Here is a 113185-nt window from a genome sequence, read left to right as displayed (position 1 = left end):
GCTCGCGCTCGGCCTTGCTCAAGCCGTCGGAGCGTTCCATGAGGGCGTCGTGGTAGTCGAGGAAGGCGCGCAGCTCGGCGGGGCGATGGCCGAGCGCGCGGAAGATGTTCGGCGTGAACCCGGACTTCTCCGCGATCACGCCGACGCGCTCGCGAAGGTCGTCGGGCAGGTCTTCGAGTTCCGTGATCGGGAACCGGCTCACCGCGTCGCTCATGTCCTCACGCTAGCCGTGGTTGGCTGTGCACGTGACGGACTACGTCGACGGGTACTGCGAACGAGTCGGGCCCGGGCTCTGGGGTGAACCGCTCAACAGCCTCAGCAATCTCGCCTTTCTCCTCGCCGCGGTGCTGGTCTGGCGGCTGGCCGCGGGCGACCGCGTCGGACGGCTGCTCGCCGGGCTGATCGGGCTGGTTTTCGTGGCGAGCACGGCGTTCCACCTGGTCGCGACGCGCTGGGCCGCCGTCGCGGATTCGGTGAGCATCCTTGTTTTCATGCTGGTCTACGCCGTGTTGTTCGCGCGCGTCTTCTACCGCTGGCGGCTGGCCTGGCTCGCCGCGCCCGCGTTCGTCGCGCTCACCGTTGTCACCGCGTTGCTCGGCGGTGGTCTCTACCTCTCCGCGCTGATCGGGCTCGGGATCTTCGCCGCTCTGCTGGCCTTCGAGCGCGACGCGTATTGGACGCACTTCGCCGTCGCGGGTGCGGTTTTCGCGCTGTCGCTGAGCTTGCGCGCGCTCGACCGGGACGTGTGCGACTACGTCCCGGTCGGCACGCACTTCCTCTGGCACCTGCTCAACGGGCTGGTGCTCTACCTCGTCTCGCGGACGATGGTGCTCCGGCACCGTCCTTAGTGGACTTAGTGGGCACCGATGGGGCGCAGGTCCTTGTCGTTCTCGTCGGCGTGGTAGTCCTCGGCGTTGGTGTCGTCGGTGCCGTTGAAGACCTTCATCCGGCGCGCGATCACCGTGACGATCACCGCGACCAGCAGGTTGGCGATCAGGGCGACGAAGCCGACGTAGATCTGGACCTGGGAACCCGAGAACGGGTGCCAGCCGAGGATCGACAGGTTGCCCAGCGGCAGCGCGGAGCCGCCGAAGTGCTGCTTGCCGCCGGCCCCGGGAATCCCGTACAGCATGATCAGGCCCCAGCCGATGCCGACGACCCAGCCCGCGATCAGGCCCCAGCGGTGGAACCAGCGCGTGTAGAGCGAGAGCGCCACGGCCGGCAGCGTCTGCAGGATCAGCACGCCGCCGATGAGCTGCAGGTCGATGGCGTACTGCAGGTCGAGCAGGATGATCGCCGCGACCGCGCCGAGCTTCACGACCAGCGAAGCGAGCTTCGCCTGCTTCGCTTCCTGCTGTGGAGTGGCGTCCTTCCGGATGTACTCCTTGTAGATGTTGCGGGTCCACAGGTTGGCCGCGGCGATCGACATGATCGCGGCCGGCACCAGCGCGCCGATGCCGATCGCGGCGAACGCGATGCCGGCGAACCACGACGAGAATTGGGTGTCGAACAGCACCGGGACGATCGTGTTGGTGTCCGGCTTGCCGGTCGCCGCGTTCGTCAGCGGCTTGACGCCCGCCGTGATCGCCACGTACCCCAGCAGCGCCAGCAGGCCCAGCACCAGCGAGTACGCCGGCAGCGCGACCATGTTCCGCTTGATGACGCTGCGCCCGCGCGAGGCCAGCACGCTGGTCAGCGAGTGCGGGTAGAGGAACAGCGCCAGCGCCGAACCCAGCGCCAGCGTCGCGTACTGCAGCTGGTTGTTGGCCGTCAGCAGGATCGACCCGGCCGGCTTGCCGGTCGTCGGGTTCGGCGTGCCGAGCTTCGCCGCCGCCGTGTCGAAGATGTGCGACCAGCCGCCCAGCTTCGAGGGCAGGTAGACGATCGCCACGAGGATGACGATGTAGATCAGGATGTCCTTGACGAACGCGATCAGCGCGGGCGCCCGCAGGCCGGACTGGTACGTGTAGAAGGCCAGGATCACGAAGGCGATCAGCAGCGGCAGGTGCCCGACGAAGCCGGAGCCGTTGATGCCCATCGTCCGCAGCACGGCTTCGAGGCCGACGAGCTGCAGCGCGATGTACGGCATCGTCGCGACGATGCCGGTGATCGCCACCAGCAGCGCGAGGATCGGGGAGCCGAAGCGCCCGCGCACGAAGTCGGCCGGGGTCACGTAACCGCGGACCCGCGAGACCGACCACATCCGCAGCGCCGGGAGCAGCACGATCGGGTAGACGACGATCGTGTACGGCAGCGCGTACAGGCCGAGCGCGCCGGCGCTGAAGACCAGCGCGGGCACCGCGACGAACGTGTACGCCGTGTAGAGGTCGCCACCGAGCAGGAACCACGTGATCCACGAGCCGAACTTGCGGCCGCCGAGGCCCCATTCGTCCAGGTGGTCCAGCCCGCCACCGCGCTGCCAGCGCGCCGCCATGAACCCGAGCACGGTGACCAGCGCGAACAAGATCGTGAAGATGATCAGTTCGGGCCACTGCAGGTTGCTCATCGAGCGTCCCCCTCGTCCAGGTCCTCGACGCTCAGCTTGTCCGGGGCGTCACCCGTCGGCTTGTCCCGCGTCATCATGTAGACGATCCAGGTGCTGAGCACCCCGATCGCGACGAAGAGGAACTGGAACCAGTAGAAGAACGGCATCCCGAACAGCCGTGGACCGTCCATGTTGAACAGTGGCGTGACCAGGACCAGCAGCGGGACGATCAAGAGCAGGTTCCACGGGCTGAACTGGAACCCGCGCACCTTCCCGTCGTGCTTCTCAGTCGACATCGGACCTCACCTAACACTCCCGTAACCGACCGCCTGACCTTAGAACCTGGGTGACGGGACGTCACGTCTGTCCGATATCGATTTGATCGCCACGCACCGCGTTGCCGACCAACGTCGGTTGCCGCGCCCTGACCCGCCCTATATCAATAGCCGGACTCCGCACGCGAAAACCCGATAAGGGGCAACCGTATGACACGACTCCGCTACGCGGTGGTGATCCCGGCCATCGCCGGCACCCTGCTGGCCGGGTTCACGCCGGCCTTCGCAGGCCAGGAGGTCGCGGCCGCCAAGCAGCGGCTGAACTCCACGAACATCCCGGCCCAGTACGCGAACCAGAAGCTGGACTGGCACAAGTGCGCCGTCCCCGACGAGCTGCCGACGGCCCCGCCCGCGGGCGCCGAGGACATGGAGTGCGCGACCTACAAGACGCCGCGCAACTGGTACCAGGCGAACGCCCAGATCGACCTGACCATCGCGGTCAGCCGCCTGAAGGCGACCAAGGACGCGACCGCCAGCGTCGTCACCAACCCCGGCGGCCCGGGTGCGCCCGGCCGGAACTTCCCGGCCCGGCTGCGCAACCAGCCGAAGCTGCGGGAGCACCAGGAGATCATCGGGCTGGACCCGCGCGGTACCGGCAAGAGCACGAACATCACGTGCGGCGGTGCCATCGGCACCGGCTCGGACCTGGACCCGCGTGACCGCGACCGCCAGAACCTGAACCTGATCGTCCAGGCGACGAAGTACGCGGCGCTGTCCTGCCAGGCGAAGTCCGGCGAGCTGGGCCCGCTGATCAACACCGACCAGACGGTCAAGGACATCGACCTGCTGCGCGTGCTGCTCGGCCGCGACAAGATCAACTGGGTCGGCTACTCCGCGGGCACCTGGATGGGCGCGCACTACGCGCAGGCCTACCCCACCCGCACCGGCCGGTTCGTGCTCGACTCCTCGACGGAGTTCACGACGACCTGGCAGAAGTCGTTCGACTGGCAGCCGCTCGGCTTCGAGCGCCGCTGGCGGCAGGACTTCCTCCCGTGGATGGCGAAGTACGACAAGCTCTACCACTTCGGCACCACCGGCGAAGCGGCCCGCCAGACGTACGAGCAGGTCCGCTACGTCCTGACCCAGGGCGCGGTCACCCTGCCCGACGGCTCGTCCGTGTCGGCCAACGGCCTGGACGCCTTCATCGCGTCTTCGATCTATTCGAAGCGTTCCTTCCCGGGCCTGGCCGACTACCTGGTCAGCGTCCGCACGCTGACCCAGGGCACCGCGTCGGCGCAGGCCAAGACGTCGGCCGCGCAGAAGGTCAAGGCCGCCGACAAGAGCACCGACACCTCCGGCGCGCAGCCGCTGATGGTGCCGACCGACGGCGACTCCTACGACGCCAGCTTCTGGACCATCCCGTGCAACGAGGGTCCGTGGACCGGCACGACGAACAGCGCCATCAAGGACTCGCAGAAGCTGATCGACAAGCAGCAGCCGCTCCTGGGTGCCGGCTGGTTCATCCAGCCCTGCCTGTTCTGGAAGAAGACCCCGGCGCCGCTGCCCGTGCTGAACGGCAAGGGTGTCCCGCCGGTGCTGATCGTCGAGTCGGAGCACGACCCGGCGACGCCGATCGAGGGTGCGCGGCGCGCGCACAAGGCGTTCGCGAACTCGCGGATGCTGACGATCACCGGTGAGGGTGACCACGGGATCTACGCCGGCGGCAACGCGGGTGTGGACAAGGTCGTGGAGGCCTACCTGGTCGACGGCGTCGTGCCGAACGACCAGAACCTGCCCGGTGTGGCACTTCCGGTGCCTCCGGGCGCCTGACGCCACTAGGTGTTGTGGGGCCCCGTCGAGCTTCGGCTCGGCGGGGCCCCTTCCACACCTGTGCACAGAGTTGTCCACAGGCGGTGGACAACTCGGGTGGTATTAGTATTGGTCTCATGGTGCGAGTGCCGCTGACGAACGAAGAGCGCGAACGGGGCGAACGCCTCGGGCAGGCGCTGCGGGCGGCGCGGGCCGGCCGGAGCATGGTCGAGGTCGCCGGCGAGGCCGGGATCTCGGTCGAGACGCTGCGGAAGATCGAGACCGGGCGGATTCCGACGCCGGCGTTCTTCACGGTCGCGGCGATCGCGGACGCCGTCGGGCTGCCGTTGGAGGAGCTGCGGGCGGCTGTCTCGCCGGCGGGGTCGCCACCGCTCTCCCAGGCGAGCTAGATCGGGCGCAGCTGGTTCAGGATGTGCTCGCGGTCGTTGAGGAACGCGCACGCCGCGACCGGCAGGTCATAGCTGTTGAGCAGCTTCTCGAAGTCGGAGAACTCGTCCGTGGAGAACGCGAACCCGACCTTGACCGCGTGGGCCGCCAGGACGTCGGCCAGTTCCTCCCACTCGCCGGACCACAGCAGTGTCCGGTAGTGCGTGTACTCCTCCGGGGACAGCCGGTCGGCGAGGCTCGTCAGCACGCTGTCGGCGAAGAAGCTGATCCGGTTCTCCTGCAGGTCCGCGACCGTCGGGTTCGCCGGGTCGCGGGCCGCGTCGGCGTTGCGGATCACGCCGGGGCCCGCCACCGGGTACGCCGTGTGGACGTGGCCGTTCTCCTCGACCAGCACGATGAGGTGCACGGTGAACCGCTCACCCGCGCAGCGCCAGCGGCCGTTCGGCTGCCGCCACCGGGCTTCGCCCGGGTCGTTCGCGACGTCCTTGACGACCGAGATGATGTGCTCGTTGCTCCAGCCGGGCGGGAACTCGCTGGTCGCCCTCCGCCCGACGCCCGGTGCGTGTCCGCCGCCCACCGCTGCTCCCTTCGTCGGAACGAGCGTAGGTCAAACGGCCGCGGACAGCACGACGATGCCGACGACCAGCAGATCGAGACCGCGGAAGAGCTGCCGGGCGAGGTTGGCGGGCATCGGCCCGGCCGGGGTGTCCACGAAACCCGGATTCGCGTAGTCAACCCCGGTGCGCGTGACGGTCCGGATGATCGAGAGCACCGCCAGCGGCACGGCGAGCCAAGCGCCCAGGCCGAGCGACGTCCCACCCGCGAGGGTGACCACGGCGAGCACGCCTGCCCAGAGCAGGCCGGCGACGGCGAGCACCACGCCGTGCGCCAGGACCAGCTCGCGGTTCGACGACCCCAGCCAGCGGCGGCGGCCCGGGTTGCGCCACAGCTCACCGAGCCCGGCGCCGAACGGCGTCAGCGCGACGTACGCGCCGATGCCGGCCAGGACCGCGCCCGGCAGGGTCGGGAGCGCGAGGTGCGCGACGACCACCGCGAAGCAGACCAGCACCGCCGCCCCCGCGTAGCGCGACCGGCCGAGCGTGCCCGCCCAGGCCAGCCGCAGCGGCGTCGGGCGGCGCAGGGAGATCCGCCCGGTCGGCCCGGACGGCGGCAGCAGCATCATCGGGTCGAGGAAGGTGACGGCGACCGAGCGCAGCACCCGGCCGTCCCACCCGGCGAGCAGCACGGACCGGCCCGCGCGCGGCACCGGCTCGCCGCCGAACGCCAGCGGCAGCGCCGCGACCAGCACGCCCGCGGCACCGAACTCGACGGCCACCGGGCCGACGCCGAAGGAGGTGACCGCCAGCCCCAGTACCGCCAGCACCAGCGGGCCGAACGCGTCGAACCGCAGCGACGTCCGCCTCGCCGAAGCGAACGCAACCACCGCGGTCGCGGCGACGACGGCGACGCCCGCGCGCCACTGGTCGAGCCCGGCCCCGCCGACGGCGAGCATCAGCGCCGCCAGGTAGCCGGTCACCGCCACCACGCCGGTCCAGGCGCCGAGCAGCCGCAGCGTGACGACGCGACCGCGATCGACCGGCGCGAAGTCGAGCCAGGTCAGCTCCGCCGGTTCGACCCACACGAAGCCGCGGCGCAGCAGGCCGCGCCAGCCGACCGCGCAGCAGAGGATCAGCAGCCCGAGCACGGCCGGGAAGTCCACGTGGGACGAGCCGTAGACGGCCTGGCGCCAGGCGTCGACGTGGAAGAACGCGGTGAAGAGGAACCCGAAGCCGAAGAGGAAGGCGAACGAAGCCATATCGCCGCTGAAGATCCCGCCGAACCGCTTGCGGCCCGGGATCCGCATCCGGCGCGGCGCCAGGGTCACCACAGTTCGAGCACGCTGTCCGCGGCTTCGAGCAGCGGCGGGTGGTGCGTGGCCACCACGACCGCCGCGCCGGCCGCCGTCGACCGGGCGATCACCTCGACCAGCCACTCCTTGCCCGCGGTGTCGAGCGCGCGCTCCGGCTCGTCGAGCAGCAGCACCCGGTGCGGGCGAGCGGTGACGCCGAGCAGGAGCAGCCGGCGACGCTGGCCCGCGGAGAAGTGCCCGGACGTGACGCGCATGCGTTCACCGAGGCCCGCGTCGTGCAGCAGCTCCTCGTGGTCGCCGAGGTCGGCGCCGAACGAGCCGGCCAGGAGCTCGAGGTGCTGCAACGGCGTCAGCTCGGCGAAGAAGTCGGAGTCGTCGAACAGCACGGACACCTTGCGGCGGAACTCGACGTCCCGCTCGTCCGGCACCTTGCCGTCCACCAGCACGCGGCCCCGCTGCGGCTTCTGCATGCCGTAGAAGCAGCGCATCAAGGTCGACTTGCCGACGCCGTTGGGCCCGACGATGGCGGCGCACTCGCCGGGGTCGACGGAGAAGTCCAGGTCGTCGAACAGCCACAGTTCGCCGGCCCGGACGCCGATGCCCTTCGCGTCGATCATCGGAGCGCTTCGAGCACCGGGGCGAACTGCTCCATGTTCTGCTCCAGGACGGTGTAGTAGGTCAGGCCGAACCGCTCGCGGTGCGCGTGGAGCTGCTCGGCGACCTCGGCGGGCGAGCCGACCAGCGCGGTCGGCACCTCGGCGAGCTGGTCGACGCTCAGCACGCCCTTCGTCAGCTTCGCCAGCTCTTCGAGCGCTGCCGCGCGGTCGTCGGTGATGTGGACGAAGTGGCAGAGCAGGTTGAACTCGGCCTCGCGGTCACCGAGCTTCGACCGGACGAACTTGACGCGCTCCTCGATGTCCTCCGCGCTGGCCGGGACGAGAGCGCCGCCGTCCGGCGTCTTGGCTGTGCCGGTGAACCCGATGATGTCGGCGTGCTCGGCGGCCAGCGTCAGGATGCGATCGCCACGGCCACCGAGCAGCAGCGGCGGTCCTTCGGGACGCGCCGGCCCCGGCTTGTGCTCAGGGTCCGCGTACCGCCGCTTCAGTTCGAGAATCGTCCGCTCGAGGTGGTCGACGCGCTCGCGCGCGGACGGGAACGGCATCCCGGCCGCCTCGAACTCCTCCTTGACGTACCCCGCGCCGAGCCCCAGCTCCAGCCGGCCTTCGGTGAACTGGTCGGTGCCCGTGACGTCCCGGGCGAGCAGCACCGGGTTGTAGAAGGGCGCGTTGAGCACGAAGGTGTTCAGCTTGACGCGGGAAGTGACCTCGCCGGCGAGCACGAGCGCGGGGAACGGCGGGGCCATGCCGAGGTGGTCGGCCGCGGACAGCACGTCGTAGCCGAGGTCCTCGACCTTGCGGCACTTCTCGACCCACGCGGCACGGCTGTCCGGTACGACCATGTTGACGCCGAAGCGGAAATCCCCAGTCATGGCACCAAGGTACTCAACGGCCGCGGAGGCACTCGATCACCGGGGCGAGCCTGGTCAGGTCCTCTTCGATCACCGTGAAGTAGCTGACGCCGAGGGTCTCCCGCGTGCGCAGCAGCTGCTCGGCCGCCGCTTCCGCCGAACCGATGACCACCGTGGGCAGCTCGCCGAGCTCGCCGGCGCTCAGGTGCGGCACGAGCCGGTGGGCCGCGTCGAGCGCCGCCCGCCGGTCGCCGGTGATCCGGATGAAGTGGATCAGCAGGTTGAGCTCGGCGTCCCGGCCGCCGAGCGCCCGTTTCACGAAGTCGACGCGCTCGGCGAGCGCGGCGGGGCCGGCCAGGGCCAGCCGCCCCTCGGCCGCGCCGGGCGCGGTGCCGGTGAAGGCGATCGTCTCGGCGTGCTCGGCCGCGAAGGTCAGCATGCGGTCGCCGCGGCCGCCCAGCAGCAGCGGCGGCCGGGGCCGGGACTCGTACGCGCGCTCGAGTTCGGTGACCGCGCGGACGACCCGCTCGAACCGCTGCCCCGGCGTGCCCCACTCGATCCCGGCGGCCTCGAACTCCGCGCGGACGTAGCCGGCGCCGATCCCGACCTCGAGCCGGCCGCCGGTGAACTCGTCGAGCCCGGCGAGGTCGCGGGCCAGCAGCACCGGGTTGTGGAAGCTCGCGTTGAGCACGAAGGTGTTCAGCTTGACTCGCTCGGTGGCCTCGGCGGCGAGCAGCAGCGCGGGCACCGGCGCGACCCGCCCGAGGTGGTCGACCACGCCGACGACGTCGTAGCCGAGGTCCTCGGCCTGACGGCACTTCGCCACCCACTCGGCCCGTGAGCCGGGCGCCACCAGTGCCACCCCGAAGCGGAACGGTCTCATGAACCCGAAAGTACAGGCAGAAGGGGACGTCCCTCGGGACGTCCCCTTCTGCCTCACGAGGCTCAGCTCAGGCGCTGGGCCAGCGCGTCGAGCTCGTCACGCAGCGAGGTCGGGACCTCGCCGATCTTCTGGAACCACTCCTCGATCAGCGGCAGCTCTTCGCGCCACTCCTCGGGCTTGACGTCCAGGGCGGCCTGGATGTCCTCGATCGGCTCGGTGAGGCCCTCGGTGTCGAGGTCCTCGGCCCGCGGCACGAAGCCGACCGGCGTCTCGACGGCGTTGCCCTTGCCCTCGACGCGCTCGATGACCCACTTCAGGATCCGCGAGTTCTCGCCGAAGCCCGGCCACAGGAACCGGCCGTCGTCGCCGCGGCGGAACCAGTTGACGTAGAAGATCTTCGGCAGCTTGTTCGCGTCGGCGTTCTTGCCCAGGTTCAGCCAGTGCTTGAAGTAGTCACCGGCGTGGTAGCCGAGGAACGGCAGCATCGCCATCGGGTCGCGGCGAACGTTGCCCACCGCACCGGCGGCCGCGGCCGTCGTCTCCGACGACATGGTGGCGCCCATGAACACGCCGTGCTGCCAGTCGCGGGCCTCGTTCACCAGCGGCACCGTGGTCTTGCGACGGCCACCGAAGAGGATCGCCGAGATCGGCACGCCCTTCGGGTCGTCCCACTCCGGCGCGAGGATCGGGCACTGCGACATCGGCGTGCAGTAGCGCGAGTTCGGGTGCGCGGCCTTCTCGTCGGAGTCCGGCGTCCAGTCCTGGCCCTTCCACGACGTGGCGTGCTCAGGCTGGTTCTCCATGCCCTCCCACCAGATGTCGCCGTCGTCGGTCAGGGCGACGTTCGTGAAGACCGTGTTGCCCTTCTCGATCGTGCGCATCGCGTTCGGGTTGGTGTGCCAGTCGGTGCCCGGCGCGACGCCGAAGAAGCCGAACTCGGGGTTGACCGCGTACAGCCGGCCGTCCTCGCCGAAGCGCATCCACGCGATGTCGTCGCCGAGGGTCTCGGCGCGCCAGCCCGGGATGGTCGGCTGCAGCATGGCCAGGTTGGTCTTGCCGCAGGCGCTCGGGAACGCGGCCGCGACGTAGTGGACCTTGTCCTCGGGCGAGATCAGCTTGAGGATCAGCATGTGCTCGGCGAGCCAGCCCTCGTCGCGGGCCATCACCGAGGCGATGCGCAGCGAGTAGCACTTCTTGCCCAGCAGCGAGTTGCCGCCGTAGCCCGAGCCGTAGCTCCAGATCGCACGCTCTTCGGGGAAGTGCGAAATGTACTTCGTCGTGTTGCAGGGCCAGGAAGAGTCCTTCTGGCCCGGCTCGAGCGGCGCACCCACGGAGTGCAGCGCCGGCACGAATTCACGCTCGCTGCCATCCGGCGCGACGAACTTGTCGAGGGCCGCTTTGCCCGCGCGGGTCATCACGCGCATCGAAGCGACAACGTAGGCGAAATCGGTGATTTCGATACCCAGCTTGGGATTCTCGTCGGCGAGGGGACCCATGCAGAAGGGGATGACGTACATCGTGCGGCCGCGCATCGAGCCCCGGAAGAGCTCGGTCATGGTGGCCTTCATCTCGGCCGGGTCCATCCAGTTGTTGGTGGGACCGGCGTCCTCGGGACGCTCCGAACAGATGAAGGTCCGGTCTTCGACGCGGGCGACGTCGTTGGGGTCGGAAGTAGCCCAGAAGGAGTTGGGCTTCGACTTGAGCTGCACGAACGTCCCGGCCTCGACCAGCTCCTGGTTGATCCGGGCGGCTTCTTCGTCTGACCCGTCGACCCACACCACGCGGTCCGGGGTGGTCAGCTCGGCGACCTCCCGGACGAAGGACAGCACGCCAGTGTGCGTCGTCGGCGCGGTGTCCAGTCCGGGGATGGCGACTGCGGTCATCTCTACTCCTGACTTCCGACGACAAATGAGCCCGCACCGGGAACGACGCTGTTCCGGTGCGGGCTTCATTGCCTGCGGCCGAATGGCTTCGCACACCGGTTGGCGAACCGGTGTGCGGGTTTTGGGATTCTTCGAGAGTAACCGCATGACCGGCAGGTAACCGAGAGCTGACGTGTACGTTCTCTCACAGGACCGATAAGGGAATCGATTCAGAAGCCTGCTTCTTTTTGTTGAAGACATGAAGAAAGCCCGGCGCTCGCGCACCGGGCTTTCAAACTGTGACCTGGGTAACGTTTCAGTTGGGCGAGATCCACTGCCCGGTGCCGGAGTCGATGCGCGCGACGCCCTCCAGCGTCTGCGTGCCGGCCGCGCCCCACGCGGCGTCGTCGGCCGGGTCGCCGAGCTGCTGCTCGCTGCCGGAATCCAGGAGTCCACTCGAGACCTCGGTCCACTGGCCGGGCCCGCTGTGCTCGAACGTCGTGGTCGTCCCGTCCGCGTCGGTCTGCACCGCGATGTCGGCTTCGCCGTCGCCGTCCTTGTCGGTGAAGGCGATCGTGCCGCCGCTCTTCGTCTCGACGATGGCGGTGTCGTTGTGGCCGTCGTGGTCGGTGTCGATCGTCGCGGCGCCCGCGTCGACCTCGCCGTCCGGCATGTCCGCGTGGATGTGGCCGCCGGAGCTGTCGTCGTGGCCGCTGCCGGTGTCGGAGTCGTCGTGGCCGCCGCCCTCCGCCTGGATCCACTCGCCGCTGGCCTCGTCGTAGACGGCCTGCTCGACGACGTGCCCGGTGTCGTCCAGTACGGCGTACTGGTCGGCCTCACCATCGTGGTTCGTGTCGATGAAGGCCTGGGCGGTGCCGTCGTCGTGCTCGACGATCGCGGTGTCGTTGACGCCGTCCTCGTTCACGTCGTAGTTGACCTCGGCCTGGTACTCCTGGCCGTCGACGTGGACGGTCATCGCCTCGGTGCCGCTGGCATCGGTGTCGCTGCCGCCGCTCTCGTCGACCCACATGGGAACTTCCCCCTTTGAACCGGGTAACGCCGTCTCTGACCTGCTGTCGGAGGGTATGACTCACCGTAGGCCCGTTCGGTTCCGCTCCACAACCGGACGGACGCTCAGGCCGTCTTGTCCCGCAGTGCCCGGATCCGCGTCAGGAAGGCTTCGGCCCGCTCGCGGCCGTCGCTGACCTCTTTGAGCCGCTTCGACACGACGGCGATCTTCTTGGCGCGTTCCTGGGCGCCCATCTTGATCGTCTTGTCGACTTCCTTCAGCTCGGCCTCGATCGCTTCGATGCGCCGGCCGAGGGCCTCGTCCAGCGCCATGGACAGCTGCTGCTCGGCCTCGATGAGCTGCTCGGCGACGAGCTGGTCGAGCGTCGAGCGGGCGTCCGCGATGGCCTCGACCAGCCACTGCTTCATGTGCTGCTTGTCGGCCGCGTGCTTGCGCGTGCGGGCCATCCACCAGCCGGCGCCGAGGCCGATGATGATCGTCGCGGGCAGCACCACCGGGTTGAGGATCGCGACGCCGGCCAGCGGCAGCGCGGCCACCTTGCCGGCGCCGACGCCCCCCGAGATGCCCATGAAGACGAGCAGCTTGTCCTCGGCCGTCGGCGGCTTCTTGTCCGGCGGCCGCAGCACCACCGGCGGCCCGCCGGCCCGGGCGAACTGCGCGCGGATGACGTCGAGCTCTTCGGGGGAGAACAGCTCCGACAGCGAGACGTTGGTGACCTGGTTCAGCCGCTGCGAAAGCAGCATCGAGATCCGCTGCGACGTCGTCTGCAGCGCGATGTCGACCTGCTGCGGGAGCGCGGCCAGTGCGTCCCGCTTCGCGCCGTCGATCAGCTGGCGGAAGTGGGTCTGCGCGTCCCGCATCTGCCGGCTGCTCTCGTGCAGGACCTCGACGCGCGTGCGCTGCACCTCGCCGCGCAGCTTCAGCTGCCAGCCGCGGGTCGACGTCCGGCGTTCGGCCTGCAGCTGGTCACGGCGTTCGCGCAGCTGCTCGGCCTCGGCCTCGCCCGCGGACAGCGCCCGGCTCTCGCCCTGCAGCTTCGCCTTCAGCTCGCCCAGCGCGCTGGAGAGCGCGCGCAGCGTGTTCGCCTCGCCGAGCATGGCCGAGCGGCCGACGAGCAGCTCCTGCAGCGCCGTCTGCACCGCGGCGACGCCGGACTTCTCCCGTAGCATCGCGGCCATCTGCTCGTTGGGCGCCTTCGTCGCCGTCTCGAACATCCGCGCCGAGACCGGGTGGAACACCGAGTCGGCGAAGCGGGGCGCGTGGTCGCGCAGCAGCTGCCGGTCGGCCTCCATGACCTCGCGCCAGCCGCGGAACATGTCCACCTTGGTCAGGGCGAACACCACGGTCTCGACGCGCTCGCCGACGTCGCGCAGGAACTGCAGCTCGGTCGAGGTGAACGGCGCCGAGGCGTCGACGACGAACAGCAGCGCGGTCGCGCCCGCGGCGGCTTCCTTGGCGAGCTCGCCGTGCATGGAATCGAGCCCGCCGACGCCCGGGGTGTCGACCAGCGAAAGCCGCTCGAGCAGCGGCACCGGCCCGGTGACCTCGACGTACCGCGGCGGGATCTGGCCGGGCGGCAGCTCGTGCGCGGCGGAGACCCAGTTGATCAGCTGGCCGAGGTCGATGGGCACCGATGCCAGCTGGCCGGGGTAGCAGGCCTGCGCGCCCCACGCGTCGGCGTGGTCGAACACGAGGTAGGTCGCGGTGGCGACGTCGGCGTCCACAGGGGACAGTCCCGGGGTCGCGAGCAGGGCGTTGACCAGGGAGCTCTTCCCGCGGTTCGTCTCGCCGACGACCACGACGGCCGGCTTCTTCGGCCGGGCCCGCCGGACCGCGTCGACCCACTTGGCGGCGTCCGGGTCGGCGTCGCGGACGACGGTCAGCAGCTGGTCTCGCGCCGCCGCGACCTGCGTGGGCAGGCTCGGCGCGGTGGGTGCGCTCACGGGGCCTTCTTCGCGTAGACCATGACGATCGGGGCGCGCAGCAGCCGGTCGTGGTCGGCGAACCCGGTGACTTCGGTTTCGGCGACGACGCCGTCGAGCGCCGGGTCTTCGGTGGGGATCGCGCCGCCGGCCTCGTGGCGGGCCGGGTCGAACCGCTGGCCGTCGGGCCGCAGGGCCTGCACGCCGATCGCGGCGAGCCCTTCTTCGAGGCGTTCGACGACGCCGCCGCTGCGGGCGCGATCCAGCGCGTACAAGCACATCTGGATCAAGGCCTGGCGGTCGGCGAGTGCGCGCTCGAGGTCCGTCGTGACCTGCTGCTGCAAGGGGTGCACATCGGTGTCCGACGCCACGGCCGCGCCGTCGGTTCCCTTCTCCGCGTCGGCCTCTTCGACGATCTGCGCGATGCTCACCGCCGCGATCTGGCCGGTGGGCGTGTCGTCAGGATCGACGGATCCGTCCCTGCGAAACCACGCCATGAGCACCACCTCGTCCCGGTCCCGGCAGATTCCACCAGTCTGGAGCACTCAAGCGCCATCCGGGGGCGAAACGGGACGAAGGAACCGCACCAGGATCGTCCGGAGAACGGCTTGTTCCGCGGGCAGATCGAGGTCGGGGTCGAGGCTGGCCCGCGAAATCATCGCGTCGATCAGCCCCGCGACCCAGCCGGCGGCCGCGCGCGGGGCGACGCCGGGGTCGATCAGCCCGGCCGCGGCGGCTCGTTCGACCAGCACGGCCAAGCCGTCGCGGAGGGCGCCGTCGTTGCGCTGGATCAGTTCGGCGAACTCGTCGTCGCGGGCGGCCTGCGCCGCGGCCTCCAGGACCAGCCGGACGACGGCGGGGTGCGCGACCTGGCCCGCCAGCTCGGTGACGACGTCGAGCAGCGCGGCCCACGGGTCGGCCGCTTCCGCCGCGGTTTCGAGACGGGCGGCCGTCTCGACGGCGTCGTCGGTGAAGATCGCCGTGAACACCGCGCGCTTGTTGGGGAAGTAGTGGAAGAGGCTGCCGGAGCTGATGCCCGCGGCCCGGCAGATGTCCGCCGTCGTCGTCCGCTCGAAGCCCTTCCCGGCGAAGCAGCCGGCGGCGGCGTCGACGATCGAGGCGCGCTTGGCCGCGTGCTTGGCCGGGTCGACCGTCCTCATCGCTCGACCGGCGGCTCGTCGCGCCAGGGGTAGCCGTGCTCGGCGAAGGCGGGCGCCAGCTCGTGGTTGCGCAGGTCGGTCTTCTCGCGGGCGATCTCCCGGCCGTCGGTGGTGCGCAGGACGAGCTCCTTGCCGTCGAGGTAGACGGCGTCGAGGTCGGCCTCGATGCGTCGGGTCTTGTCGCCGCGGACCAGCGTGACCCGGGTCGGCGACACCGTGACGACCAGGCGTTCGACCGCCCAGACCACGGCGAACACCAGGCCGAGCACGAGCCCGCCGGCCACCGCGGCGAGCGTCGCCCACGGTTGCGGCAGCTTCGTGAGCACCTTGAACACGCCCTGGAACGGGAAGGCGTCGAGGCCGCTGACCCACGCGGCGACGGCCCAGACGCCCACGCCGAGCGCGCCGCCGGCCAGCGGGCAGCCGATCCAGGACGCGGTGCGCAGCCACGACGGCTCGTCGACGGTCGTCTCCATGCCGCCTATTATTAGACCGCGTGCTCGGTTTATGAAAGCCGGGGTCAGACCAGCTCGTCGATGACCGTGCGGAGCACGGCCTCGAGGCCGGGACCGTCCTCGGCGAGCCGGGACGAGACGAGCAGCTGGTCGTCGGCCGTGCGCAGCCAGATCGACCCGGCGACGGAGATCTCGATGACGTTCAGCCGGAACGGGTACGCGCGCCGCCCCAGCCGCACCTCGGCCTCGCGCACCAGCTGGCCGAGCCGTTCACCGGCCACGATCTGGCGCCGGTAGAAACCGGGCGCCCACGGCGTGCCGCCCGACGGCTCGCCCGCGCCGCGCAGGGCCGGCCCGCGCGCGTTGGCGAAGTGGCGGGCCGCGGCCGGGCCGAAGAAGTCGAGCGCCAGCCGCATCGCCGAACCCTGCGCGAGCGCGGGCCTGCCGTAGCGGGAGCGCGGGCTGCGCGGGTCCGGGTCCTCGCGGTTGCGGAGGAAGGCCAGGAGGTCGGTCCACCAGTCGGCCCACTGCGCCTGGACGGCCGCGCGGTCGATCTCGGGTGGGACGTGCACCGGGACCTGTGGCTCCACGGGCGGCAGCACTTGTCCTTCGGAAACGGACAGGGCCAGGGCGTCGCGGATGTACAGCGCGACGTCGATCTCGTTCTCGCTGCTCCAGCCGGCTCGCCAGGATGTCGTGTTTTCAAGGCGCACGTTCTCACAGTACGCGGGAAACCCCGACGGGCAGCCAGACTCGGCAAGCAGAAACAACCTCAGGCTTCGCGGACCTGTTGCCAGATCAAGAAGTACGCCCGGTGCACGACGTGCGCGACGCGGCTCTGCGCGGGCGTCGCGCCGAAGGACGCGAAGGACCGCCACCAGCCCGCGCGTTCGAGCGCGTGCGCGGCCAGCTCCGGCCGCGGCGCGCCGGGTTTGCCGAGCTGGGCGCCGATGTCGGCGTTGCTGCCCACCCGCAGCACCTCTTCCGAGAGGTCCTCCGGCATGTCGACCGCGCCGGACGCGACCAGCGTCAACGCTTCGAGCAGCCGCAGCTGGTGAGCTTCGGGCTTGGCGAGCAGCACCTCGATGGCGTCGTGGACGCGCTGGCGTTCGGCCGGGTCGCCCGAAGCGTGCGCGAGCGCGGTCACCGAGGCGAGAGCGGCGGCCGCCTTGATCCCGTCGGCGCGGGCGGCGAACACGATCGACAGCCGCTGCCGCACGGCTTCCAGCCCGGACGCATCCAGCAGCGAGCGCCGCAGCGAGCCCGCCGTCAGCTCCGGTTCCTTGCGGATGGCCTCGACCGCGTGCGAGATGCCGAACAGGTCGAGCTTCTCCAGCAGCCGCAGCCGGGTGCCCGACGGGACGTCGCACTCCCAGCTGGTGAAGATGTCGGCCGAGATCAGCATGGTCTGCAGGACGTCGTCGTCGAGGTCGGCGAGCTGCCGCAGCGCCTCGGCGTCGCCGGAGGTGAACCCGCCGGACTCGGCGGACTCGGCGATCAGCCCGATCACCGGGAGCACGTCGGCGACGCGCGGCTTCAACGTCGACGCCTGCTTCTCCGACAGGATCGTCGCGGCCTTCCAGACGTCGCCGTCCGCGCCTTCGACCGACTCCGGCGCGATGGTGTCGGCCTTGTTCAGCACGGCGATGGCGTTGACCGGGCCGGCCTCGCGGCTCGCGGTGGCCGCGGTGAAGGCGGCGAGGGCCTGCTGGTCGTCGGCGCGGACGCCCTGGGTGACGACGTAGAGGACGGCCTCGGCGCCGGCGACGGCGCTGCGCGAGGTGTCGTCCATCTCGTCGGAGCCTTCGTCGTCCTCTTCTTTACGGTGCTTCGCCGCGCCCAGGAGCTGCTCGGTGCGCGACACCGAAGCGGCGTCGAGCGAACCGAGGCCGGGGGTGTCGATCACCGTCATGCCCTGGAGGACGGCGTTGGTCAGGTACGCCTCGATGTGCGACACCGTGGTGATGTCGACGCCCAGCTCGGCCGGGATCATCCCGTCGGAGGCGAAGGGGAGCACCTGCTTGCGGCCGTCGGTGAAGACGATCTCGACGCGGTCGACGGTGCCGTACTGGAACCGGGTCACCAGCCGCGTGCACTCACCGATGTCGGTGGGCGCGACCCGGCGCCCGATCAGCGCGTTGACCAGCGTGGACTTGCCCGACTTGATCCGCCCGGCGACGGCGACCTGCAGGGGCGCGCCGAGCCGGCGCAGCACCTCCGCGAAGCCGGCCGCGGTCCGCGCGGAGACCTGCGACTGCAGGCGGTGACACAGGTTGGCCACCGACATCGACAGCGGACCCGCGAGCCGGCCCTGCTCCGGTGACGTCACGGCCCCCAGCCCTCCCGTCGTAGGCGACAACCCCGGTGAATCGTGCCATGCACCTCATCCCCGGGTCGCACCGAAGGTGGTACTGACGACGGACGCGCGATCCCGAGCCCGCGACCTAGGGTTGTCTGGTGCGACGGCTGAGCCTCTGGATGCGTGCCCACCCCATGGCGGGCGACACGGTGCTGGCCGTCCTGCTCGGCTTCGTCGACCTGCTGCTGCTCGTCGCCGACCAGTTCGCCGAGCTGCCGGAGCTGCCGCCCTGGTACATCGCCGTGCCGATCAACATCGCGATGGTCGCGCCGCTGGTGTTCCGGCGGCGGTCGCCGCTGTGGTCGGCCTACGTCGTGCTGGTCGTCAGCATCGTGCACGCGACGCTGATGATCGGCATCGGCAGCGCCGTCGGGCTGGCGATGAGCATCTACTCGGTCGTCGTCTACGCGGGGCGCCGGCAGGGCCTCATCTTCGTGGGCGCGGTCGTCGTCTCGTCGGCCATCCAGCTGGCGCTGGCGCCACCGGACGACGAGCTCGTCATCGCGATCCTGTTCCTCGCGTTCGGCATCGCTCTGTGCTGGACGCTCGGCGAGTTCGTCGGCGCCCGGCGCGCGTACGACGTGGAAGTGGAGGCCAGGTTGCACCTGCTCGAAACGGAACGGGACCAGGCCACCCGGATCGCGGTGGCCGAGGAGCGCGGGCGGATCGCGCGCGAGCTGCACGACGTCGTCGCGCACGCGGTGAGCGTCATGGTGGTGCAGGCCGACGGCGCGTCCTACGCGATCGAGAGCAACCCCGAGCTCGCCCAACGGGCCGTGCAAACGATTTCCGAGACCGGCCGCGGCGCGCTCGGCGAGCTGCGGCGCCTGCTCGACGTGCTCCGCAGCGACGACGCCGACGGCGAGCCCCGCGTGCCGCAGCCGGACGCGCACGCCCTCGCCGAGCTGGCCGACCGGATGCGCACCTCCGGGGTGCCGGTGGAGCTGGAGACCGACGACCTCGGCGACCTGCCCGCCGGCGTCTCGCTGGGGATCTACCGGATCGTCCAGGAGTCGCTGACCAACACGCTCAAGCACGCCGGCCGCGGCGCGACCGCGTCGGTGCGGGTGCACCGCACCGGCGACCTGGTGGAGGTTCTGGTGTCCGACGACGGCGCGGGCCGCGTCCCGCAGCTGGCCGCGACCGCCCGGGGCGAGCGCCTGCCCGGGGGCAACGGCTTGATCGGCATGCGCGAACGCGCGCACGTGTACGGCGGGACGCTGGACGTCGGCCCGGCTCCGGGCGGTGGGTGGCAGGTCCGCGCGGCGCTGCCGGTTAGGTTGGACAAGTGATCCGTGTCGTGGTCGTCGACGACCAGGAACTGATGCGCGTCGGGTTCCGGATGGTGCTGGGCGCGCAGGCCGACATCGACGTCGTCGGCGAGGCCGGCGACGGCGCGCAGGCCATCCGGTTGGCCGAGGAGCTGCGCCCCGACGTCGTGCTGATGGACGTCCGGATGCCGGTGCTCGACGGCGTCGAGGCGACCAAGCGGATCGTCGCCGACGGCACCGCGCGCGTGCTGGTGATGACGACGTTCGACCTCGACGAGTACGTCTACTCGGCGCTGCAGGGCGGGGCGAGCGGGTTCCTGCTCAAGGACACCCAGCCCGGCCACCTGGTGTCGGCGCTGCGGGCGGTCGCCTCGGGCGACGCCGTGGTCTCGCCGTCGGTGACCCGCCGGCTGCTCGACCGCTTCGTCGGCACCGGCGGCGCGCCGATGCGGGACACCGCGGAGCTGGATGTGCTCACCGACCGCGAGCGCGAGGTGCTCGTGCTGATCGCCAAGGGCATGTCGAACCTGGAGATCGCGGAGGCGCTGTTCCTCTCCGAGGCGACGGTGAAGACGCACGTCGGCCGGATCCTCTCGAAGCTGGACCTGCGGGACCGGGTGCAGGCCGTCGTGCTGGCTTACGAAACCGGTCTCGCCCGCCCCGGCTTGGCTTAGCTCAGGGTTCGAACCGCGCGAGCACCCGGCCGAGCAGGCGGGTCAGCGTCGCCCGGTCCTCGGCCGAAAGCGGCTCGAGCAGGTCGTCCTGCACCTGGTCGAGCAGGGTGTCCATCCGCCGCAGCTGCGCGGCACCGCCGGCGGTCAGCGTGACCCGATTGCGCCGGCCGTGGTCCGGGTCGGGCGTGCGGTCGACGTGACCCGCCTCGACCAGCTCGTTGACGGCCGCGACGACGTCGCTGCGGTCGACCCGGCACCGGCGGCCGAGCTCCGCCTGGCTCGCGGGCCCGAACTCGTCCAGCGCCGCCAGGATGCGGTAGTGGTACCCGCGCGCCCCGGCCGCGGTGAAGCTGTCGGCCACCAGCCGGCGGATGTGCACGGCCAGCTGGGTGATCAGCCAGCTGGGCTTCCGGGCCAGGCGGCCGGGGGGTTCGTCCATGGCGGCGACTCTAGCGGCTGGAATGTTGGCAAGCCCCACAAACGAGCGTAGTGTTGGTGTTCCCAACATTGGGGAACCCGTCAAAGGAGCCACCGTGCCCGCCACCCACACCACCGACCGGATCGAAATCGCCGACCTGTTCGCCCGCCTGGCCGCCCTGCTGGACGAGCACCGCCCCGAGGACGCCGGCACCGTCTACCTCGACGACGCCGTCGTCCGCTCGCCGCAGCGCGAGCTGCACGGCCTCGACGAGATGATCGAGCACCTGAAGCGAAGCCGGCTCGAGGACGAACACACCCAGCACCTGCACGGCGATGTCCTGGTGCAGGTGGACGGTGACCACGCGACGGCCACCGCCAACCAGCTCGTCTACGTCTACCGGACCGGGGAAGCCCCGCACCGGACCAGCGGGCTGCGCACCGCGGTGACCGCCGTGCGCGGCCCGGCCGGCTGGCGGTTCAGCTCCATGCACATCACGCCCGCCTGGACCCGCAAGGACTGAGACGTCAGCGGAAGTCGTCCGGCGGCGTCGTCGCCGGATCCTTGCCCGCGTTGCGGACCTCGGTGATCCAGCGGCCGAAGTCCGGACGGTCTCCGTCGATATCGGTGTAGCCGTACTCCTTCATCAGCGTCCACGACGCCAGCGTCTGGCCGGCGAAGCGCGCGACGTCCAGGTCCTGCGCCAGGGCCGCGACGCCGCGCGCCAGCAGGTACGGCGTCTCGGAGATCTTGAAGTCGACCGGCGCGATCTTTCCGACCGCGTCACGCCAGTTGTCCTCGGTGACCTGGAAGACGTCGAGCATCGACTCCGACCGCAGGAAGCCCGGCGTGACCGCGAGGCCCACGCAGTCGTTCTTCTTCAACTCCACGCCCAGCGCGCGGCCGAGCGCGCGGATGCCGCACTTCGCCAGGTAATAGGGGAGACCGGCGCCGACGTAGTCGTCGTTGTCGCCGTCGGTCACCTCGAGCACCAGCCCGCGCTTGGCGACCACCAGCGGCAGCAGCTTGTGCAACGCGATGAGGTGCGTGTCGAGCGCGTTGTGCGTCAGGTTCAGCGCGTCTTCCAGCGGCGTCTCCCAGAACGGCGCGTCGAAGTGGAAGAACATGTCACCGCCCCAGACGTCGTCGACCAGGATGTCGATTCCGTCCACTTCGGACTCGATGCGCGCCTTCAGGGCGTCCACATCGGACACCGACGTGAAGTCGCAGCGGACCACAACGGCCTGGCCGCCCGCCGCCTCGACCAGTTCGCCCGTCTCTTCGATCGTCTCCGGGCGCTTCAGCGGTGACGCCGATTCGCGCGTCGTGCGGCCGGTGACGTACACCGTCGCCCCCGCGCGGCCCAGCTCCACCGCGATCGCCCGCCCGCAGCCCCGGGTCGCCCCCGTGACCACCGCGACCTTTCCGTTCAAGCTCATGTTTCCTCCCGTCCCCGCCACGCGGTCAGCACCGCGTCGACGTCCTCCGCCAGCCGGTCGGCCAGCCGCCCGTGCGGCCGGATCGACCAGTCGATCGACACCCCGTTGATGACCCCGAGCACCGCACGGGCCGCCCGCGGCACGCTCGGCGCGTGCGGCAGCGAACCCGCCGCGGCCCGCACGAGCCGCCGCAGCTCTTCCTCGACCGCGGTGAAGTGCTCGCCCAGCAGCGACCGCAGCACCGGGTCGCCGATGTCCACGCCGAGCTGGCCCAGGTGGTTCGCCGCCTCTTCGGCGTCGCCCAGCACCGCGTAGACCGACACCGCCGCGGCGCGCAGGCCGACGACCGGGTCGTCCGCCCGCTCGGCGCACGCCCGCATCTGCTCGACCGCCCGCCGCGTGGCCCGTCGGCTCATCTCCTGCAGCAGGCCGCTCTTCGAACCGAACCGCTGCGCGATCGTGCCGACCGAGACATTTGCCTCCGAAGCCACCTGCGCAAGCGTGAAACCGGGGCCGCAGCGGCCGATCACGGTCTCCGCCGCACTCAGCAGCCGCTCGTCGGTGATGCTCCTCGGCCGGGCCACGGCATTATTGAACCACAGTTCATTAATGACTGCGAATCAGGGTCGGGTCAGGGTCATCACCCATCGCGCATCGGCCGAAGAGCCAGCAAGGTACTACTCAGGTAGGGGGCCCGGTTCGGTCTCCAGGGTGACGCGCGAACCGGCTCCGACCCGCGACGATGAACACGTCGTAAGCGAGGGGCGGAAGAGGAGCAGTCATGATCGAGGCAAGCGGCCTCACCAAGCGGTACGGGAAGACACTGGCGGTGAACAACCTGTCGTTCTCCGTGGCCGCGGGTCAGGTCACCGGCTTCCTCGGCCCGAACGGGGCGGGCAAGTCCACCACCATGCGCATGATCCTGGGCCTGGACAACCCCACGGACGGCCAGGTCACCATCGGGGGCAAGAAGTACCACGAGCTCAAGGAACCACTGCGCACCGTCGGCGCGCTGCTCGACGCGAAGTGGGTGCACCCCAACCGTTCGGCGCGCGCCCACCTGCAGTGGATGGCGAAGTCCAACCGCATCCCGGCGAGCCGCGTCGAGGAGGTGCTCGACACCGTCGGCCTGAACAGTGTCGCGGGCAAGCGCGCCGGCGGGTTCTCGCTCGGCATGTCGCAGCGGCTCGGCATCGCGGCCGCGTTGCTCGGTGACCCCGAGGTGCTGCTGTTCGACGAGCCGGTGAACGGCCTCGACCCCGAGGGCATCCTCTGGATCCGGAAGTTCATGCACCGGCTGGCCGAAGAAGGCCGCACCGTGTTCGTGTCGAGCCACCTGCTTTCGGAGATGGCGCTGACCGCGAGCAACCTCGTGGTGATCGGCCGCGGGCAGCTGATCTCGCAGTCCTCCACCGAGGACTTCGTCTCCCGTGCCGCGGAGAACACCGTCAAGGTCCGCTCGCCGCAGCTCGCCGAGCTGCGTGAGGTCCTGCAGCGGGCGAGCGCCGGGGTCGCCGACGAGGGGAACGCGCTCGTGGTGTCCGGGATGGACAGCGACAAGATCGGCGAGATCGCCGCGTCCAACCGGATCGTGCTGCACGAGCTGAGCCCGCAGACCGGCTCGCTCGAGCAGGCCTTCATGCAGATCACCGGCGACTCCGTCGAGTACCACACCGGTCTCGACGCCGAGGCGCAGCACGTGCTCGAGTCCGCCAAGTAACCGGGGAAACCAAGATCATGAACCTGCTCGCGGTAGAACGCATCAAGCTGTTCAGCACCCGCTCGCCATGGTGGTGCGCGCTCATCACCCTGGCCCTGACCATCGGCTTCGCCGCCATCATCGCCGGCGCGACGCCGTCCGACTCGCAGCTCACGCTGTCCGCCACCCAGTTCGGCGGCTCCCAGTTCGGCATCGCCGTCGTCATGGTGCTCGCCGCGCTCGCGGTGACCACCGAATACCGCTTCAACACCATCCGCACCACGTTCCAGGCCGTGCCGCACCGCTCGCCGGCGCTGGTCGCCAAGGCGATCGTCGTCGCGCTCGTGGCGCTGGTCATCGGCGAGATCGCCGCGTTCGGCGCACTGGGCCTCGGCATGCTCATGCGGCCGGACGACAACCTCGGCCTGCACACCGCGCAGGACTGGATGAACGTCGCGGGCCTCGGCCCGGTGTTCGCCATCAGCGCCGTGCTCGCCGTCGCGCTCGGGGTCCTGATCCGGCACAGCGCCGGAGCCATCGCACTGCTGCTCATCTACTACTTGGCCGTGGAAGAGCTCGTGCAGCTGATCCCGAAGATCGGCGCCCACATCCACGAGTGGCTGCCGTTCAACGTGGCGAACAAGTTCCTGCGCGGCTCGGCGATCGTCGACGGCCCCCCGCCGTCGGACTCGCCGCTGAGCCCGGGCTGGGCGCTGGCGTACTTCGCCGGCATCGCCATCGTGTTCCTGCTCGTCGCACTCGGGGTTGCGAAGAAGCGGGACGCCTGAGGGGGAACAAGGGGGATAAGGGGAGAGAAACGGGAATCCGGGTCGCGCTGTCGGGGGGCGACCCGGATTCCCGTTTCTCGGTAGGCTCCTCCGGACGGGACAGGGGAGCGCATGATCGAAGCGAACGCACTGACCAAGCGGTACGGCGCCACCACCGCGGTCAACGAGCTGACGTTCACCGCACGGTCGGGGCGGGTCACCGGCTTCCTCGGCCCGAACGGCGCCGGCAAGTCCACGACCATGCGGCTGGTCCTCGGGCTCGACACGCCCGACGCGGGCACGGCGCTCGTCGACGGCGTCCCCTACCGGCAGCTGCAAGATCCACTCAGGACGGTCGGCGCGATGCTGGACGCCACCTGGCGCCACCCCGGCCGCAGCGGGCGTGACCACCTCCGCTGGCTGGCCGCGACCAACGGTCTCCCCGAGAAGCGCGTCGACGAGGTGCTGGACCTGGTCGGGCTGTCGAGCGCCGCCGGGCGCCGCGCCGGGCAGTACTCGCTCGGCATGCTGCAGCGGCTCGGGATCGCCTGCACGCTGCTCGGCGACCCGCGCGTCCTGCTGTTCGACGAGCCGGTCAACGGCCTCGACCCCGAGGGCATGGCCTGGATCCGGCGGCTGCTGCACGCGCTGGCCGCGGAGGGGCGGACCGTGTTCGTCTCCAGCCACCTGCTGCCCGAGATGGCGCAGACCGCGCAGGACCTGGTCGTGATCGGCCGGGGCCGGCTGATCTACCAGGGCACGATGGACGAGTTCGTGGCGAAGACGAGCGCCCACGGCGTCCGCGTGCGCACCCCGCACGCGGACGAGCTGCGGACCGCGCTGACCGGGCAGGCGGAGTTCACCGAAGACGGCGGCGCCTTCGTGGTGTCCGGATTGGACAGTGACCGGATCGGGCAGCTCGCCTTCGACGCCGGGGCGACGCTGCACGAGCTGAGCCCGATCACCGGCTCGCTCGAGCAGGCCTACCTCGACCTCACCCGCGACGCCGTGGAGTTCGCCACGCCGGCCGCGGCTCCTTCGGAGGCCACCCGATGACCACGACCGCCAACCTGCTGCGCGCCGAGCGCATCAAGCTCTTCAGCACCCGGGCGCCGTGGTGGTGCCTGGCGCTCGCGTTCGCCGCGCCACTCGGCTTCACCGCGCTGTTCTTCGCGCTGGCCGGTCCGGAGATCCCGCCGACCGTCGGCAACACCCAGCTCGCGAGCGGCAACGGCCGGACCGTGCTGGTCGTGCTCGCGATCCTCGCGACGGCGGCGGAGTTCAACTGGGGCACGATGCGGCTGACGTTCCAGGCCGTGCCGAGCCGGGTGCCCGCGCTGCTGGCGAAGGTCGCGGTCATCGGCGCGGTCGGCGCCGGGCTCGGGCTGCTGGTCGGCTTCGGCTCGTGGGGCCTGGCGACGCTGGTGGCGCCGGACGCCGACCTCGCGCTGCACTCGGGCGCGGAGTGGCGCTCGGTGCTCGGGCAGAGCCTGGTCTTCCTGCTCTCCGCGGTGGCCGGCGTCGGCGTCGCCCTGCTGCTGCGCAGCATCGCGTTCGCCCTGACGGTGGTGCTCGTGTGGACGCAGGTGCTCGAAGGCGTCGTCGTCTTCATCCCGGGCGCCGGCAAACACATCTACCAGTGGATGCCGTTCCACGCGGCCGACCAGTTCGTCGGCGCCGGCGGGTTCGGCGGGGGCCCGCTGCAGCTGCCACCGGCCCCGCTCGGCCCGTGGGGCTACCTCGGTTACTTCGCGGCGATCTGCGTTGCCCTGTTCGTGGCCGGGGTGTGGGTCACGGCACGACGCGACGCCTGAGCGTGACCGTCGTCTCGATACCGCAAAAAACTGCGTTAAGAGAAGATGAAGAGCCTGTGGCTTCTCTCACAGCCACCGGACATAATGCTATGACCAGGCAATATTCGTAAGAGAGCGAACCGGAACCGTCTAGCTCCCCTGGAGGTGATCCTTGACGGTGGACACCGGTCAAGAATTGGGCGGCACCATTCCCCGGGCCCGCGTCGAAGACGACGCACCACGGCTCGAACCCATGTTGGACCTCGAATGGTCGCGGGCGATCGACCTTCCGCAGGGCGCCCTGTCGGCGACGACGCCGGCCGAACTCCGCCGGGCGTGGGTGCATCGCGCGCCCGAAGACAGCGTCCTGGCCCTGTTCCGCGCCTCGGCCGGGATGGCGGGCCAGATTCCCGCGCCGTGGTGGCTGCGGGCGGTGGCCGATGGCACTCTCGATTCGCGGGAACAGGGTTTCCGCGTCGAGGACCGCATCGCGCAACTGCTCGGCAGGCGGCCGGGCTGGGAATTCGTGCCGTGGGCCGCGGACGGCGAATCCGGCTACTGGGAGTTCATCCCGTCCGAACGCGGGAAATCGGGGCACGCGATTCCCACGACGGTGCTGAACACCGACCGGCACGACGGCTGGATCGACGTCCTGCCGGCCCACACCGGGGCGACGCCGGACCCGATCGCGATCGCCGGGCTGGCGGGCCTGCGGTCTCGTCTCGGGGAGCTCGAAGCCGTTCGTTAATCCATCCATGCCCCCGCCACCACCCTCAACGGAGGCGCTGCGCGCCCAGCTACATTCCATGGGTGGAAAACGAGGACCAGACCAGGCTGCGCAGCGTGGTCAGCTACGTCAACCGCGGCGGCCGGATGACCGTCGGGCAGCAACGCGCGTGGGATGAGCTGTGGCCGAAACTCGGCCGCACCGTCGGCGAGCTGCCCGAGGGGACGCTGGACTTCGCCGCGTGGTCCGGCCGCGAGGCGCCGGTGCTGGTCGAGATCGGCTCCGGCATGGGCGAAACGACGTCGCAGCTGGCCGCCGCGGCGCCGGAGCTGAACTACGTCGCGGTCGAGGTCTACGAACCCGGCCTCGGGCAGCTGATGCTGCGCGCCGAAAAGCTGGGCGTCGAGAACCTGCGGCTGCTGCACGGTGACGCCGTCGTGCTGCTGACCGAGCACGTCGAGCCGGGGACGCTGCACGGCGTCCGCTTGTTCTTCCCGGATCCGTGGCCGAAGAAGAAGCACCACAAGCGGCGGATCGTGTCGCCGTCGTTCGCCGCGCTCGTGGCGTCGCGGCTCGCGCCCGGCGGCACCTTCCACATGGCGACCGACTGGGAGAACTACGCCGAGCAGATGCTCGAGGTCTGTTCCGCGGAGCCGGCGTTGAAGAACCGGTACGACGGTTGGGCGCCCCGGCCGGAGTGGCGGCCGGTGACGAAGTTCGAGCAACGCGCGGACGTCGAAGGCCGCGTCTCGCACGACCTGATCTTCGAGAAGCGTTAGAAACGCTGAAGGGGACCCTCCCCGGATCCCCGCGGAGAAAGTCCCCTTCAGCTCACTACCCCCGGTGCTCGCCCCTCCCCCGACAGAGGGGCGAACGTCCTATTCCTCGGCCAGCGGTTCCGCCTGCACCCGCTTGAGGGCGGGTGTGCAGACCGACGCGCCGAGCAGGGCCACGCCGATCCCGAGCACCACCGGCGCCAGCAGCCACGGGCTCACCACGATCCCGCGTGGGTCGACCATGCTGTAGAGCCCAACACCGACCAGTACCCCGACGATTCCCGCGCCGATGGTGGCGACCAGCGCGGGCAGCGCGGCCTCCATCCGCAGCGCCCTCGACAGCACCCGCACCGGCGTGCCGGCGGCCATCAGCGCCCCGAAGGTGCGGCGGCGGTCCATCACCGACCCCGCGGTCGCGACCGCGGCGCTGCACCCGGCCAGGATCCCCGCCGCGACCAGCCCGATCACCGTGACGCGGCGCAGGTCGCCGAGCTCGGTCTGCTGGTTGAACAGGTACTGGTCGCGGCTGCCGATCTCCGCGCCGGCGGCCGGTCCGGCCAGCGCCGTCCGGACGATCTCGCGGTTCGCGTCGGTGGTCGGCGCGACCACGGTGACGTACTTCGCCGTGACGCCCTCGGGCACCGCGGCCGGGTCGATGATGAGCGAACTCGAGAGGTCGGCGTCCGGGAAGTGGACGGCTTCCACCCGCGTGCCCGACTTCGGGGCCATGCCCGGCGCGTCGTAGTCGCCGGTGAGCTTGTACTGCGCCAGGTCGAGCGCCGTGTCGCTGTAGATCGCCGGCCCGCCGGCGCACTTGTCCGGCGTGATCCCGAACCGCGTCAGCTGGACGGCGTCCGCGCAGCTCATCACCAGGCCCCGCTGGACCGTGCGGTTGCGGCCGTCGCCCTGGGCGAGGTAGATCTCGCCGACGGCGACCGCCTTCGCGGACTGGCCGTACTTCTGCAGCGAGGCGTTGGCCTGGTCGACGATCTTGCCCGCGTGCTGGGCGTCGGTGTCGACGTAGACCACGGAGTCCTGGAAGGAGCGGCCGCCGCCGGCCATCGACTCGAACGTCGGCAGCAGCGTCAGCGCCATCGACCCGGCGAACACCGCGAGCACGATCCCGGCGGACGCCCGGTAGGCGCTCTTCGGGTCGTCACGCAGGCGGCGCCCGGCGAGCAGCGAGGACGGCCGGCGCCAGATCCGGACGAAGGTGCCGCCCACCGCCGACGTCACCCACGGCCCGACGATCGCGGCCGAGCCGACCAGCAGGAACAGCCCCGCCATGACCATCGTGATGCCGCCGGAGTCCTTCGCCGTCGTCACGGCGACGAGGAAGAACAGCCCGGCCGCGGGCAGGGCGAGCAGCCGCCACCAGTGCAACGGCTTCTTCGTGTGGCCGCCGGTCGCGAACAGCGGGTTCTTGAGCACGCGGCGCAGGCCGAGGATGCCGGCCAGCACCACGAGCACCGGGATGGCCACGACGATGAACACCGTCAGGCCGACCGGCAGCGCGAAGTCGGACGCGAGCCAGGTACCGCCGGCCCACGGCACGAACGACGCGAGGCCGCGCAGGGCCGGGCTCAGCACCAGGCCGAGCAGGGCGCCGATGCCCGCCGACAACGTCGTCTCGGCGGCCACCATGTTCGTGACCTGGCCGGGAGTGGCGCCGGCCAGCCGGATCGCGGCGAGCCGCCGCTCACGCCGGGCCGCGGTCAGCCGCGCCGACGACGCGACCAGCACCAGGCTCGGCACCAGCAGCACGATGATCCCGACCCAGGACAGCAGCATCAACAGGCCGTCCGGGCTCGCCTTCCCGGCGGGGAAGCCGCCGATCGGGTTGGCGTTCTCGGGCATCGCGTCGGGCGTGTGCCCGACGAGCGCGACGAGCTGCTCCGGGAAGCGGAGGCCGTCCTCGCCGAGCGCGCCGACGGGCTTGCCGAACCGGTCGCCCAGCTGGTCGGCCGGGTGCCCCTGGAGCAGCCGGCCGAGTGCCGGCGAAACGACGGTCTCACCGGGCCCGGGCAGCTGCGGCACCCCCGCGGGCAGCTGGACGGACCCCGGCGTGGTGCCGCCGGTCAGCGCGACGTCGACGCGCACGATCTGCTGCCCGGCGAAGTAGTCGTTCGACGAGTTGAACAGGATCTTGGCCGGGCCGTCGGAGGTGCGGCTGTAGAAGTGTTCGCCCTGCCAGAGGGCCCGCTGCTCGCGGTGCTGCGTGGCGAACGGCAGCGTCGCCAGCAGCAGCACCAGCCCGGTCGCGACGGCCACCCCGATCGCGGTGAGGATCGCCGACGTCCGGGTCCGCCGGTCGACCTTCAGCACCCGCAGGGCGATCTGGAGCGAGTTCACGCCGCCAGCCTCGTCGCGATCAGGCCGTCGCGGATGGCGACGGTCTTCGGCATCGACTCGGCCAGCTCGCGGTCGTGGGTCACCACGAGTACCGCGGCGCCCGTCTCGTGGGCGGCGCCGAGCAGGGCGTCCATCGTGTCGCGGCCGGTGCGCGTGTCGAGCGCGCCGGTCGGCTCGTCGGCGAAGATCACCTTCGGCCGGTGGGTCAGCGCCCGCGCGATCGCGACGCGCTGGGCCTCGCCGCCCGAAAGCTCGCCGGGACGGCGGCGCTCCTTGCCGGCCAGGCCGAGGCGCGAAAGCCACTGGCGGCCGGCGTCGATGGCCTCCTTGCGGCCGAGCCCGGCCAGCAGCGAAGGCAGCGCGACGTTCTCTTCGGCCGACAGCTCGGCGACCAGCATCCCCGACTGGAAGACGAAGCCGAACTCGGTGCGGCGCAGCTCGCTGCGCTTCTTCTCGCCGAGGTCGTCGATCCGCTGCCCGGCCAGGAAGATCTGCCCCTCGTCGGCCCGGAGGATGCCGGCCAGGACGTGCAGCAGCGACGTCTTGCCGGAGCCGGACGGCCCGACGATGGCGACGGCGTCCCCCGGGTTGATGTCGATGTCGACGCCGGCCAGGGCGTACTGCGCGCCGTAGCGCTTCACCAGCCCACGGCCGGACAGCACCGGCCCATTCGTCCACTGTGGAGTGTTCGGGTCCACGAGGTTCTCCCTGTCGGTTCGGATCCTGATGCCGATGACCTTCGCGGATATCAGGGGGTGTCCACTTCGGGCAGACGGCCAGTCACGTGCCGCGGCGCATCGGCCGATCGGCCGAGGGAGTGCGGGCCACTCGGCCAAGGTGCGAACGCGGGCAGATCCTCTAACGTCACGTTGTGACCGCCGCGCCCCCGCCGAACACGCTCTACACCCGCACCGCCGCTCTGGTGCGGCGCATCGGCGTCCCCACGGCCGTCCTGTTCGCGGCCCTGCTCTTCGACGTCGTCTTCACGACGCAGGCGGCGCTCGACGACAGCGGCCCGAAGTTCGTCGACTTCGGGCTGCTCCCCGGCATGTTCGCGATGACGGGGTGCGCGGTGTGGGCCCAGAAGCGCGCGGCCGTCGCCGGCGTAGTCGGCGCGGCCGTGCTGGTGTTCTCGACCCTCTTCATCCACGCGTTCCACGTCCCGCCCTACTCCAGCGTGCTGCCGAAGGTGACCATCACCGAGGTCGTGGCCGGGGTGCTGATGGTCTACTACGTGGCCCGCCGGGCCCGGGCGGGCGTGGCGTTCTGCGTGGTCAGCGTCCTGGTCGTCGGGGGTCTCGTCGCCGTCTTCGGCCGGTACGCGAGCATCGGCGGGATCGATGGCGGCACCGGCACCCAGGCGCTGCTGGTCGGGCTCCTGCTGCTGGCCGCCGCGCTGACGCCCGCCATCGCGGCCCGGGACCGCAGCCCGCGGTCGGCCCCGAGCAAGCGCCGGCTGCGCAAGCTGAACGAGCTGGCCATGGGCCAGTGGGTGCTGATGGGCGTGCTCGCCATCGGGCTGCTCATCGAGTTCGGCTACACCTACGACAGCGGTGCCCGCGGGTTCCCGGTGCTGTTCTGCTCGGTCCTCGCCGCCGCCGTGGCGGTGCTGTCGCCGCGCCGGCCCGCGGACGCGATGCTCGCCATCGCCGGCGTCCTGCTGCTGTCCGCGATCATCACCCCGTTCCTGCACCTGCGCTACGACTACCCGATGCCGTCCGGGGTGCCGTTCGTGCAGGTCGCCGCGGGCGTGGGCGCCGTGGTGAACCTGACCAGGGCCCGTGGGCTGAGCGAGTCGTGGCCGCGGATCGGCGTGCTCTCGGCCGTCGTCGCGCTCGCGTCGATCGTCAACTCCAACCGGCGGGGCGGCCTGCAGACCGACCCGCAGGTCCTCTCCACGCTGGCGGTCCCGGCGGCGCTGCTGCTCGGCATCGCGATCGCGACCGGCCTGATGCTGCGCTCGCGGGACTCCGAACGCACCACGGTCGTCAAGTCGGCGGTCTCCGACGCGCAGACCGCCGAGCGGATGGCGCTGGCCCGCGAGCTCCACGACGTCGTTGCCCACCACGTCACCGGCATCGTCGTGCAGGCCCAGGCCGCGCGGATGATGGCCGAGAAGGACCCGCAGATCGCGGTCGAGGCGATGGGCCGGATCGAGAACGCCGGCGGCGAAGCGCTCGCGGCGATGCGCCGGCTGGTCCGCTCGATGCGCGGCGACGCGCCGGCCGGGTCGAGCGAGTTCAGCGAGCAGGCCACCACGGATCTCGGCGCCGACCTGCGGAAGCTGGTCGAGGGCGCCAACCACGGCGTGCCGACGTCGATGCACCTCGAGCTGCCGCCGGACCTGCCGCACGAGGTCGGCCGCTCGGCGCTGCGGCTGGTCCAGGAGTCGCTGACGAACGTCGGCAAGCACGCCTCCGACGCGACGGACGCGTTCGTCCTCGCCGAAGTGAACGGCGCCGAGCTCCACCTGCGGGTGACGGACAACGGGCACGAGACGACGCGACGGCCGGCCGGCGGGTCGGGCGGCTACGGTCTGGTCGGGATGCGCGAGCGCGTCGCACTGCTCAAAGGACGGCTGTCGGCCGGGCGTGGCCCGGACGGTGGCTGGCGGGTCGAAGCGTGGCTGCCGCTGGCCGCCGGGGAAGGGGACGAGTGATCCGGGTACTGATCGCCGACGACCAGGAGATGGTGCGGATGGGCTTCCGCATGATCCTGGACGCGCAGGACGACATCGAGGTCGTCGCCGACGTCGCCGACGGCGTCTCCGCGGTCTCGAAGGCCCGCGAGCTGCGCCCGGACGTCTGCCTGCTCGACATCCGCATGCCGGGCCTCGACGGGCTCGAGGTCACCCGGCAGCTGGCCGGCCCGGACGTGACCGACCCGCTGAAGGTGGTCGTGGTCACCACGTTCGACCTCGACGAGTACGTGCACACGGCGTTGCGCAACGGCGCTTCCGGCTTCCTGCTGAAGGATGCGGGCCCGGCGCTGCTGATCGAGGCGGTGCGCGCGGCCGACCGCGGCGACGCGCTGGTCTCGCCGCAGATCACCGTCCGGCTGCTCAAGCACTTCGACGGCATCGGCGTGCCGAAGTCCCAGGCCGTCCCGCCGTCCGAGCCGCTGACCGCGCGGGAAATGGACGTCGTCAAGGCGGCGGCGCGCGGGCTGACGAACACCGAGATCGGCGCGGAGCTGTTCCTGTCGCTGTCCACAGTGAAGACGCACCTGGCGTCGGTGCAGGGCAAGATCGGCGCTCGCAACCGGGTGGAAATCGCTGCCTGGGCGTGGCGGAGTCGAGTCGTTTCCTAACCCAGGGTGCGTAGTATCCAGAGATGCAACGCCGTTTCCACGCCCCTGTCGTTCTCCCCGCCGACCCGTCGTGTTCGCTCCTGCGTGACGCGGTCGTCGATGTGGACACCGATGGGCGCATTTCCTACTGCGGACCGGCGGCCACCGCCCCCGAGTCCGCCGCACCGGTCACCACCCTGACCGGCATCCTGCTCCCCGGCCTGGTCAACACGCACGCGCACAGCCCGATGACGCTGCTGCGCGGCATGGGCGGCGACCTGCCGCTGCTGCCCTGGCTCAACGAGATCATCTGGCCCGCCGAAGCGAAGCTGCGGCCCGAGGACGTCCGCACCGGCATGCTGCTCGGCTCGGTCGAGATGCTGCGCCACGGCGTCACGACCAGCGCCGAGATGTACTTCGAAGGCGAGCAGCTGGTCGACGCGGTCCTCACGACGGGCGGCCGCGTGCTGGTCGCGCCGCCGGTGATGGAGCTGCCGGGCCTCGACTGGCGCGCCCAGCTGGCCGCGATCGAACGCTGGATCGACACCGACGGCCTCCGCTTCGGCCCGGGCGACCGCGTCGAGCTGGGTTATGGCCCGCACTCGGCGTACATGCTGTCCGAGGAGGGCCTGCGCGAGACGGCCGAATCGGCGGCCGCCCGTGGTGCGCTGATTCAGATCCACGTCGCCGAGGCGGCCCTCGAAGACACGGTCGTCCGTGAGGCGCACGGTTCGGTGCCTGCTTTGCTGAAGAAGCTCGGCATGCTCGACGGCCGGGTCCTCGCCGCGCACGCGATCCACCTGTCGGACACCGACATCGCGCTGTTCGCCCAGCACGGCGTCGGCATGGCGCACTGCCCGGGCTCGAACGCGAAGCTCGCCTCGGGCATCGCGCGGATCAAGGACCTGCGCGACGCCGGGGTCGCGGTCGGTCTCGGCACCGACGGCCCGGCGTCCAACGACGACATCGATCTGTGGGAAGAGCTGCAGCTCTCGGCGATGTTCGCCCGGCTCGCCACGGGCGACTCGACGGTGCTGACCGCGGCGGACGCGTTCCTGCTGGCCACCCGCGGCGGCGCGGCGGCGTTGAGCCGCGACGACATCGGGGCGCTGGAGCCGGGCCGGTGGGCCGACCTGGTCCACATCGACCTGGACGACCCGGCCTTCGCGTGCGGCGTGGACGTGCCGGACGTGCAGCTGCTGTCCAACCTCGTGTGGGCGGCGGGATCGCGGCGGGTCCGAGACGTCTGGGTCGCCGGCGAGCAGGTCGTCGCCGACGGCGAGTCGCTGAAGGTGGACCGGGCGAAGGTCCAGGCCGGGGTGGCCGAGACCGCCGCCCGCCTGCGTTAGCTCGGCCGCAGGATCAGCTCGGTCAGGTGGGCGTCCGGGGTGGCTGACACCGCTGTCACCACCGCGGTCGCCACCGAGTCCGCCTTCAGCAGGTGCGTGGTGTCGTAGTCGCGGCCTTCGCCCTTGAAGATCTCCTGCTGCATTTCCGTGTCGGTGCGGCCGGGGTAGACCGACGTCACGCGGATCTCGGGCTCCTCCTCGCGCAGGGCGTCGGCGAAGGCGCGGACCGCGAACTTGCTCGCCGCGTACGGCGACCAGCCCGGACGCGCGGTGCGGCCGGCCCCGGAGTTGATCACGACCACGTGCCCGCGGGCCGCGCGCAACGCGGGGAGCAGCAGGCGGGTCAGCTCGACCACCGCCAGGGTGTTGACCTCGAAGTTGTCCCGCCACGCCTCGGCGGACGTGTCCTCGATGCGGCCGATGCGCGCGACGCCCGCCGAGTGGACCAGGACGTCCAGCGAGCCGATGTCCGCCACGGCCTCGGCGAGCGACGCGGGGTTGGTCAGCTCGACCGGCCACGGCTTGGCGCCCGGGAGCTCCTTCGCCAGGGCGTCCAGGGCGTTCGCGTCCCGGCCGCCGAGCAGGAGGCGGTGGGTCGGGGCGAGCTGGTGGGCCACCGCGGCACCGATCCCGCGCGAGGCACCGGTGACGAGGGCGAGAGGAAGATCCGTCATACCGCCACCGTAACTAGGCGAAGCCGGCGTCGACCGTGCGGTCGTCGCGGTTTCCGGGGCCGAGTGTCCGCGGGTCGGCGCAGCCGGTCGACGGGTCCGCGTCGGAGTCCTTCGGGTCGTCGCCGGCGTCCTTCTTCGTGGGGTGACGGTCGTCCGTGGTGAAGCAGACCTGGTAGCTGCCGTCTTCCAGGCCGGTGAAGGCGTAGGCGCCGTCCGGACCGGTCACGACGCTCGTTCCGTTGCCCAGGGTGGCCTTCACCCCGGCCAGGCCCGGCTCGCCGGCGTCCTGCACGCCGTTGCCGTCGGTGTCCGACCAGGCGAAGTCGCCGATCCGGTTCGTCGGCGGGGCCAGCCCCAGGTCCACCGTGAAGTCCTCGCGGGCCGAGCCGCCGAGGGTGCGCGGGGCGGTGCAGCCGTCCGGGTCCGCGTCGGAGTCGCGGTCGTCGGCCGCCGCGTCCTTGCGGGTCACCGTGAAGTCCGCCGGGACCGCGAAGCAGACCTGGTAAGTGCCGTCCTTCAGCTTCTCGAAGCCGTACTTGCCCTTGTCGTCGGTGGTCGCGGTGCCGACCGCGCCGCCCGCGCCGTCCTTCAACGTCACCTTGACGCCCGCGACGCCCGGCTCGTCCGGGTCCTGGATCCCGTCGCGGTTGCGGTCGTTCCACACGAAGTCGCCGACCTTCGCGATGGCGGGCGGTGGCAGGACGGTGATCGTCGCCGACGCCGTCTTGTCGCCCAGCGTGCCGCCCGGGTACTTGACGCCGGTGACCTTCGCCGTGTTGACGTGCCCGGTGTCGGCCACCGTCAGGTTCGGGTGGTCGCAGGTCAGCTGCTTGTTCGCGCCCCCGGCCAGCGTGAACGGCTCGAACTTCCCGCTGCACCACGGGTCCTGCACGGTGATCCCGGTGAGGTCCTGCGTGCCTTCGTTCGTCACGGTGACGCGGTAGTGCGCGGCCTCGCCCGCGGTGACCGTCGCGAACGGGCCCCACGCGCCGGTCGCCGGGTTCTGCACTTCCTTCTTCACCGAGTACGCCGCGAGCTGCAGGCCGACGCAGTCCCAGCGCAGCCGTTCGGCGCTCGTGGTGGCGAAGAACTTCACCGTCGCCGCCTTCGCCGGGGCGGTCGCGGCCGGGAAGTCCTGCTTCGCCAGGTGCCCGTCGCCGGCGTCGTGGTCGGCGACGAGCCTGGTCTCCTGGAGCTGGGCGCCGTTCACGTCGTAGAAGCGCAGGCCCGTCGCCGGCGCGGCGGCCGGCACGTACGAGCCGGTCGACACGCTGAGCGTGTACACGCCGCCGGGGACGAACTTCTCGGTCTCGTAGGCGGTGCTGGCCTTGCCGTCCGGGGTCTGGATCACCGCCGACCGCTGCCCGTCGACGGCGAACGCCTGCTCGGCCAGCAGCTTCGGCGCCTTCGCGGCCGGGGTGCCGGGCGGGACCGGCGCGGCCGGGGTGAAGACGTAGCCGTCCGGGGCGCCGCTGGCCGCCGCCTTCTCGACGCTGGGGTTCCCCGCGATCCCGCCACAAGCCGGCGGCGGATCCGCGGCGGCCGCGGGCGCGACCGTCCCCGAGAGCGCCACGACCGCCACTGCCACCACGCGCGCCGAACGGACCATGCCTCGACTATGGCGTGGGGCCCGGGCCCGCACCGGCCGAGAACCGTCCACTTAAGAGTGAACCTCGGCGGGCGCGGGCCGGGGCGTCAGCGTTCGCCGATGCGGCCGGGCCGCCCGAAGCGGCCCTTCTTCCACACCGAGACGAGCGACGGCCGCGGCTGCGAGGTGCCGCCGTCGGGCCAGTGCGACGCCGGGTTCGCCGAGCTCGCCGCGTTCTCGCCCGGGTGCTGCACCGCGACGAGCACCACGTGGTCGGTGATGTTCGGCCCGCACGTCTCGGCGCCGGGCGGCACCGAGAGGAACTGCTTGACGTGCCCGCGTTCCGGCCCGGTCACCGGCACCGAGAACAGGCCGTCGTTCACGCCGAGCGCGTTGCCGTCGGTGGAGATCCAGAGGTTGCCGTGCCGGTCGAAGGCGACGTTGTCCGGGCAGGAGATCGGGCTGACCTGGCTCTTGTCGAAGCCGCCGTAGTAGGTGTCGGCCGCGGCCGGGTCGCCGCAGACGAGCAGCAGCCGCCAGGAGAACCTCGTCGATGCCGCGTCACCGCGGGCTTCCTCCCACTCGAGGACCTGCCCGTTCCGGTTGGCCACGCGCGGGTTCACCTCGTCGGCGCCGGCCTTGCCCGCCGCGCCGCGGTCGCTGTTGTTGGTCAGCGCCGCGTAGACCCGGCCGGTGACCGGGTTCGGTTCGATGTCCTCCGGCCGGTCCATCTTCGTCGCCGCCACCTTGTCGGCGGCGAGCCGCGTGAAGACGTAGACCTCCTCGGCGGTGAGTCCGTCCACAAAGGACTTGTTGCCGCTCGCCAGCGGGATCCATTCGCCGGCGCCGTCGAACTCGCCGTCGGCCGGGAGCTTGCCGGTGCCGTCGATCTCACCCGGGCTGTCGCCGGTGAACCGGGCGACGTACAGCGTGCCGTCGTCGAGCAGCGCCGAGTTGTGGCGACGCGCGTGCGCGCTCCTGCCCGGCTTGTACTTGCCCTTCGAGACGAACTTGTAGATGTACTCGAAGCGTTCGTCGTCCCCGGAGTAGGCGGCGACCCGGCCGTCGGCGGTGATCTTGATGTTCGAGCCCTCGTGCTTGAACCGGCCGAGCGCGGTGTGCTTGACCGGCGTCGAATGCGGGTCGTTCGGGTCGATCTCGACGACCCAGCCGAACCGGTTCGACTCGTTCGGCTCCTGGGCGACGTCCCAGCGCTTGTCGAACCGCTCCCACTTGCGTGTGCTGGCGCCGGCGCCGATCGCGTACCGCTTGAGCCGCGCGGCCGTGACCGGGTCGGTCACCGTTTCCGAGTTGGCGAAGTACTGGTGGATGTTCTCCTCGCCGGAAAGCACGGTGCCCCACGGCGTCACGCCGCCGGAGCAGTTGTTCTGCGTGCCGTGGACCTTGCGCCCGCTCGGGTCGGCCGACGTCTTCAGGTACTTCGAGCCGGCGGCCGGGCCGCGGACCTCGAAGACCGTGTCGAGGGTGATCCGGCGGGCGAACCGGCTCGGGACGACCTCGAGGCCGCCGCGGACCGGGTCACGCCGGGCCTGCAGCACCGAGAGGCCGTGCGCCGCCCACGCGATCTTCACCTGCTCCTCGGTCGGGTTCGCCGGGTCGTACTGGTCGGCCGGGAACAGGTGCACCTCGGCCGTGTACTCGTGGTTCACGACGAGCAGGTTGGTCAGGCCCAGCGGGTCCTGCGGGATCAGGCCGACGAAGTCGTTGTTGTAGCCGAACTGCTTGGCCTGCGCGGCCGCGGTCTGCTTGGTGAAGTCGAACTTCGGCGCGCCCGGCAGCACCGGGTCGCCCCAGCGGATGACGACGTTCTGCGCGTAGCCGTCGGGGATGGTGACCGCGTCGAGCTTGTTCGGCGGGACCGGGTCGAAGTCGGTGCCGGGGGCCGGGCGCGGGTGCGGCTTCTGCGTGGGCGCGGCGGCCGCGGTCCCCGCGAGCGCCGCGAACCCGCCCGCGGCGGCGGCCAGCACGGCCCCGGCCTGGAAGGCCCGGCGGCGGGAGATGTCCTTGACGACGTCGCCGAAGTACTCATTCCCGGACTCGTTCGGCTCGGGGTGGGCACAGGCGTTGCCGCAGCGGTATTCGCAGGTGACCGGGGAGCGGCCGCCGGGGTGGACGGGGAGGAGCGGGAGCAGACGGTCGGGCACGAGGCCTCCATGGTGGGAGTTCGGGAACGAACCGACCGTAAGTCTCCCAAACCAGTCAATGCAGACATTCAGGTGAACGTCAGACGTACTGGCCTTCGTCAGAACTCTTCGCCCACGAGCGCCGCTTCCTGCGGCACGACGTGCGCGTCCGTCTTCTTCTCCCGCAGCGAGAGCAGGCCACCGGCGATCACGCACAACACGGCGGAGGCGACGAACGGCGCCTGCGGCGACCCGAACCACTCGGCCACGTGCCCGACGAGCGTCGCGGCGACGGCACCACCGAGCCAGCGGCAGAAGTTGTACCCCGCGCTGGCGACCGGGCGCGGCGCGTCGCTGATCGACATCGCGGTACCGGTGAACAGCGTGTTCAACAAGCCGGAGACCAGCCCCGAGACGATGATCCCGGCGACGAGGACCGGCTTGCTGGGCACGGCCAGCACCAGCATCAGCACGGCGTACCCGAAGACGGCGGCCGCGGCGGCGTGCCGCTCACCGAGCTTGGCGGCCAACCGCGGCGCGAGGGCCACGCCGGCGACGGCGACGCACAGGCCCCAGCCGCAGAAGATCAGGCCGACGGCGATCGCGCTCCACCCGAGCACGAACGGCGACCAGGCCAGCACCGCGAAGAACGCGGCGGTGTAGAGCGCCGACGCGACGGAGGTGCGCAGCAAGCCGGTGTGCTTCAGCGCGCGGATCGGGTCGAGCAGCTTGATCGGCTCACGCTTCTCGTGCTTGTCGCTCTTCAGGAACACCGCGCACAGCACGAGCGCGCCGGCCATCAGGACCGCGGTGCCGAGGAACGGGCCGCGCCACGAGATGCTGCCGAGCAGGGCGCCCAGCAGCGGGCCGACCGACAGGCCGACACCCAGGGCGGCTTCGTAGAGCAGGATCGCGCCGGACTGGCCACCGGTCGCGGCGCCGACGATCACCGAAAGCGCCGTCGCGATGAAGAACGCGTTGCCGAGGCCCCAGACCGCGCGCAGCCCGACGAGCTGCTCGATCGAGCCGGCGGCCGAACACAGGGCGGTGGCCGCGACGATCAGCGTCAGCCCGACGAGAACCGTGCGCTTGGGACCGAACTTGGCGCTCGCCGCGCCGGTGACCAGCATCGCGAGGACCTGGACGCCGAGGTACGACGAGAAGAGCAGGGTGACCTGGGACGGCGTCGCGTCCAGGCCTTTGGCGATGGACAGCAGGATCGGGTCGACCAGGCCGATCCCCATGAAGGCGATGACCGCGGCGAACGCGGTGATCCACACCTGCTTGGGCTGACCCTTGACGGCGTCCAGCAGGCTCGAGTGGTGTTCAGCGCTCATCGCTGATCAGTTCCTCCTTTTTGGTGTCGACGAGCAATTTGGCGAGAGCCGGGAGGGCGGCTTCGATCGCTGCGCGGTCGGCGTCGTCCATCGCGATCAGCCGCTCCCGGAGGAACTCCTCACGGGCGGCGACCATCTCGGCGTAGAAGCGACGACCCTCGTCGGTGACGTCCACGAGCACCGCGCGCCGGTCGGCGGGGTCCGGCGTGCGGGTGGCCAGGCCGAGGCGTTCGAGGCGGCTGACCACATCGGTCATCGACGGCAGCTTGACCCGCTCGAACTCCGCCAGCGCGCTCATCCGCCGCGGCCCGCCGTTGACGAGCTCGCTCAGCACCGAGCCCTGGGTGAGGGTCAGCGTCAGCTGCGGGGTCTGGCGGCGCACCTGGTGGTACAGCCGGAAGACCAGCGGCCGCAGCCGGTGGGCGAGATCGGCGATCGCGGAAGTCACTTAGCTATGCTAACAAATATTGCTAAGGGTGGCTAAGTAACTCGGCTCACAAGCTAGGCTCGGAAGCATGGACGCGGTGATCTTCGACCTCGACGGCGTACTGGTGGACTCGGAGCGGATCTGGGACGAGGTCCGGCGCGCGGTGGTCGCCGAGCACGGCGGCACCTGGCGTGAGGAGGCGACCCGCGCCCAGCAGGGGATGAGCACCCCGGAATGGGCCCGCTACCTGGTGGAGGAGCTCGGCGCACAGCTCTCACCACCGGAGATCGCGACGCTCGTGGTCAAGCGCATGGCGGCGCGTTACGCGGAGGAGCCGCCGCTGATCCCGGGCGCGGTGGAGGTGGTCCGCGCCGTGGCGAAGCGGTGGCCGGTGGCGATCGCGAGCTCGTCGCCGGTGATCCTGATCAAGGGCTTCCTGGACGTGACGGGCCTGCCGGTGGGGGCGGCGGTGTCGTCCGAGCAGGTCGGGGCGGGGAAGCCGGCGCCGGATGTGTACCTGCGGGCGGCCGAACTGCTGGGCGTGGCGCCCTCGGATTGTGCGGCCGTGGAGGACACGACGAACGGGCTGCGGTCGGCTTTGGCCGCGGGGATGGCCGTGTACGCGGTGCCGAACCCGCACTTCCCGCCGGATCCCGAGGTACTGAAGCAGGCCACGGCGGTGGTGGAGAAGATCACCGACTTGCCGGGTGCGCTCGGGCTCAGCTGACTTCGGCGCGCACGGGCGGCGAGCCGGGAACGACGTCGGCCAGGAACACCTGGTACGAGGAAGCCACCCGGTCGACCAGCTTGCCTTGGCTCAGTTCTCCCTGCGCGTTGTAGAGCCGCAGGTGCTCCATCGTCGAGGAGAGCAGGTAGACCGCCTTGCCGGGGGGCAACGGCCCGCCGGTCTCGCCGACGTATCCGGCCAGGACGGTCTTCCCGTCGTCCGGGAGGAGCGCTGCGCACTGCGGGGACTTCGTCCCGTACTGCGGAGCGTCCGCGGTGAGGTCCGCGCCCACGGGGAGGGCCGCGACACAGAACAGCTTCCGGTCGGAGGCATTCGGCTGCGCGCCGACGTAAGCCCACGCCCGCCACATGTCGGTCTGCCCCGGGAAGTCCGTGAGTATCGCCTTGTCGCCCTGGGTGAGCATGTGGTCGAACGGCTGGTGCTCCGACTTGGCGAGCTTCAGCTCCTGGCCGGGGTTGGCCGGCTGAGCGGGCGGCGAAGCGTCGTTCACCCGGGTCGCCAGCAGCACGCTGGTCAGCACCACCAGCACCGCGGCCAGCGGCGCGACCAGCACAGTCAAGCGGCGGCGGGGTGGCCGCCGCTGCCTGCGCTGCTGCTCGGCCCACGCCGCGTCCAGGTTGGGCGTGACCTTGCCCGCCTGCTCACGCAGCGTCTCGGCCAGCTTGCGTTCGAGGTCGGTCATCGCTCACCTCCCGGTTCGTCCCCCAGGTGCTTGCGCAGGTTTTCCATCGCGTGGTGGGTCGTCGCCTTGACCGTGCCCGGTGAGATACCCAGCGTGTCCGCGATACCCGCCGTGCTCAGGTCCAGCCAGTACCTCAGCACGAGAACCTCGCGTTGTCGCCGGGAAAGCTTCCCGAGCACCGCGCGCAGCTGTGCGTGCTCCCAGTTGGCCACCGCCCGGACCTCGGCCGACAGCTCGTCCGGCGGGCGGTCCTGCGGCGTGCGCCGGACGACCCGCAGGTGCCGCGTGCGCGACCGTGACATGTTCACCACGGTCGTGCGGAGGTAGCCCACCACGCGCGTGTGGTCGGACAGGGTGTCCCAGCGCTGGTGGAGCTTGACGAAGGCCTCCTGCGCGACGTTCTCCGCGTCGTCCGCGCCGAGCAGGTGCGCCAGCCGTGTCATCTGGGCGAAGTACTCCCGGAACAGGTCGTGGAACGTCGGCGCGCCCAGATCCCCCGGCGCGCTCTCGCCCACGCTCGCACTCACACCCCGCCAACGCACACCCCGCCCCACCGGTTTAGTGGAACACGCGAAGAAGGCCGCCACCAGCGGTGACGGCCTTCGACGGGGGACAGTCCTTACCGCTCGACCTCGCCGCGGATGAACTTGTCGACGGCGTCGCGCGCGGTCGAGTCGTCGTACTGCTCCGGCGGCGACTTCATGAAGTAGGAGGAGGCCGACAGGATCGGGCCGCCGATGCCGCGGTCGAGCGCGATCTTCGCGGCGCGGACGGCGTCGATGATGATGCCCGCCGAGTTCGGCGAGTCCCACACTTCGAGCTTGTACTCCAGGTTCAGCGGCACGTCGCCGAAGGCGCGGCCCTCGAGCCGGACGTAGGCCCACTTGCGGTCGTCGAGCCACTGCACGTAGTCCGACGGCCCGATGTGGACGTTGCCCTTGCCGAGGTCGCGGTCGACCTGCGAGGTGACGGACTGGGTCTTCGAGATCTTCTTCGACTCGAGCCGCTCGAGCTCCTTCATGTTCAGGAAGTCCATGTTCCCGCCCACGTTGAGCTGCATCGTCCGGTCGAGCTGGACGCCGCGGTCCTCGAACAGCTTCGCCAGGACGCGGTGCGTGATGGTCGCGCCGACCTGGGACTTGATGTCGTCGCCGACGATCGGGACGCCGGCGTCGGTGAACTTCTGCGCCCACTCCGGATCGGAGGCGATGAACACCGGCAGCGCGTTGACGAACGCCACGCCGGCGTCGATGCAGGCCTGCGCGTAGAACTTGTCGGCCACCTCGGAACCCACCGGGAGGTAGGACACGAGCACGTCGACCTCCGCCTCGCGCAGCGCGGCGACGATGTCGACCGGGGTCTCGTCGGACTCCTCGATCGTCTCGCGGTAGAAGCGGCCCAGCCCGTCGTGGGTGTGGCCGCGCTGGACGGTGACGCCGAGCGGCGGCACGTCGGCGATCTTGATGGTGTTGTTCTCGGAGGCGAAGATCGCCTCGGACAGGTCGCGGCTGACCTTCTTGGCGTCCACGTCGAACGCGGCGACGAACTCGATGTCGCGGACGTGGTAGCCGCCGAAGTCGACGTGCATCAGACCGGGGACGCGGTTGGCCGGGTCCGCGTCGCGGTAGTACTGGACACCCTGGACCAGCGACGCCGCGCAGTTGCCGACGCCCACGATGGCCACCCGAACGCGGCGGTTCTCGCCCATGGGGGTTTCTCCTTCAATCCGTGTCTGTTTCGTAGGTCTGGTGCCGCCACGCTGCGGCCCGGCCGGGCGGCTCAGGTCTCCGGACCCTGCCGTTCGGCTTGTTCGTGCGCGATCAGCTCGTTGAGCCAGCGCACCTCCCGCTCGCTGGTCTCCAGCCCCAGCCGGTGCAGCTCGCGGGTGTAGCGATCGATCTTCTCCTCGGCCCTGGCCAGGGCCGCCCGCATACCCTCGCGGCGTTCTTCGACGCGGCGGCGGCGGCCCTCGAGGATCCGCAGCCGCACGTCGGCCGGCGTTCGCGAGAAGAAGGCCAGGTGGACGCCGAATCCCTCGTCGTCCCAGGTCTGCGGCCCGGCGTCGCCGAGCAGCTCACCGAAGCGCTCCTTGCCCTCCGCGGTGAGCTTGTAGACCCGCCGCCCGCGCCGCGACCACGCCCGGTCGTCGGCCTCGTCCAGCTCTTCGACCAGGTACCCGGCCCTCAGCAGCTTCCGCAGGGTCGGGTACAGCGAGCCGTACGAGAACGTCCGGAACGTGCCGAGCGTCTCGTGCAGCCGCTTGCGCAGCACGTACCCGTGCATGGGCGCTTCGTGCAGAAGACCGAGGATCGCGAACTCCAGCACACCGCACCCCCTTCCGGGAACAAACCGAGGAGATCGGCGTTGCTCCGAACGATCGCCTCGATCCAACCTACTCAGCCACTATATCGCGCCGATACATCGAAGTGGCGAAGCTAACGAGCCCGCTCACTCTGGAGTGGGCGAAATTCACCGGAGAGTTATCGAACGTCCGGCGTGTCCCTGCCGGACGTGCCATCGGTCGCGCTAGGGGGCGTGGACGACACAGGAAGAGCCCGTACTCTGTCCTGGTGATTAACCAGCGGCAGGTCGTGGACTACGCGTTGCAGCGCCGTGCGCTGCTCGCCGAAGTCCGCTCCGGGCGCGTCGGCAGCTACGAAGCCTGCGACGCGAGCCCGTACCTGCTGCGGGCGGCGAAGTTCCACGGCCGGGCCGGTGACCAGCCCTGCCCGATCTGCCGCCAGGAACCGCTGACCCTGGTGTCCTGGGTCTACGGTGACGAACTCAAGCACGTCGCGGGCTCGGCGAGGACCCCCGAAGAGCTGGCCAGGATGGCCGGCCTGTTCGCCGAGTTCACCGTGTACGACGTCGAAGTGTGCCGCGCGTGCCACTGGAACCACCTGGTCCGGTCGTACGTCCTCGGCACGGGGGAACCGGCTGACGGTCCACGAAGGACCGCGGGCCGGTGAGCTGTATCACAACCGCTGAAGAGCGCAGAACGGCGCCGCACCGGGCGCCGGTCTGGGAGGCCCATTCGTGAACGACGACCGCAACCGCTCCTGGCCCGGCCAGGAGCCAGATGCACCTCGCCGTGCCCAGTCAGGCCCGTGGCCGGGGGACGACCCCGGACCGGCCTGGCCCGGCGAAGAAGCCCCCCGCCGGCCTCAACGGCCCACGCCACCCCGGGGCAACCCGCGCGGCGGCGGGTCGCCCGAGTGGCCGTCCGGCGACGAAGGCGGTCCCCAGTGGCCCGGCGAAGAGCCGGCGCGGCGGCCGCAGCGACCCCGCCAGCAGGGCATGCCCGCGCGGCGAGCGGTCCCGCCACCAGCGGGCCAGCGTCCGCCGCAGGGTCCGCCCCCTTCGCCGCCGGAGGGCTTCCGCCAGCCGCGCGGCGGGCGGCCGGTGCCGCCCCCGGGGCGCGAACCGGACCTGATCACCCACCACGCGCACAACGGCACCGACGACTTCGGGCGTGACCCGTACGACGACGGCTACGAAGACGCCGCGTTCAACGAGTTCGCCGACGACGTCGAGCCCCAGGACGAGCTCGACGAAAAGGGCAAGAAGGTCCTGACGCCGGCGCAGCGCAAGAAGCGCCGCTGGAAGATCATCCGGCGGGTGGCGTACGCCTGCGTCGGGCTGTTCTTCGTCGTGCCCGCGATCGCGTTCGTCATCACGTACTTCCTGGTCGACGTGCCGACGCCGGAAAGCATCAAGTCGCTGCAGAACCAGCCGGTCACCTACTACGACGCCAACAACCAGGTGCTGGGCCGGGAGCTGCCGCCGGGCGGCGACCGCCAGCTGCTCAAGCCGGGCGAGGTCCCCGACGTCGTCAAGCACGCCGTGTACTCCGCGGAGGACGCGACGTTCGAGACCAACTCGGGCTTCGACGTCACCGGCATCCTGCGCGCGGTCTGGAACCAGGTCTCCGGCGGCCAGGGCGGTGGTTCGACCATCTCCCAGCAGTACATCAAGCAGGCGACGCAGAACGACGCCCCGACGCTGACCCGCAAGTGGACCGAGCTGGCCAAGTCGTTCAAGATGAACAACCAGCAGTCCAAGGAAGAGATCATCACTTCCTACCTGAACATCGTCTACTTCGGCCGCGGGGCGAACGGCATCCAGGCCGCCGCCAAGGCGTACTTCAACAAGGACGCCAAGGACCTCAACGCGTCCGAGGCCTCGTTGCTGGCCGGCCTGATCCAGGGCCCCGGCCGCTCGGAAAACGAGGCGTACGCCCAGAAGCGCTGGGCGTACGTGATGGACCAGATGGTCGCCAACAAGTGGCTGCGCGCGGACGAGCGGGCCACGTTCCAGTACCCGACGCCGATCGCGAGGAACTCCAACAAGGAGCAGGACTCGGGGAAGATGACCTACCAGCTCCAGCAGCGGATCAAGGACGAGCTGGCGGCCAAGGGCTACGACGAGAACAAGCTGTTCTCCACCGGCGCCAAGATCTACACGACGATCGACCCGGCGGCCCAGGCCGCGGCGGAGCAGGCCACCCAAGAGGGCATGAAGGGCCAGACCGACGAGAACCTGCTGAACGCGCTCGTCGCCGTCAACCCGAAGACCGGCGGGGTGATCGCCTACTACGGCGGGCCGGAGCTGGTGAAGGACACGGCAGGCAAGGACCAGATCGGCCAGGACCGCGCCAACCAGGCGAGAAACCCGGGTTCGTCGGTGAAGGCGTTCGACCTCACGGCGTTCCTCAAGATGGGCAAGGGCCTCGGCGAGACGTTCGACGGCTCGAACAACCGGCAGCTCGGCGGCCGCACGGTCCGGAACGCCGGTGACAGCGCCAGCTGCGGCAAGGAGTGCACCGTCGCCGAGGCGATGGAGATCTCGGCGAACACCGTGTTCTACGACATGGTCCTGAACGTGACGCACCCGATCCGGGTCGCGGAAGCGGCCAAGGACGCCGGGGTCAAGGTCGACCCGGACGGCAAGAGCGTCCTCTACACCGACGACAACAACATCTCGCTCGGTGGTGGTGGCACGGCCGTGACGCCGGAGGACATGGCGGCCGCGTACGCGTCGTTCGCCAGCGGCGGCACGTACCACGAGCAGCACTTCGTCTCGAAGCTGACGAACGGCCAGGACGAGGTGGAGTTCGACGAGAACAACATCAAGTCCAACCCGGCGTTCGACGACGACGCGGCGAAGAGCCAGCAGATCGCCGGCAACGTCACCGAGGCGCTCAAGCCGGTCATCCCGCACTCGAAGCTGAGGTGCCCGGCCGGGCACGAGTGCGCCGGCAAGACCGGGACGCAGCAGTACACCCCGAAGGACGGCGACCCGAAGGCGTACAACGACCGCAACGCGCAGACCTGGATGGTGGGGTACACGCCGTCCGTGTCGGCCGCGGTCTGGGTCGGCGGCGACGGCAACAAGCCGTTGCACGACCCGAAGAACAACCCGATCTTCGGTGCGACCATCGCCGGTCCGACGTGGCAGAAGTTCATGAACCTCTACCTCAAGGGCAAACCGGCGGAGAAGTTCGACAAGGTCGCGCCGATCGGCAAGGACGTCAACGAGGTGACGCAGACCCCGACGAAGCCGCCGGACACGCCGACCACGACGACGACGCCGCCGACGACCACGCCGACCACCGAGTCCACGGACCCGGACGACACGGACACGACCACGCCGACCAAGACCCGGACCCGGCCCGGGCCGCCCATCACACCCCCCAACCCGGGTGAGGGCAACACCTTCGGTGGTGGTGGCGGAATCGCTGCGCCACCGGGCTCCGGGCCCGGCTAGCGACGTTCTCCTCCAGGGCCCTCCGCGCACGCGCGGGGGGCCCTGAACCGTTCCGGGAAGATCGTTCCGGCAACCCCGGCGCGTCACGCACGTCCCTTCCAAGAGGGGGTGGCGGCCATCGCCGCCCGCGCTGACAGTGGAGGACCGCCCGTGCCCGACGATCGATCCCGCTCCTGGCCCGGCCAGGGTCCCGATCCGCGCCGTCGCGCACCCCAGGGTCCGCACGGCCAGGGTCCGCACGGCCAGGGCCCGCGCCGGCCCGTGCCCCCGCAGCCCGGCCGCCCGCAACCCCAGCAGCCGACGCCGCGCGGCTACCGGCCCGAGCCGCCGCCGATGAGCGGCGGCCCCGAGCTGATGACGCACCACTCCTACGAAGAGCCGGGCGGCTACGACGACGACGTCCAGCCGGAGACCGACGGCAAACCGGTACTCACCCCGGAACAGCGCAAGAAGAGACGCTGGAAGATCATCCGGCGGGTCGCCTACGGCTTCGTCGGGCTGTTCATGGTGCTGCCCGCGATCGCGTTCGTCATCACGTACTTCCTGGTCGACGTGCCGTCGCCGACCGAGGTCGCGCAGAACCAGAGCCAAGCGGTGACGTACCTCTTCGCCGACGGCTCGCCGATGGGCAAGGACGTCCCGCGCGGCGGCAACCGGGTGCTGCTGACCCCGGAGCAGATCCCCGACGTCATGAAGCACGCGGCGATCGCGACCGAGGACGACTCGTTCGAGACCAACTCCGGCTTCGACGTCGGCGGCCTGCTGCGCGCGGTGTTCAACCAGGCCACCGGGGGTACCGGCGGTGGTTCGACGATTTCGCAGCAGTACATCAAGAAGGCCACCGACAACGACGCGCCCACGCTGACGCGCAAGTGGACCGAGCTGGCCAAGTCCTTCAAGATGAACCAGACGTACGAGAAGAAGGACATCATCACCGCGTACCTGAACATCATCTACTTCGGACGCGGGGCGTACGGGGTCGGCGCGGCGTCGCAGGCCTTCTTCCACAAGGAAGCGAAGGACCTGAGCTTTTCGGAAGCCGCGTTGCTGGCGGGGCTGATCCAGCAGCCGGGCCGGTCGGAGAACGACAAGGTCGCGCACGACCGCTGGAACACCGCGCTGGACCGGATGGTGAAGAACAACTACATCACCGCGGCCGACCGCCAGGCCGCCCAGTTCCCGACGCCGATCCCGCTCGAGGACAGCAAGCAGCAGGCCGGCGCGCCGCCCGCGTTCGTCGTCCAGCAGGTGAAGGACGAGCTGGCCGCGCACGACATCCCGGAAGACCGCTACTACTCCGGCGGTTTCCAGGTGCAGACGACGATCGACCCGAAGGCGCAGCAGGCAGCGGAACAGGCGGCCACCGACGCGATGAAGGGCCAGGTCGACGACCAGCTGCTCAACGCGCTCGTCGCCGTCGACCCGAAGACCGGCGGCGTGCTCGCCTACTACGGCGGCAAGCCGATCGTGCAGGTCAACGGGCAGGACCAGGCCGGGCGCGACTGGGCGGACACGCCGCAGAACCCGGGCTCGTCGATGAAGCCGTTCGACCTCACGGCGTTCCTCAAGATGGGCAAGGGCCTCGACGCGAAGTTCGACGGCTCCAACAACCGCACGTTCGACGGCCGCGTCGTGCGCAACGCCGGCCCGGGCTCCAGCTGCTCGCAGCAGTGCACCGTCGCCGAAGCGATGGAACGTTCGGCGAACACGGTGTTCTACGACATGGTCCTCAACCAGACCCACCAGGAACCGGTCAAGGACGCGGCGCGGGAAGCCGGCGTGAAGACCAAGAACGACGACGGCGGCCAGTCGATCATCTCCACCAAGGACAACAACATCTCCCTCGGCGGTGGCGAAACCCAGATCACGCCGCTGGACATGGCTTCGGCGTACGCGACGTTCGCGGCCAACGGCGAGCAGCGGGGCCGCCACTTCGTGCTGAAGGTGACGAACGGGCAGAACGAGGTCGCCTACGAAGCGCCGACGGACGCGAAGTCCGCGTTCGACAGCGACTCGGACAAGAGCCGCCAGATCGCCGGGAACGTCACCGAAGCGCTGAAGCCCGTGATCGGGTTCTCGAAGCTGAAGTGCCCGGCCGGCCACGAGTGCGCCGGCAAGACGGGAACCCAGCAGCACACGAAGGTCGCGGGCGAGCCGGCGTGGGCGGCGAACGCGAACTCGCAGACGTGGATGGTCGGCTACACGCCGTCGGTCTCGGTCGCGGCGTGGGTCGGCGGTGACGGCAACAAGCCGCTGCACGGCAAGAACAACTCGCCGATCTACGGCTCGACCATCGCCGGCCCGATGTGGCAGAAGTTCCTGTCGCTGTACCTGACCGGCAAGCCGGGCGAGAAGTTCGACAAGGTCGAGCGCATCGGCGGCGAGGTGCCGCCGCCGTCGTCCGACGTGGCCACGACGACGGACGTGACTCCGACGAACGAAAACCCCGAAGACGGCGACCAGGGCGACAACAACGTCGACGGCGACCACAACGGCGACGGGGACAACCAGTCGTCTTCGAAGGAGAGCACGCCGAAGCACACGAAGGGTTCTTCGACGCCGAAGGACACACCATCGAAGACCGACGATCCGGAGAACTAGCCGCCGGGTGAACCACGGTGGGCCGCGGTCCGTGTCCCTTCGAGAGGACTGCGTCCGCAGCCCACCGTGGAGGACGGCCCGTGAACAACGACCGCACGTCACCCGGCCGGCGGCCCGACCCACGTCGTCGTGCGCGGCGGCCGGTGCCCCGCGCCGGGCTGCTGGGCGCCGAGCCGGAGCTGATCACCCACCACGCGCACAACGGCACCGAGCCGGACGACCTGCCGACCGTGCCGATCCTGCGGCCGCGCCCCGGCCAGCCGCCACGCCGGCCGCGGCCGCTCACCGAAGGTGACCTGCGGAAACGGCGGTGGCGGCGGGTCCGGCGGATCCTCTACGTGGCCGCCGGGCTGTTCTTCGCCGTCCCCGCGGTCGCGTTCCTGGTCACCTACTTCGCCGTCGACGTCCCCTCGCCGGAGACAGTCGCGCAGGCACAGGGCCAGGCCGTGACTTACCTCTTCAGCGACGGCACCGAGATGGGCAAGGACACCCCCGCCGGCGGCAACCGGCAGATCCTGGCGGCCAACCAGATCCCGGACGTCGTCAAGAAGGCCGTGATCGCGACCGAGGACGCGTCGTTCGAGACGAACTCGGGCTTCGACATCGGCGGCATCCTGCGGGCGGGGTACAACCAGGTCACCGGCGGGTCCGGCGGCGGGTCGACGATTTCGCAGCAGTACATCAAGAACGCCTCCGGCGACGACGACCCGACCTTGACGCGCAAGTGGGTCGAGCTCGCGAAGTCGTTCAAGATGAACCAGACCTACGAGAAGGCGGACATCATCACCGCCTACCTCAACATCATCTACTTCGGCCGCGGCGCCTACGGGATCCAGGCCGCCGCGCAGGCGTACTTCGGCAAGGACGTCGGGCAGCTCGACTACTCGCAGTCCGCGCTGCTGGCCGGGCTGATCCAGCAGCCGGGCCGCTCGGAGAACACCGCAGTCGCCACGAGCCGGTGGAACACCGCGCTGGACCGCATGCTGAAGAACGGCTACCTGACGCCGGCCCAGCGCGCGGCGGCAAAGTTCCCGGCACCGATCCCGCTCCGGGAGAGCCGGGACGCGGGCGCGCTGAACCCGTTCATCAAGAACAAGGTCAAGGCCGAGCTGGCCGCGCAGGGCATTGACGAGAAGCAGTACTACTCGGGCGGGTTCCAGGTGTTCACCACCATCGACCCGGTGGCCCAGCAGTCGGCGGAGAAAGCGGTGGCCGAGGGCATGGACGGGCAGACCGACGACCGGATCCTCGACGCCCTGGTGGCGGTCGACCCGAAGTCCGGCGGCGTGCTCGCGTACTACGGCGGCGACGCGATCGTGAAGGGCCCCAACGGCGAGGACCAGGCCGGCCGCGACTGGGCCGACGAGCCGCACAACCCGGGTTCGTCGATGAAGCCGTTCGACCTGGCGGCGTTCCTGAAGCTCGGCCGGGGCCTCGACGCGCGGTTCGACGGCACCTCGCCGCGGACGTTCCCCGGCGTCGATCTGCCGATCCGCAACGCGGGCGACAGCAGCAGCTGCTCGCAGCAGTGCACGGTCGCGGAGGCGATGCAGCGGTCCACGAACACGGTGTTCTACGACATGGTCCTGAACATCACGAAGCCGTCCGGGGTGGCGGAAGCGGCGCAGGAGGCCGGGGTCCGGACGTCGGACAACGGCGGCCGCAGCAAGCTGTTCACCGGCGACAACAACATCTCCATCGGCGGCGGCGGAACCCAGGTGACGGCGGCGGACATGGCGTCGGGCTACGCGACGTTCGCGGCGGGCGGCGTCCAGCGCGAGCGGCACTTCGTGCAGAAGGTGACCAACGCGAACGGCGAAACCGCGTACGAGGCGAAGGACCGCTCAGCGGACGCGTTCGCGGACAACGACCCGCAGAAGAGCGCGCAGATCGCGGGCAACGTGACGGCCGCCTTGGCGCCGGTCATCCAGTTCTCGAAGCTGAGCTGCCCGACCGGCCACGAGTGCGCCGGCAAGACCGGCACCCAGCAGCACACCCCGCAGAACGACGAACCGGCGTCGGCGGCGAACGCGAACTCCCAGACGTGGATGGTGGGCTACACGCCCACCGTGTCCGCGGCGGTCTGGGTGGGCAGCGACGGCGACAAGGCGTTGCGCGGCCCGAACGGCGCACCGTTGTTCGGCTCGACGCTCGCGGGCCCGATCTGGGACCGGTTCATGCAGCTGTACCTGTCGGGCAAACCGGCGGAACGCTTCGACCGCGTGCCGGCGATCAGCTCCCCGCAGGACCGCGTGCAGGTCCAGGTCCAGCAGCCGCAACGACCGGACCAGCAGCAACAGCAGCAGCGCGACCCGCGCAACCAGCAGGTCCAGCCCGGCAACCGGCAGCAGCAGGACCAGCTCCGGCAGTTCCAGCAACGGCTGCAGGAGCTGCAGGACCGGCAGCGCAACCGGAACGGCAACGGCGGTCAGAACCAGAACGGCGGGGACTCCGGCCAGGCCGGGACCCCGGATCCCGATCCGGGCGGCTGATCGAGAGCTTGAAGGAGGCCGTGACGTCGGCGCTGGGGGACACCGGCGTCACGGCCGGACTGGGGGGTCAGAGCTTGATGACCGTTCCTTCCACACCCGAGCGGTGCGCGGCCTCGATCACGCGCAAGGCTTCGACCGAGGACTCGGGATCGACGGGGAAGTCGCCTTCGCCGCGCAGTGCGTCGCGCACCTGGGCGTAGAACTGCTCGTAGCGGCCGGTTTCGGTCGGCACCGTCTTGAGGTCATTGCCGACGCCGATCTTGCCGGCGTCCGACGCGGGCTCCACGCCCCAGCTGTCTTCGCCCGGGCGCAGGCCCGCCTTGATCTGGGGTTCCTGCACGTCGAGGCCGTACTTGGTGAACGTCGCCTGGTCGCCGAGCACGCGGAAGCGAGGGTTCAAGGTGCCCGCGAGCGCCGTCGCCCACAGCTGCGACCGGACGCCGTTCGCGTGCTTCAGAGCGATGAACACGTCGTCGTCGACCTGCACGCCGGCCCGGCGGCGGTCGACTTCGGCGTAGACCTGCGTGACCGGGCCGAACAGCTGCAGCGCCTGGTCGACGATGTGCGCGCCCAGGTCGTAGAGCAGGCCGCCGGCTTCGGCCGGGTCGCCGAACTCGCGCCAGTTGTCCTTCGGCTTGGGCACCCAGCGGTCGTAGCGGGACTCGAAGCGGAACACCTCGCCGAGCTTCCCGGACTCGAGGACCTTCCGGACGGTCAGGAAGTCGGAGTCGAGGCGCCGGTTCTGGAAGACCGTCAGGCCGACACCCGCCGCCTTCGCCGCGGCGACGACCTGCTCGGCTTCGAGCGCGGTCGGCGCGAACGGCTTGTCGACGACCACCGGCAGGCCGGCCTCGATCGCTCGCAGCGCGAGCGGCACGTGCGTGCGGTTGGGCGTGCTGACCACGACGAGGTCGAGGTCGCCGGCCCGCTCGAACAACGCGTCGGCGTCCGGCACGATCTCCGCGCCCGGGTGGTCGGTGCGCGCCTGGACGGCGTTGCTCGACGTCGTGATCACCGCCGGCGTCAGCCCGGGAGTCGCCGCCACCAGCGGCGCGTGGAACACGCGTCCGCCGATGCCGTAGCCCAGGATGCCCACGCGCAAGTCACTCATGCGGCCCATTAAACAACACTGTTGCGTTATTGACCAGGCGTGGGAAGATCCTGTTCATGACGGACGCCGGGAGGAACCTGCGCAACGTGCGCGAGCACAACCGCGCCCTCCTGCTCTCGCACATCCTGCGCGCCGGCGGCCTCAGCCGCGTCGAGCTCGCCGAACGCACCGGCCTCACCCAGCAGGCCGTCTCCAAGATCGTGCCCGAGCTCCTCGACGCCGGCCTGCTGGACGAGCAGCGCCTGCCTTCGGCGGGGGTCGGCAAGCCCCGCACGCAGCTGACCATCCGGCCCGGTGCCCGCCACGCCCTCGGCGCGCGCCTCGACCGCGACGAGTACCGCGTGCTGCGCACCAACCTCATCGGCGAGGTCGAGGAGACGGCCGGCGGCCCGCTCCCGGCCGGCTTCACGCCCGAACAGGCCGTGGAGGCCATCGGCGCCACCGCGCTCGAGCTCGCCGACGGCTTCGACGTGCTGGGCCTCGGGCTCGGCGCGGTCGGCCCGCTGGACCACCTCGCCGGCCTGGTCCGCGACGCGACGAACATGCCCGGCTGGCACGACGTCCCCCTGCGTGACCTGCTCGAGAAGCGCACCGGCCTGCCCGTGACGCTGGACAAGAACACCAATTCCGCCGCCTTCGCCCAGCTCTGGCCGCACGGCGAGCCGACGGCGACCGCGGTCGTGCTCGTCGGCACCGGGATCGGCGTCGGCCTGCTGATCGACGGACGGCTCTACCGCGGCCCGCGGACCAACGCGGGTGAGTTCGGGCACACCACGATCGCCTACGACGGGCCCGTCTGCGCCTGCGGGCGGCGTGGCTGCGTCGAGATCATGGCCAAGCAGGCACCCGACACACGGACCGCCGCGGGCTTCCTCGGCATCGGCCTCGCCGATCTTGTGCAGGTGCTCGACCTGGAGCGGATCGTGCTGGCCGGACGCGCCGTGCGGGACGAACCGGGCACTTACCGTGACGCCGTTTCGGAGCGGCTCGAAGAACTGCTGCCGCTGCCGCACTGGCAGCGCATCGAGGTCGTCGAGGACTCCTTCGGCGAGGAAATCGTCACGCGTGGAGCCGCCGCGGAGGTCCTGGCCTCGTACTACGCGAATCCGGCATGATCACCGCCCGCACCTCGGTGGCGGGCGATCCCCGCTAACATCCGCACTCGTGCCAGAGGAGACCACGCGCGAGCCGGACCCCGGCCCCGTGACGCTGAGCCGAGCAGACCGGGTCGTTCCCAGCTGGGACGAACCACTCGCGGCGGCGGTCACCAGACCCATCGGCGGCCCGCTCGGCGAGCACGCGGCGGTCGGCAGGCACTGGTTCTGGTCGCCCCAGCGCGTCGGCCTGCTGCTGGCCACGCTCGCGCTGATGCTCTGCTGGTTCGGCAAGGGCTCCTGCATCCAGCAGTACCAGGACTCCAGCGGCGCCACCCAGCTCGACTGGCGCGCGGGCCGCCCGTTCGTCGCGATGTGCTACTCCGACATCGTGCCGCTCTACAGCTCCGAGCGGCTCGACCGGCCGGGCACCTTCCCGTATTACACGTCGTGGAAGGAAAGCTCGCAGACCGCGGAGAACGACACCCGGTACATGGAGTACCCGGTGTTCACCGGCCTCTTCCAGTGGGCGAACGCGAAGCTCGCGGCAGGCTGGGAGAACGTCGCCGAGACCGGCTGGCTGCCCGGCGGGCTGCCGGTCGCGGTCTACTTCGACCTCACCGCGCTCTTCCTGGCGATGGCCTGGCTGGTCACCGTCTGGGCGACCGGCCGGACGATGAAACGCCGGCCGTGGGACGTGGTGCTGGTGGCGGCCTCGCCACTGGTGCTGGTGCACGCGTTCACCAACTTCGACGCGATCGCGACCGCGTTCACCGCGACCGGCCTGCTGGCCTGGGGGCGCAAGCGCCCGCTGCTCGCCGGGCTCCTGCTCGGCCTGGGCGCGACGGCCAAGCTCTACCCGCTGTTCCTGCTCGGCGTGCTGTTCGTGCTGTGTCTGCGCGCGGGGAAGCTCACGCCGTTCTGGAAGGCCGCGGCCGCCACCGTCGTGACGTGGCTGGCGGTGAACGCGCCGTTCATCCTCACCGCGACCCGCGGCTGGTGGGAGTTCTTCCGGATGAACACGCTGCGGCCGATGGACCCGGACTCGCTGTACAACGTCATCTCCTACGCCACGGGCTGGACCGGCCTCGACGGCGTGCTGCAGAAGAACCAGACGCCGGCGTACCTGAACCTCACGGTGGCCGTGCTGTTCCTGGCCTGCTGCGCGGGCATCGCCTACCTCGCCCTCGCCGCGCCGAGACGGCCGCGCGTCGGCCAGCTCGCGTTCCTCGTGGTGGCCGCGTTCCTGCTGACGAACAAGGTGTGGAGCCCGCAGTACTCGCTGTGGCTGGTGCCGCTGGCGGTGCTGGCGATCCCGCGCTGGCGGCTGCTGCTCGGCTGGATGCTGATCGACGCGCTGGTCTGGGTGCCGCGGATGTTCTACTACCTCGGCGTCGACCACAAGGGCCTGCCCGAAGGCTGGTTCCTCGGCACGGTCGTGGTCCGCGACCTCGCCGTCGCCGCGCTGTGCGTGCTGGTGGTGCGCGAGATCTACCGCCCGGGCACCGACCTGGTCCGGATCGCCGGCGACGACGACCCGGCCGGCGGCTTCCTCGACGGCGCCCGCGACGTGATCGTCCCGAACGCCGTCCGGCGCCGCCGGAAGGCCGTGGCCGCTTAACCCAGCTGTTCGCGCAGGTAGGCGATGTCGGTGGCCTGGCCGTCGGCCGGGGTCTCGACGACGACCGGCGCGCCCGCCTCGCGGGCGACGGCGACCAGCACCTCCGGGTCGATGGTGCCTTCGCCCTCGACGACGTTGGCGTGCCGGTCGCGGGTCGAGCCGAACTCGTCGCGGGAGTTGTTCAGGTGCACCAGGTCGATCCGGCCGGTGATGGCCATGACCTTCTCGACGGCGGTCGCGAGGTCCCAGCCCGCGGCGAACGCGTGGCAGGTGTCCAGGCAGAACCCGGCGCCGAACTCGCCGACCTTGTCCCACAGCCGGGCGATGACGTCGAGGTCGCGGGTGATCGCGTTCTCGCCGCCGGCGGTGTTCTCGATCAGGATCGGGACCTTGAAGCCGCCCTTTTCCTGCTCGCGCTCGAAGAGCTTGCGCCAGTTGTCGAGGCCGACCTCGACGTCGTCGGTGTCGGCGACGTGCCCGCCGTGCACGATCAGGCCCTTCGCGCCGACGGCCGCCGCACCGTCCGCGTGCTGCGTGACGTTCTTGCGGGATGGGATCCGGATCCGGTTGTTCAGCGAAGCCACGTTGATGAGGTAGGGAGAGTGGATGAACACCTCGACCGGGTCGGCCGCGATGGCCTCGCCGTGGGGGTGCGGCTTCGGGGCCTTCCAGCCCTGCGGGTCCGAGAGGAAGAACTGGACGACGTCGGCTTTGCGCTCGGCGACCGCGGTCAACGGGTCGTCGTCACGGACATGGGCGCCAATCAGCATGCCGAGCACGCTACTCCGGGTTTTCTTTTCGCCTGCGGGCCCGGTTGGTGACGCTCGTGGAGTACCGTGAGCGCGTTCCGTGATCCAGATTGGTCCGACTGCCGGAGGGGCATCGATGGGGAAGCAGTTCACCCGGATCACCACATTGGGGTTCACTCTCGCCGCTTCGGCCGCGCTGGTCGCGCCGGGCGTCGCGAGCGCGGATCCCAGCCCGACCCTCGGCGGAGACTGCTCGGCCACCCTGCAGAACGGCCAGGCCCGCGACGCGAAGACCGGCCTCGTGCTGGACGCCGGCGCCCCGCTGAACGCCCCGAACCGGCTGACCGTCGGCCTCGACTCCAGCGCGAAGAACACGAACGGCTCGGCACCGCTGCTCACGCTGCCGGTGGGGGACACGCTGCGGGCGCTCGGCGTCGGCGACGTCCCGGTGGTCGGCGACGCGGCGGCGAAGGCCGTCTGCCCGGCAGCGCAGGGCGTCGTGAACACCGTCGGCGGCGTGACGCAGGGCGTAGCCGACGAGCTGCCGCCGCTGCCACTCCCGCCGGCCCCGAACCCGCCCCAGCCGAACCCGCCCGCGCCGACACCGCCGGGGCAGACCCCGCCCGGGGACAGCACCGGCCCGGTGACCAGCGGTCCCGGCAACGCGGGCCTGCCGGGCGACGCGATTTCGGGCATCTTCACCAACTCCGCCCTGCTGCCCGGCAGCCTGATCCAGGCACCGGTGATCGCGCAGATCATCCCCGGTCAGCAGGTCCCGACGGTCGACGAGCAGAGGTCCGGTTCGGCTGAGGCGCTGCCCGGCGTCACGCCGCCGGCGAAGCTGCCGATGCTGCTCGCGGTGCTGGCGCTGGCGATCGTCGCCGCGGCCCTCGTCCGGGCCTGGATCCGCCGCAAGCCCGCCTGATCTCACCCACGGTGACACCCGCTTCCACTCGAATGCCGGACATTTCTGAGCGAGCGGGCGTCACCGTGCTGCCTTAACGTCGTTGTTCTGAGCAGAGGCGACGGACAAGGGGCGGCGAGCATGCAGGATCGGACACGGAGGGCAACGGCGGTCGGCGCGACGGCGGTCGTCCTCGCTGGTTCGGCTGTGCTCGGCATGCCCGGCACCGCTTCGGCGGGCGAGACCAAGACCGTTCCGTGCGGCAGCACCGTCACCGCGAAGCCCGGGGACCACATCCAGGGCTCGATCCTCGGCCTCCCCGCGATCGACCTCGGCATCGTCGGCCAGGCGACCACCGTGCTCACGAGCGTGGTCGGCGGCCTGCTCAACACGGTCTGCAAGGTCACGGTCACGGTGGTCAACACCGTGGTGTCGCCGATCCCGGGGATCGGTGCGCCCGCGGCGAGTGCGATCAACCAGGGCGTCGACAGCGCGAACTCGGCCGCGACCGGCGGCCTCAACACGCTCAACGGCGGCGGCAAGCAGCAGTCGCCGCAGCCCGGTACCGGCGGCAACCCGCAGCAGCCGCCGCCGAACGGCGGGACCGGGGGCGCGCCGCAGGGTGGGACCCCGGCGGGCACCACGCCGATCCCCGAGGCGAACAGCCCGCTGCTGCCCGGCTTCTCGAGCAGCCCGGTGTTCGGCGGCTTCCCGTTCACCGTCGGCACGGGTTACGCGCCGATGCGGGACTACAGCGGCATCCCGTTCGCGACGGCCGGGCTGTTCACGCCGTCGCCCGCCATCCGGTACGGCAGCCAGATCCCGGGTTACGCGCCGCAGTACGGCCTCACCGGCCCCGACCAGAACGCGGCGGCCGGCAACTCCGGCATCCAGACGGCGGGCCAGGCCGAAGCGCTACCGTCCGCATCCGACGGATTCACGGACGGGTCGAACCTGCCGCTGCTGATCGCGGTGCTGGCACTCTCCGGAGTCAGCGCGGGGCTCGTGCGGACGTGGGTACTCCGCCGGATGGCCGCTGCGAATTGACCCGACTGCCGAGTATCTTTCACGTATCTTCTTCGTTGACCCTGGTGTTCAGGACGACGACGCCTCGATAACCCCCTCGGAGGACAGTGCTCGTGCGGAAGTTTTTGACCGTGACCGCCCTTGCCGCCTTCGTCACCGGGAGCGCCTTCCTTTCCGCGGGCACAGCCTCGGCGAGCCAGCAGGTCGTGAGCACCAGCTGCACCGGCACGGTCACCGGCCAGATGGGCGACCAGATCGCGATCACCGGAGCTTCCGTGAAGACGCTGGTCACGAACGGCGCCAACAACGCCGGCACGCTGGCCGTCGGCGCCTGGGCCGGTGACTCGATCGCCGGCGTCGCCACCATCGCGGTCGGCCAGGTGCCGAACTCCGCGGGCGGCGAGGCGACCGGCGCGGCGATCGGCAAGGCAGTGCGCACCGCCTTGGCGAACTCCCACTCGCTGGGTCTCGGGTTCGACTGGAACAAGACCCTGAACAGCGTGGAGAGCACGGTCGCGAAGGGCTGCAACCTCACCCTGCTCGCCGGCAACTACGTCGCCCCGAGCGCGCCGGGTCAGCCGGGCGCCGGGGGCACCGGCACCACACCGGGCGGCACCGGCACCACTCCCGGCGGCACGTCCGGCAACCTCTCCAACCTGAACCCGGGCAACGCGGCCGGCTCCGGCACCGCGCCGATGCGCGACTACGGCGGCATCCCCACGGCGACCGCCGGCACGGCCGTCGCCCCGGGCGCGCGCTACCCGGCGAACGGCACGCTCCCCGGTGACGCCTCCGCGCCGCAGGGCGACACGGGCGCCCAGAGCGGCCAGGGCGCCGACATCCGCGACGCGGGCAACGCGCAGTCGCTGGCTTCGCCCGGCTCTTCGGACGACGTCCAGCTGCCGATGCTGCTCGCGGTGATCGTGCTCGCCGGCGTGACGGCCGGGCTCGTCCGGACCTGGGTCCTGCGCCGCGCGAGCTGACCCGGCGAGACCCCCGCTGTCCGGTCCGGTCGGACCCCCCAGGTAGCCTTACCTGGACAAACCCTCCTGTCACGGACAGTCCGTGACCGCGAGCCCATAGGAGGTGAGTGGTTGTGTCACGCCATTACGAGGTAATGGTCATCCTGGACCCCACGCTCGACGAGCGCACTGTCGCTCCGACGCTGGACACCTTCCTCAACGTCATCCGCACTTCGGGCGGAAGCGTGGAGAAGGTCGACGTCTGGGGCCGGCGCCGGCTTTCGTACGAGATCAACAAGCACGCGGAGGGCATCTACGCCCTGCTGGACCTGAACTCGTCTTCGGACGCGGTGAAGGAACTGGACCGCCAGCTTTCGCTGCAGGAGACCGTGCTCCGCACCAAGGTCATGCGTCGCGAGATCAAGCGCGCCGCAGCGCCCAAGCCCGTCGCCGCCAAGGCCTGAGCCGAAGGGTATTCCCGATGGCTGGAGACACCGTCATCACGGTGATCGGCAACCTGACGTCCGACCCGGAACTGCGTTTCACCCCGTCCGGTGCGGCGGTCGCGAACTTCACCGTCGCGTCCACGCCCCGCACGCTCGACAAGCAGTCGGGCGAGTGGAAGGACGGCGAGGCGCTGTTCCTGCGCTGCAACATCTGGCGCCAGGCGGCGGAGAACGTCGCCGAGTCCCTGACCCGCGGCGCTCGCGTCGTCGTGCAGGGCCGCCTGAAGCAGCGGTCGTTCGAGACGAAGGAAGGCGAGAAGCGGACCGTCGTCGAGCTCGAGGTCGACGAGATCGGCCCCTCGCTGCGTTACGCCACGGCCAAGGTCAACAAGGTCAGCCGCGGTGGCGGCGGCGGTGGTGACTTCGGCGGCGGCGGTGGCGGTGGAAACCGCGGCGGCGGCGGTGGCGGCGGAATGCCGGCCGACGACCCGTGGGGTTCCGCCCCGGCCGCCAGCAGCAGCGGTGGCGGCGGCGGCTTCTCCGACGAGCCTCCCTTCTGATCTCGTACACATCCACAAGAGTTGAATTCCAGGAGTAACCAGTGGCCAAGCCACCCATTCGCAAGCCCAAGAAGAAGGTCTGCGTGTTCTGCAAGGCCGAGAAAAAGGGCCGTCCGGAACTGATCGACTACAAGGACACCAACCTGCTGCGGAAGTACATCTCCGACCGCGGCAAGATCCGTGCCCGTCGCGTCACCGGCAACTGCAGCCAGCACCAGCGTGACATCGCCATCGCGGTCAAGAACTCCCGCGAGATGGCGCTGCTCCCCTACACCTCGACCGCGCGCTAAGGGAGGGCACTGACATGGCGAAGATCATCCTCACCACGGACGTGGCCAACCTGGGCGGCCCCGGCGACATCGTCGAGGTCAAGGACGGTTACGCGCGCAACTACCTGCTCCCGCGGGGCTACGCGATCGTGGCCTCCAAGGGCGCGGAGAAGAACGTGCGCACCATCCAGCGCGCGCAGGAGAGCCGTCGCATCCGCGACCTCGACCACGCCAAGGAGATCAAGGCGACGCTGGAGGGCCTCGGCGCCATCCAGCTCACCGGCAAGGCGGCCGAGGGCTCGAAGAAGCTCTTCGGTTCGATCACCGCCGGCGAGATCGTCGACGCGATCAAGGCGGCCGGTGGCCCCCTGCTCGACAAGCGCGTCATCGAGCTGCGCGACCACATCAAGACCGTGGGCAAGCACTCGGTCGGCGCCCGGCTGCACCCGGACGTGAAGGTCGACGTGCGGCTCGAGGTCAAGGCCACGCAGGCCTGATCCGGTAAGTCAGTACGTCGTCGAAGGCGGGTCGCTCCCTGGTGGGCGGCCCGCCTTCACGCGTTTCGGGGGAACCTCGGACACGCGGGCGTCGTCGTAGGACAATGGAGCGGGACGCGAAGGGAGCGCACTCGGATGGGTAACGAGGTCAACATGTCCGCGCCGTCCGGCGGTGGGGGCTTCACGTTCGACGCCGACAAGATCGACGGCGTCATCAAGAAGTGGCAGGACCTGCAGACCGACCTGCAGAACGACGCCGCCGACGCCAACCTGATGGCCGACGTCAAGGCGCCCGGCAAGGAGTTCGCGAGCGGTGACTGGGAGAAGCTCGCCAACCCGTCCGGCAAGGCGTTCCTCGAGCAGAACAAGAAGATGCAGGACTACGTGAAGAACTACATCCAGGCCCTGCTCGACGCGAAGAAGAAGATCACCGCCGCGGACGCGGACCACACCGGCGACATCGCGAAGTCGGGGACGCAGGCGTGAACCGTCGTCTGGTGCTGCCCGGGCTCGCCCTCGCCGCGCTCGCCCTCGCCGGCTGCACCTCCACCAAAGGTGGCACGGCCAACCCGGCCGCGTCCGGCACGCCGGACTCCGCGAGCAGCAGCTCGGACGGCGGGGGTGGCGACGGCGCACCCAAGGTGCCGAGCCCGCTCGACCCGGCCAAGCTGAAGTCCGACCCGTGCTCGGTCCTCTCGGCCTCGCAGCGTTCGACGCTCGGCCTCGAGGACGGCACGCCCCGCACCAGCGCGGCCGGCGCGACCTGCGCGTGGGTCTACGGCGACGACGAGACGCGCAGCAGCCGGATCGACATCGCGGCCGACCCGAACACCGACGGGCTCGCGGGGATCTACGACCTCTACGCCAAGGGCGGCAAGGACCAGTACGAGTACTGGGAGCCGGCCGACGTCTCCGGCTACCCCGCGGTGTACGCCGCGACCAAGGACTTCCGCACGCAGGGGCAGTGCAAGCTGCTGGTGGGCGTGACGGACACCCAGGCCGTCCAGGTCTTCACCCAGATCGGCAACGGGCCGGGGGCGACCCAGCCGTGCCCGTACGCGGAGAAGGCGGCCGAGGCGATGATCCAGACCTTGAAGGAGGGCTGAGATGCTGGAACTGGTGCTGCTCGGCGGGTTCGCCGCGTACAACATGGCCACCACGCACTCGGACGACCACACCTCGCAGCAGGGCGACCGCAAGATCGACTGCTACGACATCTGGCACCAGATCACCACCGGCCCCGGCACCGGCTCGATCCAGAACGGGCAGTCGGCGGCCGGCCGGCTGAAGGGCGCCTACCAGGACCGGCTCAGCACCATCGACGGCCTGGCCAAGGAGATGGACGCGGCCTGGACCGGCGGCGGCGCGGACGCGGCGCAGAACGCGGGCGCGCACCCGCTGCGGGTGTGGATGGAGGACTCGGGCACCAAGCTGACCGACTCCGACAAGTACCTCGGCGAGCAGAACAACGCGTTCACCACGGTGCACGCGCAGGTGCAGGAGGTCCCGAAGGATCCGCCGAAGAACAACCTGCTCAACGCCGTGACGCCGTGGACGACCGACACCGACCGGGCGATCCGCGACTACAACACCAGGGGCCAGGCCAACGTCGACGCCTTCAACACCTACTACAAGGCGAGCAACGACAACGGCCAGAAGATGCCGACGTACTCCGCGCTCAAGGGGCAGCAGGAGAACGTCAACGTCGACGACGGCAAGAAGAAGCCGGACGACGGCAAGGGCAACGGCGACGGCAACGGAAATGGCGACGGGAACGGCAACGGGAGCGGCACCGGCACGGGTCCCGGCGGCGTGAACATGCCGGGACCGAGCGGCGTCCCGTCCTTCGGCGGCCAGCCGAACACCCCCGGTGGCAGCTTCGACCCGTCGAAGGTCCCGGGCGGCGGCTACGACCCGTCGAAGGTGCCGAGCTTCGACCCCGGGAACGTCCCCGGCGGGAACTACGACCCGTCGAAGCTGCCGGGCGGCGGCAACTACACCCCGCCGAACTTCAACGACGGCACCAGCGCGTCGGGCTTCTCGCCGTCGGACGTGCCGGGCGTGCCGAGCTTCGGCCCGGGGAGCACGCCGAACTTCTCCGGTGGTGGCGGAGGCGGAGGCGGCGGTGGCTTCGGGCCCGGCGGCTCGGGCGGGATCGGCGACCCGACAGCGGGCTTCGGCCCGGGCGGCAGCGGCGCGGGCTTCGGCCCGGGCGGCCCGGGCGGCTCGACCGGGGCGGCCGTGCCGGGCGGCGCCGGCGGGACCGGCGCGGGACGGGGCGGCATGGGGGCCGGCGGCGGGCTGGGCGCGGGCGGCGCGGCGGCCGGCCGCGGCGGTTCCACCGGGATGGGTGGGATGGGCGGCATGGGCCACGGCGCCAAGGGCCAGGGCGGCGGCGACGAGGAACGCACCTCGAAGTACCTGCTCGGCGAGGACCCGAACGACATCTTCGGCTCCGACGAGCTGACCGCCCCGCCGGTCATCGGCGAGTAACGCACGCGAGACCGCCGGGTGCGTGCCAAGATGGGCGCGCCCGGGCTTTCGCGGGTTCACCAAGCTGATCTTCACTGGGTTCGATCTTCACTGGGGGAAAGAGCGGTGCTGGACAGGCAGGTCACCCTCACGACCGGCACCTTGATCAACCTGATCCGGCGCCGGGGCGGCGAGCCGCACACGGTGCTGTCCGACAAGCCGGCCTGGTACAGCGACGAGGCCCAGCGCGCCGAGGACGATCGGGTCAACGCCGAGCTCGCCAAGGCCGGGCTGTTCGGGCCGCGCGGCATGCACCCCGGGTTCGTCGCGACGGTCGAAGCGATCGCCCGGCCGCAGCTGGAGTACTACGGCTGGGTCGACGGCGGGTTCCAGGGCAAGCCGGTCAGCTACCGGCTGCTCGCCGGCAGCGCCGGCGGCGAGGCGTTCGTGCTGGCCAAGCACGAGGAGCTGGACGTCGTCGTGCTGGAGTCGACCCAGCCGCACGAGCTGCTCGACGGCTTCCTCGGCCAGATCCCGAAGCTGGCGCCCGGGCGCGGGACGCCGCTCGCCGTGCCGAAGAGCCAGGTCGAGGGAACCGCCCGCGGTGACGACGGCGCGTACGCGGTGCTTCGCAACGACCGTCCGGCCGAGGGCTCGCAGGAGGTCGACGAGCTCCGGCGGATCCTGGCGCTGCGCCGAATGGGGAGCGGCAGCCTCTACGTCGCGGCCCGTAGCCGCAGCGGGGCTTGGCACCGGATCGAACGCCCGGTGAACTACATCGATACCTCGGAAGGCCGATGGCTGACCGAAGAGATTCCGGGGCGTGGGGAGAACCGGATCGCCTTCACCCCGGCCGACCAGCGCGTTCTCGCCGACCGGTTACGCAGCGCACAGGGCCGGCTCACCGCGGCCTGACCGGCGGCCGTTCAGCCCACCGTGTCACGGCTCTACCCTCCGTAGTATTCATCCACAGGCCGCGCCGGCCAATGGGCTGCGGCTGGTCCACGACACGCCGAACAACGGACTTCACGCGACACGCCGGACGAGTTTTCGGGAAGTTCTCCACACCTTGTTCACAGCATCTGACCTGCGAGTTCTTTGAACCCGATCACGCTTGTCCCCAACTTGTCCACAGCTCTGGCGGCACCTGTGACTGGTTACCCCCATTCATCCACAGGTTGTCCACAGAAGGGTCCCCATCCCGAATTGCCATCCGCCTTCCGGGGGATCTAGCGTGCCCGCTCGAGCCTGTACTCACGGTGGCGTTCCGCGTGTCTAAGACAGCTGAAGGACGTTGTCGCCGATCATCGGGACGAGCCCGGAGACGGGTGGCGCGGATCGAGCCGCGTGCTTCGAGAGCGAAGATCCGGCATACTCGAACGGGTGTTCGACACAATGAGGAGGTGTCCGTCGCGGTGGCGCTGACCGACGACCGCAGTCCGATGTATGCGGAGAACGACCCGGGTCCGAGTGACCCCGGCCCCGGCGGCGGGTTCGACCGCCAGCCGCCGCAGGACATCGCGGCCGAGCAGTCCGTGCTCGGCGGCATGCTGCTGTCCAAGGACGCGGTCGCCGACGTCATCGAGGCGCTCGGCCCCGACGACTTCTACAAGCCCGCGCACCAGGCGATCTACGACTGCGTCCTCGACCTCTACGGCCGCGGCGAGCCGGCCGACCCGATCACCATCTCGGCGGAGCTCGAACGCCGGGGCGAGCTGGGCCGCGTCGGCGGCGCGCCCTACCTGCACACGCTGATCGCGACGGTGCCGACCGCGGCGAACGCGGGCTACTACGCGGAGATCGTCGCCGAGAAGGCGGTGCTGCGCCGGCTCGTCGAGGCGGGCACCCGGATCGTGCAGTACGGCTACGGCGCGGCCGCGGCCGACGGCGCGAACATCGACGAGGTCGTCGACCGCGCGCAGGCCGCGATCTACGACGTCACCGAGCGCCGGACCAGCGAGGACTACGTCGCGCTCGAAGAACTGCTGCAGCCGACGATGGACGAGATCGACGCGATCGCCTCGCGCGGCGGCCAGTCCCAGGGCATCCCGACCGGGTTCACCGACTTCGACGAGCTGACGAACGGCCTGCACCCGGGCCAGATGATCATCGTCGCCGCCCGCCCCGGTGTCGGCAAGTCGACGCTGGGCCTGGACTTCGTTCGGTCGGCCTCCATCAAGCACGGGCTGACCAGCGTCATCTTCTCGCTGGAAATGAGCCGGACCGAGATCGTCATGCGCATGCTCTCGGCCGAGGCGAAGATCCGCCTCTCCGACATGCGCGGTGGCAAGATGTCCGACGACGACTGGACGCGGCTGGCCCGCCGGATGAGCGAGGTGTCCGAGGCACCGTTGTTCGTCGACGACTCGCCGAACATGACGATGATGGAGATCCGGGCGAAGGCGCGCCGGCTCAAGCAGCGCAACGACCTGAAGCTCGTCGTCCTCGACTACCTCCAGCTGATGACGTCCGGCAAGCGCGTCGAGTCGCGGCAGCAGGAAGTCTCGGAGTTCTCGCGGCAGATGAAGCTGCTGGCCAAGGAGATCGAGGTCCCGGTGATCGCGATCAGCCAGCTGAACCGTGGTCCCGAGCAGCGGACGGACAAGCGCCCGATGCTGTCCGACCTGCGTGAGTCCGGCTCGCTGGAGCAGGACGCCGACCTCGTCATCCTGGTCAACCGCCCCGACGCCTGGGAGCGGGACGACCCGCGCGCGGGCGAGGCGGACCTGATCATCGCGAAGCACCGTGCCGGCCCGACGGCGACGATCACCGTCGCCCACCAGCTGCACTACAGCCGCTTCGTGGACCTCTCCCACGACTAACCGAGGGCGCTGTACCCGCGGACGAACGCCGTGAGGAGCCGGCCGAAGTTCGCGCGGTCGTCGTCCGGCCAGTCGGCCATGACCTCGGCGAACACCGAGCGCCGGAAGGCGTGCAGCTCGTCGAGGTGCGCCTGGCCGGCCTCGGTCGGCACGAGCACCGCACGCCGTCCGTCGCGCTGATCGGCTTCGCGGCGGAGCAGGCCCTGCTCGACAGCGCGCGCCACCAGCCGGCTCGCGCGCGGCTGGTCGACACCCATCGCCGCGCTCAAGGCCGTCACCGTGCTGGGCTCGCCGCGTTCGGTGAGCTCCTCGACGACGTCGAGCAGCTCGTGCACCGGGTCGTGCGCGCCCTGGCCGCGGGCTTTGCCGATCCGGCTCAGCGCCCGCCGTTGCTGGCTGCGGCGGATCGCGATCATCGCGCGCTCGACGTCGGCCACCGCGTCCGTCATGGTTGCCCCACTCCCCAACTACATGTAACTTTACATGTAGTTGCTCATAGACAAATCAGGAGGTCTCGTGAAACCCCTCGGCTGGTGGCTTCGCCACGTCCACGAGCTTCTCGAATCCTCCATGGCCCGAGCCCTCGACGCCGAGTCGCTGAGCCGGCGGCACTGGCAGGTACTCAACACGATGGCCCTCGGCGCCCGCACCCCGGAGGAGGTCGACTCGGCGCTGGCGCCGTTCGTCGCCGCCGAGGGGTCGATGAGCACCCAGGTGACCGAACTGCATACCCGCGGCTGGGTCACCGAAAACGGCGAACTCACCGATGCGGGCCGCGAAGCCCACGCCCGCGTCGAGAAGCGCGTGGCAGCGTTTCGCACCGCGGTGACCGACGGCATCAGCGACGACGACTACCGCACGACGATCCGCACCCTCGAGCACTGCGCGGCCAACCTCGAGGCCCTCTGAAGGAATATCCCGGGAGGCGGCGGCGTCGGGTATCCTAGTAGTTGAACTTTCAAGCACTGGAGCCGTCGATGACCCGCACCCCGGTCCTCTACCTCAGCCACGGAGCGCCGCCGCTCGCCGACGACACCACGTGGACCCGCCAGCTCGCCGCCTGGTCGGCCGACCTGCCGAAGCCCCGCGCGATCCTGGTCGTGTCGGCGCACTGGGAGGAGGCGCCGCTGACCATCGCGGCCACGACGACCGTGCCGCTCGTGTACGACTTCTGGGGCTTCCCCGAGCGCTACTACCAGGTGAAGTACGCGGCGCCGGGCGCACCCGAGCTGGCGGAGAAGGTGCGGAAGCTGCTCCGCACCACTGACACGCCGGTGCACGACGCGCCGGAGCGCGGCCTCGACCACGGCGCCTACGTGCCGCTCGTCGAGATGTACCCGGACGCCGACGTCCCGGTGCTGCAGGTTTCGATGCCCTCGCTCGACCCGCAGGAGCTGTTCGACCTCGGCCGCAAGCTCGCGCCGCTGCGCGACGAAGGCGTGCTGATCATCGGCAGCGGCTTCTTCACCCACAACCTGAGCGGCATGGCCCGCGCCACCGACGGGACACCGCCCGCGTGGTCGGCCGAGTTCGACCACTGGGGCGACGAGGTCGTGCGCGGCGGAGACGTCGACGCGCTGCTCGACTTCCGGCACAAGGCGCCGGCGGCGGCGCTCGCCCACCCGCGGATCGAGCACTTCGCACCGCTGTTCGTCTCCCTCGGCGCGACCGCGGAGGAGAAGTCGGGCCGCACGGTGATCGACGGGTTCTGGCACGGCCTGGCGAAGCGGTCGCTCCAGTTCTCCTGACCTCCCCGCAACTTCCCGGGCGCACGAACGAGCCCCGAGGGCCGGATTCGGCTCTCGGGGCTCGTCCTCTCCAGGGAAGGAGAGCTTCTTTCGATCGTCAGGCACTCCGTGCGAGGAGACCTCGCGGCGCGGTGGAGCGACTGCCGGGTTTGGAGGGCCGGGCGGATTCTGGCTGAACCCGCCCGGCTTCACCGAACTACTTGCGCTTGACCAGGCCCAGCAGCTTCGCGAGGAAGCCGGTGGAGTCCAGGCCCGACATGGCCGGGACCTGCGCGGCCGGGGCCGCGCTGTCCAGCACCGGCAGCTTCGCGTTCACCGGCAGGGCCGGGGCGGCGGGCAGCGCGGCGGGCGCGGCCGGCAGCGCCGGGGTCACCGGGAGCGCGATCGGCAGCGTCGGGACGCCGCCACCCAGGACGGGCAGCGCCGGCAGCGCGACGGGCAGGCCCGCGGTCGGCAGGTCCGCACGCTCGGTGCCGTGCCCGGGCAGGGCACCACCCAGCGCGGAGAGGCTGCTCAGGCCGGGCAGGCCGCCGGCGGTGGGCAGGCCACCGGTCGGCAGGTCCGCACGCTGGGTGCCGCCACCCAGCGCCGACAGGGCGCTGAGGCCGGGCAGACCGGCGGTCGGCAGGTGCGGCAGCAGCCCGGACATCGGGGTGCTCACCGGCACGTCGGCGCGCTGCGCCGGGACGGCCATCGGCACCGCGGGCAGGCCCGCGGTGGGCAGCCCCGCCGTCGGCAGGCCGCTGGCGAGCCCGGTCAGCGAAGGCAGCTCGCCGGCACCCAGCTCCGAACCCTCGACCGGGTTCGCGATCGAGTCGGCCGCTTCCGTGGCCTCCCCGTCGATGCTGGTCATGTCGGTCGCGTCCGCGGTCGCCACGCCGAGCAGCTCCAGGGGCACGCCGAAGATCTGCACCGGCGCCACGATGTCGTGGTAGAAGTTGTACCCCGACAGGCTGGACCCGTCACCCTCGGTGGTCGGCTCGCCACCGTTCTCGGTGGTCAGCGTGTTGTCGCCGATGGCGTGCGCCACGCCGCCCACGGTCACCGCGTCGCCGAACAGCTGCACGATCGCGGTGGCCGGGATGTCGAGGATGTTGCCGGAGATGGCGCCCTCGACACCCGAGGTGGTGTCGTCGCCCGCGTTCTCCACGGACGTCGTGTTGATCCCGGTGCCGCTGGCGACACCCGCCGCGCTGACGGCGTCACCGAAGACCTGCGCCACCGGCAGCGCGTCGGCGCCGATGATGTTGCCGGCCACGCTGCCGCGGTCACCGTTGGTGGTGGCGTCGCCACCGGCCTGCGACGTCGTGTCGCTCGTGCCCAGGCCGTGGCCCAGGGCGCCGCCCGCGACACCGTCGCTGAACAGCTGCGCGGCACCCGCGATCGGGGCCTTCACGATGTTGCCGGCCAGCGCACCGTCCTGCCCGTCGGTGAGGGCGTCGCCGCCCGCCGAGGAGTCGGTGATGTTGTCGTTCTCACCGGTGCCGATGCCCGCGAGGGCGGCACCGCTGCCGGCGGCCAGCACCGGGAGCGAGACCGGGGCCTCGATGATGTTGCCGGCGCCGGCGCCCGCGGGGCCGTTCGCCGTGACGTCGCCGCCCGCGTTGGACGTCGTGTCGGTCGAGCCCTTGCCGTGGCCCTGGCCGACGAACGCGCCGCCGATGTTGGCGACCTGCACCGGCAGCGAAGCCGGCACGGTGCCCAGGTTCGAGCTCAGGAAGCCGTTGTCGTCGTGGGTGCTGCCACCGCCGCCGCCGGAGACGACCTTGGTCTCGTCGGCCGAGCCGGAGCCCTGGCCGATGAAGGAGCCGCCCACGCCGAAGACCTCGGCGGGGAGACCGACCGGCACCTGGACGACGTTGCCCGAGCCGGACGAGTCGTTGCCCTGCGTGCCGTCGTACGCCCCGGCGGTGACCGTCTTGTCCTCGGTCGCCGAGCCGGTCGCGTTGCCGATGTGGCTGCCGCCGATACCGAAGACCTCGGGCGCGCCCGCGGTCTGGGTGTTGACGATGTTGCCACCCAGCATGGAGCCGTTGCCCCGGGTGTAGCTGCCGTTGCCCGCGTTGGCGTCGGTGGTGTTGTCGTGCGCCGCGTTGGCCTGGCCGATGTAGGTGCCACCGATGCCGAAGGCCTCGACCGGCAGCGCGACCGACGGGTTCAGGACGTTGCCCGCGCCGCTCGCGTTGTCGCCGGCGGTCTTGACGAAGCCGCCCGAGTCGACGGTGCTGGACGAGCTGCTGGCCGCACCTTCGCCCTCGCGGCCGGCGAGCGCGTCACCGGAGGTGGCGTTGCCGATCCACGAGCCCGCGACACCCGCGACGTTCGCGATCGGGGACAGCGAGGCCGCCCCGCCGTTGCCGGACAGGAACGAGTCGTTGCCGCTCGTCTCGAGGTAGGTCGGGATGCCGAGGCTGCCCTCGCGCGTGTCCCCGGCCGTGGCGTCGGCGGAGGTGGTGCAGCCGTCGGAGTTCGACAGCGAGCCCCACACGGCGCCCGAGTTGCAGTTGAACTTGACCGGCAGGGCGATCGGCGCGCCGACCACGTTGCCCGAGGCCGAGCTGTTGTCGCCGGAGCTGAACAGCGAGCCGCCGGAGGTCGCGACGGTGTCGGCGGTGTAGCCGTGGCTCTGCCCGTTGCCGAGCAGGTACGAAGCGGCGTTGCCGGTCACCTGCACCGGGGTGGCGAGCTGGCCCGCGACCACGTTGCCGGAGAAGGCGGAGCCGTCGCCGTTGGTGTCGACGTTCCCGGTCTCGGTGGCGCTCTGGCTGGCCGACCCACCGGTCACCCGGCCGGTGCCGCCGGCGACGCCGCCGCCGTTCCCGGCGATCTGCACGGGGAGCGCCCAGTCGAGGGCGACCGCGTTGCCCGCGAGGCTGGAGTCCTCACCCGTCGTCGCGATGTCCTGGTTGTGGTCCCAGGTCTGCGAGTGGTCGCCGCCCTCGACGTTCGCGTCGCCGATCACGCCGACCGCGTTGTCCACGATCTGGATCGGGACGACGACGTCGCCGGTGACCTTGTTGCCCTTGAGGTTGTTGTGCCCCGGGGTGAACGCGCCCGCGCCGTCGGCCTTGGTGGCACCGCCGAGGGTGCTCTGGCTGATCGGGCTGGCTTCGTCGAGCTGCTTGACAGCCTCGTTCGCGGCCTTGGTGACCGGCTTGGTGCTCAGCTCCGTCTGCCCGGCGGGCAGGTCCAGCTGGCCGAAGGGGGTGCCGACCGCGTTGTTGGCTTCCTGGATGGGAGCCGTGACGTTCAGGTCGAGCGGGGACGCCGGGGCGTCCGGGTTGACGTTCTCGTCGGCCGAAGCGATGCCGGTACCCAGCATCAGCAACCCACCGGTGACAAGTGCGGTCTGGAGTCCGCGCTTTGCCCACGTCTGCATGGGGTTTTTCTCCTTTATTTCGGGTTCCCTTGCGGGCTTATGGGGGTGCGCTCGTCGAAGTCGAAACGAGGTCCGAGACGCACCGAGGGGGGAAGGAACTTCTTGCGGGCGCAAAAAAGCGCACCGCCGTGTCACGGGAATCTCGCGGACGCAGGCGCCGTCAGATGAAGACGGACTTGGGCGCGTCAGCTACCCGTGAAGGGAGGTGTTCAGTCAGGAGTGACACCGGGCTGCTCGCCCGGGGTGCGCATCGCGGTGCGCAGGCCGGCGCGGCTCATGGCCGCGACGGCGGTGTCGACGGCTTCGGTCGTCCAGAAGGGGACACCGAAGTTGAGGCCGTCGAGGTGGCCACCGGGGGCAGTGCTGCCACCCGGGGCGGTGGGAACAGACGGCGCAGCCGGAAGCTGCACCGGAACCAGCGACGACGGCAGATCACGGTGCCCGTCGCGGGACTCGCCCGCGGCACCGGCCTGGTCGTGCTGGACACCCGTCGGCATCGCGAGCGCGGCTCGCAACGCGGCGGGGAGCTGGACGGTCGAGACGGCGACCGAGTCTGTGGTCTGGCCGAGGCCCGTGGTGACCGGTTCCTGGTCGACCGGGGCGAGCCCCGGGAGCGACGGGACCAGGTCGCCGTGGCCGGCCGGGTCGAGCAGCTGCAGCACGTCGTGCGCCGGCTCGGGGGTGAAGGTCTGCTCGAGGACCTCTCGGGTGTCCTGCGGCTTGCGGACGATGTGCTCGACCGCGCCGAGGGTGCGGTGCGCCGGGCTCACGACGGCGTCGTCGGCGAGGTCCGAAACCGAGTCGCTGACGCGGTCGGAGACCTCGTGCCCGAGGACGCGGGCGCACGGCTCGCTCCACGCGGCGGCGTCCTGGTGGCAGCTCGAAGCGGCGACATCGCCGGCCGCGGTCGCCGCACCGGTGTTCACGTCGCCGAGGCTGCCGGTCGCGGCCTCGGCGATCGGGGCGGTACCCACCTCGACGGTGTCCGCGGAAGCGGTCGCACCGGAGACGAGCCACGCGGCGGCGGTGCCGGCCACGGCGCCCCCGAGGACGAGCAGCGCACGCGACACGAGACGGCCGGCGCGCTTGGCGCCCTGCCCCTCGTTCGTCGCGTTCTTCGCCACTCGTCTTCTCCTAGTGCTGAGTCTGTGATCAATTGGCAACATTGCGTTGCGGAAGCGACCTAACCAAATTCAGGACGCGGTGCGCACCTTTGACACGACTTGATGCCCCCATCGTGTGAAGAACCCAGCGTGTGGCCCGGCCTGACGATCGGTGATCATCCCTGGCAGTGATCGGTTCCGGCGTGGCCCGGGGAAAGCGGCCGAATCGGGCGGTCCAGCCAGTACGGTGTGGCGGTGAGCCACGCGCGACGCGAAGACCCGTTCCTGCCGGAGCACGAGGACATCACCGGGCTGATCCCCCGGGGGCTGCGCATCAGTGCCGCGCTCGCCTGGCGGTTCATCGTGATCGCCGCGGCGCTGTACGCCGTGGTGTGGGTGATCGGCTACCTGTCCGTCGTCATCATCCCGCTGTCCATCGCCCTGCTGGTGTCCGCGCTGCTCGCGCCGGCGGTGCAGAAGCTGGTGGCGGTGCGGTTCCCGCGCGGGCTGGCGACGGCGATCGTGCTGATCGCCGGGCTGGCGGTGCTGGGCGGGCTGCTGACGTTCGTCGTCACGCAGTTCTCCTCCGGCCTGCCCCAGCTGCAGAAGCAGCTCAACGACAGCCTCAACCAGATCAAGGAATGGCTGCTCAACGGCCCGCCGCACCTGCGCCAGGAGCAGATCCAGGACTTCATCAACCAGGCGATCGGGTTCATCCAGGACAACCAGGCGTCCATCACGACGACCGCGCTGACGACGGCGAGCACCGTCGGCGAGATCCTCACCGGGTTCCTGCTGACGCTGTTCATCACGATCTTCTTCCTCAGCGGCGGCGAGGGCATCTGGACGTTCCTGGTCCGCGCCGTGCCCCGCCGGGTCCGCAACCGCGTGGACGTCGCCGGGCGCCGCGGGTTCGCGTCGCTCGTCAGCTACGTGCGGGCGACCGCGGCGGTGGCCGTGGTCGACGCCGTCGGCATCGGCATCGGGCTGTGGATCATGGGCGTGCCGCTGGTGATCCCGCTGGCGACGCTGGTGTTCATCGGCGCGTTCATCCCGATCATCGGCGCCGTCATCACCGGCGGCGTCGCCGTCCTGGTCGCCCTGGTGACGAACGGCTTCATCGGCGCGGTGATCGTGCTGGCCATCGTGATCGGCGTGATGCAGCTGGAAAGCCACGTCCTGCAGCCGCTGCTGCTGGGCCGCGCGGTGAAGCTGCACCCGCTGGCCGTGGTCCTGGCCATCACCGCCGGCCTGGTGACGGCCGGGATCCCCGGCGCGCTGCTGGCCGTGCCGCTGCTGGCGGTGCTGAACGCCGGCGTCCGGTCGCTGCTGCACGAGACCAACCCGGACCCGGCCGAGGTGAACGTCCTCAAGGACCAGGCCGCACAGCCGAACGACGCCAAGCCCGGGTCGCCGAAGGCCGAGATCGCGACGGTCGGCGAGGGCGAAGCCGAGTCGTCGACGGCCGAGCCGCCGAAGCGCGACGCCCAGCCGTGACCGTCCGGCGGTCACCGGACCCGATCACGCCGATGTGGCGCGGCGTGCTCGCGTTCCGCGTGCTCACCTGGGCGTTCGCCTGCGGCACCGTGATCGTCCAGAGCGGGCACTACCAGCGCGAGTGGCTGGCGTGGACGGTCCTCGGCGTGATGGCCGTCTGGTCGGTCGTCAGCAGCTTCCTCTACCTGCGCGAGCGGACGCGGCCGCCGGCGCTGGTGGTCTTCGACCTCGTGCTCACCACCGCGCTGCTGCTGACTTCGCCGTGGGTGCTCAGCGACGCGCAGTTCGTCTTGAACGTCCCGCTCATCACGACGGTGTGGGCGGCCGTGCCGGCGGTCGCCGCCGGCGCGCGCTTCGGCACGGTCGGCGGGGCGCTGGCCGGGCTGGTCCTCGGCGTGGCGACCGGGCTGGCGCGGGAGAAGTTCGACCTCGACGTCGCCCGTGACGGCGTCCTGCTCGCCGCCGCCGGGCTGCTGGTCGGCATGGCCGCGACGATGGGCCGGCGGTCCGCGGCGCGGCTGGAGCAGGCGCTGCGGAAGGAAGCGGCGACGGCCGAGCGGGAGCGGCTGGCCCGGTCGATCCACGACAGCGTGCTGCAGGTGCTGGCCCGGGTCCGCAAGCGCGGCAACGAGGTCGGCGGCGAAGCGGCCGAGCTGGCGAAGCTCGCCGGCGAGCAGGAGATCGCGCTGCGGTCGCTGGTGACGACCGAGCCGGTGCGGCCCAACGACAGCGGCACGACGAGCCTGCGCGCCGCGCTGCAGCTGCTCGCGACGCCGTCAGTGCAGGTCTCGACCCCGGCGGACGACGTCGAGCTGCTGGCCCACGTCACCGACGAACTGGTCGCCGTAACCCGCGAAGCGCTCTCGAACGTGGAGAAGCACGCAGGTCCCGACGCCCAGGCCTGGGTGCTGCTGGAAGACCTCGGGGGCGAGGTCGTGGTGAGCATCCGCGACGACGGCCCCGGCATCCCGGACGGCGTCCTCGAGCGGGCGGCGGCCGACGGGCACCTCGGCGTGGTGGAATCCATCCGGGGGAGGGTCCGCGACCTCGGCGGGAACGCGGCCCTCGACACCGGCCCCGGCCGGGGCACGGAGTGGGAGGTCAGGGTGCCGAGCACTAGGGGTGCGAAATGAGCGACGACGAACCGCGGATTTCGGTGATGGTGGTCGACGACCACCCGATCTGGCGCGACGGGGTGGCCCGCGACCTGACCGAGCACGGCTTCGACGTGCGGGCGACCGCGCCGGACGCCGACGCGGCGTTGCGGATCGCGCGGACCGTGCGGCCGGACGTCGTGCTGATGGACCTCAACCTCGGCACCACGTCCGGGGTGGACGCCACCCGCGAGATCACCGCGGCGCTGCCGTCGACGAAGGTGCTGGTGCTGTCCGCGAGCGGCGAGCACAAGGACGTCCTGGAGGCGGTGAAGGCCGGCGCGTCCGGCTACCTGGTCAAGTCGGCGTCGGCGGCGGAGCTGGTCGACGCGGTGCACCGGACCGCGGCCGGCGACCCCGTGTTCACCGCGGGCCTGGCCGGGCTGGTGCTCGGCGAGTACCGGCGGATGGCCGACGCGCCGGCGGAGGGCGCCGAGCCACCCCGCCTGACCGAGCGCGAGACCGACGTCCTGCGCCTGGTCGCGAAGGGGCTGACCGCGCGGCAGATCGCCGAGCGGCTCGTGCTGTCGCACCGCACGGTGGAGAACCACGTGCAGTCGACGCTGCGGAAGCTGCAGCTGCACAACCGCGTCGAGCTGGCCCGGTACGCGATCGAGCACGGCCTCGACGAGGAGTAGGCCTCAGGGGAGCACCGCGAAGCCCGACCAGTCGCCCGCCGGCAGCGCCGCCTTGCCCAGCCGCCACGCCGGTTCGCCCGGGTGCCAGGCGGCGACGACGCCGTCGGCCAGCACGAGGTCACCCTTCTCGGACCAGTCGAAGCCACCGCCGCGCTTGAGGTGCTCGGTGATGAACGGCATCGCCGCGACGTGCTCCCAGTCCGGCCCGTCCAGGCGCAGCAGCCAGAGGTCGCGGGTCTGCGTGCTGGTGCCCCGGTAGGCGGGGTTCGCGAAGTCGACGGCCCAGATGCCGCCGTCGCGGGAGGGCACCACGGTGGGCGTTCTCCCGAGCGCCGGCCGGCTGAGCCGCTTGCGGCTGTTGTCCCGCAGGTCGACGAGGGTGAGGTCGGTCAGGCCGTCGAGGAGCATCCGGTCGCCCGCGACGCCGAGGATGCGCGGCGCCTGCTGGACCGTGCGGCCGGTTTCCGGGTCGATCAGCGCGTCCGTCGACTCGGCGGCGCCGGAGTTGATGGTGATCAGCAGACCGTGCGGGGTGCCGGCCCGGACCTGCGTGCGGCAGCTGGCGGACTGGCCGCGGCCGAACTCGCCACCCGAGAGCGACACGCGCTGCAGCCGGCAGCTGTCCGGTGCGTCCTGGCGGATCAGCCACACGCTCTCGCCGTCGGCGGCGGGGGCCACCGACCAGGCGCGGCCGAGGGAACGCGGCGGGCTGGCGGGGCCGGTGTAGACGAGGATCCCGAAGGGTTCGGTGCTGTGCGTGTAGGGCGGATAGACCGTCAGGACGGCGTGGTGCCCGACCCGGAGCACGCTCAGCCCCAGGTCGGCCGCGGGGTAACCGGGCGGCGTGGCCACGGGTCCGCCGTCGGCGTCGAACAGGGTGGGACCGGTGGTGGGCAGCAGCACCGCCACCCCGATCCCGCCGGTCACCGGCGCCCCGGTGAGCCCTTCCGGCAGGGTCGGCGGGGCGATCGGTGACGGCGTACTCGTGACGCTCGTGCTCGGCGGCGGCGGCGGCGTCTCTTCGCCGGTGCACCCGGACAGCAGGACCAGCGCCGCGCAGTAGGCGGCACCGCGGAATACGGGTCCGTTCAGGGTTTTCCCCCGATCTCCCTGGTGAATTCCGGTTCTACCATCATGGACATGGGCGAGGAAGAGACCACCGCGGCGGAACCGATGACCGAGACCAAGCCGTTGGGCGAGCGCGATCTCCGGGTCTCCGACGACGAGCGCGAGCACGTCGTCGGGGTGCTGCAGAAGGCGATCGGCCGCGGGATGATCGACCTCGACGAGTTCACCGAACGCACCGACCGCGCGCTGGCGTCCCGGACCCGCGGCGAGCTGAACGCCGTGCTGGCCGACCTCGCCGGGCTCTACCACCCGGCGGCCGCGACCGCCGACGCGCCGGCGTACGCGCCTCCGGTGGGCTACGGCGGCTACACATCCGGACGGCGCTTCGAGCTCAACGCCAAGTACTCGTCGCTGGTCCGCAGCGGACCGTGGGTGGTGCCGCCCGAGATGGTCGTGCGGAACAAGTACGGCTCGACGAAGCTCGACTTCACGGAGGCGCAGGTGCAGTCGCCGGTGGTGCACATCGAGCTGGACGCCAAGTGGGGTTCGGTCGAGGTGATCATCCCGGAGCACGCGGCGGTCGACGTCAACTCGATCACCGACGTCAAGTTCGGCTCGCTGGAGGACAAGACGCGCAGCAACGGGCACATGGGGAACCCGCGCTTCGTGCTGAGCGGCCGGGTCCACGGCGGTTCGCTGGTCATCCGGCACCCGCGGCGCGGGTTGTTCGGCTAGCCGGGGCCCCTCTGCCCCCGGCGTCAAGAAGGCCTCCCCACCCAGGCATCGGGTGGGGAGGCCTTCGTGCTTTTCAGGCGGCCCGGAGGTTCTTCGCGACGAACCAGACGAGGACGGCGAACGCGGCGGCGGCGAGCCCGGCGACGACGTGCAGCCCGCTGGGGAGACCGTGCGCACCGGCGACGGCGTTGCCCAGGGTCCCGACGGTCGCGATGCCGAAGGCGTAGCCGAACTCGTTGACCGTCTGCGCCAGCGACGCGGCGGAACCCGCCTTGCGCTGCGGCACCGAGCCGACGACGAAGTCCGTGCCGAGCGCGACCATCGGCCCGACGCCCAGCGACGTCACGGCGAACCCGAGCGCGGGCCACACCGGCCCGGCCGCGGGGTCGACGAGGGCGAGGATGACCATGCCGGCCGCGGCGAGGGCCACCCCGCCGGCGATCAGGACGTTCGCCTTCACCCGGCGGGCCAAGGCGGGCGCGGCGAGGAAGCTGACGGTCGAGGCGGCCATCCCGGGCAGCAGCCCGAGCGCGGCACCGACCGGCGAGAGGTGCTGCGCGACCTGGAGGAACTGCGCGACGAACAGCATCGTGGTGCCGCCGAGCATGCTGAACAGGAGCATCCCGCCGAGCGTGGTGCGGAAGGCCTTCGCGGCGAAGAGGCTGAAGTCGACCAGCGGGTCTCGCAGGACGCGCTGCCGCTTCACGAAGACGTACCCGACGGCCAGGCCGGCGATCAACGCCGCGGCCGGGACCGGGTGGACGCCGTCACGGGCGAGCTCCTTGACGCCGTAGACGGCGGGCAGGATCGCGCCGAGCGAGAGGGCGACGCTGGGCAGGTCGAGGCGGCCGGCTTGCTCGTCGCGGTATTCGGGCAGCAGCTTCGGGCCGATGACGAGCAGCAGGACCATGGCGGGAACGCCGAGCAGGAAGACCGAGCCCCACCAGAAGTGTTCGAGCAGGACACCGCCGACCATCGGGCCGATGATGGCGCCGACGGTGAAGCAGCCGGCCCAGATCCCGATGGCCTGAGCGCGTTGCTGCGGGTTCTTGAAGAGGGTCCCGATGAGCGAAAGCGTCGACGGAGCGAGCGTCGCCCCGGCGATCCCGAGTACGGCCCGCGCGGCGATGAGCATGCCGGCGCTGGTGGAGAAGGCGGCGATGACGGAGGCGACCCCGAAGGCGGCGGCCCCGATGAGCAGCAGCTTCCGCCGTCCGATCCGGTCGCCGAGGGTCCCCATGGTGACCATGAACCCGGCGACCATGAAGCCGTAGGTGTCCATGATCCACAGTTGTGAGGTGCCATCGGCGTGGAGGCTGGCCGCGATGTTCGGCAGCGCGAGAACGAGGACGAAGACGTCGAGCGAGACGAGCAGGGTGGGCAGGGCCAGCACGGCCAGGCCGATCCACTCCCGGCGCCCGGCCCTCACGGTCTCGGCCGGTGCTCCGACCGGCGCTTCGGCGGTGATGGTCATGGCTGCTCCCTCTCGGCTCGGTGGTGCTTTCACCACTTCGTCGAGCGGGCCGGCCCGGAATCGACAGCCGGTCGGAACTTTGTCGGGAAAGCCGTGAAGGCCGCCCCGGTTGGGAGGCGGCCTTCACGGCTGCACGACGGGGTTGTCCACACCCCTCGGTCAATGTGGACAACTCCGCAAGATCAGGTTCGCACGGATCGGCACTGTCGGTGACGACCCATAGACTGAAACTCGGGGGGCGAGGCCCGCGGTAGCGGGCTTCAGGGGCGAGCTGCCGCGCGCGCCGCCGCCGGGTCCGACGTTGCCAACGCCGCCTCCGCCAGCCCCTCGCACTCGGCGAGCGTCGCCGAAGCCAGGCTCGCGCCCACCGTGCGGATCGCCGGGGCGTTCATCGACAGGCTCGTCAGGCCCAAGCCCGCCAGGACCAGCGCCAGCCGCGGGTCCGCCGCCGCTTCGCCGCAGACGCCCGCCGGTTTGCCGGTGGCCTTGGCCGCGTCGCCGATGAGCTTCAGCAGGCGCAGGAGCCCCGGCTGCCAGGGGTCGTTGAGCTTCGCCACGGCGCCGAGCTGGCGGTCCGCCGCGAACGTGTACTGCGCCAGGTCGTTCGTGCCCACCGAGACGAAGTCCACCGCTTCGAGGATTTCGTGGGCGCTCAGCGCCGCCGCCGGGATCTCGATCATCACGCCCGCCCGGGCGATGCCCGCCGCGCGGACGCGGTCGGCGAACCAGGCGGCTTCCTCGACCGTCGCGACCATCGGGGCCATCACCGAGACCGCGGCGCCGGAGTCCTCCGCCGCACCCGCGATGGCTTCGAGCTGGCGGTCCAGCACCTCGGGCCGGTCGAACGCCACGCGCAGCCCGCGGACGCCGAGCGCCGGGTTCGGCTCGACGTCCGGGGAGAGGAAGGCCAGCGGCTTGTCGGCGCCCGCGTCCAGGGTCCGCACGATCACCGGCTTGCCGCGGAACGGCGAGAGAACCGCCGTGTAGGCCGCGCGCTGCTCGGCCACCGACGGTTCGTCCGAGGCGTCCAGGTAGCAGAACTCGGTGCGGAACAGGCCGACTCCCTCGGCGCCCGCGTCCGCCGCGGCCTGCGCGTCGGCCGGGGAGCCGACGTTGCCGTAGACCTTCACGCGGTGGCCGTCGGACGTCGCGCCCGTGCCGTTCCACTCGGCCAGCTGCGCGACCGTCGCCGTGACGACCGGCGCCGACGGGTCGGCCACCTCGACCGTGCCCGCGTCACCGTCGACGGCGAGCGCGTCGGCGTCCAAAGCGAGCAGGCCGCGCACCGCGACGACGGCCGGGATGCCCAGCGCCCGCGCCAAGATCGCGGTGTGGCTGGTCGGGCCGCCTTCTTCGGTGACCAGGGCGAGCACCTTCGCCGGGTCGAGGCCCGCGGTGTCGGCCGGCGCGAGGTCGCGCGCGACGAGCACGCTCGGCGACGCCAGCTCGGGCACCCCCGGCGGCGCGATGCCGAGCAGCTCGGCGACCAGCCGGTCACGCACGTCGCGCACGTCGCGGACGCGCTCGGCCATGTACCCGCCCGCGGCGGCCAGCGCTTCGGCGAAGCCTTCGGCGGCCTGGTGGACGGCTCGCGCGGCGGGCAGCCCCTGCGTCTTGACCAGCTGTTCCGCCTGCGAAGCGAGCGCCGGGTCGGCCGCCATCGCGGCGGTGGTGATCAGGATCGTCGCGGCTTCGCCGGTCGCGGTCTCGGCCTGCTTCTCCAGCCGGCCGGCGACGATCGCCGCCGCGGGCGCGATCCGGGCGGCTTCGGCGGCGGGGTCGGCCGGGGCCGGGGTGGCGGCGGGCTCGCCAAGCGGCTCCGCGACGCGGACTACGGGACCACTCGCGCGGCCGGGGCTGACGGCGACCCCGGACAAAGACTCCGGCGACGTGCGTCCTTCAGCGGAGGCGGCATCAAGCTCAGACATGGTCTAGACCATAGCTCAGATAGGTCTGGATATCTCGTGGTGGCGGGCACAAGCCGCGTTGGCGTACCTGTTCGAGCACCGGCCGGACCTCCTCGTGCCACCAGGCTTCGGCCAGTTCGTCGCGGCTGGACACCGGCCGTCCGGCCAGCATACGGCGGAATCCCCAGGCCTCCGCGCTGTCGGCGAGCCGGAACCAGTCGGCCGGGTCGTCGAGCCAGAGACCGAGGCGGACGTCGTCGGGCAGCGGCACGCGCTCCAGGAACATCCGCTCGGCGGACTTCGACGGCAGGTCCGCAAGCGTCAGGCAGCGCAGCGCGCACGCGACCGTGCTGATCCAGCGGACCCGCGCGCGGATGGTCCGGGCGCCGCGGGCGCGCGCGATGGCGACGCGGTGGTGACCGTCCTCGACGAAGAACATGTCGGACAGCCGCACGAGCCGCACCGGCGGGAGGTCGGCCGACGTCCGCGTCAGGTGGTCCCAGCGGTCGCGCAACGCTCGGTTGCGCGGCCGGAACTCGCGGTCGAAGTCGCCGGCGCGGGCGACGGTGCCGACCACGCCTTCCAGCGGCACGTCGTAGACGCCTTCGTCGACCTCGGTCTGCTTGCCGAGCGCCTTCAGGGTCTCGTCGAGGGGCATGATCGCGAGGTCGTCGGGCCGCCGCGCCTCCGCGATCGCCCTCAGCTGAGCGGCGTAGCCGCGCCACCAGGCCGAACCGAACGAATCGCCCATGTGAGGTGCAACACGGGCCGCCGGGTGATCATTCCCCCAGGTCGGGGGCGGTCGGGTAGGACGGCTGCGCACCACGTCGCGTCACGCTGAAGGCCGCGACGCGCACCGCGCGCTTCGCCGCGGAGACGAGGTCGGCGCCGTCGGCCAGCGACGCCGCGAGCGCGCCCGCGAAGGCGTCCCCGGCGCCGGTGGTGTCGACAGCTTCGACCGCCGGCGACTCCACTTCGGTCGTGGTGTCCTTCTCCACGACGACCGCACCCGCCGCCCCGAGCGTGACGACGGCGGCTCGCGGGCCCAGGTCCAGGAGCTTCCGGAAGTCCGCTCCGGGCCCGGTGAGCCAGGCGGCTTCGTGCTCGTTGACGAGCAGGACGTCGAGCTTGGCCAGCGTCCCCGCGGACAGCGTCGCCGCCGGCGAAAGGTTCAGCAGCACCTTGACGCCCTTTTCGGCGGCCCGCGCGACAGCGTGCTCGACGGTCGGCAGCGGCACTTCGAGCGAGGCCACCATGACCTCGACCCCGTCGAAGACGGCCTCGACGTCGGCGGGTTCGAGACTCGAGTTCGCGCCGGGGGAGACGAGGATGGCGTTCTCGCCGTCCGGGGTGACGGTGATGTAGGCGATGCCGGTCGGCCGGTCACTGGTCCGGACCAGTCCGGTGTCGACCCCCGCGGCCCGCAGCGAATCGAGCAGCAGCCGCCCGTAGGGATCGTCCCCGACGGCACCGAGGAGCGCGACGTCCGCCCCGAGCCGGCCCGCCGCGACCGCCGTGTTGGCACCCTTGCCGCCCGGCGAAAGCACGGTGTCGCCGCCCAGCACCGTCTCGCCACCTGCCGGCCGCCGGTCCACCGCGACGACGAGGTCGGCATTGGCGGATCCCACAACGAGGACGTCGGAGTTCATCCCCGCACTGTGCCACGAAAGCCGTCCGACCAGGTCGGGAAGGGTGCCGGAGAGGAAAGTGAAGGTTTTTGTAACTTATCCGGCGTTGAGTGCGACAATCATGCGAGCAGCGGATGCGCGTCACTCGATCGGGGGATGTCATTCCCCCGGACGTCACTACGCGGACCGGTCCCGCTCTCCAGGTGCGTCACCACGCAAGACGCGGTGACGTTGCCCCGACCGGCAGAGCCGGACAGGGCATCATGTCGCCGGCGCCGATCACGTAGCCCCCCGAGTGATCGGCGTCGGCGGCGCCCCCGTCTCGCGCACGAGGAGTGCGGCCGCGCCCGGCGACATCTTGGCCACCACCAGCTGTTCGTCACCGCCGATCGAGATCGCGTGCAGAGCGACATATCGACGAGTAGCTCGTGCGCCCGCGGGCGAGACAACCAGCCGAGCGAGGTCCGCGCGCTCGATGACGACCGGCCGGCCACCTCGGAGACGCCAGGTGAGCGAGTCGGCTGTCAGCACGAATTCGCCGTCTTCGCCCCGGTAGCGCGTCAGGTACAGGGACACCCACACCACGATGGCGACCGGCAGCGGGATCCCCGGCGGGATGTCGAAGAACACCGGCGCTCCGAAGTCGAGGATGACGACCACCCAGGCGGTCCACAGGAAGAACGCCCGGCCGGCTGTCGCGTGGCCGGCGTGCACGGCTGTCGCGGTCTCGGACTTCGCGCGCGCTCCCCACCGCAGGATCAGCCGCTTGACCGGCCGGACGACGCCCAAGCCGCCACGCCGGATCTCCCGGTCCGGCCAGCGCACCAGACCCGGCCGGACAGCGTCGATCGCGGCCGCCGCCTTCTCGGCTCCCGCTTGCGGCAGGACAGCCGAGAGGACGTGTCCATACTTCGACTTGCGGTGGAAGGCATCCGCCAGGTGCTGCACGGACGCGTCGTCGATCAGCGCGACCGAAACGAAAACCCGTTCGCCCGGCTGCCCTTCGTCGAACACGACCTCACGAACCTCGTCCCACGGCAGGACGAGCAGCCGGCCGTCCGTCAGCGCCTGCCCGAACCCATCCGATCCGAAGTGCGCCGTGACCGTTCCCAATCCGCCGTCCCGGCGAATCCGCGCCGCGAGGAGTGGTCTCGAAAAGCACAGGGTGAGTCCGACCAGTGCGAGGGCCGAGGCGACCCACCAAGCGACCGGATCGTGGCTCCGGCGCCAGAGGAGCAACCCGGCCAGCCCGATCACCACCGGCCCGAGGAGCGTCACGTAGCCGGCGAAGGCACGAACCGTCTCGGGCGGGTCGTAAAGCGGAAGTTCGACGCGGACCCGGTTTTCGGGCTTCACCGCCGTGCCTTCCAGCGGATGATCGTGCGTTTGACGACGCGCACGATCCCGAACCCGCCCCGGCGAACCTCACGCGCGGGCCACCGGACGCGGCCGGGCCGGTACCGCTCGAACGCCTCGGCCAGTCGTCGCGCTTCGTCCGAGGGCAGCACAGGTGACAGCAAGAAGCCGTAGGGCGACCGGGTGCGGAAGCCGGACAGGAGACGGAACTCACGGCCGCCACCGGACAACGTCAGGTGGCAGGCGACCTGGCTGCCGAGCACGTATTCGTCGAGGACGAGCCGGTCGACGACCGTCCAGGGAATGACCAGCGGCATGTGCTCGTCGACGGGTTGCCAGATGCCGTCTTCGGCGATGATGACCTCGGTGACCTCCGGCGACACGAGCCGCCGATGGGCGTAGGGCACCAAGGCGAGCACGACCAAGCCGATCGGCGCGAACACATACGCGAAGAAACGACCGAAGCCGCCGACGTCACCCAGCCCGCGCATCGCGACGGACATCGTCACGGAAGCCGCGATCATCGCGAGCCCGCCGACCATGACAACGACAGCACCCGGGCCGGCCGCCCGTCGGCTCGCGGCGTCGGCGACCACGGGGACCCGCACCCGGACCGGCACTCCCGGCCCGTCTGGTGGACGCACGTGCGGATCAGGCAGGAACGCAAACCAGCTGAGGACGCGGAGCCAGCCGAGCTTCGTGGCGACGGCACCCGCGGCCCCGATGACGATCGCGCCCAGTGCGCCCAGGAAGCCGTACGGGTGGTCGACAGCGCGCCGCCAGATCTTGTGGTCCTTGAAGGCCCCGACGGGGTGGGCGAGGTCGTCGGCCGGAGTCAGTTCGTCCGGGCCGAACTTGTCCGTCGTCCCGGTGCCGTCGGGCCGGACGATGCCGCCGTAGCACTCCCAGTAGTAGCCCGCGCCGCGATAGGACAACGGTCCGTACCGATGGCACGCTCCCGGAAAGTCGGCGGCGTGGGCAACCACGTCACCGCCTTCGACGGAACGTTCGGTACTGCTGACCGGCGCGTCGATCAACCTGACCAGGGTCAGGCCGCCGATACCGAAGATGGCCAGCAACGTCCAGGCCAGCAGTCCCCGGACCGCGATCTTCGTCCACCGCCAGACGCGCGAAGGCTGTCTCGCGACGATCGCGGTCACTCGATCGAGCCGGAAATCCGCTGGGCGCCTGGCTGCCCGGAGAACGGCTGCCCGTCGTCCGCGGTCACCGGGCCGGACCGCGGCACCTTGTCGACCGGGTAGTTCGTCGAGTGGTCTTCCGGCACGATCGACGTCTCGTCGCGGTCGTGCTGCTGTTCTCCCGCGGATTGGCCGGGCCCGGTCGCCAGCTGCTCGAAGGCCTTCATGCCTGTCTCCTGAGCCGCGGCCTTGGCGAAACCCTTGAACATCTCCTTGCCGGCGGTTCCGACCGCGGAGACGACGCGCCGGAAGAAATCACCGAGAGCGCTGAGGAATTCCTTCGCGCGGGCGAAAGCACGGGCCAGCCTGCTGCACTCCTGGACCATCTTGCCGCCCTGCTTGACCGCGAAGGGCACTCCTTCACCGGCCATTGCCGCCGGGTACGCAGGCGGTGGGTACCGCAGCAAGATGAAGACGATCTTGGAAAGAGTGTCTGTGATCAAGTCGCGGATCAGCGTCCGGACGACGTCCAGGATCGTCTTGCAGATCCCGATGACCTCGGCGACTTTCGTCGCGGAGTCCGACAAGGCCGCATACGCGTCCAGCTGCTTCTGGACGTACACGCGGTACTGGTCGGCCACCTTGCCCTGCCACTGGAGGCAGTTCTTCCGCACCTCGGCGGTCAGTTCTTCGGCGGTCTTCTGGACGTGCTTGCCGATGGTCTCCCACTTCTTGCCCTCGAGATCGAGGGCGTCCTGGTCACCCGTGACCCAGTCCAGTGGCTCCTTCAGGAAGTCGACGTGCTCGATCACCCAGCCGAAACCCCAGCTCAGCAGCGTCTCGAACGGATTCGCCTCCTTGAGGAGGTCCATCATGCCGAGCCCGGCGTTCCCGAGACTGAACAGTCCCTCGGTCCAGTCACCGTGGAGGATCTTCTCGAAGCCTCCGTAGTAGTCCTGGAGTGCGCCGGCCCCTTCAAGGAAACTGTCGAGCCCGTACTTCTCGGAATCCGTTTCCTTCTTGGCTTCCTCCATGAGCGGACTGTCAGCCATTGCCGCCTCCCGCCCGGTTCACGAGTGCCGACGCCGACGCTTCGTCCACTCGGCGCTGCTTCGCCCAGCTGCGGACGGCTTCCACGTGGTACCCGGCACCGTCGACCGCGGCTTGGAGCGTGTCCGTCGCCTGCCCGGACAGGTGACCGCACCAGGTGCTGAGCTGGCACAGCTGCCCGATCAGGCCGAACGCGTCCGGGCCGGCCGGCTCGTCATGAGAGAGGGCCAATGCCTGCTTGAGAACGTCGAAGGTCGCTTCCATCTGTTTGGCGTGCTCGTCTATCGCGTCCGGGTTCTCGTCGAACCCGGGCCCGGTCTGGCCGGCCATCTTTCCCTCCCCTGTCCGATGCTCAGCGCAAGTAGTCGCCATCGCCGAAGTAGTCGTCGTCCGCGCCGTCTTCCGCCGGTGGGCGGGCCGCGCGGGGTGGCGGCTTCGGCGCGGGCGGTTTCGGCGGCTCTTCGTCGGCGACGAAACGGGCTCCCTCATCGGGGGCTTCGAAACCGCCCTCGACGAAGCCCTGCGAGGGGGGCTCGGGGTACTCGCGCTCCAGTTGGCCGACCAGTTCGGTCATCGTCTCGGTCCCCGCCATCGAGGGGACTCCGGCCTCGACCGCAGCGGCGAGCTTGCTCTGCGCCGCCTGGACGGTCCTGAGGATATCGTCGGCCAGGTTGGACTTGTCGCGGACGGTGTGGCCGATTTCGAGGCCGACGAGGTTGCCCAGGTGGTTGACCTTGACCGCGATCTGGCCGTCCTTGCTGCGCTCGGCGACCGAGACGGTCGCCATCTCGGCCCGCATCCGGTCGGCCTTCTGCTGAGCTTCGGCCATCTTGGCTTCGAAGCTCGAGAAGAGCTGCTCAGGGTTCGTCACGCGAACCTCCCCTGTTCACGTCAGTAGCCGTACGGCGACCGAGTGTGGCATAAGGCACCGACAGTTGTGGGGCGTTCTGCTCGTTGTGACGAAGACCCCGTGGTTTTCCCCACCCGTCCGGGCGGCCAACCGGGTGTCTGTGCTGCTCAGCGGCTCATAGCGTGCCTTTCATGAGCATTTCCGACTGGAAACGGACGATCTACGCGCTTCTCGCCCTGCCTGCCTATCTCGCGGGCCCGACTGTGCGGCGGCGGCTGGCGCTGCGCTGGCTGGGCGCCGAACCGCGGGGCGGCGGTTTCCTCGCCTGCGTCGCGGCTTTTCCCCTCGCGCTGCTGGTCTGGTACCTGGTCGGCCGGATCGGGACTTTCGGGTTCTTCTGGACCGAGGCCGGGGCCGCCGGTTCGTGGGGCGGGCCGTCGCTGATCGGGGCCTGGGCCGTGCACTTCTTCGTCGCGCTCGGCATGGCCGTCGTGTGCATGTGGGTGCTGCGGCCGCTCGTCCGGCGGCAGGTGCGCCGCCCTGACCTGGTCGATTCTCCGTACGGACGGTAACCGGTGCGGTATTGTCCGTGACGCAAGAGGGGTGATCGAACGCGAGGGGAGCGCGGTTCGGTGGGGTTGTTCGGCGACATGCTCGACGCTGCCAAGCACGTCGGGTCGGAGATCGCGCACGCCGTCCAGTCGGGTGGTGAGGGGCTCGGCAAGGTCCTGAACGGCGCGGGCATCGGCCTGCTCGCGGGCGGGCCGCTCGGCGCCGTCGCGGGCGCGTACATCGGTTCGCAGACCGGTACCGGGGCGAACAACCCGCAGGCCGCCGGGTTGTCGCCGGCGCAGCTGGTCCAGGCCGTGCTGACCGGGCCGGGCACCGAGTCGCTGCAGAAGGTGCACCAGGCGGGCGTCGACCAGTCGACTTACCAGCGCCGGCTCGAGCAGGGCACGCGCGAACTGACCTCCGGCCTCGAATCCGCGTGGACCGGCGGCGCCTCGGACGCGGCGCGCGAACGTCTTCAGCCCTTGACGGCGTCGGCGGTGTCGGCGTCCACGACCCTGGACCGCAACTCGACGCTGTCCCAGGCGCAGATCGACCAGTTCCACCAGATGAAGAACTCGCTGCACCCCGACGTCACCGACCAGCCGCCGACGCGGAGCGCCTGGGACGTCGCGACGCCGTGGGACACCGACACCGAAGACAAGATCAACCAGTACAACCGGAAGGCCGCGGAGAACGTCGAGCGGTACAGCTCGTACGCGCAGCAGTCCGGCACGAACACCGCGGCGCGGACGATCGACTACGGCCAGCTCCGCGAGTACACCGGCGGCGACTTCACGGTGCAGGACCCGAAGAAGCCCGTCGAGCCGCCCGAGAAGCGGACCCGGGTGGGCGACGACGACCGCGACCGGTCGATCGGCGCCCAGGTGCAGCCGCCGCCGGCGGTCCACCCGCCGGTCGTCCCGCCGCCGCCCCCGGGGCAGGTCACGCCGCCGCCGGGCACACCTACGCCCGGCGTGGACGAAAGCGTCCGCGCGCAGGGTTATGTGCCGCCGTCGACGCAGTACCCGCCGGGCTACCAGCCGCCGGGGACGGGACCGGGCGGTGGGTTCGGCCCCGGCTCGGGTCCCGGAGGCGGGTTCGGGCCCGGTGGCGGCTTCGGCCCCGGCAGCTTCGGCCCGGGCGGCGGCGGCTTCGGCCCGGGTTCATCGTCGGGAGCAGGCAGCGGTGTCCGCGGACCCGGCGCGGCCACCGGAGCCGGAGCGCTGGGCGAAGGACGCCCGGGCGCGGCCGGCGGGATCCGCGGCGGCGCGGCGGGCAAGCCGGGCTCGCCGGGAATGGGCGGCATGGGCCACGGCGCCAAGGGCGGCAAGTCCGAGGACGAAGAGCACCAGCGCGCGTCGTACCTGGTGGAAGCCGACCCGGAGAGCATCTTCGGGGGGTCCGACGAACGGACCGTGCCGCCGGTGATCGGGCTGTGATCTTCCTGCCCAAGGCCGCTCTGCTCACCGCTTGGGAGTGGGAGCGGCACGGCCCACCGCCCGCGGTCCTCGGCGTGGACAACCTCTGGCTCGGCACCGAGACCCGCAAGCGGCTGGACGAGAAGGTCCTCGACGTCCTCATGTCGCTCCGGCTCGCGGCGGGCGGCACGTTGACGCGCGAGTTCCGCGACGTCCTGCGTGTCTTGGCGAGGGGCGCCCACCAGTTCACGGCGTGGCTGGGCGACGTCGAGGCGGAGGAGTCGGGCGCGGTCCTCGTCTCGGCCGACGGCCCCAAGGCTTTGCGGCTGATCCGGAAGGACGACACGATCCGGATCGACGACGTGGAGCCGTCGCGGATCGCGGAATCCCTGGTGGACGTGCTGCCACCGGTGCCGCCCGCGCGGATCTCGCCGGTGTCGATCCCGGAGGCGCGGTTCTCGGGCCGGGAGGAGTCGTACGAACTCAGCGACCCCACGGCCGACAACCGCGACCCACTGACCTGGGCCCGACGGCTGATGGCGGCCGAGCGGACCGGCGTGCACCAGTGTTACGCGGTCAACCGGGGTGCACGCAGCGCGCCGATCACCGCGGTGGACATCGCCGGGGCCGGACGGGTGCTGACGTACGTGTACCCGGGGCGGGAGCGGATGGTGAGTTTCCAGCCGGGGAGCCGAGGTGCGCTGACGGACGTGCTGTACGCGACGCTGAACGGGTTAGGAGGAGGACGATGACGGGCGCGATCTTCAGCGGGATCGGGTTTTGGGCGACGGACCTGCCGAGTGGGGCGTCGCGACCGGCTGGTGGGCAGGGGTTCGCGATGAGCAGCTCGGAGATGCGGGCGATGCTCAAAAACGCGAAGGACTTGCGGATTTCGATCCAGCAGCAACGCGACGCCGCGCAAGTGCTGTCGCAGGCGACGCCGCCCGCTCAGGAGCCGGCCAGCACCGATGCCGTCCTCGGTCCGAACGGCGTGAACGAGACCGGACGCTTCTACCAGGGCCATCTCGACTACCAGTACAACTATCTGTCCGAGTTGATCAAGCGTCTGCAGAAGGCACTCGGGATAGTCGAGGCGGCCGACCAGCAAGCGGCAGACGATACGAACAAGACAAGCGGGGCCTTCGAATGACGAAGCGATCCATCACGACCACGGCCGTGATCATGGCCGGCGGTTTGCTGATCTCCGGGTGCAACGGCACTTCCCAGGCACCGGCGAGCACCACGACCGCACCCTCGAGTACCGCTTCGGCGAACAGCGACGTACCTACCGTGCCCAGCCCCCTCCCGGCGACGGCACTCGATGGCAGCCCGTGCGACAGCGCCCTCACGAACAGCCAGATCACCCACTTCATCGGGCAGTCGACCCCGGCCAAGCCCAGCGACACCGAACTCGGCCCGATGTGTCAGTGGAGCAGCGCTTCCGGCTCAGGAGCAGGCATCACAGTCGCCTACCAGACCGAATCCGACCAGGGAATCGGGCTGGCTTACGCGAATGTGAAGCCCAAGGCAGCGCGCTGGCAAGCGCTCGAGCCGGTCCAAGGATTCCCTGCCGTCGCCTACACGAACACCGAGGACAAGCGCGCCTGTGTCATCGTCGTCGGTGTGACCGACAAGCTGGCGTTTTCGACGGGGTTGACGCTCGGCGACAAGTCCGCGGCCGAAGGCAAGGATTGCTTCGATGCTGCTCCGGAAGTGGCCGACACCGTGTTGACCAACCTCAAGGCGCGGGCCTGAGCTGCACCTTTTCGTTACGGTGAAGATCGCGTTAATGCAAGACTTGTCGTAGTAAGCACCTAGACTGTTCGGATGAGCCACCCCACCCGGAGGGGTCGCGCGCGTGCGGCTACCGAACAGGACATCCGGCGGACCGCCCGGAGGCTGCTCGTCGAGCAGGGGCCGGAGGCGGTCACTCTGCGCGCCATCGCGCGGGAGCTGGGGATCACCGCTCCCGCGCTCTACCGGTACTACGAGTCGCGGGATGATCTTGTCGAGAACCTGCGGCTGGACGTCTGTGCCGATCTGGCCGACGAGCTCGCGGAGGACATCGCCGAGCTGCCCGATGACGGCATGCTGCAACTGTTCGCCATCTGCAAGGGCTTCCGGCGGTGGGCGCTCGTCCACACGAAGGAGTTCACGCTGGTCTTCGCGTCGCCGACCGGTGGGGTCGGGTCCGCCGCCGGGTCCGCGCTGAGCCGGGTCGACGAGCCCTTCGGACGCATCTTCCTGGCCGCCGCCGGGCGGGTGCTCGCGCGGACCGACATCGTGCTGCCGTCCGCCAGCGGCGTGCCCGACGAGCTGCGCGACGACCTGCAGACGTTCCAGGAATCGCTGGTCACCGTGCTCGCCGAGTCCGACCAGGACGTGCCGGTGGAGAAGATCGACCTCGGCGTGACGTACCTGATGATCCAGTTCTGGGCCCGGCTCTACGGGCACGTCACGCTCGAGGTCTTCGGCAACTACCCGATCCCCATGTCCAAGCCGGACGTCCTGTTCGAGTCCATGCTCATCGACCTGGCGCGGGAGATCGGGCTCTACTCCGGCTAGGCCGCGTGGCCGCCGTCCACCGAAAGCACCGCTGCCGTCACGTAAGCGCTGCTCGGTGCGGCCAGGTAGGACACCGCCGAGGCGACTTCCGACGGCGTTCCGTAGCGGTCGAACGCGGTCAAAGCCCGCTGATCGGCCGCGTACGGGCCGTCGGCCGGGTTCATGTCCGTGTCCGTCGGGCCCGGGTGGACCAGGTTGACCGTGATGCCGCGCGGGCCGAGCTCCCGCGCCAGCGCCTTGGTCAGGCCGACCATCGCCGCCTTGCTCGTCGCGTACAGCGTCATCCCCGGGCCGGGCACGCGGTCCGTGACGCAGCTGCCGATCGTGATCACGCGGCCGCCGTCGCCCAGGTGCGCGGCCGCGGCCTGCGTCACCGCGAACACGCCGCGGACGTTCACCGCCAGCACGCGGTCGACGTCTTCCAGGGACGTCTCCGCCAGCGGGCCGACGAAGCCGACGCCCGCGTTGTTGACCAGCACGTCCAGCCGGCCGAACTCGGCGACGGTCGCCGAGACGGCCGCCGACACCGCGTCCGCGTCGGCCGAATCCGCCTGGATCGCCAGCGCGCGACGGCCGAGGTCCTTGATCTTGTCGACCACCTCGGCCGCCCGCGCGCCGTTGTGCTGGTACGTCAGCGCGACGTCCGCGCCGTCCTCGGCGAGCCGCAGTGCCGTGGCCGCGCCGATGCCGCGGCTGCCGCCCGTCACCAGCGCCACCTTGCCGTCTAGGGTCATCCCGGTTCTCCTTCGATCGAACGGATTTCCTTGACCGTTCAATCAAATCGGGAACGCCCGCGCAGCACCGGCGGCTTTCCGCCGTGGCACTACAAGACGATGTTGACCAGCCGCCCCGGCACCACGATCACCTTGCGCGGCGCACCGTCGCCGACCATCGCCGCGACCTTCTCGTCCGCCAGCGCCGCCGCCTGGACCGCGTCGGCTGACGCGTTCGCCGGCACGGTGACGCGCGAGCGGACCTTGCCGTTGACCTGGATCGGGTATTCGACCGAGGCCTCCACCAGGTACTTCTCGTCCACCACCGGGAACGGGCCCTGCACCAGCGAGTCCGCGTGGCCCAGCCGGTGCCACAGCTCCTCGGCCAGGTGCGGGGCCAGCGGCGCCAGCATCAGCACCAGCGGCTCGGCCAGCTCGCGCGGCGTCGACGCGGCCGCGCCGTACACCTTGGTGACGTGGTTGTTCAGCTCGATCAGCTTCGCGCCGGCCGTGTTGAACCGCATCTCCGCGTAGTCCTCGCGGACGCCCGCGATGGTCCGGTGCAGCGCCTTGCGATCCGCCTCCGAAGCGTCCTCAGTGGACACTCGCAGCTCGCCGGTCGTCTCGTCGACGACCAGGCGCCACAGCCGCTGCAGGAACCGGTGCGCGCCCACGACGTCCTTGGTCGCCCACGGGCGCGACATGGCCAGCGGGCCCATCGCCATCTCGTAGAACCGGAACGTGTCGGCGCCGTAGTTGTCGGCCATCTCGTCCGGCGTGACGACGTTCTTCAGGCTCTTGCCCATCTTGCCGTACTCCTGGCTGACCTCTTCGTCGTTGAAGAAGTACTTGCCGTCGCGCTCCTCGACCTGCTCGGCCGGGACGTAGACGCCGCGGGCGTCCGTGTACGCGTACGCCTCGATGTAGCCCTGGTTGAACAGCTTCCGGTACGGCTCCTTGGACGTCACGTGGCCCAGGTCGAACAGCACCTTGTGCCAGAACCGCGAGTACAGCAGGTGCAGCACCGCGTGCTCGACGCCGCCGACGTACAGGTCTACGCCGCCGGTGTCGTCCGCGCCGTGCTCGGCGGCGCGCGGGCCCATCCAGTACGCCTCGTTTTCCGGCGCGCAGAACGACTCCGCGTTCGTCGGGTCCACGTACCGCAGCTGGTACCAGCACGAACCCGCCCAGTTCGGCATCGTGTTGATGTCGCGGCGGTAGGTCTTCGGGCCGTTGCCCAGGTCCAGCTCGACCTCGACCCAGTCGGTCGCGCGGGCCAGCGGGGACGACGGCATCGAGTCGCGGTCCTCGGGGTCGAACGTCACCGGCGAGTAGTCGGCGACCTCGGGCAGCTCGATCGGCAGCATCGACTCCGGGACGGCGTGCACTTCACCGTCTTCGTCGTAGACCACCGGGAACGGCTCGCCCCAGTAGCGCTGCCGCGAGAACAGCCAGTCGCGCAGCTTGAACTGCACGGTGCCGACGCCGGTGCCGTCCTCGGCCAGGCGCTCGATGATCGTCTTCTTCGCCTCGGCGACGTCCATGCCGTCCAGGAAGCCCGAGTTGATCGCCGGGCCGTCGCCGGTGAACGCCTTGGCGTCGAAACCGTCGGACGGCTGCACGGTCCGGATGATCTCCAGCCCGAACTTCTCGGCGAACTCCCAGTCGCGGACGTCCTGGCCCGGGACGGCCATGATCGCGCCGGTGCCGTAGCCCATCAGCACGTAGTCGGCGACGAAGACCGGGATCTGCTTGTCGTTGACCGGGTTCGTCGCGTACGCGCCGGTGAAGACGCCGGTCTTCTCCTTGTTCTCCTGCCGGTCCAGCTCGGACTTGCGGGACGCCGCGACGCGGTACTCCTTGATGGCGTCGGCCGGGGTGGCGGCGTCGCCGGTCCACCGCTTGTCGACGCCTTCGGGCCAGGTGGCCGCGGTCAGCTTGTCCACCAGCGGGTGTTCGGGCGCCAGCACCATGTAGGTGGCACCGAACAGGGTGTCGGGACGGGTCGTGAAGACCTCGATCGCGTCTTCGCCGGCCTTGAACGTGACGCGGGCGCCGTGCGAGCGGCCGATCCAGTTCCGCTGCATGGACTTGACCTTCTCCGGCCAGTCCAGCAGGTCCAGGTCGTCGACCAGGCGATCGGCGTACGCGGTGATCCGCATCATCCACTGCCGCAGGTTGCGGCGGAAGACGGGGAAGTTGCCGCGCTCGCTGCGGCCGTCGGCGGTGACCTCTTCGTTCGACAGGACCGTGCCCAGGCCCGGGCACCAGTTGACCGGCGCTTCGGAGATGTAGACCAAGCGGTGGTCGTCGATGACCGTCTTGCGCTCGCCGGCGCTCAGCGACGCCCAGTCCTTCTCACCCGGAACCGGGCGCGAGCCGTCGGCGAACGCGGCTTCCAGCTCGGCGATCGGCCGCGCCTTGCCCGCGTCGGTGTCGTACCAGGAGTTGAAGATCCGCAGGAAGATCCACTGGGTCCAGCGGTAGTACTCGGGGTCGATCGTGGAGATGCGACGGCGTTCGTCGTGGCCCAGGCCCAGGCGCCGGATCTGGCGCAGGTAGGTCCGGATGTTCTCCTCGGTCGTCTTGCGCGGGTGCTGCCCGGTCTGGACCGCGTACTGCTCGGCCGGCAGGCCGAACGCGTCGAAGCCCATCGTGTGCAGCACGTTGCGCCCGATCATCCGGTGGTAGCGCGCGAAGACGTCAGTGCTGATGAAGCCCAGCGGGTGCCCGACGTGCAGGCCGGAGCCCGACGGGTACGGGAACATGTCCTGGACGAACAGCTTGTCGCTGGGGACCGGCTGCCCCTCGACCGCGAGCGGCCCGACCGGGTTCGGCGCGTGGAAGGTCCCCTGGTCGGCCCAGTGGTCCTGCCAGCGCTGCTCGATCTGACCCGCCAGCGCGGCCGTGTAGCGGTGCGCCGGGACGTCGGTCCCTGTTGTCTCGGTCATCGCCGTCTTCCTCCGAGTTCGAGCTACTCCAGAAACAACTCGACCCCTCAGCCACCAGGGCATGAGGGGTCGCCGCGCCGGCCGGGCCGGGCCCGGTCAGCGCGGCAGGCTAAGGAGCAGCCGAGCCGTGTTCATACCTTCATCGTAACTTGCTGGTCAAAGCCGTTCGGAGGGGACCGCCAGTGCGAAGAACTGGGTGACCTGGGTGGGCGAGAAGTTGTTGTCGCTGACGAGCACCAGGCTGCGCTCGCCATTCGGCAGCTTCGGGCCCCACGTCATGCCTTCGATGTTGTCCACAGTGGACAAGCCGAGGTCGGCGGCGTCGAAGAGGAACCGCTTCTTCACCGGCTTGACGTGCTTCGCGTCGGCGAGGGACTTCACGTTCAGGACGTTCGTCGCGCCCTTCGTGTCGATCTCGTAGACGCGCACCTTGTTGCCGACGCCCGTGCTGAACGAGCGTTCCATCATCAGGAACTTCGTCGGGTCGGCCTGGTCGACGGCCAGCATCGAGGAGACGCCGGTCGTGGCGAACGCCGTCGACGGCACCGGCGCGGCGAACAGCGGCTCCTGCGGGTAGGCGAACTGCGCCAGGACCGGCCCGAACCGCGACTGGAGCGTGATCCGCGAGAGCGCGCCGGTGGTCGTCGTCGGCTCCGGGCCGTCCTGCAGCAGCGGACCCTCGACCTCGCTGGCCAGCAGCGAGCCGAACCCGGTGAAGGTGATGCCTTCGAGGACCAGGTTCTGCCGCGGCCCGGCCGTCGGCGTCATCTTCTCGTTCGCGGGGATCGGCAGGTCGCGGACGTATTTTCCGTCGCGGCGCGCCTCGCGGATCGACGGGTCGATCAACGTCGTGCCGGTGCGCTCACCCTCCTGCGACCAGTAGTAGCCGCCGCTCCACGGGTCGATCCGCAGCTCTTCGGGGTCGACCGTCTGCTCGTTCTGCGGCTTCGACGGGTCGTTCTGCGTGAGCGGCGGGTACGGCGTCCCGTCGGGGCGGAGCAGTGGATCGGTGCCGGTGATGGTGACGTCGCCGACGCCCTTCGCGGTGACCGGGAACGTCGCCGTGTAGAAGCGGGCCGGGTTGATCGCGGACCGGTCGTCGCAGATCAGGGCGTAGCCGCCGGTCCGGGAGTCGTAGTCGATGCTGGACAAGCCGCCGACGAGCGTGCCCTGGAACTGCAGGGAGTTCGGGACGATCTTCTCGCCGAGCAGCCGGATGGGCCGCTCGTGACTCTCGGTGGCGTTGGCGGGCGCTGCGGCGGCCAAACCCCCGATCAGGGCAAGGGCCAACACGGTGGGCAGTACACGGGGTGACATGGCCTGTAGCACAGTCGGTCAGGGTATCCGGCAGGTTGCCGGGACGTCACGCTTATCCTTGACCTCGTGTTCGCTATCGCGCTGGTTCCGGTCGTGCTGGGTCTGCTCGTCGGCTTTGGTGGGTTCCTCGGGTTCCGCGAGCGCTTGGCGCGCGAAAGCGGTACCGGCGTACGCACGCAGGCCGCGTTGCGCAGCGAAGAGGCGTTCAAGCTGGCCAACCGCGTCGCGGGGCTGCCGACCATGGCCGGCGGCGCGATCTCCGTGCTCACCGGGCTGGCCGGGCTCGCGATGCCGACGACCGGCGGCCTGATCTCCGCCGCACTCGCCGGCGTGCTCGCCATGCTCCTGCTGGTCATGGGGGGTGGCGTGCTCGGCAACCGGGCCGCGCTGACCGTCCCCGCGCCGGCTCCGGCGGCCCCGGCCGGCTGCAGCGGCTGCGCGTGCGGCGCCGGCGGCTGCGGGGTCTTCAAGAAGGAAGACGCCTAGCTTTTAAATGAGCTAGTTTCTTTGCAGGTCACCCGGGTGGGTGGCCAGCAGCGCCAGCGGGACACCCTGGCGGCGCAGCACCTGGCTCCACAGGTCACCACTGGGCGAGGCCAGGATGTCGCTCGGCAGCGCGGGCACGATGACCCAGTCGTCGCGCTCGATCTCGTTCGCCAGCTGCCCCGAGTCCCAGCCCGCGTACCCGGCGAAGACGCGCACGCCGCGGACCTTCGGCACCAGCACTTCGGGATCGGTGTCCAGGTCGACCAGCGCCACCGGTCCGCGGACGGCGATCACGCCCGGCACGCTCGCCGCCGTCTCGCCGGTGCGCAGCGCGGCCAGGCACAGCGCCGTCTTCTTCTCGACCGGCCCGCCGACGAACACCGCCTGCGGCTCGGCCACGTGCCCGCCCCAGTTGGGCAGCACATCGTGCACCGCGACGTCGCTCGGCCGGTTCAGGACCACGCCGAGCGTGCCTTCGTCGCGGTGATCGATGACGAACACGACGGTCCGCCGGAAGTTGGGGTCGACCATCCTGGGGGCGGCGACCAGGAGCGTTCCCGGTTCAACCTCGGCGTCCGCTGGCACGCGACCCATGATCCCACTCCCGGCGCGGCGAATTACTTCGGCTCGGGAACAATCGCCTCATCCGCCTCGTTTGAAACATTGGTCGGCGCACTCCGTGTCCCCCGGGCTCACTGAAGAACCGCCTTTGTGGAATACCGTCCGGCAGGAGCCACACTGCGCATAGCCGCCGAGAGGCGACCTCAGTGCGTCGGCCACCCACTACGCTGGCTCCGTGACGATCAGCTCCGGCGTGGCAAGCACGCGAAAAGGCCCCCGGGAGCTGCTCAAAGACCCGGACTTCCGCCGTCTCCTCTTCACCCGCTTCGCCGCCAGCTGGGGTGACGGCGTCTTCCGCGCCGGCCTCGCCGGAGCCGTGCTGTTCAACCCCGAGCGCGCCGCCGATCCGCTGGCCATCGCCGGCGGGTTCGCCGCGCTGCTGCTGCCGTACTCCGTCGTCGGACCGTTCGCCGGGGCCCTGCTGGACCGCTGGGATCGCCGAAAAGTCCTGATCTTCGCGAACCTCCTGCGCGGCCTGGCGATCGTCGCGTCGGCCGCCGCCGTCGGCTTCGGGTTCGGCGGATTGGGCCTCTTTTCGCTGGCCCTGGCCGCGGAAGGGATCTCGCGCTTCATCGGCTCCGGGCTTTCGGCGTCGCTGCCGCACGTCGTGGAAGAAGAGAGCGTCGTGACGGCGAACGCCTTCGCCACGACGCTCGGCTCGTTCATGGCGGTCATCGGCGGCGGCTGCGCGATCGGCCTGCGGGCGCTGTTCGGCAGCAACGACCTCGGATCGGCCGAGACCACGGTGTTCGCGGTGCTCGGCACCCTCGTTTCGGCGTTCATCGCCCGCGGTTTCGCGCGCGGGGTGCTCGGGCCGACGGTCGTCGACGAGCCGCCGAACCCGCTCCTGGCCGTCGCGCGCGGGCTGGCCGACGGCGCTCGCCACGCGTGGCGAGCGCCCAGCGTCACCGCCGGGTTCGTCGCGCTGTTCGCGCATCGGGCGTCGTTCGGGGTGTCGCTGCTGGTCACCGTGCTGATGATGCGGAACTACTTCACCGACCACGGGATCTTCCGCGCCGGCTTGCCCGGGCTCGGGCAGATGGCCGCGCTCGCCGGCGCCGGGATCCTCGTCGCCGGGCTGCTGACCGCGCGGCTGCTCCGCGTCTTCGGCCGGCTCCGCGCGGTCTTGGGCGCGCTGCTGCTCGCCGCGATCGCGCAGTCCGCGCTGGGCCTGCCGATGGTGCTGCCGCTGGCGCTGCTCGCGTCGTTCGTCATCACCGGGGCCGGGCAGGTGCTGAAGCTCAGCGTCGATTCGTCGATCCAGCTCGACGTCGCCGACGAAGCCCGCGGCCGGGTGTTCGCGCTGTACGACACGCTCTTCAACATCACGCAGGTGGCGGCGGTTTCGCTCGGCGCGCTCGTCGTGCCGGACGACGGCCACGCGCCGGGCCTGCTGATCGCCGCGACCGTCTGCTACTTCGTCGGCGGGGCCGGGTACCTGGTCGCCCGGCGCCGCACGATTCGCTGAGGCAAACACCCGAACCGGTCACGGCCACTGCTCCATTGGCATTAGGGTGACGGCAAGTCATTAGTAGGTTCGAGGGACACCGGGGGCACCTGTGACCACCGCGGGCGACGACCGTGCACGGCTCGAAGCACGCAATGCCGCGATGAAAGACCAGATGGACACCCTCCTGGAGAACTTCGAGCGGCAGACCGCGCAGCTGCGTGACGCCCAGACCGCGGCCGCCGAAACCACCGCTCAGGTGAGCTCCCCCGACGGGCTGGTCCGTGCCACCATCGACGCCGGCGGCAGCCTCGCGAAGCTCGAGTTCGCGCCGAACGCGTTCGAACGCACGACCCCCGCCCAGCTCGCGAACACCGTGCAGACGGTGGTGCGTCAGGGATCGCTGCAGGTCAAGCAGAAGATCGCGGACCTCATGGCGCCGATCACCGAGGGACTGCCCGACCTCGCGGACCTCGTCGAGGGCGCGCCGTCGCTGGCCGGGCTCGTGCCGCCGATCCCCGAGTTCGCCGAGCTCGCCGAGGAAGAAGCTCCGGCGCCGCGGCCCGAGTCGTTCGAAGACGCCGGGTCGATCCTGCGCAACGACGCCGTGCCGCCACCGATGCCCGCTCCGAAGCCCGCGCCCAAGCGCGTCCGCCCGCCTCGTGACGAGGACGAGGAGCCACCGTCGTCCTGGATGACGAGGGGCGACTGATGCCCGAAGGGGGCTCCGGGTTCACCGCGGAACCCGAGGCCGTCCTGTCCGCGTCGAACGGCCTGACCACGGCGGCGGACGGGCTCGACGGCGCACTGAAGGCGTTGCAGGGCGCCCTCGACGCGCAGGGCGCGTGCTGGGGCGACGACGACTCCGGCAAGGAGTTCGCGAAGGACTACGTGCCCGGTTCGCAGGGCGCCGTCGAAGGATTCGCCAACCTCGTGCAGGGGTTGCGCGGTATGCAGCAGAACGTCGCCAAGTCGATGAAGGCGCTGTCGGGTGCCGACGAAGACGTGAGTTCGCAGCTCGGCAAGGGGCAATGACCCGTGGGTATGGAGATGCCCGACGCGGTCAAGTGGCTGCTGCCGATCGTCGTCGGGGAGAGCTGGCCGGAGGGCGACGAGACCAAGCTGCGCGCCCTGCGCGACGCGTGGCACACGGCGTCTTCGGCGATCGCCCCGGCAGCCGAGGCCGGTAACCAGGCGGCGTCAGGCATCCGCGACAACTGGACCGGCGACGGCGCCGACGCGTTCGTGGAGCAGTGGAAGAAGTTCGTCGAGGGCGACGAGGCGTACTTCAAGCAGCTGACCGACGCGACGAAGGCCCTCGGGGATTCGTGCGACCAGACGGCACTGGACGTCGAGTACACGAAGTACATGATCATCATCTCGCTGATCGTGCTGGCCGCCCAGATCGCGGCGATGATCGCGGCGGCGGCGGTGACGTTCGGCGGCTCGACGGCGGGCATCGCGCCGGCGCAGGTGGCCACCCGGATGACCGTGCAGATGCTGTTCCGGCAGCTGCTCGAGAAGCTGGCGCAGCAGGGGTTCAAGCAGGTCGCGAAGGAGCTGCTGGAGAAGCTGCTCAAGCAGGGTCTCAAGAAGATCGGCATGGAGATCCTCAAGAACGAGGCCATCAACCTCGGGATGGACGCCGGCATCCAGGGCCTGCAGATGGCCAAGGGCGATCGCCAGAGCTGGGACTGGTCGAAGACTTCGGACGCGGCGATCTCCGGCGCGGTCGGCGGCGTCGTCGGCGCGGCATCCGGCTCGATCGGGCGCGGGGCGACCGAGGGGCTTTCGCACAGCGCCGGCGGGCAGGTCGCGGACGCGGCAATGCGGGCTGGGGCTCGTGGGGCTGTCGAGGGGGTTGCGCAGACCGTTGGGCAGGCTGCGGTTACCGGCGATCTGGGGTCGTTGACGCCGGAGCAGCTGCTGACCGGGGCTTCCAGCGGGGCTGTGGGGGGTGCCGTCGGGGGCGCCAAGGAGCAGATGCACTCGGTTCACGAGGCGAACATTCCCCGGGATCCGGGTGGGTCCGGTGAGCCTGGTGAGCCTGGTGAGCCCGGTGAGTCACGGTCTGGGGCTGGTTCGGATGAGGAGCGGAGTTCGTCTTCGGAGCCTGAGTCGCGGAGCGAGCCTGAGTCGCGGGGTGAGGAGCCTTCACGGGAGCCGTCGTCCGAGTCGCGAGGCGAGGCGTCTTCCGAGCCGGAGTCGCGAGGTCAGGAACCGTCGCGGGAGCCGTCGTCCGAGCTCGAGTCGCGAGGTCAGGAACCATCGTCTGAGCCGGAGTCGCGGCGGGAGGCGTCTTCCGGGCCGGAGTCACGGGGTGAAGCACCTTCGTCCGGACCCGAGGCGCGGGGCGAGGCACCTTCGCGGGAACCGTCGCCCGAGCCGGAGGCGCGCCGCGAGCCCGAGCAGCGCGCGGACAGTGCACCTGGTCAGGAGCCGGAACGCCAGCCGGTCGAGCCTCGGCAGTCCGACGGCCCGCGCCCGAGTGCCGACCACGTCCAGCAGGCAGAACGTCCGCCGGAGGTCAGGGCAGCGGCCGACAGCCCGGCGCCCCAGCAGCAGGCCGAAGCGAGGACCGCGGACGGTCCGCCACCTCAGCAACAAGCCCCGGCCCCGTCGCCGAGCCAACCAGCGTCATCCGGCGGCTCGGCACCGACCGCGTCGCACGGCGCGACGCCGAGTTCGGCGAGCGCACCGTCGAACGGCGGCTACGGCATGGCCCCACCGGCGGAACCAGGCCGCCAGACCGCCGGACGCCCCCAGGACAACGTGGGTGCGGCCGGCTTATCGGGCGGCACGAACCAGCCTTTCGCGGCCGATGGGGGGACGGCGCCGTTCCAGAGCGGAGGGTCGCCGCAGCAGGCCCCGCCCCAGGGCGGCTTCACGCCACCCCCACCAGCTGGAATGCCGAACGGCGGTGGCGGTCCAGGACGCTCCGGCGGCCCGGCACCGCAAGCCCCAATGCCCGCACGCGGCGGTCAGGCGCCGCACGAGCAGCCCCGACGGATGCCGCCGCAGGACCCGCGCCGGATGCCACCGGGTGGTCAGCCGCCGAGTGGGCGGCCAGCGCAAGGCGGCCAGCCACCGCAGGGCGGGCGACCGCAGCACGGCGCCCAGTCGCTGCAGGGTGGCCAGCCACCGCACGGTGCGCAGCCGCCGCAAGGCGGCCAATCGCACCAGGCTGAGCAGCCGACCCGCGGTGGACAGCCACAAGGTGGACTGGCGCCACAGGGTGGGCAGTACCCCCATGGCGGGCAGCCGCAAGGCGGCCAACCAACGCACGGTGGACAGCCGCAGGCCGGGCCGTTGCCGCACGGTGGGCAGCCGCAAGGCGGACCAACTCCGCAGAGCGGGCAGTCCCCATATAGCGGGCATCCGCAAAGCGGGCAGCCGACGCACAGTGGGCAGCCACAGGCCGGGCAAATGCCGAACAGCGGCCAGCCGCAGAGCGGGCAGCCATTGCATCGTGGGCAGCCACCGAGCGGGCAGTTGCCGCACGGTGCGCAGCCACAGGGTGGTCAGACTCCGCACAGTGGGCAGGCGCAGGGCGGGCCGCCAACGCATGGTGCGCAGCCGCAAGGCGGGCCGCCAACGCAGGGTGCGCAGCCGCAAGGCGGGCCGCCAACGCAGGGCGGGCAGGCGCCGGGCGGCCAGCCGCCGCACGGTGGGCGGCCCCACGATGGGCAGGCGCCGCACAGCGGGCAGTCGCCGCATGGTGGGCAGCCGCAAGGCGGACCGACTGCGCAGAATGGGCAGCCTCAGAGCGGGCAACCACCGCACGGTGGGCAGCCACCCCACGGTGGGCAACGGCCGCCGGGAGGGCAGGGGCCCTCGGGTGGACCTTCCTCTCACGGTGGTCAGCCGCCGCAGGGTGGATTGCCTTCGAACGATCCGCGGCGGATGCCGCCGCCGCGGCCGGGTGTGGGGCCGCAGGGTGGTCCGCCGCATCCGGGGATGCCTGGTGGGCAACGTCCCGGGGGATATCCGAACCAGCCGCGCGGGCCGCAGGGGCCGGGGCCGCATCCGGGCGGGCGTCCGCCCATGCCGCCACCGCCGGGTGGCCGGCCGCCGATGCCGCCGCACGATCCGCGGCTGGGTCCGTCGCGTCCGGTGGGGCCGCCGCAGGTTCCGCCGCCGCGGTTCGGTCCGCCGCAGGAGCAGCTTCCCCGTGGTCCGCACGGTCAGCCGCGGCCGCCCGAGCCGCCGCGACCTGCTGCGAGCCCGGCGGAGCCGAACGTGCCCGTGGCCGAGCACGCCTCGGTTCACGAGCGGCCGGTCGAACAGCAGCCATCCGCGGCCGGGCAGGCACCCGCCCAGGAACGGCCGACGACACCGGCCGGCGAGCAAGCACGCTCAGCCGAGCAGCAAACGCCCGCAAGCGGGCGGACTGCCGAGCAGGAGGCCCGGCTCGAGCGACCGGCCGAGCAGGAGCGCGCGGGCGGGCAGGAACGGCCTGCTGAGCACGTCCCCGCAGCCGAACAGCCAGGGGAGCAGTCGCCTGCACAGGACCGGCCGGCGGAACACCAACCCGGTGCGGAGCAAGCCGACGGCACGCCGCACACCGAAGACGCGGGCGACCAAGCACCCGAACAGCCCGCCCACTCCGAGGACCAGGACGGGCCGGCCGTCCCCGACGAGCCCTACCTCTCCGATCCCGGGTTCCGCGCCCAAGACTCCGCCGGCGTCACGCGGATCGAGGACACCTTCATGGACTCCGGGCGGCAAAGCTCGGAGACCGGCGAGTGGCGCCACGAACAGGTCCACCGGGAGGCGCTCGCCAAGCGGGACGAGTTCCACCCCGGCATGTCCGACGACGGCGCCTTCGCCGTGCACGCCTATACGCGGCACGAGATGGTCGGGCCGCTCAACCGGGCCCTTCGGCTCGGGGGGCCGGAACTCGTCGACCTCGCTCCGCAGGCCGGGGCGCTCGTCTCCGGGCTCAACGAGATGCCTCCGCACGTCGGCACCGTCTCGCGGCGGGTCGACTTCCACGGGGATCCCTCGCGACTCCAGGCCTTCCTCGGGCGGTTCCACGAGGGTGCGCACATCACCGAGCCCTCCTTCCTCAGCTCGTCGAAGGTCGACGCGGAGCATCCGCGCAGCACCTTCGCCGGTGAGGTCGAGATGCGGATCGAGTCCAGGACCGGCCGCGACGTCGAGTCCATGGCCAGCATCGGGCGCGAGCGCGAGGTGCTCTTCAAGGCCGGGTCGCAGTTCGAGATCACCCACGTCGAGATGGGGCCCGGACACCCCGAGCACCCCGATTTCGAGAACCGCCCCGGCGCCCGGGACCAGCCGCAGTGGATCGTGCACGCCGAAGAGATCGCGCCCGGGGATCCGCGGTATCGCGGCGACTCCCAGGGTGCGATCGACGAACGCCGGGCCGCTGAACGCGCTGACGAAGAGCGCTTCGAACGCGAAGAAGCCGAGAAGGACGCGCAGTTCTACGCCGAGTACCCGCACCTCAAGCCGACCGGTGACCTGTTCAAGCTGCTCAGCGGAGACGAAGATGCGCCGCCGCCTGTCGAGAAGCGCCCGCCCGCTACCCACGCGCCCGAAGGCGGCTGGTCCCGGCTCGCCGAACCCTTGACGCCGGGTGGCCCTCCGGTGCTCCACGCCGGATCCGTCGAGACTCCGCAGCAGCACGCGCGGCTCGTGCGGGACGCCGTTCCCGAACTCGCTGCCGTCAACACCCGCAACCACTACAGCCCTGGCGACCACGGCTTCCGGACCAACGCCGCCGAGTCGATGACCGCTTTCGACCGGCGGATGAACGGCGAGGACGTCGTCGCCGGGCCCGCCCGGGGAGAGAGCCTCGGTGGACAGTGGAGCGACCGGGCCAGCTTCGACGACGTCGCGCGCGACCTCGGGGAACGTCCCGTCGGCGCGCGGAGCGCCGTCGCCTTCGAGCACGCCGGCGGGGAACAGCTGGTCGCCGCCGTGCACACCGAGCACGGGGTCCTGTTCGCCGATCCCGTCACCGGGCGGCTCGCCGAGCTGCCGCACGACGCCACCGGGATCCGCGAACTGCCCCTCGGCCAGCACGAAACCCCGACGATCACCGACCGGCTCAACCCCACGCCCGAACGGCTGCCGCACGACGAGGGCTACCTCTTCGACGACGACCACCGCGGGACGCCGGCCGACCACGAGAGCATCCGCCGCGCGATCGGCGACGAGGGCATCTACCAGGACGTCCACGACCGCGCGCTCGCCCGCCGGGACGCCGCCGGGATGCCCATGACCGACGACGGCGCCGTGGCGGTGCACGGCTACACCCGCGGCGAGTACGCCTACGACGTCAACGAGGCCCTGCGCCGCGGCCCCGGCCACCCCGGCTTCGACCTCGCGCAGGCGAACGCCCGCGCCATCACCGACGGCCTCAACCAGGTCCCGCGCACGTCCGGCGAGACCATCCGCGCCTTCGACGTCGGCGGTGACCCGCGGCTGGCCGAGCTCGTCGCCGGGCCGTACCACCCCGGTGACGTCGTCGTCGAGCCTTCCTTCTCCAGCGCGTCCATCAAGACGGACGAGTTCTCGACGAGCAAGTTCGGCGACGACATCGAGCTGCACGTCCGCTCGGACAACCTCCGCGACATCTCGAAGCTCGCCGAGAACCCGTCGGAGCGCGAGTCGCTGTCGCCGCCCGGCACCCAGCTGCTGGTGCACGAACGGCGGCTGGAGATGACGCCCGAGGGCCGCCGCAAGTGGGTCATCGAGGCCGAGGAGATCGGCCCCGGCCACCCGCGCTACCTCGACCCCGAGGCCGCGCAGCAGAAGATGGCCGAGCGCCGCGCCGAGAACGACCACAACGCGGCCGAGTTCGAACGGCGCAAGCAGGCCGCCCTGATCGAACGCCTCGGCGGCTTCGGCGAGCCCGAGCAGCACCACCAGCCCGAACCCCCCAAGGTCAGCGACGTCCTCGACGGCCCGGCCGAAGCTCCGCACGTCCCCGAAGCGCTGCCGGACTACTCGACCCTGGCGCGCGCGACGAACCCGCCGGCCGAGCCGGCCATCCACGCCGGCGCCGCGACGCCGGCTGAGCGCGCGGCCTACGTCCAGGACCGGCATCCGCACCTGCGCGAGGTCAACCCGGGCTTCCACCAGCCGGGCGCGCTGGAAAACGGGTACATGTCGAACTGCACGCGTGCGCCGGAGGCGTACATGGACCGGCTGCGCGGCGGGGACGCGACGGCCGAGCCGGTCCTCTTCCACGAGATGGGCACCCGCGGCACGCTCGAGCACCTCGAGGGCCGGTTCGGCGAGACGTTCTCCGAACGCGGCAGCTACGACGACGTCATCCGCGAGATGCGGGACCGGCCGCTCGACCACCACGCCGTGGTCGCGGTGAAGTACGAGGGCCCGAACGGCGTCGAGTACGGGCACGTCGCGATGGTCGTGCACACCCGCGACGGCGTCGCGTTCATCGACCCGCAGTCCGGCGACCTCATGCACCTGCCGCAGCCGCCGAAGGGCATCAAGCTGATGCACGTCGGCACGCCGGACGAGGCGCACGTCCACACCGACCACGCCGAGACCCCGGAACACGGCGGTTACGGCAGCGCCCCGCAGTCCCGGCTCGACGAGCTGCTCGCCCAGCCGCGGGTCGCCGAAGCGCTCGCCGGCGCCACCACCGACCTCGTCGTCAAGGACCACGACGGGAACCCGCAGAACCTGGGCCCGGTCGGCGAGTTCGTCCGGACGCGGCTGGCCGAGCACCCGCAGCTGGTGGGCCTGCTCCACGACCCGGCCAACGAGTTCCTGACGCGCTCGCTGCTGCGCAAGCCGGAGACGATCGCGAGCCTGCTGCTGCACGACGACGCCATCCCGATCCTGACGGACGCCGTGCACGAGGTGCACCACCCGGATCCGGACGCGGCTCCGGTGGGCCCGGACGCGGAGCCGACCCCGCTCACCGCGGACCAGGCCGAGACGTCCCACGACGTGATCGACCAGGCGGAGGGGCACCCCCAGCAGCACCGCCGGCAGGCCGAATTCGACCTGAGCAGGGCCGGGGACGAGGCGTACACGCGGGAGTACCTCGCCGAGCGCTACGCGGAAGCGGCGCGAGCCGACCTCAAGCTGAAGGAGATCTTGCCGCCGCTGGCGGAGGAAACCGGTGGTCACGCCGGGTTCCGGCCCGGACCGAAGTCCGAAGGCCGCGCGATGGACAAAATCAACACCAACTACGACGGCGACGCGTCGAGGCTGGTCGACCTCGCGGGCGCGATGATCCAGTTCGAGCGGGTGCAGGACGCCTACGCGGCCTTGGCGCGGATCGCGGAGCACCCGGATCTGGAGATCGTCGACTTCGACGACCGTTTCGCGAACCCGGCGCCGGCGGGCTACCGCGACCTGCAGATGAGCGTCCGCATCGACGGCCACGTCGGGGAACTCCGCCTGCACCTCAAGGCACTGGACGACGTTTCGGCGTACGAGCACTCGCTCTACGAGGTCCGCCGCGACCTGAAGGCGCTCGCGAAGGCCGAGGGCCGGACCTACACCGACGAGGAACGAGCCCTGATCGACGGGCTGATCAAGCGCGAACGGGACCTGTTCTGGGACGCGCTGCAGGGGAGTCTCTAATGGTCCAGACGCCGTCCTACTTCGAGTACTACGACCACGCGTACGTGGTCGAGAGCACGCCCGATGGCGGGCTGACCGGTCGCATCCTTAACTGGAAGACCGGAGCCTTCGAGGAAAAGCCGGAACACGTCACCGACGTGCTCTTCGACCACGGCCCGGACATCCGGAGCCTCGACCGCGACCGGTTCGTCCGCCGGACCGAGGAGGAGCGGAAGAACTACCTCCGCGGCGACGGGCCGATCTTCGCGCTCTACCAGACGATCGACGCGATCTGGGACGCGGCGAAAGAGGAGAACCGCAAGATCACCAAGGAAGAGCGTGCGCTGATCGACTCGCTGTACCGGCGCACCTTCAAGATGTGGGAGGACGAGTTCGCCCGCCGCGACGCCGGCGAAGCCCCGGCCTTCACCTTCACCTCGACATTGGCGCGATGATTCACGTGGAACAACGACTTTCGCCCGAAGAGCAGCGCACTGTCCTGGTGCAGCTGGGAAAGCTCGTCCGCGAGCTCCGGACCGACGCCGCGGGACCCGCCGCCGTCGACTTCCGGCAGGTCGGGGCCCACCTCGAGCTCGATGGCCACAACGCGACGACATCGGACGCCATCGCCGAGCTGTTCACCGAGCTGCGCAAGGGGATGTACGCCGAGGACCGCGGCACCTGGCTGCAGGCGCGGTTCACGCTCACCCCGGACGGCACCTTCGACTTCGACTTCGCGCTCGACGACGATCCGGTGTGGACGGACGCGCCGCCGGCGGCCGCCTACCCGGCGGAGCTCGTCGCGTTCCCGCGCGCGGACGAGCACATCCCCGACTGGTGGCGGCTGCGGGCGCAGCTACCGCTGGGCGTGGTGTTCCGGCACGCCGACGTCGGCGGCCCGGACGTCGAGCGGCCGCCGCTGACCGACACGGAGGTGCCGCTCGTGCTGCAGTACCTCGAGCGGGAAGCCGTGGTCCACGAGGACGGCGACGAGCGCTTCCACACCGACGGCGCCTGGATCTGGTCCGCGTCGGTGCCGCACCTGCTGGCGGAGTACGGCGTCCCGCCGGAGCCGGACCTGGTCGCGCACATCCGCCGCCACCACTTCCAGCCGCCGTACGTCGAGCCGCTGGTGCGGCGGACCGCTGAAGCCGACCTGCTGGGCAAGCCACGGCCGAAGCCGGTCCGCGCCGACGTCAAGAAGACCGGCGGTGACGTCCTCGCGGAGCGGGAGACGACGCCGGATCCGAAGCTCGGCGACGAGGAGCTGCTGACCGTCCTGGTCCAGCGGCTCGGCGAGCACGGCGTCTGGCCGGAGGCCTACCGCGTCGGCGGCCGGGCCGACGGCACTTGGTGCCTCAACTTCACTCCCGAGGGCTGGGAAGTCGCCGCCTACGCCGGTGGGGAGCCCCGCGAGCCGAAGTACTTCGCGCGGCTCGAAGACGCCGCCCAGCAGCTGCTCGGGGCGTTGCTGCTGCACCCCGCCCGGATGACCGCCGGGCACGAAACGCCCTTGGAAACGGCCAAGGAGCTCGACGACTGGCCGGTCCACCCGGCTCCGGGTGAGCCTCCCCTCACCCTGCTCCGCAACAAGCGCATCACCCGGCTGGTGGCGGGTACGGTCGTTCTGCGCTTCGGCGAGGAACCCGGCAACCTCGTCCACCACGGGGAGGTACGGTTCGCCACGACGTCGCTGCCACTCGAACGAGAGCGGGAACGGCGGAGCTACCGGCTCAGACGCCCTCTGCACGTGATCACCGGCATCACGGTTCCGTGGGCGAACCTGCCGGGTGGCGCGGTGGCCTTCGTGCTGCCGAAGACGATCGCCGAGCACGAGTCCGACGGAAGCCTGGAGAGGATCGAGTAGGTGGAAGCGGCGGAAGCGATTGCCAAGGTCGGCCAGTGGCTGCGCGCGGTGCACGGTCCGGACGTCTCCGGTCCCGCCGGGCTCCGGGTGGACACCGAGAAGGTGCTGCGCATCCCCGAAGGCTGGTCGGTGCCCTACAACACCATCGAGTTCCTCGACGAGGGCCGGCCGGAGAAGGAGATCTTCCCGCCGCCGTCGGTCGTCGTCCGCGAGCCGGACGGCGAGCTGCGGCAGGCGCACCCGCACCCGGGCGGGCTGTCGGTGCCGGTGGCGTTCCCCGGCCAGGAGAACTGGCGCGAAGTCGTCGACCCCGAGTACGTGAAGGCCGGGCTCGGCGAGCTGGGCGTGCCGCTGCAGGCCGTCGCGGGCTGGGTGAAGGTCGACGCCGAAGGCACCCAGACCGGCGAAGAGCGGGAGAACCCCGAGTACAAGGCGGGGCCGATCCGCCGCGGCTACCCGAAGCCGGAGAACACCCTCGAGACGCTGCTGTCGTTCGCCAGCGTCGGCTGGCTGACCCGGGAGCTGCTGCTCATCGGGCTGATCCGGTGCGAGGTGTTCATCCCGCTCGACCTGGAGACCGGCAAGACCGACCGGTTCTACTTCGCCGAGGAGCGCAACGAGCTCAAGGTGTTCAGCTCGACCCGGCACCTGCCCTCGCGCGAGCACGGCTGGTGGAAGGTCGACGTCGCGACACTGGCGGAGTTCGAGCACCCGCCGAACCTGGTGATCAACGGCGGTCCGACGACCATCGAGGACGTCTCCAGCGGCGAGCTCGCCGGGATCGTCCAGCGCTTCCCGCGGCACGAGCCGCGCATCGACGTGCACGGCCGCTGCCCGGAGGCCGAGGAGGACCTGATCCGCGTCGCCGCCGACACGGCGTCGCGGATGGGCCTGCCGGATCCGGTCAAGCCGCCGCTCGCCGCCGCCGAGAAGGCGCGGCGACGCGGGTACGAGCTGACCGCCGAGGAGTGCGCGAAGACCGTGCTGGGCGAGTCGTGGCTGAAGCGGCTGCAGATGCCGGAGCCCCCGCGCAGCAAGCCCAACGACCTGCGCGCGAACGGCCTGGCGCCGACGTACGACAACGCCGGCCGCGCGACGCCGCGGCTCGACACGTTCGGCAAGTACTTCGAGCGGGACCTCGACGGCTTCCGCTACGGCTGGCAGCGCGTCACCGGCGCGTACGTCGGCTTCGCCCTCGGCGAAGCACTCGGCGCCGCGGTCGACCGGATGCCGCTCCACGACATCCACGCGAAGTGGGGCATCGACGGCGTCTCCGACCTGGTCCCGGCGTTCGACCAGCCGGGCCGGATCGGCTCGCTGACGCAGCGGCTGCTGTTCTACACCGAGGCCGTGATCCGCAGCCCGCACCGCGAGCAGCCGGAGTCCCGCGAGGCCGAGCAGCTCTTCCCCGGCGTCGTCCGCGGGGCGCTGCAGCGGTGGCTGCGCACGCAGGGCGCGCCTCTGGAAGACGCGAACGGCTGGCTCGTGCAGGTCGCGGACCTGCACGCCCGCCGCGACGCCGACGACGCCGAGCTGAACTCCTACCACCAGCTCGCGAGCGAAGCCGAGGGTGCGCCGCCGATGACCGGCCCCGCCGCGCTGATCCCGGCGCTGCCCGCCGCGCTGACCATGGCCGGTCCCGGGAGCGGGTTCAGCGGCGGTGCGCGCCAGGCAGTGCGCGACCTGGCCGGCGTCACCCACCCGACCGAGCCCGACCTGTCCGCCGCGACCTACCTGACCTGGCTGTTCGAGCACGCGCTGACCAAGGAGGCGTTCAGCTTCCCGATCTGGAACCTCAGCCGCGAGGTGCTCAACCCCGACAGCCGGTTCCAGCAGGGTCCGGAGTGGGCGGAGATCAAGGACATGGTCGCCGAGTCGGTGCCGTTCTTCGGTGAGCACGGGCTGCCCGACCTGCGGATGCCCGAGCTGATCGGCGACGGCAAGACCACGCTCTCGGTCCTCGGACGCGCCTTCGCCGCGTTGTCCGGCTTCGAGAACTACCCGGAGCAGGCGCTGCTGCGGGCCGTCAACCACTCCGGCCGCAGCGCGCTCACCGGCGCGATCGCCGGCGCTCTGCTCGGCGCGCGCACCGGCATCCCCGGGCTGCCGCAGAAGTGGGTCGACCAGCTGGAGCTGCGCTACCTGGTGGAGAACGTCGCTTCGGACGCTTACTGGCACTTCGATCGGCACTCGGCGCTGAGCGCACTCGGCGACGAGTGGATCGAGCGGTACCCGCGGTATTAGCCCGAGGATGGGGAGAATGACTGAGGAGGAAGCCATCGACGACGGCTTCGTCGAGTGGCGTCCGGACGTCGACCCGGAGTTCGACGAAAAGGCGTTCCCGGACTTCGGCATCCCGGTGCGCGCCATCCGCGGCTGGGCGCAGTACACGCTGTTCGGGGAGCCGACCGGCCCGCGCCGCG

The 113185-nt window shown here is 70.9% G+C and carries 107 protein-coding genes (2 of these 107 only partly in view); 56 read left to right on the top strand and 51 right to left on the bottom strand.

What is annotated here, in order from left to right:
* A protein-coding gene (locus tag AB0C38_RS02800; RefSeq protein ID WP_360665439.1) for a peroxidase-related enzyme crosses the window boundary here: on the bottom strand, positions 1-214 show its start. It extends 362 nt beyond the left edge of the window; 214 of the gene's 576 nt are visible here — the first part of the coding sequence; its start codon is at positions 212-214; the stop codon falls past the left edge of the window.
* A 31-nt stretch (positions 215-245) separates the two neighbouring features.
* Here AB0C38_RS02800 and AB0C38_RS02795 point away from each other — a divergent pair, with 31 nt between their 5' ends.
* Complete coding sequence (locus tag AB0C38_RS02795) at positions 246-848, top strand: hypothetical protein (RefSeq protein WP_360665436.1); 603 nt, start codon at positions 246-248, stop codon at positions 846-848.
* Positions 849-853: 5 nt separating this feature from the next.
* Here AB0C38_RS02795 and mctP read toward each other — a convergent pair whose 3' ends face one another.
* A complete protein-coding gene (gene mctP / locus AB0C38_RS02790; RefSeq protein ID WP_360665433.1) occupies positions 854-2506 on the bottom strand; it encodes a monocarboxylate uptake permease MctP in 1653 nt (550 codons plus the stop codon).
* Positions 2503-2781, bottom strand: coding sequence for a DUF3311 domain-containing protein (locus AB0C38_RS02785; protein ID WP_360665430.1), 279 nt, complete (start codon positions 2779-2781; stop codon positions 2503-2505). The genes mctP and AB0C38_RS02785 overlap by 4 nt, the downstream gene beginning before the upstream one ends.
* Before the next feature lie 189 nt (positions 2782-2970).
* Between AB0C38_RS02785 and AB0C38_RS02780 the strand changes: the two genes are divergently transcribed.
* Complete coding sequence (locus AB0C38_RS02780; RefSeq protein ID WP_360665427.1) at positions 2971-4590, top strand: alpha/beta hydrolase; 1620 nt, start codon at positions 2971-2973, stop codon at positions 4588-4590.
* Between the two features lie 116 nt (positions 4591-4706).
* Positions 4707-4979, top strand: coding sequence for a helix-turn-helix transcriptional regulator (locus tag AB0C38_RS02775; RefSeq protein WP_360665424.1), 273 nt, complete (start codon positions 4707-4709; stop codon positions 4977-4979).
* On the opposite strand, the gene AB0C38_RS02770 is transcribed toward AB0C38_RS02775, so the two are convergent.
* The 13 genes from AB0C38_RS02770 to AB0C38_RS02710 form a co-directional block, all read right to left on the bottom strand.
* Positions 4976-5554, bottom strand: coding sequence for a hypothetical protein (locus AB0C38_RS02770; protein WP_360665421.1), 579 nt, complete (start codon positions 5552-5554; stop codon positions 4976-4978). The genes AB0C38_RS02775 and AB0C38_RS02770 overlap by 4 nt on opposite strands.
* Before the next feature lie 30 nt (positions 5555-5584).
* Positions 5585-6865, bottom strand: a complete 1281-nt coding sequence (locus AB0C38_RS02765) for a DUF6297 family protein (RefSeq protein ID WP_360665418.1) — start codon at positions 6863-6865, stop codon at positions 5585-5587.
* Entirely contained in the window at positions 6859-7464 is a 606-nt protein-coding gene (locus tag AB0C38_RS02760; protein ID WP_360665415.1) for an ABC transporter ATP-binding protein, read from the bottom strand. Before AB0C38_RS02760 ends, AB0C38_RS02765 begins: the two co-directional genes overlap by 7 nt.
* The gene (locus AB0C38_RS02755) at positions 7461-8336 is read right to left on the bottom strand and encodes an LLM class F420-dependent oxidoreductase (RefSeq protein WP_360665413.1); all 876 of its coding nucleotides are present in this window, start codon (positions 8334-8336) and stop codon (positions 7461-7463) included. The genes AB0C38_RS02760 and AB0C38_RS02755 overlap by 4 nt, the downstream gene beginning before the upstream one ends.
* 13 nt (positions 8337-8349) lie before the next feature.
* The gene (locus AB0C38_RS02750; protein WP_360665411.1) at positions 8350-9198 is read right to left on the bottom strand and encodes a TIGR03621 family F420-dependent LLM class oxidoreductase; all 849 of its coding nucleotides are present in this window, start codon (positions 9196-9198) and stop codon (positions 8350-8352) included.
* Positions 9199-9260: 62 nt separating this feature from the next.
* Entirely contained in the window at positions 9261-11081 is a 1821-nt protein-coding gene (locus AB0C38_RS02745) for a phosphoenolpyruvate carboxykinase (GTP) (RefSeq protein ID WP_360665408.1), read from the bottom strand.
* A gap of 295 nt (positions 11082-11376) precedes the next feature.
* A complete protein-coding gene (locus AB0C38_RS02740) occupies positions 11377-12090 on the bottom strand; it encodes a hypothetical protein (RefSeq protein WP_360665405.1) in 714 nt (237 codons plus the stop codon).
* A 104-nt stretch (positions 12091-12194) separates the two neighbouring features.
* Entirely contained in the window at positions 12195-14033 is a 1839-nt protein-coding gene (locus tag AB0C38_RS02735) for a dynamin family protein (RefSeq protein ID WP_360665402.1), read from the bottom strand.
* Positions 14030-14509: a nucleotide exchange factor GrpE gene (gene grpE / locus AB0C38_RS02730; protein ID WP_360665400.1), complete on the bottom strand. Its 480-nt coding sequence runs from the start codon at positions 14507-14509 to the stop codon at positions 14030-14032. Before grpE ends, AB0C38_RS02735 begins: the two co-directional genes overlap by 4 nt.
* A 48-nt stretch (positions 14510-14557) precedes the next feature.
* Positions 14558-15172: a TetR/AcrR family transcriptional regulator gene (locus AB0C38_RS02725; RefSeq protein ID WP_360665397.1), complete on the bottom strand. Its 615-nt coding sequence runs from the start codon at positions 15170-15172 to the stop codon at positions 14558-14560.
* On the bottom strand, positions 15169-15648 hold the full coding sequence (locus AB0C38_RS02720; protein WP_360665394.1) for a hypothetical protein: 480 nt from the start codon (positions 15646-15648) through the stop codon (positions 15169-15171). Before AB0C38_RS02720 ends, AB0C38_RS02725 begins: the two co-directional genes overlap by 4 nt.
* A 44-nt stretch (positions 15649-15692) precedes the next feature.
* Positions 15693-16340 (bottom strand): hypothetical protein, encoded by a 648-nt coding sequence (locus AB0C38_RS02715; protein WP_360665391.1) that lies wholly within the window; start codon positions 16338-16340, stop codon positions 15693-15695.
* Between the two features lie 59 nt (positions 16341-16399).
* Positions 16400-17914, bottom strand: coding sequence for a dynamin family protein (locus AB0C38_RS02710; RefSeq protein WP_360667447.1), 1515 nt, complete (start codon positions 17912-17914; stop codon positions 16400-16402).
* Between the two features lie 206 nt (positions 17915-18120).
* On the opposite strand from AB0C38_RS02710, the gene AB0C38_RS02705 reads away from it, so the two are divergent.
* Positions 18121-19278: a sensor histidine kinase gene (locus AB0C38_RS02705; protein ID WP_360667445.1), complete on the top strand. Its 1158-nt coding sequence runs from the start codon at positions 18121-18123 to the stop codon at positions 19276-19278.
* Positions 19275-19931 carry a response regulator transcription factor gene (locus AB0C38_RS02700; RefSeq protein WP_360665388.1) on the top strand — a complete coding sequence of 219 codons (657 nt, stop codon included), beginning with the start codon at positions 19275-19277 and terminating at the stop codon, positions 19929-19931. The genes AB0C38_RS02705 and AB0C38_RS02700 overlap by 4 nt, the downstream gene beginning before the upstream one ends.
* 1 nt (position 19932) lies before the next feature.
* Here the strand turns inward: AB0C38_RS02700 and AB0C38_RS02695 are convergent, their stop codons facing one another.
* Positions 19933-20370 (bottom strand): MarR family transcriptional regulator, encoded by a 438-nt coding sequence (locus AB0C38_RS02695; protein WP_360665385.1) that lies wholly within the window; start codon positions 20368-20370, stop codon positions 19933-19935.
* A gap of 94 nt (positions 20371-20464) precedes the next feature.
* On the opposite strand from AB0C38_RS02695, the gene AB0C38_RS02690 reads away from it, so the two are divergent.
* Entirely contained in the window at positions 20465-20872 is a 408-nt protein-coding gene (locus tag AB0C38_RS02690) for a nuclear transport factor 2 family protein (protein WP_360665382.1), read from the top strand.
* A gap of 4 nt (positions 20873-20876) precedes the next feature.
* Here the strand turns inward: AB0C38_RS02690 and AB0C38_RS02685 are convergent, their stop codons facing one another.
* The gene (locus AB0C38_RS02685; RefSeq protein WP_360665379.1) at positions 20877-21788 is read right to left on the bottom strand and encodes an SDR family NAD(P)-dependent oxidoreductase; all 912 of its coding nucleotides are present in this window, start codon (positions 21786-21788) and stop codon (positions 20877-20879) included.
* Positions 21785-22372 carry a TetR/AcrR family transcriptional regulator gene (locus tag AB0C38_RS02680; protein WP_360665376.1) on the bottom strand — a complete coding sequence of 196 codons (588 nt, stop codon included), beginning with the start codon at positions 22370-22372 and terminating at the stop codon, positions 21785-21787. The genes AB0C38_RS02685 and AB0C38_RS02680 overlap by 4 nt, the downstream gene beginning before the upstream one ends.
* A gap of 197 nt (positions 22373-22569) precedes the next feature.
* Between AB0C38_RS02680 and AB0C38_RS02675 the strand changes: the two genes are divergently transcribed.
* The 6 genes from AB0C38_RS02675 (at position 22570) to trmB (ending at position 27553) form a co-directional block, all read left to right on the top strand.
* Positions 22570-23508: an ABC transporter ATP-binding protein gene (locus tag AB0C38_RS02675; RefSeq protein ID WP_360665373.1), complete on the top strand. Its 939-nt coding sequence runs from the start codon at positions 22570-22572 to the stop codon at positions 23506-23508.
* A gap of 17 nt (positions 23509-23525) precedes the next feature.
* Positions 23526-24275: an ABC transporter permease gene (locus AB0C38_RS02670; RefSeq protein ID WP_360665370.1), complete on the top strand. Its 750-nt coding sequence runs from the start codon at positions 23526-23528 to the stop codon at positions 24273-24275.
* 111 nt (positions 24276-24386) lie between these two features.
* Positions 24387-25310, top strand: a complete 924-nt coding sequence (locus AB0C38_RS02665) for an ATP-binding cassette domain-containing protein (protein WP_360665368.1) — start codon at positions 24387-24389, stop codon at positions 25308-25310.
* The gene (locus AB0C38_RS02660) at positions 25307-26068 is read left to right on the top strand and encodes a hypothetical protein (RefSeq protein ID WP_360665365.1); all 762 of its coding nucleotides are present in this window, start codon (positions 25307-25309) and stop codon (positions 26066-26068) included. Before AB0C38_RS02665 ends, AB0C38_RS02660 begins: the two co-directional genes overlap by 4 nt.
* A 175-nt stretch (positions 26069-26243) precedes the next feature.
* Positions 26244-26795: a hypothetical protein gene (locus AB0C38_RS02655; protein WP_360667442.1), complete on the top strand. Its 552-nt coding sequence runs from the start codon at positions 26244-26246 to the stop codon at positions 26793-26795.
* A 62-nt stretch (positions 26796-26857) separates the two neighbouring features.
* Entirely contained in the window at positions 26858-27553 is a 696-nt protein-coding gene (gene trmB, locus AB0C38_RS02650; RefSeq protein ID WP_360665362.1) for a tRNA (guanosine(46)-N7)-methyltransferase TrmB, read from the top strand.
* Positions 27554-27652: 99 nt separating this feature from the next.
* Here the strand turns inward: trmB and AB0C38_RS02645 are convergent, their stop codons facing one another.
* Positions 27653-29902: an ABC transporter permease gene (locus AB0C38_RS02645; protein ID WP_360665359.1), complete on the bottom strand. Its 2250-nt coding sequence runs from the start codon at positions 29900-29902 to the stop codon at positions 27653-27655.
* On the bottom strand, positions 29899-30600 hold the full coding sequence (locus AB0C38_RS02640) for an ABC transporter ATP-binding protein (RefSeq protein WP_360665357.1): 702 nt from the start codon (positions 30598-30600) through the stop codon (positions 29899-29901). The genes AB0C38_RS02645 and AB0C38_RS02640 overlap by 4 nt, the downstream gene beginning before the upstream one ends.
* A 173-nt stretch (positions 30601-30773) precedes the next feature.
* Here AB0C38_RS02640 and AB0C38_RS02635 point away from each other — a divergent pair, with 173 nt between their 5' ends.
* The 3 genes from AB0C38_RS02635 to AB0C38_RS02625 are packed head-to-tail and all read left to right on the top strand — an operon-like array spanning position 30774 to position 34539.
* Positions 30774-32561, top strand: coding sequence for a histidine kinase (locus AB0C38_RS02635; RefSeq protein ID WP_360665354.1), 1788 nt, complete (start codon positions 30774-30776; stop codon positions 32559-32561).
* Entirely contained in the window at positions 32558-33211 is a 654-nt protein-coding gene (locus AB0C38_RS02630) for a response regulator transcription factor (RefSeq protein ID WP_360665351.1), read from the top strand. The genes AB0C38_RS02635 and AB0C38_RS02630 overlap by 4 nt, the downstream gene beginning before the upstream one ends.
* A 23-nt stretch (positions 33212-33234) precedes the next feature.
* Positions 33235-34539 (top strand): amidohydrolase, encoded by a 1305-nt coding sequence (locus tag AB0C38_RS02625; RefSeq protein ID WP_360665349.1) that lies wholly within the window; start codon positions 33235-33237, stop codon positions 34537-34539.
* On the opposite strand, the gene AB0C38_RS02620 is transcribed toward AB0C38_RS02625, so the two are convergent.
* From AB0C38_RS02620 to AB0C38_RS02600, 5 genes are all read right to left on the bottom strand, one after another.
* Entirely contained in the window at positions 34536-35213 is a 678-nt protein-coding gene (locus tag AB0C38_RS02620; protein WP_360665346.1) for an SDR family oxidoreductase, read from the bottom strand. The two genes, AB0C38_RS02625 and AB0C38_RS02620, sit on opposite strands and share 4 nt — an antisense overlap.
* Before the next feature lie 13 nt (positions 35214-35226).
* The gene (locus AB0C38_RS02615) at positions 35227-36822 is read right to left on the bottom strand and encodes an SdrD B-like domain-containing protein (protein WP_360665343.1); all 1596 of its coding nucleotides are present in this window, start codon (positions 36820-36822) and stop codon (positions 35227-35229) included.
* An 86-nt stretch (positions 36823-36908) separates the two neighbouring features.
* On the bottom strand, positions 36909-38966 hold the full coding sequence (locus tag AB0C38_RS02610; RefSeq protein WP_360665340.1) for a PhoX family phosphatase: 2058 nt from the start codon (positions 38964-38966) through the stop codon (positions 36909-36911).
* Positions 38967-39064: 98 nt separating this feature from the next.
* On the bottom strand, positions 39065-40282 hold the full coding sequence (locus AB0C38_RS02605; RefSeq protein ID WP_360665337.1) for an MFS transporter: 1218 nt from the start codon (positions 40280-40282) through the stop codon (positions 39065-39067).
* Positions 40272-40730 carry a MarR family transcriptional regulator gene (locus AB0C38_RS02600; protein ID WP_360665334.1) on the bottom strand — a complete coding sequence of 153 codons (459 nt, stop codon included), beginning with the start codon at positions 40728-40730 and terminating at the stop codon, positions 40272-40274. Before AB0C38_RS02600 ends, AB0C38_RS02605 begins: the two co-directional genes overlap by 11 nt.
* A gap of 67 nt (positions 40731-40797) precedes the next feature.
* Between AB0C38_RS02600 and AB0C38_RS02595 the strand changes: the two genes are divergently transcribed.
* A complete protein-coding gene (locus AB0C38_RS02595) occupies positions 40798-41436 on the top strand; it encodes an HAD family phosphatase (RefSeq protein ID WP_360665331.1) in 639 nt (212 codons plus the stop codon).
* On the opposite strand, the gene AB0C38_RS02590 is transcribed toward AB0C38_RS02595, so the two are convergent.
* The 4 genes from AB0C38_RS02590 to AB0C38_RS02575 form a co-directional block, all read right to left on the bottom strand.
* Positions 41429-42139, bottom strand: a complete 711-nt coding sequence (locus tag AB0C38_RS02590) for a hypothetical protein (protein ID WP_360665328.1) — start codon at positions 42137-42139, stop codon at positions 41429-41431. The two genes, AB0C38_RS02595 and AB0C38_RS02590, sit on opposite strands and share 8 nt — an antisense overlap.
* Positions 42136-42666: a SigE family RNA polymerase sigma factor gene (locus AB0C38_RS02585; RefSeq protein ID WP_360665325.1), complete on the bottom strand. Its 531-nt coding sequence runs from the start codon at positions 42664-42666 to the stop codon at positions 42136-42138. Before AB0C38_RS02585 ends, AB0C38_RS02590 begins: the two co-directional genes overlap by 4 nt.
* Before the next feature lie 92 nt (positions 42667-42758).
* A complete protein-coding gene (locus AB0C38_RS02580) occupies positions 42759-43847 on the bottom strand; it encodes an inositol-3-phosphate synthase (RefSeq protein WP_360665322.1) in 1089 nt (362 codons plus the stop codon).
* Positions 43848-43918: 71 nt separating this feature from the next.
* Positions 43919-44464, bottom strand: a complete 546-nt coding sequence (locus AB0C38_RS02575; protein WP_013230991.1) for a PadR family transcriptional regulator — start codon at positions 44462-44464, stop codon at positions 43919-43921.
* 245 nt (positions 44465-44709) lie between these two features.
* Between AB0C38_RS02575 and AB0C38_RS02570 the strand changes: the two genes are divergently transcribed.
* From AB0C38_RS02570 to AB0C38_RS02555, 4 genes are all read left to right on the top strand, one after another.
* Complete coding sequence (locus tag AB0C38_RS02570; RefSeq protein ID WP_086679625.1) at positions 44710-45108, top strand: DUF5318 domain-containing protein; 399 nt, start codon at positions 44710-44712, stop codon at positions 45106-45108.
* Between the two features lie 67 nt (positions 45109-45175).
* The gene (locus tag AB0C38_RS02565; protein WP_360665318.1) at positions 45176-47905 is read left to right on the top strand and encodes a transglycosylase domain-containing protein; all 2730 of its coding nucleotides are present in this window, start codon (positions 45176-45178) and stop codon (positions 47903-47905) included.
* A 333-nt stretch (positions 47906-48238) separates the two neighbouring features.
* A complete protein-coding gene (locus AB0C38_RS02560; protein ID WP_360667439.1) occupies positions 48239-50506 on the top strand; it encodes a transglycosylase domain-containing protein in 2268 nt (755 codons plus the stop codon).
* Positions 50507-50586: 80 nt separating this feature from the next.
* Positions 50587-52998 (top strand): transglycosylase domain-containing protein, encoded by a 2412-nt coding sequence (locus AB0C38_RS02555; RefSeq protein WP_360665315.1) that lies wholly within the window; start codon positions 50587-50589, stop codon positions 52996-52998.
* 67 nt (positions 52999-53065) lie between these two features.
* Here the strand turns inward: AB0C38_RS02555 and AB0C38_RS02550 are convergent, their stop codons facing one another.
* Positions 53066-54109: a Gfo/Idh/MocA family oxidoreductase gene (locus AB0C38_RS02550; protein WP_360665312.1), complete on the bottom strand. Its 1044-nt coding sequence runs from the start codon at positions 54107-54109 to the stop codon at positions 53066-53068.
* A gap of 56 nt (positions 54110-54165) precedes the next feature.
* Here AB0C38_RS02550 and AB0C38_RS02545 point away from each other — a divergent pair, with 56 nt between their 5' ends.
* Entirely contained in the window at positions 54166-55224 is a 1059-nt protein-coding gene (locus AB0C38_RS02545) for an ROK family transcriptional regulator (protein WP_360665309.1), read from the top strand.
* A gap of 49 nt (positions 55225-55273) precedes the next feature.
* The gene (locus AB0C38_RS02540) at positions 55274-56824 is read left to right on the top strand and encodes a glycosyltransferase 87 family protein (protein ID WP_360665306.1); all 1551 of its coding nucleotides are present in this window, start codon (positions 55274-55276) and stop codon (positions 56822-56824) included.
* On the opposite strand, the gene AB0C38_RS02535 is transcribed toward AB0C38_RS02540, so the two are convergent.
* Positions 56821-57594, bottom strand: a complete 774-nt coding sequence (locus AB0C38_RS02535) for a deoxyribonuclease IV (RefSeq protein WP_360665303.1) — start codon at positions 57592-57594, stop codon at positions 56821-56823. The genes AB0C38_RS02540 and AB0C38_RS02535 overlap by 4 nt on opposite strands.
* Before the next feature lie 115 nt (positions 57595-57709).
* Between AB0C38_RS02535 and AB0C38_RS02530 the strand changes: the two genes are divergently transcribed.
* The 12 genes from AB0C38_RS02530 to dnaB all read left to right on the top strand — a co-directional run bounded on the left by AB0C38_RS02530 (position 57710) and on the right by dnaB (position 67531).
* Positions 57710-58498 carry a hypothetical protein gene (locus AB0C38_RS02530; RefSeq protein WP_360665300.1) on the top strand — a complete coding sequence of 263 codons (789 nt, stop codon included), beginning with the start codon at positions 57710-57712 and terminating at the stop codon, positions 58496-58498.
* 120 nt (positions 58499-58618) lie between these two features.
* Positions 58619-59524, top strand: a complete 906-nt coding sequence (locus AB0C38_RS02525; protein ID WP_360665297.1) for a hypothetical protein — start codon at positions 58619-58621, stop codon at positions 59522-59524.
* 104 nt (positions 59525-59628) lie between these two features.
* Positions 59629-60486, top strand: coding sequence for a hypothetical protein (locus AB0C38_RS02520; RefSeq protein ID WP_360667436.1), 858 nt, complete (start codon positions 59629-59631; stop codon positions 60484-60486).
* Between the two features lie 113 nt (positions 60487-60599).
* Positions 60600-60929 carry a 30S ribosomal protein S6 gene (gene rpsF / locus AB0C38_RS02515; RefSeq protein WP_360665294.1) on the top strand — a complete coding sequence of 110 codons (330 nt, stop codon included), beginning with the start codon at positions 60600-60602 and terminating at the stop codon, positions 60927-60929.
* Between the two features lie 17 nt (positions 60930-60946).
* Positions 60947-61471 (top strand): single-stranded DNA-binding protein, encoded by a 525-nt coding sequence (locus AB0C38_RS02510; protein WP_360665291.1) that lies wholly within the window; start codon positions 60947-60949, stop codon positions 61469-61471.
* A 41-nt stretch (positions 61472-61512) separates the two neighbouring features.
* A complete protein-coding gene (gene rpsR / locus AB0C38_RS02505; RefSeq protein ID WP_003098744.1) occupies positions 61513-61761 on the top strand; it encodes a 30S ribosomal protein S18 in 249 nt (82 codons plus the stop codon).
* Between the two features lie 14 nt (positions 61762-61775).
* On the top strand, positions 61776-62237 hold the full coding sequence (rplI, locus tag AB0C38_RS02500) for a 50S ribosomal protein L9 (protein WP_360665288.1): 462 nt from the start codon (positions 61776-61778) through the stop codon (positions 62235-62237).
* Between the two features lie 135 nt (positions 62238-62372).
* On the top strand, positions 62373-62723 hold the full coding sequence (locus AB0C38_RS02495; protein WP_360665285.1) for a hypothetical protein: 351 nt from the start codon (positions 62373-62375) through the stop codon (positions 62721-62723).
* On the top strand, positions 62720-63343 hold the full coding sequence (locus AB0C38_RS02490; RefSeq protein WP_360665282.1) for a DUF3558 domain-containing protein: 624 nt from the start codon (positions 62720-62722) through the stop codon (positions 63341-63343). The genes AB0C38_RS02495 and AB0C38_RS02490 overlap by 4 nt, the downstream gene beginning before the upstream one ends.
* Position 63344: 1 nt before the next feature.
* Positions 63345-64730, top strand: a complete 1386-nt coding sequence (locus AB0C38_RS02485; protein WP_360665279.1) for a hypothetical protein — start codon at positions 63345-63347, stop codon at positions 64728-64730.
* Positions 64731-64835: 105 nt separating this feature from the next.
* A complete protein-coding gene (locus AB0C38_RS02480; RefSeq protein WP_360665276.1) occupies positions 64836-65624 on the top strand; it encodes an ESX secretion-associated protein EspG in 789 nt (262 codons plus the stop codon).
* Between the two features lie 500 nt (positions 65625-66124).
* Positions 66125-67531, top strand: a complete 1407-nt coding sequence (dnaB, locus tag AB0C38_RS02475) for a replicative DNA helicase (RefSeq protein WP_284743528.1) — start codon at positions 66125-66127, stop codon at positions 67529-67531.
* Here dnaB and AB0C38_RS02470 read toward each other — a convergent pair.
* Positions 67528-67980: a MarR family winged helix-turn-helix transcriptional regulator gene (locus AB0C38_RS02470; protein WP_360665273.1), complete on the bottom strand. Its 453-nt coding sequence runs from the start codon at positions 67978-67980 to the stop codon at positions 67528-67530. The genes dnaB and AB0C38_RS02470 overlap by 4 nt on opposite strands.
* A gap of 67 nt (positions 67981-68047) precedes the next feature.
* On the opposite strand from AB0C38_RS02470, the gene AB0C38_RS02465 reads away from it, so the two are divergent.
* Both AB0C38_RS02465 and AB0C38_RS02460 read left to right on the top strand, forming a co-directional pair.
* Positions 68048-68440 carry a MarR family transcriptional regulator gene (locus AB0C38_RS02465; RefSeq protein ID WP_360665270.1) on the top strand — a complete coding sequence of 131 codons (393 nt, stop codon included), beginning with the start codon at positions 68048-68050 and terminating at the stop codon, positions 68438-68440.
* Between the two features lie 68 nt (positions 68441-68508).
* Complete coding sequence (locus tag AB0C38_RS02460) at positions 68509-69279, top strand: class III extradiol ring-cleavage dioxygenase (RefSeq protein ID WP_360665267.1); 771 nt, start codon at positions 68509-68511, stop codon at positions 69277-69279.
* A 196-nt stretch (positions 69280-69475) separates the two neighbouring features.
* Here the strand turns inward: AB0C38_RS02460 and AB0C38_RS02455 are convergent, their stop codons facing one another.
* A complete protein-coding gene (locus tag AB0C38_RS02455) occupies positions 69476-72658 on the bottom strand; it encodes a PE-PGRS family protein (RefSeq protein WP_360665264.1) in 3183 nt (1060 codons plus the stop codon).
* Positions 72659-72867: 209 nt separating this feature from the next.
* Positions 72868-73782: a hypothetical protein gene (locus AB0C38_RS02450; protein WP_360665261.1), complete on the bottom strand. Its 915-nt coding sequence runs from the start codon at positions 73780-73782 to the stop codon at positions 72868-72870.
* A gap of 234 nt (positions 73783-74016) precedes the next feature.
* Here AB0C38_RS02450 and AB0C38_RS02445 point away from each other — a divergent pair, with 234 nt between their 5' ends.
* From AB0C38_RS02445 to AB0C38_RS02435, 3 genes are read left to right on the top strand one after another with little or no spacing between them, the layout of a single operon-like run.
* Positions 74017-75258 (top strand): AI-2E family transporter, encoded by a 1242-nt coding sequence (locus AB0C38_RS02445; RefSeq protein WP_360665258.1) that lies wholly within the window; start codon positions 74017-74019, stop codon positions 75256-75258.
* On the top strand, positions 75255-76391 hold the full coding sequence (locus AB0C38_RS02440) for a DUF5931 domain-containing protein (protein ID WP_360665255.1): 1137 nt from the start codon (positions 75255-75257) through the stop codon (positions 76389-76391). Before AB0C38_RS02445 ends, AB0C38_RS02440 begins: the two co-directional genes overlap by 4 nt.
* Positions 76388-77050 carry a response regulator transcription factor gene (locus AB0C38_RS02435; RefSeq protein WP_360665252.1) on the top strand — a complete coding sequence of 221 codons (663 nt, stop codon included), beginning with the start codon at positions 76388-76390 and terminating at the stop codon, positions 77048-77050. The genes AB0C38_RS02440 and AB0C38_RS02435 overlap by 4 nt, the downstream gene beginning before the upstream one ends.
* A 3-nt stretch (positions 77051-77053) precedes the next feature.
* On the opposite strand, the gene AB0C38_RS02430 is transcribed toward AB0C38_RS02435, so the two are convergent.
* The gene (locus tag AB0C38_RS02430; protein ID WP_360665249.1) at positions 77054-77953 is read right to left on the bottom strand and encodes a hypothetical protein; all 900 of its coding nucleotides are present in this window, start codon (positions 77951-77953) and stop codon (positions 77054-77056) included.
* On the opposite strand from AB0C38_RS02430, the gene AB0C38_RS02425 reads away from it, so the two are divergent.
* On the top strand, positions 77940-78113 hold the full coding sequence (locus AB0C38_RS02425) for a hypothetical protein (protein ID WP_360665246.1): 174 nt from the start codon (positions 77940-77942) through the stop codon (positions 78111-78113). The genes AB0C38_RS02430 and AB0C38_RS02425 overlap by 14 nt on opposite strands.
* Positions 78114-78190: 77 nt before the next feature.
* Entirely contained in the window at positions 78191-78853 is a 663-nt protein-coding gene (locus tag AB0C38_RS02420) for a DUF1707 domain-containing protein (protein WP_360665244.1), read from the top strand.
* Between the two features lie 73 nt (positions 78854-78926).
* On the opposite strand, the gene AB0C38_RS02415 is transcribed toward AB0C38_RS02420, so the two are convergent.
* The 9 genes from AB0C38_RS02415 to AB0C38_RS02375 form a co-directional block, all read right to left on the bottom strand.
* The gene (locus AB0C38_RS02415; protein ID WP_360665241.1) at positions 78927-80327 is read right to left on the bottom strand and encodes an MFS transporter; all 1401 of its coding nucleotides are present in this window, start codon (positions 80325-80327) and stop codon (positions 78927-78929) included.
* Between the two features lie 260 nt (positions 80328-80587).
* Complete coding sequence (gene ptsP, locus AB0C38_RS02410; protein ID WP_360665238.1) at positions 80588-82255, bottom strand: phosphoenolpyruvate--protein phosphotransferase; 1668 nt, start codon at positions 82253-82255, stop codon at positions 80588-80590.
* On the bottom strand, positions 82248-82985 hold the full coding sequence (locus tag AB0C38_RS02405; protein WP_360665235.1) for a hypothetical protein: 738 nt from the start codon (positions 82983-82985) through the stop codon (positions 82248-82250). Before AB0C38_RS02405 ends, ptsP begins: the two co-directional genes overlap by 8 nt.
* A 28-nt stretch (positions 82986-83013) precedes the next feature.
* Positions 83014-83883: a ribokinase gene (locus tag AB0C38_RS02400; protein WP_360665232.1), complete on the bottom strand. Its 870-nt coding sequence runs from the start codon at positions 83881-83883 to the stop codon at positions 83014-83016.
* Positions 83884-84141: 258 nt separating this feature from the next.
* The gene (locus AB0C38_RS02395; protein WP_360665229.1) at positions 84142-85218 is read right to left on the bottom strand and encodes a hypothetical protein; all 1077 of its coding nucleotides are present in this window, start codon (positions 85216-85218) and stop codon (positions 84142-84144) included.
* Complete coding sequence (locus AB0C38_RS02390; protein ID WP_360665226.1) at positions 85215-86378, bottom strand: DUF6346 domain-containing protein; 1164 nt, start codon at positions 86376-86378, stop codon at positions 85215-85217. Before AB0C38_RS02390 ends, AB0C38_RS02395 begins: the two co-directional genes overlap by 4 nt.
* Positions 86375-87409, bottom strand: coding sequence for a hypothetical protein (locus AB0C38_RS02385; protein WP_360665223.1), 1035 nt, complete (start codon positions 87407-87409; stop codon positions 86375-86377). The genes AB0C38_RS02390 and AB0C38_RS02385 overlap by 4 nt, the downstream gene beginning before the upstream one ends.
* A complete protein-coding gene (locus AB0C38_RS02380; protein ID WP_360665220.1) occupies positions 87402-87737 on the bottom strand; it encodes a hypothetical protein in 336 nt (111 codons plus the stop codon). Before AB0C38_RS02380 ends, AB0C38_RS02385 begins: the two co-directional genes overlap by 8 nt.
* 22 nt (positions 87738-87759) lie before the next feature.
* A complete protein-coding gene (locus AB0C38_RS02375; protein ID WP_360665217.1) occupies positions 87760-88278 on the bottom strand; it encodes a YbaB/EbfC family nucleoid-associated protein in 519 nt (172 codons plus the stop codon).
* Positions 88279-88448: 170 nt separating this feature from the next.
* Here AB0C38_RS02375 and AB0C38_RS02370 point away from each other — a divergent pair, with 170 nt between their 5' ends.
* The 6 genes from AB0C38_RS02370 to AB0C38_RS02345 all read left to right on the top strand — a co-directional run bounded on the left by AB0C38_RS02370 (position 88449) and on the right by AB0C38_RS02345 (position 92792).
* Positions 88449-88829 (top strand): hypothetical protein, encoded by a 381-nt coding sequence (locus AB0C38_RS02370; RefSeq protein WP_360665215.1) that lies wholly within the window; start codon positions 88449-88451, stop codon positions 88827-88829.
* A gap of 60 nt (positions 88830-88889) precedes the next feature.
* Positions 88890-90248: a hypothetical protein gene (locus tag AB0C38_RS02365; RefSeq protein ID WP_360665212.1), complete on the top strand. Its 1359-nt coding sequence runs from the start codon at positions 88890-88892 to the stop codon at positions 90246-90248.
* Positions 90245-90979: an ESX secretion-associated protein EspG gene (locus AB0C38_RS02360; protein WP_360665209.1), complete on the top strand. Its 735-nt coding sequence runs from the start codon at positions 90245-90247 to the stop codon at positions 90977-90979. Before AB0C38_RS02365 ends, AB0C38_RS02360 begins: the two co-directional genes overlap by 4 nt.
* Positions 90976-91377: a hypothetical protein gene (locus tag AB0C38_RS02355; protein WP_360665207.1), complete on the top strand. Its 402-nt coding sequence runs from the start codon at positions 90976-90978 to the stop codon at positions 91375-91377. Before AB0C38_RS02360 ends, AB0C38_RS02355 begins: the two co-directional genes overlap by 4 nt.
* On the top strand, positions 91374-91982 hold the full coding sequence (locus AB0C38_RS02350) for a DUF3558 domain-containing protein (protein ID WP_360665204.1): 609 nt from the start codon (positions 91374-91376) through the stop codon (positions 91980-91982). The genes AB0C38_RS02355 and AB0C38_RS02350 overlap by 4 nt, the downstream gene beginning before the upstream one ends.
* Before the next feature lie 72 nt (positions 91983-92054).
* Positions 92055-92792, top strand: a complete 738-nt coding sequence (locus AB0C38_RS02345; protein ID WP_360665201.1) for a TetR/AcrR family transcriptional regulator — start codon at positions 92055-92057, stop codon at positions 92790-92792.
* Here the strand turns inward: AB0C38_RS02345 and AB0C38_RS02340 are convergent.
* The 3 genes from AB0C38_RS02340 to AB0C38_RS02330 all read right to left on the bottom strand — a co-directional run bounded on the left by AB0C38_RS02340 (position 92789) and on the right by AB0C38_RS02330 (position 97773).
* Complete coding sequence (locus AB0C38_RS02340; RefSeq protein ID WP_360665198.1) at positions 92789-93526, bottom strand: 3-oxoacyl-ACP reductase family protein; 738 nt, start codon at positions 93524-93526, stop codon at positions 92789-92791. The two genes, AB0C38_RS02345 and AB0C38_RS02340, sit on opposite strands and share 4 nt — an antisense overlap.
* A gap of 89 nt (positions 93527-93615) precedes the next feature.
* Positions 93616-96456: a leucine--tRNA ligase gene (gene leuS, locus AB0C38_RS02335; protein WP_360665195.1), complete on the bottom strand. Its 2841-nt coding sequence runs from the start codon at positions 96454-96456 to the stop codon at positions 93616-93618.
* A gap of 156 nt (positions 96457-96612) precedes the next feature.
* The gene (locus AB0C38_RS02330; RefSeq protein ID WP_360665192.1) at positions 96613-97773 is read right to left on the bottom strand and encodes an esterase-like activity of phytase family protein; all 1161 of its coding nucleotides are present in this window, start codon (positions 97771-97773) and stop codon (positions 96613-96615) included.
* A gap of 66 nt (positions 97774-97839) precedes the next feature.
* Here AB0C38_RS02330 and AB0C38_RS02325 point away from each other — a divergent pair, with 66 nt between their 5' ends.
* Complete coding sequence (locus AB0C38_RS02325) at positions 97840-98259, top strand: SdpI family protein (protein WP_360665189.1); 420 nt, start codon at positions 97840-97842, stop codon at positions 98257-98259.
* A 12-nt stretch (positions 98260-98271) separates the two neighbouring features.
* On the opposite strand, the gene AB0C38_RS02320 is transcribed toward AB0C38_RS02325, so the two are convergent.
* The gene (locus AB0C38_RS02320) at positions 98272-98853 is read right to left on the bottom strand and encodes a YqgE/AlgH family protein (protein ID WP_360665186.1); all 582 of its coding nucleotides are present in this window, start codon (positions 98851-98853) and stop codon (positions 98272-98274) included.
* 202 nt (positions 98854-99055) lie between these two features.
* On the opposite strand from AB0C38_RS02320, the gene AB0C38_RS02315 reads away from it, so the two are divergent.
* From AB0C38_RS02315 to AB0C38_RS02305, 3 genes are all read left to right on the top strand, one after another.
* On the top strand, positions 99056-100348 hold the full coding sequence (locus tag AB0C38_RS02315; RefSeq protein ID WP_360665183.1) for an MFS transporter: 1293 nt from the start codon (positions 99056-99058) through the stop codon (positions 100346-100348).
* Between the two features lie 142 nt (positions 100349-100490).
* Entirely contained in the window at positions 100491-101039 is a 549-nt protein-coding gene (locus AB0C38_RS02310) for a YbaB/EbfC family nucleoid-associated protein (protein WP_360665179.1), read from the top strand.
* The gene (locus AB0C38_RS02305) at positions 101039-101362 is read left to right on the top strand and encodes a WXG100 family type VII secretion target (protein ID WP_360665176.1); all 324 of its coding nucleotides are present in this window, start codon (positions 101039-101041) and stop codon (positions 101360-101362) included. Before AB0C38_RS02310 ends, AB0C38_RS02305 begins: the two co-directional genes overlap by 1 nt.
* A 165-nt stretch (positions 101363-101527) precedes the next feature.
* Here the strand turns inward: AB0C38_RS02305 and AB0C38_RS02300 are convergent, their stop codons facing one another.
* Positions 101528-102325 (bottom strand): hypothetical protein, encoded by a 798-nt coding sequence (locus AB0C38_RS02300; protein WP_360665173.1) that lies wholly within the window; start codon positions 102323-102325, stop codon positions 101528-101530.
* A 789-nt stretch (positions 102326-103114) separates the two neighbouring features.
* A complete protein-coding gene (locus AB0C38_RS02295; RefSeq protein WP_360665170.1) occupies positions 103115-103579 on the bottom strand; it encodes a hypothetical protein in 465 nt (154 codons plus the stop codon).
* A gap of 987 nt (positions 103580-104566) precedes the next feature.
* On the opposite strand from AB0C38_RS02295, the gene AB0C38_RS02290 reads away from it, so the two are divergent.
* The 5 genes in view from AB0C38_RS02290 to AB0C38_RS02270 are tightly spaced (at most 16 nt apart) and all read left to right on the top strand, a layout consistent with a single transcriptional unit that may run on beyond the window.
* Entirely contained in the window at positions 104567-108916 is a 4350-nt protein-coding gene (locus tag AB0C38_RS02290; protein WP_360665167.1) for a toxin glutamine deamidase domain-containing protein, read from the top strand.
* A complete protein-coding gene (locus AB0C38_RS02285) occupies positions 108916-109350 on the top strand; it encodes a hypothetical protein (protein ID WP_360665164.1) in 435 nt (144 codons plus the stop codon). Before AB0C38_RS02290 ends, AB0C38_RS02285 begins: the two co-directional genes overlap by 1 nt.
* A complete protein-coding gene (locus AB0C38_RS02280; protein WP_360665161.1) occupies positions 109347-110762 on the top strand; it encodes a glycohydrolase toxin TNT-related protein in 1416 nt (471 codons plus the stop codon). Before AB0C38_RS02285 ends, AB0C38_RS02280 begins: the two co-directional genes overlap by 4 nt.
* Positions 110763-113006, top strand: coding sequence for an ADP-ribosylglycohydrolase family protein (locus tag AB0C38_RS02275; RefSeq protein ID WP_360665158.1), 2244 nt, complete (start codon positions 110763-110765; stop codon positions 113004-113006).
* Between the two features lie 16 nt (positions 113007-113022).
* Positions 113023-113185: the 5' portion of an ADP-ribosylglycohydrolase family protein gene (locus AB0C38_RS02270; RefSeq protein WP_360665155.1), read on the top strand. The gene runs 2690 nt beyond the window's last position; 163 of the gene's 2853 nt are visible here — the first part of the coding sequence; the start codon lies at positions 113023-113025; its stop codon lies off the right edge, out of view.

The sequence above is a fragment of the Amycolatopsis sp. NPDC048633 genome (assembly GCF_040650695.1).
Taxonomy (GTDB): Bacteria; Actinomycetota; Actinomycetes; order Mycobacteriales; family Pseudonocardiaceae; genus Amycolatopsis.
Note: the sequence above shows the minus strand (reverse complement) of the source record. Positions and strands in the feature narration are given on the sequence as shown.

Excerpts from the sequence above, each read along its gene's own strand:
- AB0C38_RS02415 (WP_360665241.1), bottom strand. The coding sequence starts at position 80,327 with ATGACCATCACCGCCGAAGCGCCGGTCGGAGCACCGGCCGAGACCGTG.
- AB0C38_RS02470 (WP_360665273.1), bottom strand. The coding sequence starts at position 67,980 with ATGACGGACGCGGTGGCCGACGTCGAGCGCGCGATGATCGCGATCCGC.
- AB0C38_RS02625 (WP_360665349.1), top strand. The coding sequence starts at position 33,235 with ATGCAACGCCGTTTCCACGCCCCTGTCGTTCTCCCCGCCGACCCGTCG.
- AB0C38_RS02590 (WP_360665328.1), bottom strand. The coding sequence starts at position 42,139 with ATGACCGACCTCGAACGCAAGCTGGCCGAGACGCTGCGTGAGCAGGCG.
- AB0C38_RS02380 (WP_360665220.1), bottom strand. The coding sequence starts at position 87,737 with ATGGCCGGCCAGACCGGGCCCGGGTTCGACGAGAACCCGGACGCGATA.
- AB0C38_RS02785 (WP_360665430.1), bottom strand. The coding sequence starts at position 2,781 with ATGTCGACTGAGAAGCACGACGGGAAGGTGCGCGGGTTCCAGTTCAGC.
- AB0C38_RS02695 (WP_360665385.1), bottom strand. The coding sequence starts at position 20,370 with ATGGACGAACCCCCCGGCCGCCTGGCCCGGAAGCCCAGCTGGCTGATC.
- grpE (WP_360665400.1), bottom strand. The coding sequence starts at position 14,509 with ATGGCGTGGTTTCGCAGGGACGGATCCGTCGATCCTGACGACACGCCC.
- AB0C38_RS02740 (WP_360665405.1), bottom strand. The coding sequence starts at position 12,090 with ATGTGGGTCGACGAGAGCGGCGGCAGCGACACCGATGCCAGCGGCACC.
- AB0C38_RS02525 (WP_360665297.1), top strand. The coding sequence starts at position 58,619 with ATGCAGGATCGGACACGGAGGGCAACGGCGGTCGGCGCGACGGCGGTC.
- AB0C38_RS02720 (WP_360665394.1), bottom strand. The coding sequence starts at position 15,648 with ATGGAGACGACCGTCGACGAGCCGTCGTGGCTGCGCACCGCGTCCTGG.
- ptsP (WP_360665238.1), bottom strand. The coding sequence starts at position 82,255 with ATGTCTGAGCTTGATGCCGCCTCCGCTGAAGGACGCACGTCGCCGGAG.
- AB0C38_RS02620 (WP_360665346.1), bottom strand. The coding sequence starts at position 35,213 with ATGACGGATCTTCCTCTCGCCCTCGTCACCGGTGCCTCGCGCGGGATC.
- AB0C38_RS02485 (WP_360665279.1), top strand. The coding sequence starts at position 63,345 with ATGCTGGAACTGGTGCTGCTCGGCGGGTTCGCCGCGTACAACATGGCC.
- AB0C38_RS02400 (WP_360665232.1), bottom strand. The coding sequence starts at position 83,883 with ATGAACTCCGACGTCCTCGTTGTGGGATCCGCCAATGCCGACCTCGTC.
- AB0C38_RS02345 (WP_360665201.1), top strand. The coding sequence starts at position 92,055 with ATGAGCCACCCCACCCGGAGGGGTCGCGCGCGTGCGGCTACCGAACAG.
- AB0C38_RS02510 (WP_360665291.1), top strand. The coding sequence starts at position 60,947 with ATGGCTGGAGACACCGTCATCACGGTGATCGGCAACCTGACGTCCGAC.
- AB0C38_RS02495 (WP_360665285.1), top strand. The coding sequence starts at position 62,373 with ATGGGTAACGAGGTCAACATGTCCGCGCCGTCCGGCGGTGGGGGCTTC.
- AB0C38_RS02305 (WP_360665176.1), top strand. The coding sequence starts at position 101,039 with ATGCCCGAAGGGGGCTCCGGGTTCACCGCGGAACCCGAGGCCGTCCTG.
- AB0C38_RS02580 (WP_360665322.1), bottom strand. The coding sequence starts at position 43,847 with ATGGGCGAGAACCGCCGCGTTCGGGTGGCCATCGTGGGCGTCGGCAAC.
- AB0C38_RS02760 (WP_360665415.1), bottom strand. The coding sequence starts at position 7,464 with ATGATCGACGCGAAGGGCATCGGCGTCCGGGCCGGCGAACTGTGGCTG.
- AB0C38_RS02530 (WP_360665300.1), top strand. The coding sequence starts at position 57,710 with ATGGGGAAGCAGTTCACCCGGATCACCACATTGGGGTTCACTCTCGCC.
- AB0C38_RS02685 (WP_360665379.1), bottom strand. The coding sequence starts at position 21,788 with ATGAGCTTGAACGGAAAGGTCGCGGTGGTCACGGGGGCGACCCGGGGC.
- AB0C38_RS02435 (WP_360665252.1), top strand. The coding sequence starts at position 76,388 with ATGAGCGACGACGAACCGCGGATTTCGGTGATGGTGGTCGACGACCAC.
- AB0C38_RS02355 (WP_360665207.1), top strand. The coding sequence starts at position 90,976 with ATGACGGGCGCGATCTTCAGCGGGATCGGGTTTTGGGCGACGGACCTG.
- AB0C38_RS02560 (WP_360667439.1), top strand. The coding sequence starts at position 48,239 with ATGAGCGGCGGCCCCGAGCTGATGACGCACCACTCCTACGAAGAGCCG.
- AB0C38_RS02385 (WP_360665223.1), bottom strand. The coding sequence starts at position 87,409 with ATGGCTGACAGTCCGCTCATGGAGGAAGCCAAGAAGGAAACGGATTCC.
- AB0C38_RS02745 (WP_360665408.1), bottom strand. The coding sequence starts at position 11,081 with ATGACCGCAGTCGCCATCCCCGGACTGGACACCGCGCCGACGACGCAC.
- AB0C38_RS02665 (WP_360665368.1), top strand. The coding sequence starts at position 24,387 with ATGATCGAAGCGAACGCACTGACCAAGCGGTACGGCGCCACCACCGCG.
- AB0C38_RS02295 (WP_360665170.1), bottom strand. The coding sequence starts at position 103,579 with ATGGGGGTACTGCCCACCCTGTGGCGCCAGTCCACCTTGTGGCTGTCC.
- AB0C38_RS02725 (WP_360665397.1), bottom strand. The coding sequence starts at position 15,172 with ATGAGGACGGTCGACCCGGCCAAGCACGCGGCCAAGCGCGCCTCGATC.
- AB0C38_RS02550 (WP_360665312.1), bottom strand. The coding sequence starts at position 54,109 with ATGAGTGACTTGCGCGTGGGCATCCTGGGCTACGGCATCGGCGGACGC.
- AB0C38_RS02350 (WP_360665204.1), top strand. The coding sequence starts at position 91,374 with ATGACGAAGCGATCCATCACGACCACGGCCGTGATCATGGCCGGCGGT.
- AB0C38_RS02615 (WP_360665343.1), bottom strand. The coding sequence starts at position 36,822 with ATGGTCCGTTCGGCGCGCGTGGTGGCAGTGGCGGTCGTGGCGCTCTCG.
- AB0C38_RS02605 (WP_360665337.1), bottom strand. The coding sequence starts at position 40,282 with ATGAGCGCTGAACACCACTCGAGCCTGCTGGACGCCGTCAAGGGTCAG.
- AB0C38_RS02420 (WP_360665244.1), top strand. The coding sequence starts at position 78,191 with ATGGGCGAGGAAGAGACCACCGCGGCGGAACCGATGACCGAGACCAAG.
- AB0C38_RS02320 (WP_360665186.1), bottom strand. The coding sequence starts at position 98,853 with ATGGGTCGCGTGCCAGCGGACGCCGAGGTTGAACCGGGAACGCTCCTG.
- AB0C38_RS02280 (WP_360665161.1), top strand. The coding sequence starts at position 109,347 with ATGATTCACGTGGAACAACGACTTTCGCCCGAAGAGCAGCGCACTGTC.
- AB0C38_RS02455 (WP_360665264.1), bottom strand. The coding sequence starts at position 72,658 with ATGCAGACGTGGGCAAAGCGCGGACTCCAGACCGCACTTGTCACCGGT.
- AB0C38_RS02460 (WP_360665267.1), top strand. The coding sequence starts at position 68,509 with ATGACCCGCACCCCGGTCCTCTACCTCAGCCACGGAGCGCCGCCGCTC.
- AB0C38_RS02330 (WP_360665192.1), bottom strand. The coding sequence starts at position 97,773 with ATGTCACCCCGTGTACTGCCCACCGTGTTGGCCCTTGCCCTGATCGGG.
- leuS (WP_360665195.1), bottom strand. The coding sequence starts at position 96,456 with ATGACCGAGACAACAGGGACCGACGTCCCGGCGCACCGCTACACGGCC.
- AB0C38_RS02675 (WP_360665373.1), top strand. The coding sequence starts at position 22,570 with ATGATCGAGGCAAGCGGCCTCACCAAGCGGTACGGGAAGACACTGGCG.
- AB0C38_RS02595 (WP_360665331.1), top strand. The coding sequence starts at position 40,798 with ATGGACGCGGTGATCTTCGACCTCGACGGCGTACTGGTGGACTCGGAG.
- AB0C38_RS02545 (WP_360665309.1), top strand. The coding sequence starts at position 54,166 with ATGACGGACGCCGGGAGGAACCTGCGCAACGTGCGCGAGCACAACCGC.
- AB0C38_RS02780 (WP_360665427.1), top strand. The coding sequence starts at position 2,971 with ATGACACGACTCCGCTACGCGGTGGTGATCCCGGCCATCGCCGGCACC.
- AB0C38_RS02310 (WP_360665179.1), top strand. The coding sequence starts at position 100,491 with ATGAAAGACCAGATGGACACCCTCCTGGAGAACTTCGAGCGGCAGACC.
- mctP (WP_360665433.1), bottom strand. The coding sequence starts at position 2,506 with ATGAGCAACCTGCAGTGGCCCGAACTGATCATCTTCACGATCTTGTTC.
- AB0C38_RS02370 (WP_360665215.1), top strand. The coding sequence starts at position 88,449 with ATGAGCATTTCCGACTGGAAACGGACGATCTACGCGCTTCTCGCCCTG.
- AB0C38_RS02340 (WP_360665198.1), bottom strand. The coding sequence starts at position 93,526 with ATGACCCTAGACGGCAAGGTGGCGCTGGTGACGGGCGGCAGCCGCGGC.
- AB0C38_RS02710 (WP_360667447.1), bottom strand. The coding sequence starts at position 17,914 with ATGTCGGTGGCCAACCTGTGTCACCGCCTGCAGTCGCAGGTCTCCGCG.
- AB0C38_RS02755 (WP_360665413.1), bottom strand. The coding sequence starts at position 8,336 with ATGACTGGGGATTTCCGCTTCGGCGTCAACATGGTCGTACCGGACAGC.
- AB0C38_RS02750 (WP_360665411.1), bottom strand. The coding sequence starts at position 9,198 with ATGAGACCGTTCCGCTTCGGGGTGGCACTGGTGGCGCCCGGCTCACGG.
- AB0C38_RS02660 (WP_360665365.1), top strand. The coding sequence starts at position 25,307 with ATGACCACGACCGCCAACCTGCTGCGCGCCGAGCGCATCAAGCTCTTC.
- AB0C38_RS02775 (WP_360665424.1), top strand. The coding sequence starts at position 4,707 with ATGGTGCGAGTGCCGCTGACGAACGAAGAGCGCGAACGGGGCGAACGC.
- rplI (WP_360665288.1), top strand. The coding sequence starts at position 61,776 with ATGGCGAAGATCATCCTCACCACGGACGTGGCCAACCTGGGCGGCCCC.
- AB0C38_RS02670 (WP_360665370.1), top strand. The coding sequence starts at position 23,526 with ATGAACCTGCTCGCGGTAGAACGCATCAAGCTGTTCAGCACCCGCTCG.
- AB0C38_RS02535 (WP_360665303.1), bottom strand. The coding sequence starts at position 57,594 with ATGCTGATTGGCGCCCATGTCCGTGACGACGACCCGTTGACCGCGGTC.
- AB0C38_RS02705 (WP_360667445.1), top strand. The coding sequence starts at position 18,121 with ATGGCGGGCGACACGGTGCTGGCCGTCCTGCTCGGCTTCGTCGACCTG.
- AB0C38_RS02405 (WP_360665235.1), bottom strand. The coding sequence starts at position 82,985 with ATGGGCGATTCGTTCGGTTCGGCCTGGTGGCGCGGCTACGCCGCTCAG.
- AB0C38_RS02285 (WP_360665164.1), top strand. The coding sequence starts at position 108,916 with ATGGTCCAGACGCCGTCCTACTTCGAGTACTACGACCACGCGTACGTG.